Genomic DNA, 105,482 nt, shown 5'->3' on the forward strand with positions numbered 1-105,482 from the left:
TGCGCGCGGCGCGGCGTTCGTCGGGGGTTACCGTGCCATCGCTGTTTGCATCGGCCCGGTCGAAGCGTGCCAGGGCGCTGGTCTGCAGCTCTGCGAGCGTTACTGCGCCGTCCTTGTCGGCGTCGGCACGCTCCAGCATACGCATGCTGCGCTGTCCCCGCTGTCCGTGCCGTTCGGAGTGCATTGCCTTGCTGCGCTCGCGGTGCATGGCATGGCGCTCGCTCAATTCGGTCTGGCTGATTTCGCCGTCATTATCGCGATCAAGCGCCGCAAAGGCGGCGATGCGGCGTTCCGTAAGCTTTTCGGCGCGTTTCCCGGCGCGGGCTTCGACCATGGCTTCCCACTCGCCAGCGCTGAGTGCGCCATTTCCGTCCGTATCGGCTTTCGCCATTCGTGCCGCACGGCGCTCGGCGCGTTTTTCCATGCGAGCTTCGTGCATGGCCTTCATCTCGGCCTGCGTGATGGCACCGTCGGAATCGGTGTCGAGGCGGGCGAAGCGCTGCTCGATCCGGGTTGTGAGATCCGCGCGGGTCATCTCCGCATTGCGTTTGTCCTTGCCGCCATGATGGTCGGCGAGAACGCCGCCTGCTGCGAAGAGTGTGGCCATGCTGGCTGCGACTAGGAATTCGGTTTTCATCTCGTATCTCCCGGATGGTGATATGAGAGCGTTACGATGGGCGACATGCATATCCCTTGAACGCCCGGGTCATCTTTGCGAAAGCCTGCGTCGCAACTCCCCTTGGAAGACCGAGACCATATATGTCCGACATCAAAAAGGTCGTGCTCGCCTATTCCGGCGGCCTCGACACCAGCGTGATCCTGAAGTGGCTGCAGGAAACCTATCATTGCGAGGTGGTGACCTTCACCGCCGACCTGGGCCAGGGCGAGGAGCTGGAGCCGGCACGCGCAAAGGCGCTGGCGGCGGGCGTGAAGGCGGAGAACATCTTCATTGACGATCTGCGGGAGGAATTCTGCAGGGATTATGTTTTCCCCATGATGCGCGCGAATGCGCTGTATGAAGGGCTGTACCTGCTTGGCACGGCGATTGCCCGCCCGCTGATTTCAAAACGGCAGATCGAAATCGCGCATCAGGTGGGCGCGAATGCGGTCAGCCACGGCGCGACGGGCAAGGGCAATGATCAGGTGCGGTTCGAGCTTGGCTATTACGCCCTTGATCCCGACATCAAGGTGATCGCCCCGTGGCGCGAGTGGGATCTGACCAGCCGGTCGCGGCTGATCGCCTTTGCCGAAGAGCATGGTATCGAAGTGACCAAGGACAAGCGCGGCGAAGCGCCATTCTCGACGGATGCGAACATGCTGCACACATCGTCCGAAGGCAAAGTGCTGGAGGATCCGTGGGAGGAAACGCCGGACTATGTCTATTCCCGTACGGTAAATCCCGAGGAGGCCCCGGATACGCCCGAATATATTACCGTCGATTTCGAACGCGGCGACGCCGTTGCGATCAATGGCGAGGGCATGAGCCCGGCGACGATTCTGGAAACGCTGAACGAATATGGCCGCCTGCATGGCATTGGACGCCTCGACCTGGTGGAGAACCGCTTCGTCGGCATGAAATCGCGCGGCATGTATGAGACGCCCGGCGGCACCATATATCTTGAAGCGCATCGCGGTATCGAACAGCTGACACTCGACAGGGGGGCGGGGCACCTGAAGGACGAGTTGATGCCGCGTTATGCCGAGCTGATCTACAATGGCATGTGGTTCAGCCCGGAGCGGGAAATGCTGCAGGCGGCCATCGATCACAGCCAGGAAAGCGTGACGGGAACCGTACGCCTGAAACTGTACAAGGGCAGCGTGCAGACTGTCGGACGTAAGGCGGATGTCAGTTTTAACCTCTATTCGCAGGATGTTGTCACATTCGAGGATGACAAGGGGATCTATAACCAGCGCGATGCGGAGGGCTTCATTCGCCTGAACGCGCTGCGCCTGCGCCTGCTGGGCCAGAGGAAACGTGGTGGCTGAGCTCTTTGCCGCCATGGAAGATTTCTTCACGGACTACGCCGCCGCGCTGAACGCGAATGACGAGGATGTGGTGATGAGCTTTCTGGCGATTCCGCACGGTGTGCGCATCGGGCCGGAGACGACGTTCATCGAGACCCCCGAAGAGCTGCGCGCGCATATGGACGTTCGCATGATGCGTCATGAAGCGGCAGGCACGGACATGGTGCACATCACGGTCGAGGAAGTGTCCGGCCTGCCTGGCGATGCGGCGGCGGTGCGGCTGCATTGGGAACTGATCGACGAGGAAGGCAGTGAGGCCGCCTGCTTCGACACACGAGAAACGCTGGCGGCGATGGACGGCGTCTGGGCAATTGTAGCCAGCGACCTGACCGATGAAATCGCGGTGCTGGCCAGGCATGGACAGGAATTGCCGCCGGGCCTGACGCACTAAAATGGGCGCACGCCGATGAAACTGCACCCGGCGGTGTCGAAGCTGCACAAATGGCTGGCGCTGATCGTGGGCGTGCAGATGATGCTTTGGATGCTGTCGGGCCTATTCATGACGGTCTTTCCGATTGAGAATGTGCGCGGTGAACATCTGATACGCGAAGCGACGCGCATGCAGCTGGAAGCGCCGCTCGTCATGCCGGATTTTGATGGCGAGCCGGTGACAGGACTTTCGCTCAGCATGATTGGCGGCCGGCCGGCACTGGTGGTGGCGCACCCCGCGCGGCGGTCGATATATGATCCGTATACCGGAGACCCTGTCCCCGCACCGACGCGCGACGATATCGTCCATCTTGCCGATGCAGGATATTCCGGCAGCGCGGCGATCCGAGAAGTCCGGCTGATCGAAAGTGACCCTCCGGGCGAATATCGCGGCGCCCTGCCGGTCTGGCAGGTGACATTTGATGGCTTCGACAATTTGCGGCTCTATTTCGATCCCGATACGGGTGAACTCCTGACCCGGCGCACGCGGCTATGGCGGATATTCGACTTTATGTGGATGCTGCACATCATGGACTATGAAAGCCGCGAGAATTTCAACAATCCCCTCGTGCAGGTTGCGGCCGGACTTGGCCTGTCCGTGGCGCTGTCGGGGCTGCTGCTTGTGATCTACCGGACCGTGAAGCCGTGGTGGCGGCGGCGGTTACGACAGGCGCATTAGCGGCAAGATGCGCACCGCCTTGGAAAAGACGGCAAGACATTGGACTTGCGGATAGATCACAGGATTTTCTTAACCACTTTTTTAAACCTCCCCCCCAAGAGTTGCTCCCGGACAGATTTACGGATCAGGGGCACCACCGAAAATGGCATATGAGAGTTCCAGCGTCGACGTGGCGATCATCGGCGCGGGCCCTGCGGGTCTGACCTCGGCCTATCTACTGACGAAGGCGGGCTTTTCCGTTACCGTCATCGAAAAAGACCCGGTCTATGTCGGCGGCATCAGCCGGACCGTGGAACATGAGGGATACCGCTTCGATATTGGCGGACACCGGTTTTTCTCAAAATCGAAGGAAGTCGTCGATCTTTGGAACGAGATCCTGCCCGACGATTTCATCCAGCGCCCGCGCATGAGCCGCATCTATTATGAGGGAAACTTCTATTCCTATCCGCTGCGCGCATTCGAGGCGCTGGGCAATCTGGGACTGTGGCGTTCGGTGCTGTGCATGGCGAGCTATGCGAAATCGCGGGTCTTCCCCAGGAAAAACGTGGATAATTTTCAGGACTGGGTATCGAACCAGTTCGGTGAAAAACTGTTCAACATTTTTTTCAAAACCTACACCGAAAAAGTATGGGGCATGCAGTGCGACGAAATCAGCGCGGACTGGGCGGCGCAGCGCATCAAGGGGCTGTCACTGGGCGGCGCGGTTGTCGATGGGCTGAAGCGGTCATTCGGACTGAACAAAAAGCCGAATGACGGCATGGAAGCCAAGACGCTGCTGGAAACCTTCCGCTACCCGCGCAAGGGTCCGGGCATGATGTGGGAAGCGGCGCGCGATTTCGTGCTGAAGGGCGGCAATAAGGTCCTGATGGGTCATGCGCTGCATCAACTGTCGGAAGACAGGGTGACCGGCCGCTGGACCGTGCAGGCAAAGCGCGGCGATGGCGAAACTGTCGAGATCAACGCCGGACATGTCATATCTTCAGCGCCAATGCGCGAGCTGGCAGGCCGCCTGCACCCGATGCCGAAAACGACGGCGAACGCGCTCGATCTGAAATATCGCGATTTCCTGACGGTGGCGGTCATGGTGAAATCGAAGGACCTGTTTCCGGACAATTGGATCTACATCCATGACCCAAGCGTGCAGGTCGGCCGCATCCAGAATTTCCGGTCCTGGTCGCCCGAACTGATCCCGCACGATGACATGGCCTGTGTCGGCCTGGAATATTTCTGTTTCAAGGGTGACGGTCTGTGGTCATCGGAGGACGAGGACCTCGTCGAACTTGCGAAGGCCGAACTGGCACAGCTCGGCCTGTGCGATCCGAAAGATATCACGGGCGGCGTCGTCGTGCGGCAGGAAAAGGCCTACCCGGTCTATGATGATTCCTACGCCGCCAATGTCGAGGCCATGCGCGCCGATCTCGCCGAAACGCATCCGACGCTGCATCTGGTGGGCCGAAACGGCATGCACAAATATAATAATCAGGATCACGCCATGATGACGGCGATGCTGACCGTGAAAAATATCGAGGCGGGCAAGATCGTCCATGATGTGTGGTGCGTCAACGAGGATGCCGAATATCATGAAGCCGGTGATGAAGGGGCTGTTGAGGCGCTGAAGTCGGAACGGCTTGTCCCGCGCAAAGTCGCGGCCTGACGCGCCGCGCCGCTGGCCAGGCAGATGCTGAAACAGCTGATCACGCATGGTGACCGTCCCTATGTCAGGTACGGCCTTGTCAGCGTCTGCGCCCTTGGCGCGGACGTAGGTATATTCATGGCGCTGCTCGCTGGCGGGATGATCGCCAGCCTGGCCTCTGGCCTTGGCTACTCGGTCGGGATTGCGGCCCATTGGCTGCTGTCGAGTCGGCTGGTGTTTCAGGGCGAAACCCATAGGCGAGGGACAGCCGCGCGGCGTCAGCAGAAGGTGCTCTTCGCGGCGTCGGCGGTGCTCGGCCTTGGTCTGACCATGGGCATTGTCGGGCTCGCGACCACATTTGGCCTGGATCCGCGGATGGCGAAGGTCATCGCGATCGGGGTCAGTTTCCAGGCGGTCTGGCTGGTCCGGCGCATTTACGTTTTCGCGCGATGAGCGCTGTGATCGCGAAGAGCGTGACCGAGACATCGGCGCGGCCGCCATTTGCGCTCTACATCGCCATCATCTGGCTGTTTGCGGCGCTGCTTTCCGTCTGGGGAGCGCGCGAGCCAATCCTCGGCGGACAGCTGGTCGGCCCTGACGATCTGATGCGGATCGTGCAGGTCAGGGATTTTCTGGCCGGACAAAACTGGTTCGACGTTTCCCAGCACCGGATGAACACGCCGTGGGGCGCACCGATGCACTGGTCGCGGATCGTCGATCTGCCGCTGGCGGCGATTATTTATGTTCTCACCCCAGTGCTGGGCACGGAAATGGCGGAGCGGACGGCACTGGTCGCGGTACCGCTGACAACGCTGTTTCTGGTCATGCTGATGGCCGGACTGCTGATCCGCCGCGTGGCCGGGCCCAAATACGCACTTCTGGGCGTCATGTTTGTCCCCGCGCTGGTGGAGATCGCGCAGCAGTTGAAGCCGATGCGGATCGATCATCATGGCTGGCAGATATTGCTGGGCGTGACGGCTGTCCATGCGCTGCTCCTGACGCGCGCGGGGCGTGCGGGCCTGCTTGCCGGGGCCGCCATGTCCATGTGGATGCACATCAGCATCGAGGGGCTGCCCTATGCCGTGGCCATCGGCATTGCCCTTGCCATTCGCGCCGCACTCGATCCGGCGGAAACCAGGCGATTGCTGTCCTACATGTCGGCGCTGACGCTGTGCAGTGCGCTTCTGTTCGTCGGCACGCAGCCGTCCGGGCTGTGGCAGGAAAGCTGGTGCGACGCGATGATGCCCGCCTATTTCGCGGCCTTTGGCGCGAGCCTTCTGGTGATGCTGCCCCTTGCCAATCAGGCGCTGAGCGATGTTCGGATACGGTTCGCTGTTCTTGCCGCGGCGGGCATATCCGGTGTTGGCGCGCTTGCCGCCGTGGACCCCGCATGTACCGCAGGGCCCTTTGCCCAGCTGACGCCGTTCGTGCGGACATTCTGGTATGCGCGCGTGCTGGAGGGGCAACCGCTATGGCATGCCGCTTTCGGCGCATCCCTCATTCCTGTCGTCCAGATATCGCTGGGGGCGGCGGGTTATGCTTATGCGCTGAGACGCAGGGCATCGCCGCTGCCGCAGCGTGACCTTCTGACCGTCGCCGGTCTGTTCCTGATTGCGACCATGATCGGGCTGCTGGTGGCGCGGACCATCGCGCATGCCGAAATACTTGCGCTGCCCGGGACGATGATCCTGCTGGGCGCGGCCCTGCCCCGCGTTCGGCAGCTCCGCCGCCCCGCTCGTACATTTGCGACCATAGGCGTCATCCTGATGGTGTTTCCGATAACGCCGCTGTTCGGATATGCCTTTTATCTGAAGGTCACGAATAGCTATGCGGAGCAGATGCAGACGGCGATTTCAAGCGAGCGGTGCAACAGCCCGGCAAACTGGCGTGCCGTGCAGGCCCTGCCCGTCGGCAGGGTCTACGCTCCGATCGATATCGCGCCGACCATTCTGGCACTTACCGACCATGGTCTCGTCGCCAGCGGCCATCATCGCAATCAGGCGGCCATGGGCGAAGCGATGCGCGGCTTCGTCACGGGGGGCGATGACGCGCGCACGCTTGTCGAGCGGCGCGGCGTTACGCACGTCATCTGGTGCGAGGGGTTGCCCGAGGTGGAGCGCTATGTGGAGAAGGCACCAAACGGCTTCATGGCGAAGCTGCGCGACGGCCGCGCACCGGACTGGCTTCGCCCCGTGCCGCAGGATGACGTGACCCCCGTGCGGATTTACGAGGTCGTGCGCTAAGCCGCGGCGAGTTTTGCCATCACATCCGTGACGCTGCCGATAATACCGTCGATGACGAACTGAGCCGCCAGCGCGGCCAGGATGACACCCAGAAGACGGGTCAGCATCGCCTCTATCTTGTGACCGATAAAGCCGATCATCGGGCCTGCCAGCACCAGCGCCGCCATCGTTATGATGAGCACGAGGCCAAGCGCCCCGAACACGATACTGCGTTCGGCAAGCGTCGTGGTCTCGCTCATCATCAGCATCAGCGCGGCGATGGAACCGGGCCCGGCGAGCATGGGAATGCCCATCGGAAAGACGCTGACATCCTCCACTTCGGCCTGCTCCGCGACCTCCTGCGCACGCGTTTCGCGGCGCGCGGTGCGTTTCTCGAAAACCATTTCAAGCGCGATGATGAACAGCATGATGCCGCCCGCAACACGGAAGGCATCGAGCGAAATCCCAAGCGCATCGAGCAGCGGCCGTCCGAAAAATGCGAATATCAGGAGTACGCCGCTGGCGACCAGGACGGAACGGATCGCCATGCTGCGCCGCGCGGCATCGCTGGCACCGCGTGTCAGGCCGGAAAAAATCGGCGCGCAGCCGGGCGGGTCGATGACGACGAACAATGTGGCGAAGGCGGAGACAAACAGCTCCCAAAGTTCAGGGCTCATGCGGCGTCCGGCAGCGTCAGACCCTCACGCCGATGCGCGGCGGTGATGGTATTGTCGAGAAGGCAGGCGATGGTCATCGGACCAACGCCGCCTGGAACGGGTGTGATGGCCGCGGCGCGGGTTTCAGCCTCGCCATAGGCAACATCGCCGACAAGGCGCGTCTTGCCCGCTCCGCGTTCAGGCGCGTCGATACGATTGATGCCGACATCGATGACGAGGGCGCCCGGCTTGATCCATTCCTGACGGACCATTTCCGCGCGGCCGACGGCGACGACCAGAATGTCCGCGCGGGCGGCTTCGCCGGCCAGGTCGGCGGTGCGGGAATGCGCCTGCGTTACGGTCGCGTTGCGCTGTAGCAGAAGCTGGCCCATCGGTTTGCCGAACAGGTTTGAGCGGCCGATGACAAGCGCGGTCTTGCCGGATAAATCCTCGCCCAGACGATCGACGATCATCATGTCGCAGCCAAGCGGCGTGCACGGGACAATACCGGGCAAGCCGCTCAGCAGGCGCCCCGCATTGATGATCGTCAGCCCATCGACATCCTTGTCGGGGTCGATGGTCTGGATAACCGCATCGCCGTCGATGGGCGCGGGCAGCGGCAATTGGCACAGAATGCCGTCAACGGCCGGGTCGGCGTTCAGTTTCTTGACAAGGGCAATCAGGTCGGCCTGCGGCGTATCCGCGGGCAGGCGGTGCTCAAAGCTTGCCATTCCGGCTTCGCGCGTCGCCTTGTGCTTGGCACCGACATAGACCTGGCTTGCCGCGTCGTCTCCGACCAGAATGACCGCGAGACCGGCCTTTCGTCCCGCGCGCGTCTCGAAACTGCTGGCGAGACAGGCAATCCGGGCGCGGACCTTGGCGGCGAATGCGATGCCGTCAATCCGCTCCGCGCTCACAGGACGAGGTCCATAACCAGCGCCGGTACGAAGCGCTGCAAGAGGATAATGGCGAGCATCAGCACCATCGGCGACAGATCGATGCCGCCAAGATCGGGCATGAAGCGCCGGATGGGCGCGTAAAGCGGTGCTGTCAGGCGTTCGATGCCCACCGCGATCGACCGCACGAAATTATTGGAAAGATTGATGACATTGAACGCGATCAACCAGCTGAGGACCACCTGAGCGATGATGATCCAGATCAGCAGCTGGCAGAGCATCACGAAAATATCGAGGAAAGCGGCAATCGTCGCGGGCATGGCAAACTGTCCGATTAAGCAGGAGGAATGTTACTGTCCTAACGCGGTGGGGCGGTGCGTGCCAGCACTGAAACCCGCTGGGCCACGGCGTCGAGGTCAGGCATGCCGTCAAATACTGCAGCGGAGTGGAAATCATAGTCGAACCGCGTGCCCGGCTTCATCTGGCAGGACATGCCGCCGCAATAGACGGCGATGTCCATCTCGTTGATCAGGGCAAGGTCGCTGTCGACCGTGCGATACCGGATGTCGTCGCGCCAGTACATGGGCGTACAGCCTGCCGGGCGGCAGAGCCAGAGGCCAAGCTCGCCATTGTCGGCGCCGACGTCGTTCACGCTGATATACTGGACCGCCGCAACGACTTCACCGCGCGGCAGCGGCTCGGCGGCGGGCAGATGTTTGCCGTGATGACCGGCATCCACGTTAAGGGCGTAAAGATAAGTGCCCCAGCCCGGCGCGCCATCTTCTCCGGCGCCGGTGAACAGGCCGCGCGCATGCCAGCGCAGACCATTTGCCCTGCGCCCGCCCCAGCCCGCGTCGGGATAGCAGGTATCGCCAAGGCAGGTCTTGTTGCCGGGTTCGGTGTCGCCGGTATTGCCAAGGCCGGGCAGTTTGCCGCCTGTGGATGACCAGGTGCCGTCAATCCGGAAATAGGTGACGACGGCCGCGCGTTTCAGCGCAGCCGGTAATTTGTGCCGGTCACCCAGCAGCGTGAGCCCGCGGCATTGCCCCGGACCAAGGTCGCTGCAGCGGCTTTGCGGCGCGCTCTTGGCGTCAAGCCAGGTCCGCTTCCATTCCCCCTCGATCCGGCTGCGTTCCGGGCGGCGGTCAGCGACGGTGTTTGCGGTGATTTCAAGAACGCGCCGGGCGGCGGCTGGAAGCGTCGCCGGCTGGGCCAGCGGCGGCAGCTGCGGATCGGTTTTGAAGATTTCGAGCGTTCCGGGTTTATTGCCCCGATCCGTCTGTTGCAGCAGAAGCGTTCCTTTGCCCTCATATGGCGGAAACCGCACAAGGAAGCCGCCGCTGGCTCTTGCATGAAGGACCGGCTGGCTGCCGAGCGTGCGCACGGTCGAACCCTCGATATCCGCATCCGCAATGGCGCTGAGACGCCGCCCATTGTCCAGAATAAGGACAGGGCCCTGGCCGGATTCGCGCGCATGTACCGACGCCCTGCCCGAACTGGCATGAACATAGATATCGTTCAGACCGGCGGGCAGGTCGATCCTGATCCGGCCGCCAGTGCCAAAGGAACCGCGCGCGAAGGCATCGCTGCCCTGCGGCCTGCCTTTGGCATCGACAAAATCGACGGGCTTATTCTGCCAGGCAAGTTCCTGCGCGCGGTGCCAGAAGCGGTTCGTGACCTGCGCCTCGTCCCACATGCCGGCGCTGGCGGCGATGTCGCCGGCCACACTGACCGTTTCCGTCTGCGGCAGTTCGGGCGCGTTTGCCGACAATGTCGACGCCGACGCGGGCGACAGAAACGCGGAGGAAGCCGACGCGGCACCCGCCCGGGACGCTGGCGATGCCGCGCCGAGCCCGTATTTCAGCGCCACCGCCCCTGCGGCGAGGACAATGAACAAGATGACGGCGATGCCGATGGCAAGGGTGCGCGGACTCATGATGTAGGGATAAGCGTCTTTAGTGGCATTTCAATGTCGGCGAGCGCCGCGAGCGACGGAGAAGCGCGCGCGCGGATCAGTTTTTGCGCCTGCACGAAATCGGCCGGGCGATTGACCGCGTCGAGCGCAACGATGCGGCCCGCCTTTAGATATGCCATGGAAAAACTTCCCTCGTCAGGACTGCCGCGCAGGACATGATCGTCATACCCCATGCTCAATCCTGCCGTCTGAAGCTTTACATCATATTGATTTGACCAGAACCATGGCAGCGCATCATAATGCGCGGGCGTGCCAGTGATGACCTGCGCAGCCACTTTTGCCATATCATTGGCATTCTGAACCGATTCCAGCCTGATTTCCGCGCTGTCAGCCCATGCGTTGACGTGCAGGGCGCAGTCGCCAATGGCAAAAATGTCGGGGTCGGACGTGCGGCACTGGGCATCGACCCGCACGCCATTCGCGGTATCGATCCCGGCCGCCGTCAGAGGCTCAATGGACGGGACGATGCCAATTCCGATGATGACGAGGTCGGCGGGCAGGCTTTCGCCGCAGGACAGCCGGACGCCGCGGACGTGGTGATCCTCACCCTCCAGACAGTCGGTCATGGTATTCAGGCGGAATTCGACGCCCGCGGCGCGGTGCAGGCGTTCGTAAAAATCGGAAATCGGCGCACCGCAAACACGGGATAGCAGGCGCGTCGCCGCTTCGACGACGGTGACATGCTTACCGAGCCTGGTGAGGACGGCGGCGGCCTCCAGTCCAATATAACCCCCGCCCACCACGACGATGCGATCCGCGGCGGCAAGTTCTTTGCGCAGCAATTGCACGTCGGCATGGGTGCGGATGGCGTGCACGCCGGAAAGGCCGGCGTCGCTGCCGCACGGCATGCGGCGCGGTTCGCCGCCGCCGGCCCAGATCAGCTTGCCATAGCGGATGCTCTCCCCTTCCGCATCGAACAGCTCATGCGTTCTTGCGTCGACGCGCTCGATCCGGGTCGAGGGCAAGAGGCGGATATCGCGTTCTTCCCAGAAGCTTTCCTTGCGGAGCAGCATGCGCTCGAAGGGCTTTTCCCCGGCGAGATATTCTTTCGACAGGGGCGGCCGTTCATAGGGCAGGTCGGGCTCGTCGCCGATCAGGCCGATGCGTCCCTCATAGCCCTGACCGCGCAAGGCGATGGCCGCCTGCGCCCCGGCATGGCCCGCGCCGACGATGGCGATGTCAAATTGGTCGAGTTCTGCGGAGATGGTCGAAGCTTCCCTTTTCGCACGGGTGCGGGCAGTCAGCCTACGCTCTTGCCCTAGACCACTCAAGCTTGGCGCGGCAAAGGGGGTTTCCATGGAAACAGCACACCCGTTCTACACGCTGCGCCAGCAGGGGCTGGTGCGTGTCGGCGCCTGCACCCCCGCCGCGACGTCAGGCGATCCGGCGGAGAATGCCGCGGAGGCGATCCGGAATGCCGAGGACGCGCATGCCAAAGGCATCGACCTGCTGGTCTATCCGGAACTGAACCTGACCAGCTATGCGATTGACGATCTGCATTTGCAGGACGGCTATCTGGGTGCGGTGGAACAGGGTTTGGCAGAGCTGGTCGCGGCGAGCGAGCATTTGCGGCCGGTTCTCTGCGTCGGCGCCGCGCTCGTCAGAAATGGCCGCCTGTATAATTGTGCGCTCGCTGTTCATCGCGGGCGCATATTGGGTGCGGTGCCGAAAAGCTTTCTGCCGAATTACCGGGAATATTACGAAAAGCGCTGGTTCGCGCTGGGCTCCGGTGTCACGGGGCTGGAGATGGAGCTGTGCGGGCAGACCGTGCCGTTCGGAACCGACCTGGTCTTCGCCGCGTCGGACTATGCCGATTTCACATTTCATATGGAAATCTGCGAGGATTACTGGTCGCCGGTGCAGCCCTCAACGGAAGGCGCGCTGGCAGGGGCGCTGATCCTGTGCAACCTCAGCGCGTCCGACATCACCATCGGCAAATCGCGAGAGCGCAAGATGCTGTGCGCGGCGTCCTCGTCGCGGAACATGGCGGCATATATTTATTCCGCATCCGGGCCGGGCGAATCGACGACGGACCTGGCGTGGGACGGGCAGGGTCTGATTTACGAGCTGGGCGAGGAGCTGGCGGAATCGACGCGCTTCCAATGGAATGCCGAGACAGTCTACGCCGATGTCGATGCCGCGCGCCTGCGGCAGGAGCGCATGCGCACGGGGACGTTCAATGATGCGGCGCGGCATCTGGATCATCCCGAAACCCGCTTCCGCCGCATCGCCTTCGCCCACGGCGACCTGGGCGAAGACCGGGGTCTGGTCCGCGCCATTCGCCGCTATCCCTACGTGCCCAATGCACCCGAGCGGCTGGATGAAGACTGTTACGAAGCCTTCAATATCCAGGTCGAGGGGCTGGCGAAGCGGATCCGCGCGGCGCACGCGAAGTGCGTCACTATCGGCATTTCCGGCGGTATCGATTCCACACATGCACTGATCGTGGCGGCAAAGGCAATGGACCGGCTGGACCGTCCGCGCACCGATATTCGTGGCTACACCCTGCCGGGCTTTGCGACGGGCGAGGATACCAGGGGCAATGCCTGGGCGCTGATGAAGGCCATCGGCTGCACGGCAGAGGAAATCGATATTCGTCCCGCGGCGCGGCAGATGCTGGGCGATATGGGACACCCCTTTGCGGACGGTGAGCCCCAATATGACGTGACGTTCGAAAATGTGCAGGCGGGCCTCAGAACGGATTACCTGTTCCGGCTGGCGGGGCAGCATGGCGGCTTTGTCATCGGCACGGGCGACATGTCGGAACTGGCGCTCGGCTGGTGCACCTATGGGGTCGGCGATCATATGAGCCATTACGGCGTGAATGGCGGCGTGCCGAAGACGCTGATCCAGTATCTGATCCGCTGGTCCGAACGGACGAACCAGTTCGACGCGGCAACCGATGAGGTTCTGGAGCGCATCCTGGCTACGGAAATCAGCCCGGAACTGGTCCCCGCGGACGCGGAAACCGGCGCGATGCAGTCGACAGAGGATCGAATCGGCCCCTACGCGCTGCACGATTTTTTCCTGTACTGGACGCTGCGCCACGGACTGGCGCCGTCGAAGATCGCATTTCTGGCATGGCATGCGTGGCATGACCGGAATGCGGGCATGTGGCCGATTGGCCATGCGGATGACAATCGCCCGGAATATGATCTGGCGACGATCGAAAAATGGCTGCGCGTCTTCCTGCAGCGCTATTTCGGGTTCGCGCAGTTCAAGCGCAGCGCGCTCCCCAATGGTCCGAAAGTCTCAGGCGGCGGCGCGCTTAGTCCGCGCGGAGACTGGCGCGCGCCGTCAGATGGCACGCCAGCGGCATGGCTGGCCGAACTGGATGCGAACCTGCCGAGGTGAACGACAACTCCCTCCCCCGCAGGGGCGGCAGGGGATACGGCCTTGCCATTCGCCGCGCACCCCGCGAGGTAGCCAGCGAAGACTATCCGGGGAGGTTGCTTAGCTTATGACCAAGATGTGGTTCGCCATTCCGTTGTGGCAGCGCGTGATTGCGGCGCTGATCCTGGGGGTTATCACGGGTCTGGCCTGGGGACCGGAGGCGGAGTCGATCAAGTGGATCGGCGATCTGTTCATCAAGGCCATCAAGATGCTGGTCGTGCCGCTGATCTTTTTTAGTCTGGTGGCGGGTGTCTGCGCGATTGGGGATCTGCGCAAATTGGGCGCGGTTGGCGGACGCTCCTTGCTGCTGTTCATGGGAACCGGCGCCATCAGTGTCGCGCTGGGCCTGCTGATCGGGACGGTGATGCGGCCCGGCGAGGGCCTGTCGATCCCGCTGCCGGAGACGTTCACGCCGTCGACGGAGAGCTTTGACCCGACAGACATGATCCTGCGTTTCGTGCCGGGAAATGTCATTCAGGTGATGGCCGAGGGTGACGTGCTGCCGCTGATCACCTTCGCGATCCTGTTCGGTATCGGCATATTGCTGGCAAAAGAAGCGGGCGCGCCCATGGTGAAGGCGATGGATTCAGGTGCCATCGTCATGCAGAAAGTGACGCTGATCGTCATGGAACTGACACCCTTCGGTGTCTTCGCGCTGATCGCATGGGTCGCCGGTACGTTCGGGACCGACGCGCTGCTACCGCTCGCGAAGGTCGTGGGACTGAACTATTTTGGCTGCGGGATCATCATCCTGGTCGTTTATCCGCTGATCATCAAGATGATGACGAAGCTGCCGATCCGGGATTTCTTTCGCGGGATTGTCGATGCGCAGGCGGTGTCCTTTTCAACGGCGAGCTCCAATGCGACCCTGCCCGTGACCATGCGCTGCGTGCAGCGGAATCTGGGCGTTTCGCGCTCGGTATCGAGTTTTGTGCTGTCGCTCGGCGCGACGATCAACATGAACGGCACGGCCATGTATATGGGCCTTGCGAGCCTGTTCGGCGCGCAGGTGTTCGGTATTGACCTGGATATGACCGACTATATCCTCATCGCCATCACCGGCACACTGGGCGCGGTCGGTGCGGCGGGCGTTCCCGGGTCCGGCCTGATCATGATGGGGTTGGTCTTTGGTGTGGCGGGCATTCCGCTGGAGACGATTGCCCTGGTCGCGGGCATCGACCGGATCATGGACATGATGCGCACCACGACGAACATCACGGGCGATGCGACCGTTGCTGTCGCGGTCGGCCATATGATGGGCGAGATCGATGTCGAGGAATATGAGAGCGACGACGATATTTGAGCCCGGTTCTGCCAGAAACCAAATCCTGATCATCCGAGGCGCGGTCGAGGGAAGCACGAACGATATTGCAAAACCTATGTGCGTCCCTCGACTGCGCCCGGGATGATGAAGATCTGAAATTGCCGTTAGATACTGTCTGATCTTCGCGGTCAGCATCATACCGAACAGATTCCCCTCGATCAGGCCGCCTTGATCATGTTCGCGATGTCTTCGGGCGGGAGGTTCGTCGCCTCCTTGTCGATCTCTCCGGCAAGCTTCTGCTCGACAGACACGTGGTAGCTCTTGCGAATCTCGCCAAGTGTCTTGGGCGGGGCGATCACGATAAGCTTTTCGAATTTGTTGGCATGCGCGCGCTTGTAAAGAATGTCCGCGGCGTCCGCGGCAAAGCGGTCCTCGGCGAGTTGATGAAAGTCGGTATCGTCATAGGCGTAGGTGCGGGCGCCCGTTGATTCGGACTGCCGTCCCGGCCGGTTCGCCGACAGCTCTCCATCGGAAGGATTGTCCTGCGTTTCCTTTCGTGCGACCTGAAGGTCCGGATATTCATGGTCGCCCTCATTGACAAGCAGCAGCAGTTTTTCGCCGTCGACGACGCAGATTTCGGTTTTATGTTCGAGTTGCATGGGGGCTCCTTGTTTGGGTTCGCGATATCAACGCACCGGTTGACGAGCGGTTGCGAAGCGTGCGCGACGGCGGCAGATGGGCGATCATGCACGACATCAAGATCCTTCGCGACGACCCCACCGCCTTTGACGGGCAGCTTGCGCGGCGCGGACATGCGCCTGCCGCGCCTGCCATTGTGGCGGCGGACGCGCAGCTGCGCGCCGTCCAGACCGAATTGCAGGCTGCGCTTGCCCGGCGCAACGAAGCGTCGAAAGCCATTGGCAGGGCGATGGGCGAGGGCGACAAGAACGAAGCGGAGCGGCTGAAAGCCGAAGTCGCGGCCCTGAAGGAAACCATGCCCGCCCTGGAAGAGCGCGAGCGGACGCTGAAGGCCCAGGTGCATGGCGCCCTGGCGGCATTGCCCAATCATCCAGCGGACGATGTCCCGCCTGGCGACGATGAAGGCGACAATGTCCTGGTGAAACGCTGGGGCGATGTGCCGTCATTCGATTTCGAGCCGAAAGAGCATGACGAGATTGGCGCGGCGCTTGGGCTCGATTTCGCGGCGGCGGCAGAGATTGCCGGTGCGCGCTTTGCCGTCATGCGCGGTCCGGTCGCAAGGCTGCACCGGGCCATCGGGCAGCTCATGCTGGACCTGCAGACGAACCAGAATGGCTATACCGAGGTGAACCCGCCGGTGCTGGTGCGCGACGAAGCGATGTTCGGCACCGGGCAATTGCCGAAATTCGCGGAAGATTCCTTCCGCACCGAAGATGGCCGCTGGCTGATATCGACATCCGAGATCAGCCTGACCAATCTGGTGCGAGAACAGATTGTCGGCGCGGACAGCCTGCCGATGCGGTTCGCCGCGCTGACCTTATGTTTCCGGTCCGAGGCCGGGGCGGCCGGGCGCGATACGAAGGGTATGATCCGCCAGCACCAGTTTGAGAAGGTGGAGCTGGTGTCGATCATCGATCCGGGCGCGGATGGCGGCCATGACGCATCCGCCGCGGAGTTTGAGCGCAAGGTGCGCGCAGCGGAGACGGTGCTGGAAACACTGGGACTGCCGTACCGGCGGATGCAGCTGTGCGTGGGCGACATGAGCGCGGCGGCGCGCAGGACCGTCGATCTGGAGGTCTGGCTGCCCGGGCAGGACTGCTACCGCGAGATCAGCTCCGTTTCCGAATTCGGGGATTTCCAGGCGCGGCGCATGAATGCGCGGACGCGCGGCGCGGACGAGAAAAAGACGCGCTTCGTCCACACGCTGAACGGATCGGGGCTTGCCGTCGGGCGGACGCTGGTCGCCGTGCTGGAAAATTACCAGCGGGCGGACGGGTCCGTCGCGGTTCCGGACGCGCTGCGGCCCTATATGGGCGGGACGGCGGAGCTGCTTCCGGCGAGCTAGAGAGGCTTTTGAATATGCGCATCCTGCTGACGAATGATGATGGCTATCACGCCCCCGGCCTGAAAGTGCTGGAGGATATCGCGGCGGAGCTGTCGGACGATGTCTGGGTGGTCGCGCCTGCGGAGGAGCAGTCGGGCGCGGGCCATTCGCTGACGCTGACCGTTCCGGTGCGCCTTCGCCGGCATGGCGAAAAGCGCTTTTCCGTTCTCGGGACGCCGACGGACAGCGTGATGATGGCGCTGGGCCATGTCATGAAGGACAATCCGCCCGACATCGTGCTGTCGGGCGTCAATCGCGGTGCGAATCTTGCGGAAGACGTCACCTATTCCGGCACGGTGAGTGCGGCGATGGAGGGTACGCTATACGGGATCCGGTCCATCGCGCTGAGTCAGGCGATGACGCAGCTGCGCAGCCAAAGCGTGTTCCGGACGGCGGCGGCATGGGGTGCGAGGGTGCTGCGTCCGCTGATAGAGATGGAGTGGGAGCCGGGTACCCTGCTCAACGTCAACTTCCCGCCCGTGGAGCCGGATGATGTGCAGGGCGTGAAGGTCTGCGAGCAGGGCTTTCGCGATTACGGCGAAACCGCCATCGAGCAGCGCCAGGATACGCGGGGGGTGGATTATTTCTGGTTCGGCCTGGGCCGCGAATCGCCGCAGCCGGGGCATGAGACCGACCTGACGGCGATGCGCAGGGGCGAGATTTCGGTGACGCCGCTGCATCTCGACATGACGCATTACGACACGATGTATCGCCTGCGCGACGCGCTGAGCGACATATCGTAAATCGAACGCGCGGGCGCTTGCGGCGCGGTGGCGGCATCGCCTAGTTTGACTGCGATGCGCCGCGTTCTCTTCCTTGCCCTGCTTGGCCTGAGCGCCTGCGCGATCCCGCGAAGCCAGGCGCCGTTCGAGGCGGGGCCCGCGGCCGCGCCTGCCGAAATCGTACCCGAGCCGCCCCGCGCGCGCGAACGCTGGCAACCGGGACAGGTGATCGCCGATGCCGTCAGGGTTGAGACACAGACCTATATCGTCCAGGCCGGCGATGCGCTGTCGCTGATTGCGGAGCGCACCGGGAGCGCGGTCCGCACCATCGCCCGCGCGAACCGTCTGCAACCGCCCTACAAGATATACCCCGGCCAGCGTCTGGAGATTCCAGGCGGGCGCTATCACCGGGTCAGGCGCGGCGACACGGGCATTGCGATCGCATTGGCCTACAAGACGGACTGGGATGAGATCGTGCAGGCGAACGCGCTTGATGCGCCCTTTCTGCTGCGGATCGGCCAGCGTCTGTTCCTGCCGGATGCGGCGTCCCCCCAGCGGGCCGAAACCATGGATGCGCCCGCTGATACGCCTGAACCGGCCCCGAGCGAGCTGGCCGCGTTCAATGTCGACATTGACGACATCATTACGGGCGGTGAACCGGCCATTGCCGAGGAAGACGCCCCGGCGGAACGCGCAAGTGCCCTGCCGGAACCGGCACCGTTCGACGGCCGCTTCACATGGCCGGTGGAAGGCCGGCTATTGTCGAGTTTCGGCGCCAAGGCGGGCGGGCTTTACAATGACGGCATCAATATCGCCGCCGACAAAGGCGCGCCCGTGCGCGCGGCGGCAACCGGGACGGTCATCTATGCCGGAAACGGCGTGGAGGGCTGGGGCAACCTCGTCCTGTTGAAGCATGACGAGGACTGGGTATCCGCTTATGCGCATAATGACGCCTTTTACGTCCAGCGCGGCGACCGGGTCGGGCGCGGCGAGGTCATTGCGGAGGTCGGGCAAACCGGCAGCGTCACGCGCCCGCAACTGCATTTCGAACTTCGGCAGGGGCGCAAGGCGGTCGATCCGCGCGCGCACCTGCCGACGGGATGATCGGTGCCGAAGGGAATCCGGAAGGCGGACCTGCCGCAGAAAACCTGCCCCGTCTGCCACCGGCCCTTTAGCTGGCGGAAGAAATGGGCGCGCGACTGGGATCAGGTGATATACTGCGGTGAGAAATGCCGCCGCACGGGTAAGGGAGACAGATAATGGCCACGCAGCCAAAACCGCCGCAAGACGTTCGCTCACAGGTATCGGAAGAAGAGTGGGCGATCCGGGTCGACCTGGCCGCCGCGTACCGTCTGGTCGCCCTGCATGGCTGGGATGACCTGATCTTCACGCATTTGAGTGCGCGCATCCCCGGGCCGGAGCATCACTTCCTGATCAACCCGTACAATCTGATGTTTGAGGAGATCACGGCGTCATCCCTCGTCAAGATTGACGTCGACGGCAACCCTGTCATGGAAACGCCGTATCTGACCAATCCGGCGGGCTTCACGATTCATTCCGCGATCCATATGGCGCGCGACGACGCGCACGCCGTGCTGCACCTGCATACGCCGCACGGTCAGGCTGTCAGCGCGATGTCGGAAGGCCTGCTGCCGCATACGCAGACGGCGATGATCGCGAAGCACAATGTGGCCTATCACGAATATGAGGGCATCGCGACGGACCTGGAGGAGCGTGAGCGCCTTGTGAATGATATTGGCGACAAGCACGCGATGATCCTCAGAAATCATGGTACGCTGACCGTTGGCGAGACGGTGGCGGACGCATTTTTGCGCATGTATTTCCTGGAGCGCGCGTGCGAGGCGCAGGTCTACATGCTGTCCGCTGGCCGGGAAAATCTGAACAATCCTCCGCAGGGCACGGAAGACAAGGTTGCCGCGCAGACCGCGCCTGACAATATGAAGATGGTCAGCCAGATGCTGGCATGGCCGGCGCTGCTGAGGAAGCTTGACCGGCGGGACCCGGGCTTCCGCGATTAACATGCTCTGACGGATATCGCCGCCATTCCGGCGCCGGGGCCGGAGGAGCCTGTCGCTGGGGAGCGTGCGGTTTGCGGATGCCGCACCTGCGCACTTGGGGGTGTCAGGCGGCCATGTCGCCGTAGCGGCTCGTGCTGGCGGCGGTCTTCTTGCCATTCGGGCGGAGGTCGGACGTGTCGTCTTCCTCCTCAAGCTGGGTTTCCAGGCAGATGCGGTTGCGCCCGGTCTTTTTGGCAAGGTAAAGCGCTGCATCGGCGCGTTCGATCAGATCCTCAGGGGTTTCTTCCGCGCGGAACTGGGCGACGCCGAGCGATATGGTGATCTGTCCGATATCCTTGCCGGTGCCCTTCGCCCGCAAATCCCGGGTCGCGATGAACTCGCGGATTTTTTCGCAGTGATTGGCGGCGGCGACCAGGTCATGGTCAGGCATGGCAATGACGAATTCCTCCCCGCCATAGCGGGCGGGATAGCCGACACCGTGGCAGAGTTTCATCAGGCTCTTGCCGACAAGGCGCAGGACTTCATCGCCCATGCGGTGCCCCCAATTGTCGTTGAACGCCTTGAAATGGTCGATATCGCAGAACGCCATGGTAAGCGGCTTGCGCTCGTTGACGGCGAGTTTGGACTGCGCCGTCAGATAGGCGTTGAAGGCTTTGCGGTTATTGAGTCCGGTGAGCGCATCCGTGCGGCTTTCGGATTTCGCGACGTGCAGGTCCTTCTTGAGCATGCTGATCTGGCCCGTCGAATCGGCAAGCTGCTTTTCAAGAGCGCCGGTCTTTTCGATCATCGCGCTCGTCGCATTGATCATCTCGGCGAGCAGTTCGGCCTTCTTGTCCGGTCCTCCGGCGCCGTTCATACCGTCGCGGCCCGCACTCAACGCGCGGCCATAATCTTTCGCGCCCTCCTCGGCGCCCTCGACATAACGCCCCATTTGTTTCAGCTGCGCCTGCGTCTTGGCGAGCAGTTCGTGAATGTCGGGGTCGACCACCGCACCATAAATCTCGCGGCGAATATTCTCCATCGCGCGCGCGGAAACGCGGCCCATGGTCCGCATGACAGCGTCGACGGCCTCGGTGAGCGCGGGATCCGCGCGCGTGGCATATGCCCACCAGAACTCATAGGCCGCAGGCGTCGGTTCTATGCCGCCCGCGTCCATATAGGTCTTTATCCGGTCGAGAAGATGTACCTGTCTCACCATGATCCCGCACTGTTTCCGTGCAGGATATCTAGGCGGGATCCGGTTAACGGCGTGTCTAGAAGAGGGTCACTTTTTTGTTAACGGCTCAGGAAGTCCGGTACGGGGCCGTTCCATTCCGCCTTTGCATCTTCGGCCAGCGGCGCCTCGTCATAGGGCGCGTCGTCACGCGTCCTGCGTGCCGCTGTCCGATCGGATCCGGATTCCGATTTCGGACCGGGTCTCGCATGGGATTTCGCCCGCGACTTTGGCTCAGGCTTTGGTTCGGCCCTTGCTTTTGGCGCGGACTGTTTTGCGGATGCTTCCAGCGGTTCCGGCGCATTCGTCTTTTCTGAACGTGGCCTGCGGGTGCGCTTCGGCTTGTCATCAGCAGGCGAAGTATCCTGCGCAGCACTGTCCGCCTGCCCCTGCGGATCATTCCCGGTCTCACCAAGCCGCGGGATGCGCTGCTTGGTCAGCTTTTCGATATCGGCAACCAGTTCAGCATCGGATTTCGTCGCGAAGGTGTAGGATTTGCCCTTGGCACCCGCGCGTCCCGTACGGCCGATGCGGTGAACATAATCCTCGGCGTTGAAGGGCACGTCGAAATTGAAAATATGGCTGACGCCCTTGATGTCGAGTCCCCGCGCGGCGACGTCGGAGGCGACGAGGACATTCACCTCGTCGGATTTAAACGCCTCCATCATGGCCATGCGGTCGCGTTGTTCCATGTCACCGTGAATCTGACCGGCACGAAAGCCATCCTGTTTCAGGGACGTGACGAGGTCCTTAATGTCCTTCTTGCGGTTGCAGAACACGATCGCGCTTTTCAGATCCGGGGTCGCCAGCAGTTTCTTGAGCTGCGTGCGCTTTGAACGCGGCGCGACCTCGACCAGATGCTGCTCGATGTTTTCGTTCGTGCTTGACTGCCGCGCGACTTCGATTCGTTTGGGCGATTCCATGAACTGGTCGGCAAGTTTCTTGATCGGCGGCGCCATGGTGGCGGAGAACAGCAGCGTCTGGCGCTTGCGCCCCAAAAGGCCGCAGATTTTCTCGACATCGGGGATGAAGCCCATGTCGAGCATGCGGTCCGCCTCGTCGATGACCAGGATATCGACACCGGACAGCAGGATCTTGCCGCGCTCGAACTGGTCGAGCAGGCGGCCCGGCGTGGCGATCAGGACATCGACGCCCTTTTCGAGGAGCTTGTTCTGCTCCGCAAAGCCGACGCCGCCGATCAATAGCGCCATGTTCAGCTTGTGGTTCTTGCCGTATTTCTCGAAATTCTCGGCAACCTGCATGGCGAGTTCGCGCGTCGGCGCGATGATCAGGCTGCGCGGCATCATCGCGCGGCTACGGCCCTGAGCCAGGATATCGATCATCGGCAGCACGAAGCTGGCCGTCTTGCCTGTCCCGGTCTGAGCGACCCCAACGACGTCGCGCCCCATCAGGATGAGCGGGATCGCACCGCGCTGGATGTCGGTGGGTTCGGTGTAGCCGCTGTCAGCAACTGCGGAAAGAAGCTCGTCCGAAAGGCCGAGAGGAAGAAAACTCAAGCGTATATGTCCAGGTGAGGGTTAAAGGCCGCGCTTCGCTCCCCTTGTAGGGATAGTCAAGCGATAGCATTGTTTCCGCCTTGATCATGACGCGTCAACTGGCGGCGATTTTCGCCTTTACCGCGCGTTCGATTTCCGGCGTCACGAACTTGTGGATGTCGCCGCCGAAGCGCGCGATTTCCTTTACCAGACGGCTGGCGATCGGCTGCAATGCAACGTCGGCCATCAGGAATACCGTCTCGACATTATCGTCCAGCTGCTGGTTCATGCCCGCCATCTGATACTCATACTCAAAATCGCTGACCGCGCGCAGGCCGCGTATGATCATCGACGCATTCTGCTCCGCCGCGAAGTGAACGAGCAGGCCGTCAAAGGTGACCACCTGAACATCATCATCCAATTTCGCGACCTCGGCCTCGACATGAGCGCGGCGCTGTTCCAGCGAGAACATCGCGGTCTTCGAAGGGTTCGTACTCAGCCCGATAATCAGCCGGTCGACCAGCTTCGCGCCGCGGCGGATGATATCGATATGGCCGAAGGTAAGCGGGTCGAATGTTCCCGGATAGATGCCGATACGCATGGCGTAACTCCCAGTATAATTGTCAGGCCTCGCCGGTTTTACCGGTCCCGCTCTATCGCGAACCGCGCAATGGCGCGCAGCAGGTCGGCTTCCGCGCCAAAGCCGTTCAGATGGTCGATGGCCTGATTGATAAGGAGGTCGGCCTGCGCGCGCGCGCGCTCCACGCCCATCAGCGAGACGAAAGTGGATTTCCCCGCATCCTGATCCTTGCCAAGCGCCTTGCCGGCGAGTGTTTCATCGCCCTCGATATCCAGAAGATCGTCGGCGATCTGGAAGGCGAGGCCAAGGTCGTGGGCATAGCCACGCAGCCGCGTCGATTCGACATCGGACGCCCGGCCCATAATGGCTCCCGCTTCGACCGCGAAGCTGATCAGCGCTCCGGTTTTCAGCTGCTGCAACCGCGCGGTGAGCGGCAGGTCGAAGGTTTCGTGCTCCGCCGCCAGATCGAGCATCTGCCCACCCGCCATGCCGTCAGGACCACTGGCCCTGGCCAGGGCGAGACAAAGGTCCGCGCGAATGGCCGCGTCCTGATGCGTCGCCTCGTCGGCAAGGACTTCATAGGCAAGCGCCTGCAATGCATCGCCCGCCAGGACGGCCGTCGCCTCGTCATAGGCGATATGGACCGTTGGCTTGCCGCGGCGCTGGTCATCATTGTCCATGCACGGCAGATCGTCATGGATCAGCGAGTAGACGTGCACGCACTCAATGGCGATGCCGACGCGCAGCGCCTGTTCCTTGTCAACACCGAACAGGTCGCAGGCCGCCAGCGTCAGCAGCGGCCGCATCCTCTTGCCGCCGTCCATCGCCGCATGGCGCATCGCCTCGACCAGCCGCGCGCGCGGATCGGCGGGGATCGTCAGCAGCTTTTCGAATCGGGAATTGATGGACGTCGCAACGGCGTCAAGTGCCGGCTTTAAGCTGTGCGAGGAGAGGTTCTTGGTCACCACGTCGTCATCACTCGACATCGAGCGGCTGCGTGCCAGCCGCCTTGCCCGCGCCGTCCAGCGTGATCTTTTCGATCTTGGCCCGCGCGCTTTCCAGCTTGTCATCGCAGATCGCTTTCAGCTTCGTGCCCTGTTCGTAAAGTTCAAGGGATTTTTCCAGCGGCACCTCCCCCTGTTCGAGGGTCTGCACGATCCGTTCGAGCTGTTTCAGCGCGCTTTCGAAATCGAGATCGTCTGGTGCGGGTGCGGCGTCTGAATCAGTCATTGCGCCGTTCTGTAGGGGGCGGGCATTCGGGTCAACAGCAAGACGCCGACTTCGCACGTTCTTCGTCAACAAGTTCCTTGCGGCTGAGCTTGCCGATCATGGTCTTTGGCAGCTCCGCGCGGATTTCGAGCGCGGCGGCGCGTTCATGCTTGCCAACATGCTCGTTCAGATATGACAGCAGAACCGCTTCACTGACCTCCGCGCCCTCTTCCAGGACGACGAACGCCTTTGGGCGCTGGCCAAGCCGCTTGTCGTCAATGCCGATGACGATCGCCTCTTTCACGGCCTCATGCCTGTAAAGTTCAGCTTCGAGCGTGCTGGGATAGACATTGAAGCCGCCGACCAGGATCAGGTCCTTCATGCGGTCGACGATGAAGCCGTACCCGTCCGCATCGAGATATCCCACATCGCCGGTCCTGAGGCGGCCATCGACGAATGTGTCCTCGTTCTTTTCAGGGCGGCCCCAATAGCCGCGCATGATTTGCGGGCCGCGCACGGTGATTTCGCCATGTTCCCCCTGCGGCAGGATATGGTGCGGGTCTTCCCTGTCGGCGATGATGATCTGCGTGCCGGGCAGCGGATGGCCGATACTGCCTGGTTTGCCGCCGGTCAGATAGGGATTGACCGAGACGACGCCCGAACTTTCGGTCAGGCCGTAGCCCTCCGCGATGGCGGCGCCGGTCTTTTTGACGAAAGCACTGCGCAGTTCGGCGGGCATGGGCGCGCCGCCGGAAATGCAGATCCGCAGCGAGGTCAGGTCGTAATTCGCGATATCCGGATGGTCGAGCATGGCCCGGTACATGGTGGGCACGCCGGGAAGGGTGGTGATCTGCATGGCGGGGATCAGCTTCAGGACCGTGTCGAGGTCGAATTTGGGGATGAGAATAACCTCGTCCCCCGCCAGGACCGAGCGATTGAGAACGCATGTATTCGCAAAGACATGGAACAGCGGCAGCGCCCCCAGGATGCGGTCCAGATTGCCCGGTTCCGGATCGACGGCGTGCACCTGCGCAGCATTGATGCTGAGATTCGCATGTGTCAGCAGCGCGCCCTTGGGGCGTCCGGTCGTGCCGCCGGTATATTGAATGAGGGCAATGTCCTCCGACACGGCAATGGCGGCCGGCCGTGAGATTTTTCCGTTTCGAAACAGGCTGTCATAGCGAAGCCGGGTCCGGCCATAGCCAATACGGGCGCGGTCGCCGCGCCTGAACAGGCGGTAGGCAAGGGATTTGAGCGGCGGCAGCACCTCGGCGATGTTGCCGACGATCAGGGTTTTCAAAATGCCGCGCGCCTGCACCTCGGCAATGGCGGGGAAAAGCTGTTCAAGGTCCAGGCAGACCATGGTGTCGACATGCGCGTCTTCGGCCTGAAAAGCGAGTTCGTCCGCGGTATAGAGCGGTGAGAAGTTCACCACCGTACCGCCCGCCATCATGATCCCGTAATAGGCGACGACATAGTGCGGGCAATTGGGCAGGAAGAGGCCGACATTGACGCCGCGTTCGACGCCAAGACGGCGGAAACCTTCCGCGGCTTCCGATGCGCGGTCGGCGATCTCCCCATAGGTGAAGTTCCGGCCCTCGAAATGTATGAATGTCCGGCCCGGATAGCGCGTCGCCGTCTGCAGCAGCATGTCGGGAACACTGCGCGCCTCGAACCTGTGACTCCAGTCGACGGGATGGTCGTAGCGGCTGTTCCAGCCGACCTGCCGCGAACCGGGTGCGGAGGGGCCGCCAGCCGGGGAGTCGGCGTCATCTGCAACGGACTCGGAACTCATGCGACTCACTCCCACGCGATTTCACCCCCGCCACCCTAGCTGTTATTGGCACTGATGACAATAAGTGTCACGCCCCTCCCGCCAGATGGGCGACAAGGTCGGGCAGGTGGGAAAAGCCCGCGCCCTTCATACCCTTCGGCACCGCATCCTGCGCCGCGCGCGGGGTCAGGGCGCTTTCAAAACCCAGCTTCTGCGCCTCTTTCAGGCGCAGCGCCAAATGCGCGGCGGGTCGCAATTCGCCAGACAGCGACAGTTCGCCGAGCGCGACGGTTTCCAGTGGCACGGGCCTTTCTGTAAGCGCGCTGACAAGGGCGGCGGCAACGGCGACATCGGCGGCGGGATCGGAAACGCGCAGGCCGCCCGCGATGTTGAGGTAAACCTCGGCGTTGGAAAAACTCATGCCGCAACGCGCCTCCAGCACGGCGAGGATCATCGCGAGCCGCCCGGAATCCCAGCCCACCACGGCACGGCGCGGCGTCGCGCCGGACGCGAGCCGGACGACGAGCGCCTGGATTTCGACCATGACGGGCCGCGTGCCCTCCAGCGCGGGGAAGACGACGCTGCCCGCGACGGGGCGTTCGCGCTGTGTCAGGAACAGGCTGGACGGGTTCTTCACCTCGGCCAGCCCCTCGGCCTGCATGGCGAAGACGCCGATCTCGTCGGTGCCGCCGAAGCGGTTCTTGACCGCGCGCAGGATGCGATACTGGTGCGAGCGCTCGCCCTCGAAATAAAGCACCGTGTCGACCATATGCTCAAGGACGCGCGGCCCGGCGATATTGCCGTCCTTGGTGACGTGCCCGACCAGCACCACCGCCGTCCCGGTCTGCTTGGCGAAGCGGATGAGTTCCTGCGCCGCGGCGCGCACCTGGCTGACGGTGCCGGGCGCGCCCTCCAGCACATCGGAATGCATGGTCTGGATGGAATCGATGACGAGGAGCGCGGGTGGCGGACCGTCCGTCAGCGTCGTCAGGATATCGCGAACCGATGTGGCGCTGGCGAGTTCGACCGGCGCATCGCCAAGACCCAGCCTGCGCGCGCGCAGCCGCACCTGATCCGCCGCCTCCTCACCGGAGATATAGACGACGCGCCGGGCCTTCTCGTCCGTCCCGCCCTTCGCCAGCCGTCCGGCGACCTGCAACAGCAGCGTCGATTTGCCGATGCCGGGATCGCCGCCGATCAGGATGGCCGACCCCGGCACAATGCCGCCGCCAAGCGTCCGGTCCAGCTCCGATATGCCGGTGCCCGTGCGCGGCGGCAGCGGCGTGTCGGCGTCGAGCGTTTCGAGCGCAATCCGCGTACCGCCGCCGCGCAGGGAATGTTTGGCGCTGAACGGCGTCACCACCGCCGAGGCATCCTCGACCAGCGAATTCCACTCCGCACAATCCGGGCACTGTCCCTGCCATTTCGGCTGCACCGAGCCACAGGCCTGACAGGAAAAGCGTTTCTGCGGTTTTGCCATGAGCACGCACCTATCAGAACAAAAGGCGTACAGGAAGGGTGTTTCGGACGTGCAGGGTGACAGGTTCACACGCGCATTGCGTGTTGGCCCCCATAGTGATCTGGGCGGGTGTCACTTTGCGATTCAGCTGAACGTCACAGCGAAATCACACCCGACACGCGCGTGCGGACGTGCGCCCCTCTGTCCTGCGCGGATCGGGATTGGGACGCATCCGGAAACACTGTCCGGCTCATCGTCAAATTCGGAACGTCGGTCACGCGGGATGCCCCTCTGTCTAAATTCGGAAAGGCAAAGATAAGAGACAGAGAAATTCCTATTTCGCAAGCCTGAGGAGCGAACTTGCTGCGTCGCTTATTGGGGTGGGAAGCGGACGCGGTGGGCGCGCATGTTCTTGGAATGATCGTTCGCTATCCGAGAGCCACCTTAGAGCAGCAACGAGGTCAGTTGCTCAGCCGCCTTAAACGGAGGCGTGAGGATAGTCCGACTGGCGGTTTTGAAACGACAAAATCTTGGGCATCTGAACAATGCCGCCATCAATGTTCACTGCCCTGCGAATGGTCTCATTGCCCCGCCAACTTGCGCGGCCTTTAGCCACGATGGGCAGATAGACGATAAGCGCTGCCGAGATAGCCCGCGAAGCGCTTTCCCAAAGATAGCTCGGCGTATGATCCACAGCGTAATAATCGACCGTTCCCACTTTGAACATGGGATCATCGAACGTGGTGGGTTTGGCGAAATAGAAGCCCATGCCTTCGTCGCAGCTGACATCGATGATCAGGCTCTTTGGCTTGAGGCAAGATGCTTCTTCTTCGATAACAAAATCAAACGGATCGTCGGTTGCCTGAAGAGTTCCGTTGATGATGATATCCGTTTCGCTGATCAATTTACCAAGTGGATGCTCGCGCCCGTCATGTTCGATCACCGTCATGCGCGGCTGGCCTTCACCGCCTTTGACCAGCCGAATATAATGACAATCAAGCACCTCTTCGCGCACTTCGTGGTCGGGACGCTGGATGCAGATCGTAATGTCTCGAAATCCGTGCGCCTTGAGAGCGTAAATGGCCCCCCGGCTGACAGCTCCAAAACCAAGGATAAGCACCTTGCGCTGGTTGCCATAGTGGCCATCGATACCCTTGAGCTGTAACGCATGCAGAACCGCGCAATACCCAGCCAGTTCGTTATTCTTGTAAAAAGTGTGGCGTCCAATCACGCCGTTCGGACCCCAAACAAACATGTCTTCAAAGGCAATGAGCGTCTGTTTGCGATCAATCGCGGTTTGAGTGATGGCGCGCTGTTGCACGCAGTGGGGATAACCCCATAAGACCCCGCCTTCTTTAAGCTCCTGCAAATCTTCAAGAATGGGTTTTGCAATGATCGCCACATCGGAGGTGGCCAATATATTCGCTCTTGAAGAGACGCCGCCCGCCATTGCTGCAATCTCTGGGTCCGACATTCCAAAGGGCTCGCCATAACCTTCTTCAAAGACCAGCTGGCGGCGAACAGCCTCGGGCAACCGAGGCAGATGCTCTGGATGCAAGGGAACGCGGCGCTCGTTCGACTTCTTCGAGGTGCCCACGACACCTAAGGATAATGTGCTCATGTGTTTCCGGTCCTTGTGCTCGGCATGACTTCCGTTTTGCGAACAGCGGCGACCGGAGTAACACCGCCTGAGTTCCAGGCAGCCGCGGCACTGGCCCCGCAGCCCCGCTGGAAACGTGCTATGCGCCGGGCGAAGCCATTCGCGTTGGTCTGATGGTAGGTCCGGTCGGGAGTGTCTTCAGCAGAGGACACCAGCATCATCGAAAGCTGGTGTTTGAAGTAAAGGCGATTGAGATCCATGCGTCGGCTCCTTTCGTAAGCGGGAGCACTACGGGTCTCTCAGTCTCGGAATAGCTTACTCGAAACCGGCCGGGATGACCTAGATGTAGGTATTGCGCGGCGAATTGTAAGTTCGAAGCCCGGCAATATATGCTGGCGGCGCTTCACGGTGCGACCGCCAGGCTGCCTAAATCTGTTCGTCGTGCGTGCGGAGCCAAGCGTCTGACGAACCAAAAGCCAAGTCGAATTGCTTTGTGGATTCGGGCCCGCACCTGAATGACGCATTATGAGGTCGGCAGCCGACACCCGCTCTGACAATAGTTGCACCCCATCCCCGCACCGCATAACCCGCACATGGTGAACTCCCCCCTTCGTCTCGACATTGATCTGGCCGCGCTGACGGCGAACTGGCGCTGGTTTCAGGGGCGGTCCGGCGGTGCGCGTACCGGGGCGGCGATCAAGGCGGATGGCTATGGGCTGGGCGCGGATGCGGTGATGACTGCGCTCGCGGGGGCGGGGGCCCGGGATTTCTTTGTCACGACGAATGCGGAGGCGGCGTTGCTGTTGCCGCTGGCGGAGGGCGTGACGCTGTCGGCGCTGCACGGCATTCGGGAGGGCGAAACGCCTCTGCCGGGGGTCGTGCCCGTGCTGAATTCGGCGGCGCAGATCGCGCGCTGGCGCCGGATCGGCAACGGGGCGCGGTGCGATGTGATGGTGGATACCGGCATGAACCGGCTGGGGCTGGACTGGCGCGGGTTCGAAACCGGGATGCTGGACGGGCTGAATGTCGGCATCCTGCATTCACATCTGGCCTGCGCGGACGATCCCGGCGCGGCCATGAACGGCGAACAGCTGGGGCGGTTTCAGGAGATTGTCCGCGCGGTTCGGGATGCGGGGCATGCGGTCGAGGCATCGCTGGCGGGATCGGGCGGCGTGTGCCTGGGGACGGACTATGCCTTCGACCTGACGCGGCCGGGCCTGGGGCTTTATGGCGGCGTGCCGCACCCGGTGGCGGCGGGCGTGCCGGCACAGGTCGTGCGGCCATATGCGGAAATTGTGCTGGTGCGTGAAGTGCCGGCGGGCGACACGGTGGGGTATGGCGGGACATGGACGGCGGCGGCGGACACGCGGGTCGCGATCCTGAACCTTGGCTATGCGGACGGCTATCTGCGCGGCTTTTCGAACGCAGGCCGGGTGAAGGTGAACGGCGCATCGCGGCCTGTCGCCGGGCGCGTGTCGATGGACCTGATCGCAGTCGACCTGGGAAGCGATCCGGAACCCCAAACGGCGCGTGAAGGCGACTGGCTGGAGGTGGAATTCGACCTGCCCGTGGCGGCGCGCCAGTCCGGCCTGTCGCAATATGAGTTGCTGATATCGCTCGGGCACCGCTATCAGCGACGCTACATATGACAGATCGCCTGATTCCTTTCCTTGCCCGACCGGGCGCCGCCGCCATTGGACTGTTCGCGGCGATTGGCCGGTCCGCGATTTTTGCCGGGCGTGCGGTCTGGGGCGCGCTGACGCCGCCTTATTACCCGCTCCGCTTTCTTGAGCAGTTGCTGGTCATCGGCTATTTCAGCCTGCCGGTCGTGGGCCTGACGGCGCTGTTCACCGGCGCCGCGCTGGCACAGCAGATATTTGTCGGCGGCAGCCGCTTCAACGCCGAAAGCACCGTGCCTGCCGTGACCGTCATCGCCGTTGTGCGCGAACTTGCGCCCGTGCTGGGCGGTCTGATGGTGGCGGGGCGCGTGTCGTCGGCGATGGCGGCCGAACTTGGCACGATGCGGGTGACCGAGCAGATCGACGCGCTATCGACGCTGCGGACGGATCCGTTCCAGTTCCTGATCGCGCCGCGTGTCATCGCCGGGACCGTCGTGATGCCGATCCTGGTGCTGGTCGCCAATGCGATCGGCGTGATGGGCGGCTATCTGATTTCGGTCTACCGGCTGGGCTTCAACAGTGCGAGCTACCTGGAAACCACGCGCGCCTTTCTCGAGGTCGATGACATCATCTCTTCGATGGTGAAGGCGGCGGTGTTCGGTTTCCTGCTGTCGCTAATGGGCTGCTATCACGGCTATTATGCCGGCGGCGGCGCGGCGGGGGTCGGGCGCGCGACGACGAATGCCGTGGTCAGCGCGTTCCTGATGATCCTGCTTGCCAATCTGATCATCACCGTGATCGTCTTCGGATGAGCGCCGCGCCCGACAAGCCGCGCAGGGGTGCCGCGCTGGAGATTGCCGGACTGCGCAAGAGCTTTGGCGACAAGATCGTTCTGGACGGCGTGAATATCGGCGCGTTGCCGGGCGAATCGCTGGTCATCATCGGCGGATCGGGCGCCGGCAAGTCCGTTCTCCTCAAGTGCATATTGGGTCTTATCCCGCTTGATACCGGAACCATCCTGATCGACGGCGTCGATATGAGCGAAGCGGGCGGCGATGCAAGAGAAGAGGTGCGGAACCGTATCGGCATGCTGTTCCAGGGCGGCGCGCTGTTCGATTCCATGAACGTCTGGCGCAACGTGACCTTCGCGCTGACACAGGGCCGCGCCCGGCAGTCGAGGGAAATGCGTGCACTGGCGGTCGAGATGCTGGAGAAGGTGGGCCTCGAAGAACGCGTCGCCGATCTGCGCCCGTCGGAGATTTCGGGCGGCATGCAGAAGCGCGTCGCGCTGGCCCGCGCCATCGCCGCAGGGCCGGACCTGATCTTCTTTGACGAGCCGACGACCGGCCTGGACCCCATTCGCGCGAACAAGATCAACCATCTGATCCGCGGCCTGACGACGGATCTTGGCTGCACCGCCGTGACGATCACACACGACATGGCGAGCGCGAAGATCATCGGCGACAAGGTGGCCATGCTTCACGAGGGGCGGATCGTCTGGACGGGACCCGTCGATCAGCTGGACAGGAGCGGCAATGAACTGGTGGACGGGTTCGTACACGGCCGCGCATCGTGAGTGTTGCCGGGCTGGACCATGTACAGCTTGCCATGCCGCAGGGCGGAGAGGAAGAGGCGCGCGCATTTTATGTCGGCGCGCTGGGACTGGCTGAGGAGGAAAAGCCGGATGCGCTGAAGGCAGGCGGAGGCTGCTGGTTTCGCGGCGGGACCGCGCACATCCATCTTGGGGTGGACCCGGACTTTCGTGCCGCCCGAAAGGCGCATCCCGCGATGATCGTGTCTGATCTGGACGCCCTCGCCGCGCGTCTGGTGGCCCGCGGGTTCGAGGCGAAGTTCGATGATCGCCTGCCGGGCCGCCGCCGTGCCTTCACCTTCGATCCGTTCGGCAACCGGATTGAACTGATGGCAGGCTGAGGCCGCGCTTCCTATATTCGCCGCAGCATGTCCGAACAGCTTTACAATACCCGTATCCTGCGCCTGGCGGCCTCCATCCCGCATGAGCGGAGGCTGGACGCCGCACAGGCGTCTGTCCGCAAGGTGTCACCCATTTGCGGCAGCCGGGTGACCATCGACCTCGACATGGACGCGGACGGGCGCGTTGCGCGCATCGGACAGGAAGTACGCGCGTGCGCACTGGGGCAGGCGTCCGCCGCGATCCTGGGCCGGGGCGTTATTGGCTGCGATATCGCTGCGCTGCGCGCTGCGCGTGATGGACTGAGGGCGTTTTTGTCAGGCGCGGCCGGGGCACCGCCCGCGGGTTGGGACGATTTCGACATATTCGCCCCGGCGCGGGCGCACAAGGCGCGGCATGCCTCGATCCTGCTGGCCTGGGATGCCGCTGCGGAGGCGGCGGCCGAGGCGACGGCGGCGGAAACCGGGGCGATATGATGCGCGCGGCGCTCATCGCGCTTGCTGCGCTGCACGGACTGGCGGGTGTCGCGGGTGCGGCGATCGGTGCCCACGGCGACGTCGCGGCATCCGTATCGACGGCGGCCACAATGCAAAGTCTGCATGCGCTGGCGGCTCTGGCGGCGCTTGCATTGCTTGAAGGGCGCGCGGCATATGTGACGGCGGCCCTGTTCATCGTCGGAGCGCTGCTCTTCGCGGGCGCGCTTTACGCAAGCGGCCTCGGCGGTTTTTCACTTGGGCCGACAGCGCCCACCGGCGGCGTCATCATGATGCTCGGCTGGGCATTATTTGCCATAATGGGCTTCACTCGGTCGGCAAATTCGCCTCCACGGTAAATGTGCCGCCAGGCGTCTCGTCATAGCGCGCATCGGTAACGGTCACGCGTGTGCCGGTGACGGTCCGATCGATCTTCGCATAGGGCAGCCGCGCCCAGAACAGGAAATCGGCGACGTCCTTCGATGCCGCCCTGGCCCGCGCGATTTCGGGCGCATCCATATTATCGGCAAAGGGCGGTGCGCCCAGCGTGACCGTCATGGCGGGAGCGAAGGTCGCGGTGCCGTCGCCGATCCGGGCATCGACGCGGTAGATCATGTCGCGGTGAAACGGATTGATTGGCGGCGGGCTGGCGACCACCATGTCGGGCGTGCCATAGCCTGCTGCGATCACGGCCTCGCGCGTTTCGGCCTCTGCCACGTTGCTGGCCATGTTCATGGCGCCGACATAGGCGGCAAGCGCGATGATGGCGGTGATCGCCGGGATGCGCGGCGCGGCATGGCCCCGCTTTCGGCGGCGACGGGCCAGCCAGACGCCGACAGCCAGGACGGTCCACAGCCAGACATCGATGATGAACAGCGTATCGCCGTAGAACCAGCGGTCGCTGAATGGCGCCAGGCAGCGGATGCCATAGACGTTGAGCCAGTCCAGGACCGGGTGCGACAGCGTTCCGATATAAGCGAGTGCGAGCAACCACCCGGCATGCACGGGGATACGCTTCGCGGGCCGCTTGCCGCGCCTGTCCTGCCATTTGTCGAACCAGATCATGATCGCGGTCAGGACGACCGGCAGCAGGATCAGCGCGACCGGACCATGTGTGATCCCGCGCCGGAACGCCAGATTCTCATCAAACAGAAGCGCGATGACGTCGATATCCGGGATATTGGCGGCGATCATCAGGGTCGCCATGCCCAGGCCGGTCTTCTCCTTCAGGCCCGCCTCCCCAAGAACGGCCCCGGCAAGGGTGTGCGCTAGATTGTCCATGAAAGGAGAGGCCCTTTTCGTTTCGGCTATTAACCATAAATTTGTGTTGTCGGCATTACCGCGTAGAACGGCTTTAAATCGAATGCAAAAGGGCGCCGCAATGTGGCAAACAGGTGAAATCCGATGGTGGTGGCGGGGCGATGCGCCCGCCGCACTGGAAGATTGGGTCCTAAAGGGGGTTGCGCCGCTGAAGGATTTCCGCACCGACCTGTATCTGGCGGACGCCAGCCAGACCGATATCGGTATCAAGCGCCGCGCGGGCGGGACCGTCGAAGTCAAGATGCTGTGCGGCCTTCCCGACATCTCCCTGCCCGCGGCCATGGACGGCCAGGCCGAACTGTGGGTGAAAGCGGATGGCGTCGCCCTGCCGCTGACCGACGAAAATACCTTGGCCGTCGGCAAGCAGCGGCGGAGACGCATCCTGGCCTTTGAAGATGGCGGCTGGCGCGAAGAATCATCGGAGGACGATGTCGAAGCGGGAGTCGCGGTTGAGATTGCCGATATCGATATTGACGGCGAACGCTGGACGACAGCCTGTCTTGAGGCCTTTGGGGACGATAATGTTTCCGGCCTGCTGCAGGCGGCGGTGACGTTATTTGGCCCATGGCCGCAGGATATGGTGGGCCCGGACCTGGTCGGTGGCTACCCGTTATGGCTGAGCCAGCGTGCGAAGGCTGGCGAAGCGGATGATGTATAGGACGGCGGGTAAGGGGTAATCGCTCTTTCCTGATGCCGTTGGCGGCGCCCCCCTCCTCCTGCCCTGCCCTGCCCTGCCGCTTTCGTGAGCGGGCGAATGCGGCTATGCCCCCTATGGTCCTGCCATATATTTCCAATCTCGCGCGGAAAGAGGCGGCCATGGATTATCAGAACATCATTTATGCGCAGGACGGCGGCGTCGTTACCCTGACCATCAATCGTCCCGAGAAGCTGAACGGCCTCGACACCAGGACGATCGAGGAATTGCTGCATGCCGTTCACAAGATCCGCGACGATGTCAGCGCGCGCGCGGTCATCCTGACGGGTGCGGGGCGGGGCTTCTCCTCAGGTGCCGATCTTTCAGCCACAGGTGGCGGCGGCGGTGGACCGATCGATGCGGGCAGGATTCTGGAAACGCATTACAATCCGCTGCTGGAAAACATGATGTCGCTGAACGTACCGATCATCACGGCGGTCAATGGTCCGGCTGCGGGCGCGGGCTGTTCGCTCGCGCTATTCGGAGATTTTGTCATCGCCGCGGACGAGGCCTATTTCCTGCAGGCATTTGTCAATATCGGGCTGGTGCCGGACGTCGGTTCGACATGGCTGCTGCCGCGCGTCATCGGCCGTGCCCGTGCGCTGGAAATGATGATGCTGGGTGAAAAGATCCCGTCTGAAAAGGCGCTGGAATGGGGGATGATCCACAAGCGCGTACCTGCGGGTAGCCTGATGGATGAAGCAAATGCGCTGGCCGCGCGCTTCGCCAGCGGCCCGACGCGGTCCTACGCGCTGATCCGGCAGGGCGTTCGCGATTGCATGGAGCAGGGCCTGTCCGACGCGCTGAAGACAGAGCGCCGCAACCAGCTGATCGCCGGCCGTACGTCCGACTTCATGGAGGGTGTTGCGGCCTTTCTGGGCAAGCGCAAGGCAGCATTCAAAGGGCAGTAGTGGGCTGAGTGCGGCCGACGGACGCGCCATGATATTGCAGCAGCCTGGCCGCGTCCTTCGACCGCGCTCAGGATGATCGGGATTGGGGTTGCTGCATCTGGTAGATCCGCATCGCTGCTATGTGAATATCACAAACCACCAGCGCGCTTGAAACGCGCCGCGTCTTTCGCCAGTTGACGCCCTGACACAAGAGGAGATCCGTCCCATGGCTACCACCGACCCCGTCGTCATCATTGCCGCGCAGCGCACCCCCATGGGCGGTTTCCAGGGCGCCCTTTCCGGTGCCAGCGCCAGCCAGCTGGGCAGCGCCGCGATCGCCGCGGCCGTCGAACAGGCAGGCATTTCGGGCGATGATATCGACCAGGGCGTCATGGGCTGTGTGCTACCCGCTGGTCAGGGACAGGCCCCGGCGCGGCAGGCGCTGCTCGGCGCGGGGCTACCGCTTGGTGTCGGCGCGGCCACGGTCAACAAGATGTGCGGTAGCGGGATGAAGGCCGCGATGGACGCGCATGACATGATCCTGGCGGGCAGCGCCGATATCATGATCGCTGGCGGCATGGAGTCGATGACGAATGCGCCCTACATCCTGCCAAAGGCGCGGGGCGGCCTTCGCATGGGGCACGGCGAAGTGAAGGATCACATGTTCCTCGACGGGCTGGAAGACGCTTATGAGCCCGGCCGCCTGATGGGCAGCTTTGCCGAGGACTGCGCCGAGAAATATCAGTTCACGCGCGAAGCGCAGGACGCCTACGCCATCCGTTCACTGGAACGCGCGCTGGCGGCCATCAATGGCGGCAAGTTCACCGACGAAGTCACGCCTGTGACAGTGAAAGAGCGCAAAGGCGAGCGCGTTGTCGATGTTGATGAACAGCCGGGCGCCGCACGCGCCGACCGCATTCCGACCTTAAAGGCGGCATTTCGCAAGGACGGAACGGTGACGGCGGCGAACGCTTCGTCGATCTCCGATGGGGCGGCCGCGCTCGTCATGATGAGGGAAAGCGAAGCGGCGAAACGCGGCCTGACGCCGATTGCGCGCATCGTCGGTCACGCCACGCATGCGCAGGAGCCGGCATGGTTCGCCACGGCACCGGTCCCGGCTTGCGAAAAGCTGCTGGCGAAGATCGGCTGGCAGGTCGGCGATGTCGATCTGTGGGAGGTTAACGAGGCCTTTGCCGTGGTCGCCATGGCCGCGATCCGCGACCTTGGCCTGGATGACAAAAAGGTCAATGTAAACGGCGGTGCCTGCGCGCTTGGCCATCCTATCGGCGCATCGGGCGCACGCATCCTCGTCACGCTGCTCCACGCGCTCAAGGATCGCGGCGGCACGCGCGGCATTGCCAGCCTTTGCATCGGCGGCGGCGAGGCGACGGCCATGGCGGTGGAACTGGTCTAGGTCACCGGCGCGATCTTTTGGCGATGCCAGGATCGCAGGAGCGATCTGGCCTTGGCGATACGGTCATATCAATGCCGGTCTGCCGCCCCTACAGGGTCTGAGGCGCTGGGCGTTCAGAGGGCGTTCCTGGCCCGATGACCAGGGCGCGGCGATGATCCGCCACCGCGCTTCGCGCCATGTTCGTACATCTACATGATTGGGGCGGAACTTCACTGTCTCCCGCGCGGTTGGTTCGGCGAAGATCGTTGAACCCAAATAGGAGGCCGAAACCATGGATATCTGGACGCAAATTGCAAATGATCACACTGAACTGAAGGCGCTGGGCGCGGACGTGCTGGCTGCGGTCGGCGGCAATGGCCCCGCCAGCCGCGACAATCAGTATGACGTGTTCGACACGAAACTGCGCCGCCATCTCGCCGCGATCGAGGATGTCGTGCTGCCGCCGCTGGAAAAGCAGGCGGACACCAGTGCCTCCGTTCACGAGGTCGAACAGCATCACAAGGCGATGCGCCGGGACCTATCCGCGCTCGACCGTGCCGGCAAGCAGGACCCGGAATGGACGAAGGAATTTGAAATCGTGACGCAGCAACTCGAAAAGCTCTGCGGCCGTCACGAGGTGCTGATCGGCAAGGCGCGCCCGCTGGTGAATGACGGGGAAGGCGAAACGCTGGGCGAGAAATATACCCGCGCGAAGCTGAAGCGCATCCCGGGCGGTAGCTGGGACTGGAACAAGATCGGCATCGGCGCAGGCGCGGCGCTCGGCATCGCCGCCGTCGCGGGCGCCGCCGCGGCGGGCGCGAAATACAAGAAGCGCATCGACGAAACCGGCGAGGATCCATTCTGGAAGCGCCGTTCGCGGGATGCCGACGATTTTGAACTGCGCCTGCAAACCGACGAAACCGTCCGCCTGATCGCCAGCGACAAGGTTGGCGGTACCAAGGTCGTCAGCGTCGACGGCGAAACCGTCGGCAAGGTGACGAGCTTCATGGTGGACAAATATACCGGCCGCGTCGCCTATGCCGTGCTGCAGTTCGGCGGCGTCATGGGTGTCGGGTCCAGCTATTTCCCGCTGCCATGGCCGGTACTGGAATATGACGTGGACGTGGACGCCTATCGTCTGTCGGTGACGAAGGAGCAGCTGTCAGGCGCCCCGCGCTTTGAAAAGGACGATTCGCCGGAGTTCGATTCCACCGCCTATCGCCAGAAGCTGCTGGTGTTCTACCGCCCCGAATAGGAACTCATGTTCAGCCGGAAAGGTCGCGCCATGCTTGCGCGATCATTCCGGCCAGAACATCTTCGTCTTTTCCTGCGCCATTTCGCCCTCCCTAGTGGCAAGGTGGGGAGACTCTGCCGCACGCCCGGCGCTATAGGCAAGCGCAGAAAGTGAGTTCAGAATCATGCCCGATCCGAAAATCGTCCACATCCAGTCCGAATTGAAGCCCGCCATGACGGGCGCGCAGCCTGCGCATCCGGCGCTCGCCTCGGTCGATGAGATCATCGAGGAGGCCCGCAACGGACGCATGTTCATCCTGGTCGATGATGAGGACCGTGAGAATGAGGGCGACCTGGTGATCCCCGCGCAAATGGCGACCCCGGATGCGATTGCGTTCATGGCGAAAAACGGCCGGGGCCTCGTCTGCCTGGCGCTGACGCGGCAGCGGGTCGAGGAACTGGGGCTGTCGGCGATGACGCCGCGAAACGAGACTCCGCTGGAAACGGCCTTCACCGTCTCCATCGAGGCAAAGGAGGGCATTACGACGGGCATCAGCGCGCATGACCGCGCGCGCACGATCTCTGTCGCCATCGATCCGCGCAACAAGGCCGATTCGATCGGGTCGCCGGGACATGTCTTCCCGCTGTCCGCACGCGATGGCGGCACCCTCGTCAGGGCCGGGCATACCGAGGCGGCCGTCGATATTGCGCGGCTTGCCGGGCTGATCCCCGCAGGCGTGATCTGCGAGATCATGAAAGACGACGGCACGATGGCGCGCCTCGACGACCTGATCTCTTTCGCGCAACTGCACAATATGAAAGTCGGGACGATCCGCGACCTGATCGCCTATCGCCGCAAGCATGACAGTTTTGTCCGCCAGGTGGCCGAGGAAGCGTTTGAGAGCCAATGGGGCGGCCGCTGGCGCGCAATCCGCTTTCAGGACACGATTTCAGGCATCGACAAGCTGGCGCTGGTAAAGGGCGATCCCGCCGCTGACGGTGCTACGCCGCTGATCCGCATGCATCATTTCAACCTGTTCGACGATGCATTTGCGCATATCTCGGACCGTGCCGGCCAATTGCAGGCGTCGATGAAAATGATCGCCGAGGCCGGGACCGGCGCTGTCGTGCTTATCAACCGGCCCGGCGCGAGCCCCGTGGAAACCAGCATGCGCGCGATCCGGCCCAAGCGGGCCGTCACCGAGGACGGTGAAATGGAAATTCGCGATTACGGTATCGGCGCGCAGATCCTGGCGCTGCTTGGCGTGCATGACATGGTGCTGCTGACGAATTCGCCGCAGAGTCTGGTCGGGCTGAGCGCATATGGCCTGAACATCGTCGAGCAGCGCCCGATCGGTTGATTCGGTGTTTCGGGCCGTTAAGACTGTCCGCGGACCAACCGAAGGAGCGAGGATAAATGGCGCACAAGTTTGAAATTTATACCGACAAAGCCGGTGAGCATCGCGTTCGTTTCAAATATAATAGCGAAATCATCTTCTCCACCGAAGGCTATTCTTCCCGTTCCGGTGCGAAGCGCGCGATCGAATCGATTCAGAAGCACGTTGACGGCGCACCGACCGAAGAACTCGATTAGCGGTTCGCCGGGCCGCCACCGGCCCACACAAATTTGACTAGCTTGTTCATGGCCCGCGCCCTTTCTAATTTCCACCTGAGGAAATGGGAGAGCGCGGGTCATGTCGTCTGAACCATCAACATCGGTAGATGTCCTGATTGTCGGGGCAGGCCTGTCGGGCATTGGCGCCGCGGTGCATCTGGGGGAGCGCTGCCCCGACCTGACATACGCAATTGTCGAAGCGCGTGAAGCCATTGGCGGTACGTGGGACCTGTTCCGCTATCCGGGCATTCGCAGCGACAGCGACATGCACACACTCGGATATATGTTCAAGCCGTGGACCGAGGCAAAAGCCATCGCCGATGGTCCGTCCATCAGGAAATATGTTCGCGATACCGCGGATGATTATGGCATCACGCCCCATATCCGCTTCCGGATGAAGGTCGTGCATGCCGACTGGTCAAGCGCGGACGCGCGCTGGACGGTCACGGTCGAGCGGGATGGTGAGCGTCATACCATTTCCTGCGGTTTCCTGTTCATGAACAGCGGCTATTATGATTACGATCAGGGCTATCGTCCTGAATTTCCGGGCGAAGCGGACTTTAAGGGCCGGTTCGTGCATCCGCAGCACTGGCCAAAGGACCTGGACTATAAGGGAAAACGCGTTGCCATTATCGGCTCTGGCGCGACCGCGGTCACGCTGGTGCCCGCCATGGCGAAGGACGCGGAGCATGTGACCATGGTCCAGCGCTCCCCGACATGGATGGTGTCGCGGCCCGCCGAGGACCGGATCGCGAATTTCATCCGGCGCTATCTGGGTTCGAAAACATCATACAGGTTCACGCGGTTCAAGAATGTATGGATGCAGCACTTTTTCTTTAACAAGGCGCGCAAGGACCCGAAAAAGGTCGGCGACAAGCTTCTTGATATGGCGCGCAAGGCGCTTGGCCCGCATTATGACATCGATACGCATCTGACGCCGTCCTACGGGCCGTGGGAGCAGCGCCTGTGCCTGATCCCGGACAATGACATGTTTGAAGTCCTGAAGGATGGCTCCGCCGACATCGTGACCGGCCATATCGATACGTTCACCGCGGATGGCATCCGCATGAAATCGGGCCAGGAGGTGAAGGCCGATATCGTCGTCACGGCGACCGGGCTGAACCTGAAACTGCTGGGCGGCATGACGATCACAAGGGACGGCCGCAAGGTCGGCGTTCACGAGACCTACCCCTATAAGGGCGTCATGTATGCGGGTATACCGAATCTGGCCGCGACGTTCGGTTACACCAATGCCAGCTGGACGCTGAAGGCGGACATCACGGCGATCTATGTCTGCCGTCTGCTGAACGAAATGAAGGCGAAGGGCATGGACATCGTCACACCCCAGATGCCGCCCGAAGGCCAGTATGAGGAACAGCCATTCGCCAATCTGACGTCCGGATATTTTTCCCGAGCGGAGAACATGATCCCAAAATCGACGAACCTGGCACCGTGGCAGCAACCGCATAATTATGTGCGCGATCGCAAGGACCTGACCGAAGGCCCGATCGACGACGGGACACTGATATTTTCAAAGGCGGGCGCGGTTGCCGCTGATGAGACGGATATGGCGGTGGCGGCGGAATAGCGGTCGTTCTGGCGGGAGCCGGATCGGTTTTCTCCGCGCCAAATCCCGCAGCCCGATCATCCCGAGCGCCGCCGAGGGATGATCACCTTTGCGTGTTGCGCCTTGGCAAAGGATATTCCCGCGCGCGCGGCGCGCCTCTAAAGCTGGTGTCCGGTACGGTCCCGCTTCGTTGCCAGATAGTCGGCGTTCAGCTCGCCATGCCCCGCGATCAGCGGCACGCGGTCATCGACAGCGACACCCTCCGCCTCTAGCCCGGCGACTTTGTGCGGATTGTTGGTGAGCAGGCGAATGCGGGCCGCTCCGACGCCGCGCAGCATCGCCGCGGCGATGCCGAAGTCACGTTCGTCGACTTCGAAGCCAAGGCGCAGATTCGCGTCCACCGTGTCGAATCCCTGATCCTGCAGCCGATAGGCGCGCAGTTTGTTGAGGAGACCGATGCCGCGACCTTCCTGCTGAAGATAAAGAAGAATGCCGCCGCCATCCGCGGCGATGGCATCCAGCGCCGCTCGCAGCTGGTCGCCGCAGTCGCATTTCAGACTGCCCAGCACATCGCCCGTCAGGCAGGCGCTGTGCAGGCGGGTCAGCGGCGCGTCGCCATACGCCCCCTTGCCAATCATCAGCACCAGATGCTCTGGACCGCCGGGGCTGCGAAAAGCGATGACCTGCGTATCTTTCGCCGCCTTGAGCGGCAGGCGCGCGCGGGTGACTTCGGCCAGTGTGGCCGGTGCGCGGTGCGCCTCAATCTCCGCGACACCGACGGTCAGGAAATTATCGTCGTCACGCGCGGGCCGCATGTGCAGCGCCGGAAGCAGTCCGGCCAGTTTGGCCAGTTGCAAGGCGGCCCTGGCGCGCGCGGTATCGTCGACAGTGACTGTGCGGAAGGGGCCTTTCATCGGCTTCGACAGGTCCAATGTGGGATCCGCTATCGCGGCCGCGCCCGCGGCGTCGATCCAGTCAGGGCGCGCGATACCGACCGCCTGCATGCCTGCCGCGCCCAGCTGGTTCGCAAGGGCGAGCTGGGCCGCGCGCTTGTCGGTAATCAGAATGTCCGCGCGCGCATCGCCCTCGAACGCCTCCAGTGCATCCTCGCCGCAAAGTTCGACGGGCAGCACGGCAAGGCCGGCGACATTGGCCGCGCGGCCCCGCCTCAATTCATCAATGGCCCGTTCGGCGGCGATGCTCATAAGGGCGCTAGACCTCCATCTCGGTGATCAGCGGAATGTGATCGCTTGGCTTTTCCCAGCTGCGCGCGGGTTCGAGGACGCGGTGCGCGCGGATCTTGCTCCGCAGTTCCGGCGAGACCCACACGTGATCGAGACGGCGGCCGCGATCACCTTTTGTCCAGTCTTTCGCGCGGTAGCTCCACCATGTGTAGAGCCGTTCGGGCGCGGGGATCATCAGGCGGCCGACATCGACCCAGCCATGCGCGTCCTGCAACCGCTTCATGGTGTCGACTTCGATGGGCGTATGGCTGACGACCTTCAGGAGCTGCTTGTGGCTCCAGACGTCGGATTCCAGCGGCGCGATGTTGAAATCGCCCATCATGATGGTGGGCGTGTCGAGCGTTTCCGACCATTTCGTCATGCGCTCGTAAAAATCCAGCTTCTGGCCGAATTTCGGGTTCTCTTCACGGTCAGGCACATCACCGCCCGCAGGGATATAGACGTTCTCAAGCAACAGGCCCGATGGCAGGCGAACGCCGATATGGCGTGCCTCGCCATTGTCCTGCCAGTCATGGCGGCGGTCCTCGGTCAGCGGTACCCTGGAAACGATGGCAACGCCGTGATGCATCGGCTGCCCGTTCAGGATGCGATATTTATATCCCATCCCTTCGAAGGCCTCGTGCGGGAATTGGGAATCCCGCACCTTGGTTTCCTGCAGGCAGATGATGTCCGGGTCTTCGGCCATCACCAGCTGTTCGATCAGGTGAAGGCGGATGCGGACGCTGTTGATGTTCCAGCTGACGAATTTCAATGTGCTCATGCCAAGTCAGCTAGCGTCCCGCGCCGGTGGCCGCAAAAGAAATGACCTCCGCCCCTTTCCAAAAAAGAAAAGAGACGGAGGCCGTAACTGCGCTCGTCACGCAAGTGAACGTGAACAGGCCGCCACAGATAACAGGGGGCAAATCCTGCGACGTCCCGTTCCGCTCACCACGTTAAAGGTAGTTGGGCGCGCCGCAGGTCACAATGCCGCGCAGGCTCGCCCCACCGCGCGCGCGATGCGCTTTGGCCCCAATCGGTTACGGATGCGAAGCGTTCTGCGCCGATTTGCGAGATCGGCATGCGTCAGCGCCGCTTCCGCGTGCGCGGATCCCTGAATCGGAACGCATTGTCATTGACGGTGACGTTGAACTTCACATCGGTCAGCGCGACGCGCGTTGTATTGCCCTGCGCGTCGATGACGTTCCATCCGGTCAGTGACAGGTTGGCGGGGGCACCGCGCTCCCGGTCGAAATAGAGCGTGATGATGCCATATTCCGGATGCTTGCGATCGCGAGCCTCGATAATCAGCGCCTGGTCGTCCGATGATTTTACCCGCGCGAATTTCGCCAGGTCGGCGCGCGGATCGAGCAGAACCGACAGCGGGGTCGATTTTATGGGAAAACGCTGCACCTGGCGGACCTCGTAGTCGATGACATTCAGGCTTTTGCCATCGGCCACCACGAGCAGCGGGATGCCCTTTTCATATTGAAAGCGAATCTTGCCGGGCCGTGCGAGATACACCCGCCCCGTCGTCGTCGCGCCATTGCCCGCAACCTGCGTGAAGTTCGCGGTCATGGTCTTCGTCGCCTCCAGATGGCGCGTCAGCTCTGGCAGTGTCGCCGCAGCAGGCGCGGCCAAAGCGAGCCCCAGAAGGGCGGTCAATATCATTTTGAAGCGCATCATTCGTGCAGCCTTCCCTAAACATGTGTATTCCGCCTTCTGCCTGAACGGGCTTGAATGGCAATTGAATGTCCCGGCGATGAACGAACGATACGGGACAGGGCTCCGCTTTCGCCCGGTCTGAATGTCAGGTCGGTCGGGACATGACAGGTTCAGGCCGGACCGGGTAAGAGCTTTGTCATGATTCGAACGCTTTGCCTGTCGGCCCTTTTCGCCTTTCCTATTGCAACGGCATCCGCGCAGCCTGCCGCCGCGCCTGTGGAGCTGGAGGCGGAACAGGAAAGGCGGGCGGAAATCCAGTCCGAACCGGACACTGCGGCCCCCGGCGGCGAAGCGCAAGCGGTCGCCGCTGAAACGCCGCCGGTTTTTCGGACGGAGCAGGTGACGCTGAATACCGCGAAAGGGCCGATCGTGATCGCGCTCGAGGTGGAACGCGCGCCGATCACCGCGAAGAACTTCCTGCGCTATGTGCGGGAGGGGCGGTTCAACGGCATGAGCTTTTACCGCGCCTCCAACATCGCCGAGGGATACGGCCTGATCCAGGGCGGGACGCAGGGAAATCCGAAAATGGTCCTGCCCGCCATCCGGCACGAGCCGACAACCCAGACCGGCCTGTCGCACACCGCAGGCACGATCTCAATGGCGATGGGCGCGCCCGGGACCGCCACTGGCGATTTCTTCATCGTCGTCGGCGACCTGGTGTCACTGGACGCGGCAGACGGCGCCCCGGGCTTCGCCGCGTTTGGCAAGGTGGTCGAGGGCATGGATGTCGTCCTCGACATCCTCGACGACGCCACCGATCCCAATGAGGGCACCGGCAGCATGCGCGGCGAAATCCTCGCGAAGCCCGTGCAGATCCGCAGTGCCGAAAAAGGCGGCTAGGCACGCCGATTGCGGGTGACCCCGTCGCGGGTTAGGCTGGTCCGCGCGACGACAGGGGGGAACGGCCGGCGTGATTGAGACTGTCTTCATTACCGCGCTGCTGGTCGTCACGGCCTCGATCATTCATTTTCGCGTGCTGCGCTGGTGCTACGGCATGGTCATGGGCGATGATCGCCGGACAACGCATCCGATGTTGCTGGTGATTGGCGTGATCTTCGTGGCGCATCTGGCCGAAGTGTTTCTTTACGCGCTGGGCTATCTGGTCATGGAGCTTTGGCTGGGCGTCGGGACGCTGAACGGCGCGCGTGAGGGCGGCGGCACCGACACGCTGTTCGATCTCTTCTACTTTTCCATCGCAAGCTACACCACGCTGGGGATTGGCGACATTGTGCCGACCGGCCCGATGCGCCTGCTGACGGGAATAGAATCGCTGCACGGGCTGGTCCTGATCGCGTGGAGCAGCAGTTTTACCTATTTGATGATGGAGCAGCTATGGGGCGCGGAGGTCGAGGGGGAATAGGGATGGGAGGCTCTGGGTCTGATCTTGACGGATCACATGCCGTTTCGCTTTTTTTGACGCTGCGCTGAGCCCCGTTCCGCCCCGCGCCCCCGCCCAGCCATCCATGAGTGTATCCTTGCGGGTGGCTGGGCGGGGGCGCGGGGCGGAACGGGATGTGATCCGTTAGGGATCACCCACAAGCTACGCCGGGATCGCCAGTTCGCGCTCCTGATAGGCCATGGTCCACTCGCCGAGGTCGGCCAGCATAATCCCGGCGGCGCTTTCCAGTTCTTCGGCGAGCGCGTCCAGATCGCGGGCTTTGCGCAGGCGCGCGGCGCTGATCTCCAGATCGTGCGCAGTGGCGTGCGAGCGGCTGGCGGCCAGGACGAATTCACCGTGACCGCGAATGCCGTAAACCGCCGCGCCGATCGCAGGAAGGCCAGCGGTCACGATCACGAACCAGTAAACATTGGCCATGATCCACGGCTTGAAGAACAGATAGCCGACAACGAACAGCAGGCAGGCCGCGATCACCGTCCCCATCATCACATTGCCGACCTGATGCAGGCGGTGGTCGAGGTCATGCATGCGGTGCGCGTTGACGCGGTGATAGCTGGCCTGCGGTTCCAGCTGTTCCTCGATCATCAGCTGGGACAGCTGCGTGACGGTCTCATCGGTCACGACGCCCGCCGGGTCCGGCATCTGCCGCCAGATCGCCCCGGCATACCATTTGGTCCACTTCGTGCCCCGGTCCGCGCGGCGCGAACGGCTGGCGATGCGATGATCCAGAAAAGGCGGGATCGCGACGCCTGTGCGGCGCAAATAGGGGAGCGGACGCAGCGTTTCAGCGAGGTAGCGATATTGCAGCCAGCGGCGGTGCCAGTCACCCTTGTGCCCCGCTCTGGTAGAGTAAAACAGCAGCCCGATGACGACCAGTTCGCCAATGACCAGATAGAATTTCGCGTCTGGCAGGACGAGGCCGGTCAGCGCCAGCATGACCGCGAACGCGGCCAGGCAGTAATTCATGACATGGCCGCTGCGGAATAATTGTGCGTAGTGGATCGCCAGGCCATTCGCCCAGCCATAAGCGCGCTCGAGCACGTCAAGGCCCTGGGCGAAGTCGGGCCCGGCGTCGACTGTGCGCGCGCGCAGCGTTTTCCATTCGGCGGCCGCGCTCTCCTCGAACGGGTCCTGCCGCCATGCGCCGCCGGTGAGTTTCTTCACGCCCGTCAATGCCAGCAGAAGCGGATATTCGATGCGCGCATTGGTCCGGCGTTCGCGTTCAGAGAAGTAGCTTTCAAGCTCGGCCTTTTCGATATCCGTCGGCGGGCCGAGGCGATCGGCGATGATGGCGCAGATGGTATCGATATTGGCGGGGACGGGCGGCGCGGGCTCGGCGCCCCCGGAATGAAGGTCCTCCCGCGCACCAAGAATGACGGGCAGGGCGCCGGACGCGCCCGGTGCCTCCGACACGGGAATGTGAATGACGGGCGTACCGCGCGCCGCGGCAAGCTGTACGATGTGCCCGGTGCCGCCCTCGCCCCGGCTCGGCTTGCCATCCCAGATGGCGATCAGAATATCGGATTTCGCCACGACGGTATGGCCGGTCGATACATAGGCCGCCGCCTCGTTCTCGCGCTTTCCGGGCAGGGTGAAGATGCTGTCCGCATCGGCCATCATGGTCCGGAACGTCTCGCGTTCCGGGCCGGCGGCGAAGTCATTGGCATATTCGCCGCGCTCGAACGGCAGCAGCGCCCGCACGCGAAACCCGTGCGCCTTCGCCGCCTCCGCCGCCATCTGGTCGGCGCCCGTCGCCATGGGCGAATGCAGGACCAGCCGCGGCGGCGTCTCCGCGAATGCGGACGGCAATGCGCCGCCATGCGTGTCGTGCAGCCGCTCCACCCCTTCGGCCAGCGCGCCGAAAATCGCGTGCAGATGCGGCACCGCCCGGCGCAGCGCCGCCTCGGGCATGACCGCTGTACGGTGCCCGGTAACGCCAACATTCAGCGCAAGCGCCGGTCGCGGCGGGTGGGGGGCACTCATCCCCTGGCTGAGCTTAAACCGCCGCGCGTCGGCGCATCAGGCCAAGGCCCAGCGCCGCGATGCCGAACAGCGCGAGCGCACCCGGTGCGGGGACGTCCTGCATGCCGGGAGGGTTTTGCAGAATTTCCGGAGCATTGGGATCACCGGCGGCCCGGAAGAAGACCTGAGGATCTGGCAGCGAGCGCGGTGACAGCCCCTGGCTCAACGCACTGAAACCGCCGCCGCCGGCGATCCCTCCTCCGCCAAGAGGGTCGCTGAAAGTGGCGATGGCCGCCATGCAGCTATCCTGGCCGTCGTTCAGACATATATCCGATGACTTTGAGGTAACATTGGATTCAACCTCAATGTCAAAAGTGTCACCAACACCCAGCGTACCCGCAAAAATATCCAGCAGCGTGTCCTGCCAGCTGAATAACACCGTGTTGGCATCGTAGTTCAGAAAAGCTTCGCCGCCATTGAATTTGTTCAGGTCATCAGACCTGGTGAATAGCGATATGCCGTTATTATCGTTTTCTGCGAAAGCCGCGAAAAGATCAAATGTGAATATCTCGGCTCCATTCACTCTTATCGTAAAGTCGACTGTCGCTTCTGCCCTTAGTCCCGCAGCAAAGATCGAAAGGGAACCGCCACCATCGAAATCCCGCGTGCTTGCAGCGCAGGTGACAATACGCCCGTCCCGACATGTGTCTCCTAGCATGTCAGGGATGTATAGAGCGGCACCACCACCGAAAACGAGCGGCTTAATACGAACATCCTGAGCGGCGCCGGAATTGTTCGTGATCGTCTGCCGGATCAGGGTGGAGGACCGACTTGTTGTGCCGTCGCCAGCGGCTGCGGAGTGGTTGATATAGCTGATCGTTCCGTTTTCATCTTGGGATACGCTGGCCTGCGCATTGCCGAACGACGTCCCGAAGCCCTGCGTGTCGGCGATGGTGATGTCATCCACATTCGTCGCGCCAGGTGCGGATACAGAAGGCGCGTCACCGGATCGTGGAACGATATTGGTATCCAGCTGGGTCGTGGTGACGACGCTTGCGAGCGCGCTGCCGGATTGAAAAGCCAAAGCAGCTGCGGCCATCACGATTGACGTCTTATATCCATTTGTCACGTTACATACCTCTCTTATATCAACATGCTGACAAGTCATCATGTTGAAAATGAATGAGAACACGAAAGACAAACGGGAAATATGCTGCGGCGTGCCCCCCGGATCACGCGTTCGTTCCGCTTACGAAAATGCCCTATAAAGCTTCGCAGGTCAACCAGTGATGGGCAGACCTCTCTGCGCGCATTTTTCCAGAAGGCCCTGTGCGCTCACACTGTCGAGCCCAATCGTTTCCGCTAGGATATTTGCGCCCTTAATGCATGCATTTCCCGCCTCCTTAACTCGTCCGGCGGCATGCAGTACAATCGCCCGGTGTATTTCTAAGTCTCCGTGATTGGCATGTTTTTGCCCATAGCCAATGTCGTAGTTTTTTTTCGCGAACTGCAAATGCTTAAGGGCTTTTTCAGTTTGCCCTTGGCCGCTCAAAGACATCGCAAGGTACACGTGAGCAAAACCGGTTTCGAAATGGCCTTCTGGATAGGCGGACGACAATCCATTTAACGCGCTACGGTACATTTCCTCTGCCTCAGGTAGGCGCTCCAAGGCGTACAACGAGTTACCAAGATTCATTCGGGACTGCGCAAGCGTAGGATGCTCTTCATCCAATATACTAACCAATATTTCTAACGCCAATTTCGCTCCCTCGATAGCAGCTTCAGCGTTGCCGTCCTGTAGCTGCGTGAAGGCTAGGTTATTAAGCGTGGTCGCGTAATCGATGTGCTTTGTACCCGCTTCGCGTTCGTAGATTTTCAGCGCCTCTTTGTAGGCGGCTTTCGCCTCGGTAAAGCGGCCATCTTGCGCGAGTACCAAGCCTTTAACGCCTATCGCACGCGCCCGGGCCGTATCATATTCTGGGCCCATTTCGATATATAAGCTTATAGCTGTGGTATAAAATTCTAAGGACTGAGGTATTTGAAGCTTGTCTCGGTGGATCAGTCCAAGAAGTTCATTCCCCCATGCGCGTAATTCTGCGGCTTTGTCCCAATCATCCTGGATGCCATGTAACGTATCACTGACCGTTTTCTCCGCCTCATCCAGACGCCCTCGATGATACATTGTGAGCCCCGAATAGAGACTTAGCCACGCCGCTGCTTCCGACCCCGGTTCGGCAATCTTCTTGCCGCGGAACAGCATCGTGTCCGACTCGTCGTACAGCCCCAGATTTTTATATATGCTTCCGAGAGCCTGATAGAGCCGGACCTGTACTGCCGGTTCATTGGCCAGCTCCGTCTCCACTCGGTCCGCGCTGCGTTCCAGAATCGAAAAGGCGGTGATCGTCCGCGCATTTTCGGTCGCCGGATTTGCCACGGCGAAGGTGTCGACCAGGAAATCCACGGTCGCCTCGGCGCGGCGTTCGTTCGCTTCCGCCATCTGGCGCTGTTCGACGGCTTCGGCGCGCTGGTCGTTGGCGTAGAGCGCCAGTGCGCCGGTGGCGACGGACGCCGTCATGGACGCGCCGGTGATGATCGCCATGCGGCGCTGCCGCCGGGCCTGGTCGCGACGGACCAGCTCGTCAAGGCCGATGCCGAGCATCCCCGCCGCCAGTTTGAGGAAGGCGAGGCGCTTGCCATCGGCATGTTTGCGGGCATCGGCGCAGATCGGCTCTATGGGCGGCCCGCCGGGGGTTTCCGGTTCCAGCAAAGCGGGCGGCAGGCAATCATCATCGCCGCCCGAACCGGGTTCCCCATCGACGATGAACGGCAGCACCCGCGCCGCGCCGTGCCGCTTGCGATAGGCGCGGACTTCCTCATTCACCCATTTCGACCTGGCTGACGCCGGCGAGCAGAGCAGGATGAGATGGCCCGAACCCTCAATCGCGTCCATCAGCGCGGGCCCCAGGGCGGAAGACGCCGTCAGTTCATCGCGGTCACGAAATACCGGGCGCAGCGTGCGGCGACCGGCATGCTCGTGCGCGGCGGCCTTCGGCACGCGGTAGTTTTCCAGCTTCCGGTGCAGCCACGATGCCCAGTGCTTGTCCTTATGCGCATAGCTGATGAACGCGGCATAGCGCAGGCGCGCATGCACGCGCCGCTCTTCACCGTCATACATCTCCACCACCATGACCGGCTACCCCCCACTTCCCGTTAACTATATTCGCGAGAATCGTTCCGGGGGCAAGGCGCGCTTTGGAGAAGGGGGCGATGGCCGTGGTTCTGCATGGAGCACCCTACGCCCAGGATGACGGGATTGGGGATGATTGGCCTTAATTCATAATGGCCGGGTTCTGGAGAAAGCTTCAGCTCGCAATGCGCGGGCCGTATCGCGTGTAGCTTGAGAATGCCGCCGCCCATTGGCGCTAAAGCCGGTTGCCCTTGCCATCGATCAGAACTTCGCGGCGGCCGACATGATCCGCCGCGCTGATGATGCCCATTTCCTCCAGCTGGTCGATCAGCCGCGCGGCCTTGTTATAGCCGATCCTGAGGTGGCGCTGGACATGGCTGGTGGAGGCCTTTTGCGTGTCCTGCACGACCTTGATGGCGCGGCGGAGAAGTTCGGCTTCCGGATCTTCCTCTTCACCCGGCATCAGCGCATCGCCGCCGCCGCCGGGCAGGGGAATGCCATATTGGTCTAGCTCTGGCTCAGGCTCCTCGGTGACGGCGTCGACATAATCGGGGCTGCCCTGTTCGCGCCAGTGATCGGCGACGCGTTCGACCTCCTCATCCGACACGAACGGTCCGTGCACACGGGTCAGGAACTTGCCGCCATTCATGAACAGCATGTCGCCCTTGCCCAGAAGCTGTTCCGCGCCCTGCTCGCCAAGGATGGTGCGGCTGTCGATTTTCGACGTGACGGAGAAGCTGATCCGCGTCGGCAGGTTCGCCTTGATGACGCCGGTGATGACATCCACCGACGGGCGCTGTGTCGCCATGATCAGATGGATACCCGCCGCGCGCGCCTTCTGCGCCAGCCGCTGGATCAGGAATTCGACCTCCTTGCCGGCGGTCATCATCAGGTCGGCCAGTTCATCGACGACGATCACGATCAGCGGCAGCGGCTCATATTCCAGCGTTTCGGTCTCGTAGATCGGCTGGCCGGAATCGGGGTCGTAGCCTGTGTGCACGCGCCGCTCGAACGGCTTGCCGGAGGCCTTGGCCTCGGTAACCTTGTCGTTGAAGGCGGCAAGCGAGCGGACGTTGACGCTCGCCATCATGCGATAGCGTTCCTCCATCTGCTCGACCGCCCATTTCAGCGCGCGGATGGCCTTGGCGGGTTCCGTGACCACGGGCGACAGCAGATGCGGGATGCCGTCATAGACACTCAGCTCCAGCATCTTCGGGTCGATCATGATGAGACGGCATTTACCGGGTTCCAGCCGATAGAGCAGCGACAGGATCATCGCGTTGAGGCCAACGGACTTGCCCGATCCGGTGGTACCCGCGATCAGCAGATGCGGCATCGGCGCCAGGTCGGTGACGACCGGCAGGCCGGCAATGTCCTTGCCCAGAACCAGCGGCAGCGCCCCTTTCGCGCGTTCGAAACTGGCGTCTGAAAGGAGTTCGGACAGAACCACGATTTCGCGGTTTTTATTGGGCAGCTCAATGCCGATGACGTTGCGGCCGGGCACAACCGCAACCCGCGCGGATACGGCCGACATGGAGCGGGCGATGTCGTCGGCCAGGCCGATGACGCGGCTCGACTTAATGCCGGGCGCCGGTTCCAGCTCGTACATGGTGACGACGGGGCCGGGGCGAACCTCGACGATTTCTCCCTTCACGCCGAAATCGTCGAGCACGGTTTCAAGCACGCGGGCATTCTGTTCCAGTGCGGCCTCGTCGATCCTGTCGCCGGTGCTTTTCGGCGGGTCGGCAAGCAGGGACAGGGGCGGCAGCTGCGCCTTGTCGCCTAGGCCAAGCGCTGACTGCCGTTCGCGTGCCGCGCGTTTCGAGGGCTTGGCCGCCTTCGCGACCTTGCGCACGGGACGCTTGGGACTGGCGGGTGCCGCACTGTCCTGCACGGGCTCGGCATCGTCGTCCGCCGCTCTGCTGCGCCGCGCGCGCGGACGGATTTCGGCGTCCTCGGCATGGTCACGCGCGAACAGGGCGGCGATCATGCCCCTGGGAAGGGCAAGGCCGGTCAGGAACAATGCCGCCGTACCGATGCCGAGCAGCGCGCTGAGGGCGTAGGCTGCGGCGCGGGGCGGGCTGTTCGGCGGCAGCAACGCGCCCACGGTTTCCGCCAGCCAGCCGCCAAGCTGCCCGAACAGGCCGCCAGCGCCGGCGGGCGGACCGGTGATGGGCAGCATGCCCAGGCCGACGGCACCCAGAAGGACGGCAAGCAGCGTCATCGCGATGCGGCTGCCCAGGCGCGGACGCGGGGTCCTGCGCGCCAGCCGAAAGCCGGTGATGACGGTAAGGGGGACGATCAGCGCGCCCGCATAGCCGAACAATTGCAGCGCCATGTCGGAAAAGAGCGCGCCAGGCGCGGCCATCCAGTTTGCCGGTGCCGACGTTGTCGCGCGGTTCAGGGATGGGTCCATCGGGTCATGGCTGAGCAGCGCTAGCGCCATGGCGATGCCGGTCAGGACGATGCAGACACCAAGCACGCTGCGCAGCGCGGCACCGCCTGCACTGCCGCTTCCAACCGCCGCCGCGGACCGTGGTTTCGCTGTCGCCATTTGCGCATGTTCGCAAATTGTGGCGGGGCAGCACAAGAACGAATAGTGAATCCGATCACAAAAAATGGCCGAGGGCGCAAAACGCACCCCCGGCCAGGTTATGTTCGGCCCCCGGATAGGGTCTGTGCGAGCGAGCAAGACGCGGAATCCCGCTATCTCGCAATCTGTATTTCAAGTGGCGTGCCAATTCTGTAAAATAAAATAATATCATGATGTTGTGCAAATTTTGTGAAAATCGGTTCGTGCTGCGATGCACAATGGCTGTGCAGATGCACGACCCTGCTGCCCGGTTTTGCACCGTCCGCTTTTCCCCAAGGCATATCACGCTGCGGCAAGCTGCTGCCTTGCAGGCCTTCGCGCGCTGCGTAAGGGGAGGGGCATGGACACGAAAACAGATGCGATCCTGATCGGCGGCGGTCTTGTGGGTATGGTGACGGCCCTTGCGCTGGCGGCCTTTGGCGTGCGGACCGTCGTGATTGACGCCGCGGACCTCGAAGCGACCGTCGCACCGGATTTTGACGGACGCGCAACGGCAATCGCCAGCGCATCCTGGCGTATGTTCCGCGCACTTGGCCTGTCGGACAGGCTGACGGAAAGCGCAAATCCGATCAACGAAATCCGGGTGACCGAAGGACTGAGGCGCGCGCATCTGCACTTTGACGGGCGCGAGGCGGACGGCGATCCGCTGGGCCATATGGTGGAAAACCGGCATTTGCGCCGCGCGCTCATCGATGCCGGACAGGCGGAGTCGCTGATCGATATTCGCGCGCCTGCCAGAACGAGTGAGATCGACCGGGCCGAACACGGCGTCACGGTCACGCTGGATAATGGCGACACGGTGCGTGCGCCGCTGCTGATCGGCGCGGACGGGCGCCGTTCCCGCATTCGCGATGCGGCAGGGATCCGGATCGCCCGGTGGCAATATGACCAGACCGCCATTGTCGGTATGATCGAACATGAAAAGTCGCACGGCGATGTCGCGTTCGAGCTGTTTTACCCGGCCGGACCTTTTGCGATCCTTCCCATGCGGCCCGGCACCCGCTCAGCGATCGTATGGACGGTCGAGGGTGACGACGCGAAGGCCTATCTGGGCCTGCCGCCACGTGCGCTTGCGGCGGAAATCGACAAGAAGATCGGCGGGTTCCTCGGCCAGATCACCATCGCGGCGACACCATCATCTTATCCGCTCGGTTTTCATCACGCGACGGCCTATACGGCCAGCCGCCTTGCGCTGGTCGGCGATGCCGCCCACGGCATTCATCCGATCGCGGGACAGGGGCTCAATATGGGCCTGCGGGATGCGGCGGCCCTTGCAGAGGTGGTGGGGGATGCGGTTGGCCTTGGCCTCGATATTGGCGAGGCGGAGGTGCTGGAACGCTATTCGCGCTGGCGCGGGTTCGACAATGTCGCCGTTGCGGCGAGCACGGACATCCTGAACCGATTCTTCGGCCTGCCGGGCAAGACGATGAGCCGCGTGCGCGCCTTTGGCCTGGGCGCGGTCGAACGCGCCGGCCCGCTAAAGCAGTTCTTCATGTCGGAAGCGCGTGGCGCTTCGGGTGACCTGCCGCAATTGCTGCGCGGGGAGCGGCCCTGACCAGTCAACGCCAAGGCGCAGGTCTTCACGACGACAGAAGGCTGTTCACCGCGGCTTTCAGCGCATCCTCGGCCAGCGGTTTCTGAACCACGCTTACGCCCGGAAATTCACGCGCAATTTCTGTTTCTTCATCATAGCCCGTCGCAAATACGAACGGAATATTCATCAGGGCGAGTTTTCTGGCAATAGCGGCGCTCGTTTCCGCGCCCAGGTTGAAGTCCAGAACAGCGAAAGCGGGGCGCCTTCTGGCAAGAAAGGCGAAACCTTCCTTCACATCGGCAGCGATATGAACGGAATCCGCCCCCATTTTGATCAGGGTATCCTCAATATCCATCGCAATGATGATGCTGTCCTCGACCACCAGGACATCGCCGCAAAGCGCGATATTGCCCTCACATGCGCGGGCCGTGCGCGAGGTTGCGACGGCATCATCACTGACAGTCCCGCCGCGCGCTGCCCCTTCAGCCAGATCGGCTTGGGCCGCGCGACCGGCATCACTGCCGTTTACGGCCTGAACATGACTTTGCTGGCGACGCTGTTCGTCCCCGCACGCCGTCACGTCGGCCGCCAGTTTTCGTTCATTGGTCTGTATCACAACGCTTCTCAACTTCCGGCGCAGCGGTCCCGGCAATCGCGGCGAAAGGAACAGGCAATGGGCCTGACCTCCGCCGTCGCGGCCGCACACGCCACTACATCGGTCCCCTGGCACACCCTTTTGAAGGCTCACGCGCCCACGTCAAGCGATTCAGGTTTAACATATGTTGTGTTTACAAGGGCCTGGGCGCGATTTGCAGAGTGTCAGCCGGTGCCAATCTGCTCATTTTCCATGTGCGAACCGGCGATTATCTAAACGATACGGAGCCGTTCCTGGCTTCGCCAGCAACAGGTCCGATTTTCGTCCATTACGCCGGATGACGACCCGAATTGACAATGTCGCGCCGATCAGTCGAGCCGATTAGTCAAGCTTTCGGGCTTCCTCGATTAGCATGACGGGAATGCCATCACGTATGGGATAGGCGAGTCCCGCCGACGTGCTGATCAGTTCCTGCGCGTCGCGATCATAGCGCAGCGGCTGTTTGGTGAGCGGGCATACGAGCACTTCCAGCACACGCGGGTCGACGTCCGGGGGTGCCCCGCCCCATTCAGTGGACATTGGAACTGCCGATGCCGGAGGACTGCGCATCACCCGCGAAACGCATCAGCGCTTCCAGTGTGGCGGCGCGGCGCGGCAGATCGGCCGCTTCCAGCAAAGCCTGTTTTTCCGCCGGGCCGAACGGGCAAACGGAGGACAGCGTGTTCACCAGCGATTCGTCATCCGCCTGTTTCACCGATTCCCAGTCGGCGCTGAGGTCATGCGCATCGAGATATTCCTTCAGAATTTCCTCAAGGCTCTGACGTGTCGTCGCATCCAGCACGACGGGCTGGCCGAAATCGCTATGAAAGACGTCATAATCGGCTTCAACCTGCCGATAGGGAGTCGTCGCGTCGAATTCCTGCAGCACACGAAACCGCGTGATACCGGACAATATGATCGTGAACCGGCCATCGTCGGATTCAGTGAACTGCGTGATGCGGCCAAGACCGCCAACATCGTAAAGACGGTTGTCGTCCAGCGTCTGGATCATGCCGATCATGCGGTCGCCCGCCATCGCATCGCGGACCATTTCCAGATAACGCGGTTCGAAGATATTGAGCGGCAGATTACCACGCGGCAGCACCATCGCGCCGTTCAACGGAAAGATCGCGATACGTCGGGGGAGTCCTTCGGCGCTGATCCGTGTCATGCGTGGCCCTTTATCATGAAAACAGCATCGACGATAATTTCCGCCGCGCGGTCATCACCCATTTCGTACCGACGCCCGACGCCTCGAACAGCTCCAGCAACTTCCGGCGCGCAGCACCCTCGCCATGTTCAGGGTCGCGTCCGATAGATTCAAGATATTGTGCTGCGGCATCTTCGCCCCGTCCAGCGGCGGCGAGGGCTTCGGCATAATCGATGCGGGCATCATGATCGTCCGGGCGTTCCGCGACCACGTCCGCCAGCGCCTGCAGCTCGGCATCGTCGACGGCATGCTCACCCAGCGCCAGCGCCTTGCGCGCCTGCACAACCTCTGCGGTCGCTGAATCCTCCGCTACGCGCGCCAGCAGTCCTTTTGCCTGGTCATTATCGCCCAGCGCGATCAGGGAAACGGCGGCACCGCCCAGGATCTCCTCATCATCCGGTGCCTGTCCGATCAGCTGCGACAGGATTTCCAGCGCTTCGCGGTGTTTTTCCTCAGCGGCAAAAGTCTTCGCCTTCGCCTTCATCTCCGCCAGCATCTGCGCGGCCTCGGCTTCGGGACCATCCCTGTTCAGCTGCGGCAGGATCTGGTCGAGGAATTCGCGAAACTGCGGTTCACTGCGCGCCTGCGACAGATCGGCAACCGGCCGGCCCCGGTGAATGGCATAAATCGTGGGAACCGATTTCACCTGAAACTGCGCCGCGACCGTCTGATTCTTGTCAACGTCCACTTTGACAAGCTTCACGCCCTTTGCGGCATAGGCGGCGGCGACCCTGTCCAGGACCGGAGCAACCTGCTTGCACGGGCCGCACCACTCTGCGTGGAAGCCCAGGATAACAAGGCCGTCCATCGACGCCTCGATGACATCGCGCTGAAAGGCTTCCAGAGAGGCGCGCTCGCCTTCCGGTGTACTGAGTGTGGCCATGAATTTCGCTCTCCTGTGGTTCGCCCGCCATATGGGAATGCACGACAGGATTCGCAAAGGGCTTGCGGAGACGCACAAGCGTCGTTATCTGGCGCGCTTCCCACGGAGGACATTATGTCTTCCGCCTACGACTTGAATGAGCGGGCGTAGCTCAGGGGTAGAGCACAACCTTGCCAAGGTTGGGGTCGGGCGTTCGAATCGCCTCGCCCGCTCCATCGACAGCATACATAGCTGCCGGTAGTTCCTCGCCAGAGGCGAGAGCGAGGATAGAGGCAGGTCTGCCGGAAACCTCGATGTCCACACCGCGCTCCGCTCCAGGAGGCATAACTTTTATTTCACCGATCAGACTGCGGATGATCCGTTGGGCATGTAGCGTCGTCTCCTCGTCGCTTGTCAAGGCTTTGGCGAGTTTACTCACCTCATCGCGGTACGTTTCGGCGATGTGAGGATGTAAGGTGATCGCAGATACAGCGTCGGATTCAGCCAGCTCGCGCTCGATTCTTTTCCGCTTTTCGTTTGCTTTGCCGAGGGCCTGCTGGATCTCCGGGAATTCTGCGCCGCCCTGGGCGACTGCATCCACTAACCGGCCAATCTCGCGCTTGGTTGTATTTAGCTCTTTTTCGAGTGTTTGCAGTTTCTGGCGCTGAGCATTGTGCTTCCGCGCACGTTCCTGGTGAAATTCTCGGACGAAGATCTCAACGAGTTCGGGATCTAGGCTTCGTGGACAAAGGGTATCCAGAGTTTGATTGAGGCGAGCGCGACGAAGCCAAGGTAGGACTTTTTGGTTTTATCGTAGGGGGTGGCGACCCTGCGCCCGTTCTTCAGCTTGTTGAACAGCCGCTCGATCAGGTTGCGCCAGCGGTATTTCGCGCGGTCGTGCGGGGCAGGCATGCGGCGGTTGGCTTTGGCGGGGATCACCGCCTCGACGCCGGCAGCGGCGATCTCTTCACGGATGGTATCCGTATCATAGCCGCGGTCGGCGAGGAACGCTTCGATCCGATCGCCGATCATCCGGAACAGCGGTGCAAAGCCCTGCACATCGTGCACCTGTCCGGGCGTCAGCATGAAGCCGAGCGGCAAGCCCCTTGCGTCGCACCGGGCGTGGAGCTTTGTGGTGAAGCCTCCCCGAGATCGGCCGAGCGCCTCTGTTTGCTGAGTCCCCCCCCTTCGACAGGCTCAGGACAGGCTTTTTAAGCCGACTGCACAATGATGTGCCCGGATCACCGTGCTATCGATCATGTCGGCGGCGATGTCACGGCCCGCCAGCTCGGCCAGCGTCTCGAGCATGGCATCGAATACGCCGGTCGTGACCCATCTTCGGTAGCGCCGGAAGACGCTGTTCCACTTGCCATACTCATCGGGAAGATGCCGCCACTGCGCACCCGTGCGCGCGATCCACATCATGCCTTCGAAGTAGCGCCGATTATCCTGCGCCGGGCGGCAACCGCGACTGCGCTCCGGCGGCAACAGCGGCCCGATCAGCTCCAACTCGTCATCCGATACCCCAATTCACTCGCCCAAGGCCGCCTCCAAAAGGCAGCCTTGGATCGAAGGACGAGTCTCAGGTCAAGCTTTGTCCACGAGGCCTAGCTTGCCAGTTCGGGAACTTCGCCCGCAGACGGTCTATCGTGTGACGCCATTTCGCCCGTTTTGGCGCGCACACCGTATTCTGGTTGCCGAACATCCCGACTTCGTGAATAGCCTCGTTGAGCGGCACGGTGTCGAGCCATTCGACCGGCACGAAGTACTCCGATTTGTCCGGGTTATCGGCATCCTCACGATGATAGGTCCGGCTTGTCAGCAATTGCAGCGCTGGTACCTGGCGGCCGCTTTCTTCGGTCAGTACGAAATCATTCGCATGCACCGGCTCGCCCCTGACGATGCCGACGCCGACATAGCCTTGCTGCGGAACACGGACCCAGATCCTGTCCCCTTCCTCCAGCATGTTTAGCGTGCCGCTGTACCATGTGCCGCCCCCAGCTGAGATGAAACCGTACTTGCGGGCGTCCTCCCAAGAGCGGCTCTCACCCTCGCCAAAATTGACATAATACTCGCCGTTCCAAGGCTCTTTGTCGGTCGTCCGGCCAGAGGAGGCGCTGACGCTGGCGGCAACCTGCGTCTCCACCGGATCGTGCAGCCAGGAGCGGCTCAGCAACTGGCCCGCACCAGTATCGAACACCTGAAAGCACAGGACGTTGATCGGAATGTCGCGCTTGTTGAGGTAGTTGACGATCCGCTCCGAACTGGCGTCGAGGTGCGAGGCGACGATTACAATCTGGTGGGAATCGTTGAGCGCCTCTTCGTCCAGCGGCGGCCCGAAACGCTCGCGGAAGGCATCGGAGAGATTGCCGCCTCCCGAAAAGCTGGAGAAGATGCGGCTGATCTCGTCGGTATCCAGATCCTCGGCCCAGCTGGCATAATCGATGGCCTGCGCCACGACTTCGCGCGGGGTCTTGCCGCGTTTCAGTTCGATCAGCACAAGCGAGGCATCAGGCGCGATTGCGAGCAGATCAATGCGTCCGCCAAAGCCGGTGTTCGCCTGCCGCCCGATAATCATCCACTGATCGGAAAGGATCGCCGGTTCGGCAACGATCATGTCCTCCAGCAACGCTTCACTCGGCAGCGTCGCCTCTCGCAGAGCAGTGGGCCGGCTATCGACATTCCAGATGCTGTGGCGGATCGGCATGATCTACGAATTTCCCTCAAAATTGGTCCAGCGCTCTTCAAATTGTTCCGGCTGCGGTCCGCGATCTGGAAGTTCAACCTTGGTGCTGTCGATATCGCTGTAATGAGCCCGGCAACTGGACGCGAACCGGACCTCCATCGACGCCGGATCGATCGCCATGAGGTTCCGGTCGAATAACCGGTGCAGATCAGCACGAAGAATAATGCCATTGGCCACGTTATCATCGCCATCATCGCCAACACAGATGATATGTGCGGCATCAATTGCGTCGAGCGCCGAACACCCTGTAATCGCGCAGGATCCGCCATACAGGTCCAACAATTCCTTGCGGAACTTCACCTGATTGGGCCGAGCCATCCGTTCGATGGTTTCACGCTGGCGCTCAAGTCGCACCTGCTCAGCACTTTCGGTAATGTGCTCAATCTCGAAGTCATTTCGAAACTGTCGGGCGAGTGCAGCGGATTGTGGCTTATCCCAAACGAGCCCGCCGCGCAGGTATGCGAGACGCGCGATCGCTTTAAGAGGGTACAAGTACGTTCCATTTCGAACAAAATAGCTTCGCGATTTGCCGGCGCCCGACGCTTTTCGCAGTTCCGCCAAGGTCATAGTCTCTGCTTCCGACAGTGCCGCTTGGAAGAGGGCGATACTGAGCACGGTAGCCATGTTGAGTTCCGGGGCCGAAACAATGGTGGGGCCGCGCGGTACGAAAGTTCGCGAGAGATTTCGGCCCGACTCGAGCTTTGAGAATTGGCTTATGGCTATCGATTGATCGAGCCTGCGCAATTGGCTGACGGCGTAAAAGCCGCCCCAACGCCCGTCCGCTGCGGTGCTATCCGGTCGGTACTGGTTCCACTCCTTATCCGCCCTCCCAGCTCTCGCACCTCGAAAACCTGAAAATTTCCCACGAAACGTGACGGCAGGGCGACCCGCAGCAGACCCTTCCGAGGCATAGAAGAAGATGTCAGCCGGTGAGCTATCGTCGACGCTGGCGGCGAATTCGGCCAACACCATCGTCGCGTCTGTTCCGAAAACCACCAAACCTGTCTCACGACTCTTGGCCAGTCCGGACTCCAAATGTTGACTTGGCACCGGCGTAAGCAGCACGATTGCGGAGGACTTGTTGCTCATGCGTCAGCCTTTTTCCGCCGTCCGCGTTTGGGTTTTGGCGCGGCGGCGCGTTCGGCTCGGATGCGGTCGAGGAGGATGCCGGCGGGTTCGTCGGCGGGGTCTTGCGGGACCAGTTCGCCGCGAAAGGCGCGGGCGAGGATGGCGGCTTCCATCCGGTCGAGCAGCGCGCGGGCCTTGGCAGCCTCGACTTCGAGGCGGTCGGCTCTCGCGAAGGCGTTATCAACTATCCGAAGGATTTCTTCTTGCTCCTCAGCGGGCGCAAGCGGAATTCCCAAAGCCTTGAGTTTCGTGCCGTTCACATTGGCCTGTCCGACCTGCTGACTGGCCACCTTGTCGATCCACGCACGACCATATGGAGAATTAATGTAGCGCGCCAACAGATCGGGCAAGATTGCACTGCACTTCAAGCGGATGAGGTATGAAGCGTATGACGCAGGCCTCTCGCGGCCCCGGAAAACCGCGCTTTTCCCTACCAATTCGAAGCTATTGGTTCGGTTGAAGAGCACGTCGTCTTCATCCAAGAAAAGGCCCGGAAACTCGGAATGATCGGAGGGAAGGAACTTCAGATTGGTCCAGTCCAGCTCTCCACGCTGGATGTTCCCCATGCGGAGGACCGGAACACCGCTGTCATCATGAGATGTCTTGGAGGATGAGCCGTATTGTGCCGCAGCGATCAGTTCATCGACTGACGCCCAGCGCCAGCCTTCCGGTAATTCGATCTCGGGTTTCCAGTCGATTCCTGCCGTAGGCTTTCTGCGCTTCACTCCGGCCACACTGATATATGCTTCGGCGGTATCGTCCAAGGAAGCAGCGGAATGTCCCGGATTATGTTCGCGCCACTTGGTTGTGAGAGCTCCGGCAAATGCGTCTTTCACGGCTGCTTGCCGCATCCGCTCCGCCAAGAGCGGCACGCGGTCGAGTTCCTTGCGGGCGCGGGTTAGGCGGGCGGTCAGCGCGTCCAGCTTGGCGACGATGCGGCGCTGCTCGGCCAGTGGGGGGATGGCGATGCCGCCACCGAATACGTCCTTGTCAGCGATTGCTGGATACATCGTGCCATCAGAGGCCTGGGTCATTTGGTCGATGAAATCCGGAGAGATCACTCTGCGAAGAAGGTATCCTGACTCGACCGCCTCGTTGGCCCGAAGGATGCAGATCCCGGTTGATGTAAACTCTCCGTCGAGGTGGTCGGGAACCTGCGCGATGTTCTTCAGATAAGGGCGGACAGTAGAAAAAAGCACATCATTGGTTTTGATTTTCCGTCGTGCTCTTGAAGGCGCGTCCCTTCCAATGATCTCTTTCGGGTCGGTAATCTGAAAGCAGGTGTTGTCGATTGAACCGATGTTGACGTAATGGAACGTATCTTGTGGTCGTTTGGTTGGATCATCCGTTTCTATAGGGTGAGTGACCTCCCTAAGTGTTGCTTCAGTCCACCCCTCCGGCAAGCTCACGCCTCGACCTCTGCCGGTTCCGGCTCGCCCAGGTCCTCCATCAGCGCGCGGATCTCCTCCAGTGCTGATGACAGATGCCCTTCAATCGCATCGGCAAACTCCCACGGCGTATCCAGACCGTCCTCGGGATCGTCGCTGGTGTCTTTCAGCCAGGTGATATCGAGATTGTCGCCGCGCGCCGCGATCTCCTCGCGGGTGAAGCAGCGCCAGCGGCCCTCTTCGCCCTCGTCTTTCCGCTTCGCCGCGCCCAGCGGATCGTCGCCAAATGCTGTCACGAAATCGGCAAAGTCGCGCTCGCGGATCGGGTTGGTCTTGCCATAGGCAGGCGCGCCGGTGCGCATGTCGTAAATCCACACCGCCTTGGTTGCATCCTCTGTAGGCGCTTCGTCGGTGCTGCGGGTGAAGAACAGGACGTTGGTCTTTACCCCTTGCGCGTAGAAGATACCGGTCGGCAGGCGCAATATGGTGTGGAGGTTGCACCAGTTCATCAGCCGCTGGCGAAGCCGCTTGCCCGTATTGTCATCGAACAGCACGTTATCGGGCACGATCACCGCCGCCCGCCCGCCAAGCCGCAGGGCGCGGATGATGTGCTCCACAAAGGGCAGCTGATAATTGGAAACCCGGTCCGCAATCGACAGGTCATCGCGCGTCGGCGGACCGCCTGCGGGGCCGAAGGGCGGATTGGAAAGGATGAGGTCCGCCTGTTTGAAAACATCGCGCTGGCCGCCTGGGCTGAGCGTGTCGGTCAGGTCGAGAAAGTTCGGATCGACCGAATGCAGGTGCAGGTTCATCTGCAGCAGGCGGAAGGTATCGGGCACATTCTCGACCCCGCGCAGCGCCTGTTGCAGCTGGAACGCCTGTTGCTTGGGACTCAGCTCGAAATAATCGTCGCTGCGTTTCTTCATGTACTGGTTGGCGGAGATGAGGAAGCCGCCAGTGCCAGCGGCAGGATCCTGAATTACCTCGCCGGGCGCAGGCTGCATCAGCTGCGTCATCACAGCGATCAGTACGCGAGGGGTGAAATACTGCCCAGCGCCGCGCTTGGTTTCTTCGGCCATCTTCTGCAGCAGGCCTTCATAGGCATCGCCGAACGCATCGCGCTCCTCGCTGAACCAGTGGAGCCCGTCTATCGTGTCGATGAGCTTGCGCAGGTTTGCTGGCGTCCGGATCACGGTGGCCGCGTTCTGGAAGATGGCGACGATGGAGCGGTCCGCTATCTTGCTGCCATCGCCAAGGTCGATCAGGAGCTGTTTGTAGCGTTGCAGCACCTCGGTCTCGGGCGCGGCTTTGAGCGCGCCCCAGCGATATTGTTCGGGGATGCGGCTTTCATCGTTCTGCTCCGAACACATCTTGAGGAACAGCAGATAGGTCAGCTCGGTGACGTACTGCATATAAGTGACGCCGTCCTTGCGCAGCACCGCGCATTCGCGCCACAGCTTGTTTACCAGATCCTGGCTCGGGTTCATTTCATATCTTTCATTGTAAGGCGCACCTTAAGCGGCCTGAGGACCATCCCAGATGGCCGCATTGAGGTCTTTGAGCAACTCGCCTAGCCGATTGTCGAACTCGCGGTCGACTGCATCGAAACCGCCCGCCTGTGCAAAAGCGCCATCTGTGAGGAGCTCGGGATCGCTGACCGGCTGCGCCTTGAGCGCGCGGCCAATGCGGGTGAGCCATTGGCGCTGTTTCGTGGTCCACTGGCGGGAGTTGAGGATCGCCTGCACGCCGTTTTCGACGCGGGTCTCATAAGGGACCAGCGGGTCGCCGAGCGCCGCCTGACGGACGAAGCCGATGATATGCGCGGCGATATCGGCATTGCGGGTGCTGCCATAGGCGCGGCGCAGGTTCGCTTCGGAGAACCCCTGCTGATCAAGCAGGATGGCGAGCTCCTTCAGCTCCTTGCGGGTCAGTTCGCGCGGGCGCTGGGTGGCTGCGATCATGGCAGGCACCGCGTTCATGTTGGCGCGGACGTAGGCTTCGAAGCTCTCGATGTAGTCGACCGGGCTGGCTTTCTCGCCAAAGTTGTCGGTTACTTCGGTCAGCTCGTCATCGTGTTCGGAAATGAAGATGCCGCTGTCACGCTTGCTTTTCTGCAGCGGCATGTCGAGCACTCGGGCAAGATCGGGGTGTTGGCGGAACAGCGCCGCAGTCTCTCCAGGTGGCGCATCCTTCAGCCTGTCGGGCAGGTCGGCGAGTGGACCCAACACGCTTTCCAGCACCTCGCGCCGTTCGCCCTGGATCAGCTTTTGTCGCTGGCGCAGCTTGACCACGATCTGGTCACGGACAAAGGCGCGGTCCTCGTCAGTCGGCGCGTTCTCGAGATCAGCCACCAGCTTGCCGAAGGTCAGCCCGGGATCGACCACCACCGGCCGCATATCGGTGACTTCCTGCAAATTGGCGTAGATGTCGACCGCGTCGAAAATGCGGAAGTATTCCTTGCCGATATCGTCACATCGCCGCGTGGCGCGCCCGATCATCTGATCATAGAGAATGCGGCTGTTGACCCGGCGAACGAAGACCAGATTTGTGATCGCTGGCACGTCGATGCCGGTCGTGAGCAGGTCCACCGTGACGACGTATTTGGGACGCGGATCGTTCTTGAACGCTTTGATCCGGTCGAGCGGCTTGTCGACCGAGCCAGTAATCTTGTCGACAATGTCATGCGGCTGTGGACCGTACTCCTCCGTCAGAGCGGCAGTGAGCTGCTCGACAAGAGTATCGGCATGGTCATCGCGCGCGGCGAAGATCAGGGTCTTGCCCGGCTGATCTGGCGGACATTCCAGTGCAATGGCATCGGCTACAGCACGGTTGAAGGCAGGCGTGTAGACCTTCTTGTTGAACTCACCGACCTCGAAATCGACCTGGTCCTCCAGATCGAACAGATCGACTTGACCGGTGCGGGGATCAACGATGTTGACCTCTTCGCCTTGATCGAAGTGGATGCCCGCCTGGCTGAGCGCGGTCGTGATGCGGCGCGGCGGCCGGTGGTCGATCAAATATCCGTCGATGACCGCCTGCCGGTAGCCATAACGGAATACCGCCGGGCCAAATATCTCACGTGTATGCAACGCAGGTGTGGCCGTGAGGGCAATCTTTGTCGCGTCGAAATAGTCGAGCACGCGGCGATAGGCCGACAGGTAATCATCGAGGTTGCGGAAGCCGAGATCGTCCTCGCGCAACTCGGCATCGAGCGTGTAACCGCGATGCGCCTCATCGACGATGATGAGGTCATAGGTGCCAGGCGTCGGGCGTTCGGCATCCGGATCATCGAACACGCGCCGGATCATCGCCTGCACAGTTGCCACCTGAACCCGATCAGTCGCTTCCGGGAATTTGCGCGCCAGATCAGCGACCGGAAAAACCTGGTCGAACTTGAGGAAGCCGTTGGTGTCGGTCGCGCTCATCGCATCGAGCGTCTGCCGCCCAAGCGCATTTCGATCGACCAGGAACAGGATGCGGCGGAATCGCTTCGACCGCAGCAACTCATACATCAGAGCAATAGCAAGCCGCGTCTTGCCAGTGCCGGTTGCCATAGCAATTAGGATGTGATCCTGCCCGCGCCCCACTGCATCACGCACTGCCTCCAAAGCGTCCTGCTGATATGGGCGCAGGCCAGTCACACCAATCTCTCGTTCTGCGACCTTCTCAAGGTCTTCGCCGAGTTCCTGCTCCAGCTTTTCCGAAAGATCTCGGGGGGAAAACCAGTCGGCCAGCGCCCGGGGAGGTGACCCCGAACGGGCATCCCAAAACCAGGTGCCGGATTTTGTCGCAAGCTGTTTGACGTAAGGACGTCCATTCGTGACGAATAGGAAAGGTACGCGAAAACGATCGTCGGCATCTCGCCACGGTCCGCCAGTCGGCAGCTCGTCCGGCGTGAGCTCGATACCCTTGGCGTAACGCTTGGCCTGACCGATGCGGCCAGGAACATCCTTGAACTGGCGCTTCGCTTCGATGACACCGACACAAAGGCCATCAATGAACAAGGCATAATCTACTGGGCCGCTCGCGGTCGGCCATTCGGCAATGGCCATCGCCTTGCCATAAGCGGGACAAACACCCGCGGCGTGGCGCATAACGGCGCTATCGACTTCCCATCCTGCCGCGCGCAGCTGATCGTCAATCAGAACCCGCGTAGTCGCTTCGTCGATCTCGATTTCTTGCGCCTGCTCAGAGCCCAGACGGGCAAGTAATTCCAGCTGCTGTGGTGGTGTCGATAGTGCCTTCGCCTGCGTCTCTGCCAGTTCTCTAGTTGCTGCCTGTAGTGCCTCTTCAGTTTCAGCAGCATATTGCTCCCAAAACGCGCGCTGCTCCGCTTCTTCCTCAACCGAAGCCGCAAGGTTCGCCTTTTCCTCGTCAGCCTGCTGTGCGGCGAGGCGTGCTTTTGCTTCTGCATCCGAGCTTTGTCGGACTGCCTTCTTAAGCTCGGCAATCTCCTCGCGCAGTCGGTCGGTGGCATCCGATGGCGGCACGGGCGGCACAAATGGACCAGCCTTGAATCCGGGATTGCCCGCGTAGGAATTATGAAACCAGACGCCCAGCGCACGGGCGATCTTCAGGCCATGCAAAGCTTCACCGGCCGTACCTGTATTCTCGTGTAGAGCCTCATTCCCCGTACGCTTCAAATGGTAGAAGTAGTCGGCAACATCTCGTGGGATCACGCCGCGCGATTTCAAAGCGCGCAGGATGTCATCGAAACTTGGCTGTCCGGCGGGCAGAAGTGCGTGCTGCGCAGCAATCTCTTTCGCCAGAAACTCACCGAAGAGCCTCAGTTTCCCAAGCGCCCCCGGTGGATCATCATGGAAGTAGCGCTCAGCAAGAACCCCCAGTTTCGCCAGCTGGGGGCTGTGCGATTGCAGAAATCCAAAGTTGCCTTGCCCCGGTGACATAACTTGTTCTTACCATTCAGAATCGTTTGCTCAACATGATGTGTACATGTTCACAACTACACATGTTTGTTTTTGAGATTGCGATAGAGTGTCGCGTGGTGGCAGTTGAGCACTCTGGCAACCTCGCGTACAGACTGTCCCGTGTCGATCAGTCGCTTGCCCAAGTTGATCTGCTCGGCGCTTAGCTTGGATGGTCGACCAAATTTCACGCCCCGTTTCTTCGCCGCCTCCCCGCCCGAAGATGTGCGCTCGCGGATCAGCTCGCGCTCAAATTCAGCGATGCCGGCGAACACGGTCAATACCATTCGTCCAGCTGGCGATGTCGTGTCGGCCCAAGGCTCAGCCAGCGATCTTAGGCCAGCTTCCACGTCAGTAAGCTGCTAAGCGATATCGAGCAGGTCGCGTGTCGAACGGGCAAGCCGGTCAAGGCGGGTGACCACCAGCACGTCTTCTGCGCGCAGATGCTCCATTAATCGCGAGAGCTCCGGTCGGTCGCGCTTTGCGCCGGACTGCTTTTCCTCAAACACACGTCCGCATCCAGCTTCACGCAGCTCGGTTCGCTGCTGCCGTAGGTCCTGATCGTCCGTAGACACGCGGGCATATCCAATCAGCATGTCGCAGATATGGTGCGAAACCCTTTCGTTTTGCAACCGACTTTTGCGACAAGAGCTTCCGAGCAGCCACAAAGCATTCGGTCTCTGTCGCAGAACTTAGGATTTTCGCGACAGCACGTAATCCGTGGCAGGGGCTTCCCCAAATCCAATCAATTCCTTATCTGGGTCATTGCCCGTCGGTCAGTCCCGCGGGTGAGGCTTAGTAACCTCAAACCGTCACGGCCGGTCGAACCAGTTTCGGCCGGGTGGCCGTCGCGTATGTCCAGGGTCCGCCTAAAGGTGGCGGCGCCTTGTGATGACGCAGGGTTACTAACACCCGGCTCGGGTCCGCCTCTTGATCAGATGGGAGGGGACCGGATGAGGGCCGCAAAGAATTTCGCAATCTTGATTTCAGCAGCGTTGATCCTGCCAATCCCGGTATCCGCTCAGGTCAACCACCAATGGAATGACTTCTGGGAGCCGTTGGTGGCAGCGAGAACGTCGACCGTGTGAGTGATGACTCACTAATTGCCCGACCGCTACGGGAGAAAGCCGATGAAATCGCTGGCGCGCGCTTCTTCAGGGAGCGCGGAAGCTCCGATCCGATGGCTGTCACCCAGCGCAGCTTGCGATCATTCGAACAAAGCTGTCGAACGCGGGGTGGCAGTGTTCCCGCTGCCGATGATGCGCGCACGGTCTCCTCTGGCGAACGGGTGATCGCTCACCTTGTTCAGCCAACTGGCATGCGCCACCAATGGCGAGGTGAGGTTGCGATCTGTGATGGCAGTGATGGGGAACCGATCGCTGGCTTCGTGTCACTCGTGAAAGACAACTCCGAAATCCACCGCAGCGGCGACGCCGGAAGCCAGCTGATCGGGGGATTGCTCGGCGGGCTTCGGAACACCACTGCAATCTACCTGTTTCGTGCGGATCGCTGGCCTACAGCCACTGATGCAACGGTTCTCTCATCAGTTGAAGAGCGGTGGGATGCCGATTCCGAGGCGCGCATGCTCGCAGCGCGGCAGGAGGCGGAGGAATTCCAAGCCAATTTGGCGATTGGTTACGAGACCAATTGCGGCACTGTAATCGACGTTCGAGGGCCAATGGCGGAAGTGGCAGTCCCAACAAACCGACGCGCGCCAAATGGAGAAGCGATATTCTGGTCACGCAAGGAGCGTCTTTTTCCGCCCGGACATGGCGTCTGCACGTACGGCTTGTGACGACCCTTCACGTAATGACCGCTCTTGGGTGGCACGCGCCTATTTGGTTGCGTCTAGGATTGGGTGAGAGCGGACAAAGTAACGCGAGCAGTCTTTCTTGGAGGATCGTTTGGTGGCCAGGCCTATGCATGGGAAGCCAATATCTCCAGCACACGTGCGAGCGCCTGATCAGCAGGATCTTCCTCTTGCATCAACGCGTAGCTGCCGGTGAGCCATAAAGAGCAATGACCATGCACCGTTGCGATCAAAGATCGGACAAGGCGGCGTCCTTCGCCGCTATCTCCGAAGCCCAGTGTTAAGCTGACTTCGCGGTCGACAATTCCGGTAAGCGCCTCGCGAGCAAGTGTGTCCTCGGGTGGGATTTCTATCGACCGGTCAATACGGTGATCGTAGATCGCCATCCAGGTATTGCGGTTGGTTTCTGCGAACTCAAAATAGGCTCGCACTAATGCTTCAATGCGCGAAGCAGGATCGTTGGTTGCCTTCGCTAACGCGGCCTCCAACCAAGCGGACCACAAGCGGAATGTCTGACTGTTGATCGCAATCAGATAGCCATCAAGCCCGCCAAACACATTGTAGATCGTGCCTACGGAGTAGCCTGCGCGCCGTGCAGCTTCGCGACCAGAAAACTTCGCAAAACCCTTCTCCGCCATCAGTTCGTGCCCGCGATTGATTAGCAAAGCGCGCAGCTCAGAAGCGGTGTGGTCAGATCGTCTTCCCATGTCATGCTTAATAACGCAGAAATTGAACATTGTCTATTTTTTAATTGAACAGCGTCTAATTATGTGAGACTGTGTTAGCGAATCAACTGGAGGAACACTCGTGTTAAGCCGATTCAGGATTGCAGGCGCTGGCGCGTACAAACCGCGTAATGCGCTGACTTCGCGTGAAATGGACGATGTCCATGGCTGCGCGGCAGGATGGACGGAAGGCGAGTTTGGCATCGCTTCGCGCCATGTAGCAGGTGATGCTGAGACTACATCAACTATGGCTGCAAAAGCGGCGAAGGTGGCGCTGGCTAATGCGGGCTGGGAAGGCAAATCGTTGGACGTCATTATCGGCGGTTGCGGCGTAATGGAACAGCCGATCCCATCGACATCAGCGCTGGTGCAAGACAAGCTCGGCCTTGGCGCATCAGGCATCCCCTGTTTCGACGTCAATCAGACCTGCCTTTCCTTTGTGGCTGCCTTCGACGTGGCGGCCATGGGGTTGGCTATAGGCCGTTGGAAGCGGGCTCTGGTGTATGCCAGCGACATCGCAACTGTTGGCCTCAATCCGGACGATCCTAAGACGCGTTCCATCTTCGGCGATGGAGCTGCTGCAATCGTGATTGAAGCAGATGAGCAAGGCACAAGCGGGCTGCTAAGCCAATCAAGTGTGACGATGGGTGCGCATAATAATCTGGCTCAATTGCGCTCAGGCGGAACCAAGCTGCGCGTTAGCGAGGGGTACGAAGCTTTGGTGGAAGGCTCGTATTTTGAGATGGACGCGTTCGGCATTTTTAAAGCGGCTGCCAAAGCTCTACCGGGCGTGATCGAGCAGGCGCTCAGCGGCGCGAATATTACAAAGGACGATCTCGACTGCATCATCTGCCATCAAGCGAGCGCGCCGGGCGTAGAGCACGTCAAGCGTTTGTTTGGCCCTCGTGATGAGAGGGTGGTCAATATTTTTGCCGATCACGGCAACCAGATTGCGGCGTCTATCCCGACGGTGCTGGCTCACGCGCTTGAAACGGGTGCAGCGAAGCCGGGTGATACTATCATGCTGCTCGGCACGGCCGCAGGGATCAGCGCGACCGCGATGGTGGTGCGCATATGAGCGCGCAGTTCAAAGGGCGGCGTATCCTACTAACCGGCGCAACGGGCGGGCTTGGTTTCGCTTGCGCGCGTGAACTGATTGCTCGCGGGCATGAAGTGCGTGCCGTTGGTCGGCAGTTGGAGCCTGGCCAAGCGCTTGAAGCCTTAGGCGCGGAGTTTCTCGCCTTCGACCTTGAAGAGGAACACGACCTGACCGCGCTGCTTCGAGGCTACGACAGCGTCATCCACGCGGCTGCTTTGTCCGCAAGCTGGGGTGGGCGTGAGGCGTTTGAGAGTGCGAATGTCGATGTGACGCGGCGTCTTTTGAATGCGGCCGCGAAGCGTAGCATAAAGCGTTTTGTCTTCATCTCCTCGCCGTCAATCTTTGCGAGCTTCGAGGACCGTGTCGGCATTGGTGAGAGTGATTTGCCCGTCGATCCTCCGCTCAACTATTATGCGCAATCCAAGCGTGCCGCGGAGCGCCTGGTGCTTGCGTCTCGCGATGACGCGCTTGCTTGCTCCGTTATCCGTCCACGTGCGCTCGTGGGGGAGGGCGACAGGGTGATCCTTCCCAAGCTTGTTGAGTTGGCCGCGCGTGAAAAGATCCCCATGCCGCGCGACGGAAAGGCTCTGATTGAGCTAACAGATCTGCGCGATGCAGCTTGGGCGATTTGCGAGGCGGAGGAACGTGCAGACGATTTGAAGGGCCGCGCGATCAATATTTCTGGCGGCAATCCGCGCGCTGTGAAAGAGGTCGCTCAGCAGCTGGCTCAGGCACTTGGTAAATCCCCGCGTTTTGTGACGCCCCGGATGCCGCTTTTGCGGGTTTTGGCCGCGTCGTTGGAGGGGCTCGCAAAGCTTACAGGGCGTGAAGCGGAGCCGCTTCTCACTCGCTATACGCTAGCGACTTTGGCCTATTCGCAAAGCTTCGACCTAGCCCCTGCCAAGCGCCTGCTCGATTACGCCCCGCGCTATGATGGGCTGGCGACCTTGCTCGAACAGGCGCATCAAATGGCAGGCATGGGAGAACCAGCATGACCCGAGTAGGATTCCGCTGGTTGGAACGTGGCTCCACTCGCCATCCTGAGGTCATAACGCTTTCAGGCGGCAGCGTTTGTGCAGTCGATTTCCCGGCTCTCGTTGGGGTGATTAAGCACCCAACGCGCGGGTTTTTCCTGTTCGACACCGGCTATGATTCTGCTTTCGAGGAAGCGACTGACCCGTTCCCCGAGCGCTTTTATCGCTGGACGACTCCGGTTGAGCTCGGCGCCGACCTTGAGTGGCAGACCTGGCTCAAGATGCACGATATCGACGAAACGCAGATTGCGGGCACCATAGTCTCGCATTTCCACGGCGACCACGTTGCTGGCATGCGGCACCTGGCGGAAAAGCCGATCTATTGCGCAAAGGCGGGGCTGATCGCTTTGCGTAAGCCGGGCCGCTTTGGCCGTGTGCGGCAGGGGCTTCTTGGCGGGTTGGTGCCGGAGAATGTGGATGCGAGCGCACATTTCTTTGAGGATGCGCCTGAGCGTCCTCTGCCCGGTGCATTTGCCCCGTTTGACAGTGGCCGCGATATTCTGGGCGATGGCAGCCTGCTTGCGGTTGAATTGCCGGGGCATTGCGCGGGCCATTGGGGTCTTGCTCTTACGACCGAGGCCGGTCAGGCCGTGCTACTCGCTGCCGACGCCGTGTGGTCGGGCAAAGCGATCAAAGAGCGCCGCCCTCCGCCGCGTATCACGACCGCTTTGCTGGGCGATACGCGCTCCTACCGCGAGACGCTTGATCTGCTTCACGCCGCATCGGTCAATAATGGTGAGCTGGCGATCCTACCCTCACATTGCGCCCAAAATGCGCGCGCTTTCCGAGGTGATGATGAGACCTGAACTAATCTTGGCCTCATGGTGGCGAACGCGCCAGGCATTGCGCATGTCTGCTGAGAGACTGGCACAGCACCGCGCACGTTTTTGGTCGCAATTGCAGCCCTGGATTGCGCTCACACCTGCGCTCGCCTCGCATTATGGCGAGCCGCTTGCGCGCTTTCCGATCGTTGAGCCAAGCGATCTACGCGCTGACTACGGGGCGTGGAACTCCCATGGAAAAAGCGATGCGGAGCTTCGTCGTCTGGCTAATGCTGCAGAAGCTGGTGAACTGGCCGAAAAAGAACTCAGCGCGGGCTGGTCAACGGGAACAAGCGGCGACAATCGCGGCTTGTTTCTCGCTGATAGTGCAGAGCGTGCGGATTATGTCGGGCAGAGCTTGGCGCGGTTGCTTCCGGCACCTGCGCTCCTGAAAAAACAACGTCTGGCGCTCCATTTGAGGGCGAGTAATTCGCTCTACAGCGATGTGAAAGGTGGGCGCTTTGCGTTTAAACATATCCCGCTTGTGCACGATATTGAGGATGTGGCCGAGCAACTCCAAACCTTCTCACCCACTATCCTGATTGCCCCGCCTCATAGGCTTCTGGACCTTGCCAAAGTCGGACTGCACCTACCCGATTTGCGCTATCTCTTTTGTGGCAGTGAGCCGATTAGCCAGTGCGAGAGGGATGTCATTAAGCAAGCCTTCTGCATGAGGCCGCGCTCCATTTATCAGGCGACCGAGGGCTTTCTGGCTGCAGACTGCGAGCATGGGCGCTTGCATCTCAACGAATACGCCATTGAATTTGAGCTGGAGCCAGTGCCGGGCACGAAAGGCTTCCGCCCGATCATCACGGATCTTCGCCGCAAGAGCCAGCCGATTGTGCGGCTGCGCTCAGACGACTTTATCGAGCTTGATGAACGTCCTTGTTTCTGTGGCTTTGGTGGGCGCGCCATTCTGCCGCCTCAAGGTAGGGTGAGCGATCTGTGGCATATCAGTGGCCGCGTTCTCACGCCTAGGCAAATTGTAGAGGCGGTTGAGGCTGAGCTTGGTGGGGCGGTGCCGTGGCAGGCAATTGCGGACTCCCGCAAAGTGACATTGCAGGTTGCTCCTGATGACGAAACGAATTTAGCTGAACGAGCAGGCGAGGCGCTATCAAAACTCGTTGGTCTCGACCCAACCGTCGTGCAGAATCTCGAAAAATGGACCGGGCCGAAGCGGCGCAAAGTGATGTGGGCGGATGGGTAAAGCTGTGCTCATCACCGGAGCGCGCGCGGCTGCGGCGCTCGATATGGCGCGCGATTTTACGACTGCGGGATGGGATGTGCATCTGGCCGATAGCGTGCCTGTGCGCATGGCGCGTTGGTCGTCCGTGCCTGCTACACATCACCTGTATCCTGCTCCGCGCCAAGAAGGAACCGCGTTCCAAGCGTGCATAGAGCGGCTGGTCGACGCCCATCATATCGACCTAATTGTGCCCACTTGCGAAGAGGTGTTCCACTTGGCCGCGCCCGCACTGACAGAGGCTATTGGCGATCGCCTGTTCGCGCCTGACGTTGGGATGCTGGCCAAGCTTCATGACAAGCTGCAATTTGCGCAAGCTGCAGCGGAATGGGGCCTAACTTCACCCGAGAGCCACGTAATTGATAGCGCCGAAGACTTGGAGCGCTTTGCTACCAATAGTCGCGACTGGGTATTTAAACCGCGCATGAGTCGCTTTGGTGAGCAGACTTTGGTGGCGCCTGAGGCGAGGGCGCTTGAGTTAGTCAATCCGCAGGGCTGGATGGCTCAGAAATATGTGCGCGGTGAGGAGGCTTGTGTGCACGCGGTTGCTCATAACGGCGAGTTGGTCGCGTGTTCTAGCTACTCTTCCCGCTGGCGGCTGAATGGCGGTGCTAGTTTCGTCTTTGAGCCACTCGATGAAGCGCGCCATGAGCAGCTTCTCGAAGTTGCGAAGACGCTCATAGAGCGCGGCGCGTTGCATGGTCAATTTGGCTTCGACGTAATCTTCGATGAGAGCGGCAGGCCGAACCTGCTTGAGTGCAATCCCAGAGCTACAAGCGGCGTGCATTTGCTGGTGGGCGACGGACAATTGGCACGCTCTATTGGTTTGGGCGAGCCAACCCCGGAAACGCCTCCTGAGACCTGTTATCTCGGCCTAGCTATGGTCCTGTTCGGTCTGCCGCAAGCCTTTGCCAATGGGCGCCTCTGCGAATGGCGCGAGACTTGGCAGAAAGGCCGCGATGTCCTCTCGCGCTCTAGTGACCGCAAGCCAATATTGGGTGCATTGATAGATGCGGGGCTTTTTGCGCTCACAGGCTTCAAGCACGGCATGTCGACCAACGCAGCGACGACCTATGATATTGAATGGAACGGTGAGGAGTTCGCCTGATGGCATTTCCCAAAGCCGTAACTGACGCTTGGCACATGGTGGCCCTATCGCGCGATGTGAAGCGTGGCGGCGTGCGCAAAGTCTCGCTCTGCAACACGCCCATCGCTCTGTTCCGTAGTGAGGCCGGACTTGGCGCGCTGGTCGACCGCTGTCCGCATCGCAACTATCCGCTCTCCGAAGGCCGCGTACATGAAGGCGCGCTCGAATGCCCGTATCACGGCTGGCGCTTCGGCGTGGACGGCGCGTGCGAGGCGGTGCCGGGGTGTATGACTGAGACCCGGTCTGACGCGAAGCTTCGCGCGGAAACGGTTCGCGTCTACGAGGCGCATGGGGCGATCTTTTTGGCGCTGTCCGAAGAGGCTCCCGAACGGCCCGACCTCCCGCCGGACTTCGGCAACCCTGATCTCGATCACTTTTGGTGGCAGCAGGGCACCTGGGAGGGGCGCGCCTTTGATGCGATTGAAAATGTGATGGACCCGTTCCACACCAATCACTTACATCACGGCTTTATCCGGAGGCGCGATAAACGTCTGCCGGTGAACCTGATTGTGACCCATTTCGATGATGGAATTGCGATGACGATTGAGCAGACGCAGCCTGATCTGGGTCTGATGTCGCGCTTTCTTGAGAAAGATCGCAGCCGAAGTATTTCACGCTATCACGCGCCGACGATCGTGCAGGCGCGCTGGGAGGGTGAGACCAAGCTCACCCTGTGCGTGACTGCGATTTTCACGCCCGCAACCGACGGCACCTTCACGCCCTTTGCGCGCTTCTCAACGCCCAAGGGACTTGCGCCTGGCTGGCTCAAGCAAGCGGCGATACGGCTGTTTCTGGCCCCTGTTGTAAAGCAAGACCGCGACGCGCTCGCCCGCCAGCATGAAGTGATGACCCATTTCGGCCATCCGCGGTTTACCTCCGGGCCCGGCGATATCTTGGACCTGCGTTTGCATCAATTGTGGCAGGGGCATAGGCTGGAACCTAGCGAAGAGGAGATTGTCAAAGCCGAACTGTGATTGGTGCTGAGCAGACATTATTTCCGTGGGGTATAGGAGCCCAGGTTACGACTGGCTCTCAGCTTTGCCAGTTTCCGAATTGGGTCGGAAGCCGAATGTCAGAAATTGGCCTTCCGTGGCGGCGAAGCGGGCGTTAATTTTCCTCGTAGATGCGCACGTTTGGCGACCTCATGCCGCGGGTCGCTCTTCGAATGACGCCGACAGCCGTTTTCCGCAGGCGCCGCACGGTTTCAGCTTTCGCTTCAGTACGGAGAGGCGGCGGTACGGAAAATCGCCTCCGGTATAGTGGCGAATATCGACGTTGGTCGAGAAACAACCACTCGGGCAATGGAGGCTCATCGAGATTTTGGCAGCATATGCTTCGGCCAATGTCATCCGCCATAGCCGGTCGCGCTGTTTGCGGCGGTACTGATGCTCGTTCACCGCCTTCGCCTGTCCCGGCATCCGGTTGAACAGTCGATAGCCATGATGCAGCAGCTTCTGCGCCCAACGTAGCTCTACCTCCAGGCTTTCGGCGCGGGCGTTGCTGATTCCGAGGACTGTGACACCGGGCAAAGCTCCATCCTGCGCCATGCGGTAGATTTCGGCATGCACCGAGCCATTGGTGCCATTGAGGCCGAGCACGCGCCGCATGTGGCTCTTGAAGCGCTTTGCCAGCTCCGATGTCTCTCCCACATACAGAGGCAGGCCTCGGTATTGACGATGCGGATCGCGGCGCGACGGATCGTAGATCAGGTACACGACATAAGCCGCGGGCCCGGCGAGCAATCCCGCTTCCTCTGCGATCGCGTCGATCAGCTTCTTCAGTTCCCAGCGGTTGGCGAAATTGGCTTTGGACATCGAACTTCTCCTTTGTTCGATGCCGCTCCTTCCCCCCTCCTCTTTCTTTGCCTGTGCCAATTCCAAATTTCATGTGCGCGCGAACCTGGACGTTGCTCCGAAGGGCCCTTCTTCATACTCTGCGGATGAAAGGGGCCAGCGATGCCTGCATCATTCCATCCTGGGTCATTCGACATCGGCGCGTTCGATCTCGACATCACGCTCACAGACGCGGCGCTGGACGAAGCGAACCGGCCCACCCGTCGTATGCTGGCAAACGCTTGCATCGGGATTGATCCATTCGATGCCTATTATGCCTCGCTCGAACTCTTTGAGACGCTGGAAGCGGATCATGAAGAATGCGCTGGTGCCAAAGCGAAGCTGGCACGCATCCTTTTGACGCGCTGCGACGATTTCCAATGGTGCCTGTATTACTCGCTCGCTGCCCGCGGAGTGGTGCAAATGCTCGCGGATCTCGAGTGGCTGCTCCATATCCTTAGCGGAAGGGTAAAAATGTCAGCCGAACTGCTTCGGCATGGCGGAAAAGTAGAAACCGCTCGCCCGCCATACATTGGCGATGAGCCTGATGGCCCAATTGCAGCAGCCAGCCCAGACTTTGAGCTCGGTGCGTCGTGGTTTCTCGATCCTGACTTAGGCGGAAGGTTAAGCGAGTGATTTCGCAAACAGCCGATCCTTCCGCAGGCCGCGGTGCGCTATCACAGGGCATGATAGTGGCGGCCTTGCGCCCCAATGTCGGTCGCTCGAGCCAACTAAACTTCTCCCCAAACCTGCCATTCGTTTGGGTCAACATCCAGAGCCGTCTTGCTGGCGGTCGGAAGGAAACGGCAGACCGTATCCGCCTGAACTGAATTTCAGGCTTTCTGGCAATCACTTCGATTCTGTTGATTCGCCAATTGAAGACTACGAGGGGCGACAACCGGAAACCATTATCTGGTTCCGCCCTTGTTTGGCCAAGGGGATAAGCGACCCCCCTCATATTCTTAGTGAAAATCTGGGTCGGTCAAACAATATCCGCTTCGGCGTTTCTTGCCGCGATAAAGGCCGCGGCCGCGCGGCGAATATCGTCCTCGGTTGTCGCCCAAGAGCATACGCTGAAACGGATGACCGATCGGCCCTTCCACCGCGAACCGCCGCACCAACATTCTCCCGAAGCTTGAATCCTGCCGAGGATGCGATTGGTCATGCCGTCATCGCCGAACTGCACCAACACCTGGTTGAACACCACATCGTTGATGACCGGGATACCGGCTTGGACGAGCAAGTCGGCCATCTGGTTCGCACGCTTGGCAAGTCTTTCGACAAGTGCAGCCACACCGTCGCGCCCAAGCGAGCGTAGGATGGCCCAGATCTCGATGGCGCGGGCGCGACGCGACATTTCCGGCACAAGCGCCATTCCGTCGCGCTGCTGTGTGAGCGGAGCGTAGGAAGCGCCCGTGTGCATTGCTTCGCGATACGCGGCTTCGTGGCGGCACAGGACCAACCCACATTCGTATGGAGCATTGAGGGTTTTGTGCGCATCGCAGGCCCAACTGTCCGCAAACTCCACGCCCCCAGTCAGATTTCTGTATGCCGGAGAGCACGCTGCCCAAAGGCCGAATGCGCCATCGACATGGACCCACGCCCCGGTTTGGAATGTTATCTTACTCATCGCCGCGAAGTTGTCGAAACTTCCGGTGTTGACGTCGCCCGCTTGCAGGATGACCAGACAGCGATTGTCGATCACGGGCAATTGATCGGTGAGTATGCGACCTTGGAAATCGGTTCGGACCTTTTCGAACTGATTCTCCCCGAAACCGAGCAGGCGCAAGGCTCTCCAGATGCAGGAATGGGCGTTCTCGTTGACAATCACGCGCAGCGGCGGGGCTCCTGCGAGCCCTTTATCGTGGGTGTTCCAGCCCAATTGCTTGAGCAGATGATGTCGCGCCGCGGCAAAAGCGCATAAAGTTGCCATCGAGGTGCCGGTCACGAAACCAGCCAGAGTTTCCTCTGGCAGGCCCAGAAGCTTCACAATCCACCTCTCACACAGTTCCTCAAGAGTAGCAGCAAGAGGGGACATGACGTGGAGTGCGGAAGCCTGATCCCAGCCATCGGCAAGAATTCGCGCGGCCAGCCCGATCGGTAGTACACCGCCCGTGACAAAGCCAAAGTACCGCCCTCCGGTCGTCGGCACCGCCGTCCTGTTGCCGAGGGTGGCAAGCTGGTGGAGGACTTCCGCCGGTTCCTCGCCAGTTCGCGGAAGGTTAGTATCAAGGTCGGCCAGTTGGGCGAGATCGAGGGGCGAGGGATAGGCCGGGCGCGCGGCCAAGGAACGACGGTATTGCGCAAGACTGTCAAAGGCGCTCTTCAATAGCTGGTCAGCTTGTGCTTCCTGAACTGTACCGAAATCGGTCATAGACACTCGTCTTTCTTTCAATCCCATTTGCTGAACCAATCAGCTGAGCGCCACGCATAGCCATCGTCGGTTTCAGCATTTTCCGGTCGCCGCGCATCTAGGGCATGAGGGCGTGCGGAGGCTTCCAGCCATCAATCCCGCGCATTCTTTCTAACCAGCGATGAATGGAGGGATAGGAACGCTCGAGCTCCAGCCCATGCTGTTCTGGCGTGTAGAGAAGATACGCAGACATTGAGAGGTCAGCGATCGTCGGTGCTCTTGTCCCGGCAATATAGTCGTTTACTGAAAGCGTCTTCTCAACGACAGCAAGCGCTGCTTCCAAACGCGTCCTGATGAAATGCACCGCATCGGGTGCCAGCGCGCCGGGCTTCACATAGGTCGCAAAACGATAGGTCGCAATGTTCGCAGTGAATCTGTGGTTATCGAAAAGGATCCACCGCAGAATCTCATACCGTTCGCCATCGTCCTGCCATCCAAAAACCCCTTCTCTTTCTGCCAGAAAGGTCAGGATTGCACCCGATTGCGTCAGCACACACCCGTCCGTCGTCAACACCGGGCACTCTCCGTGAGAGTTGAGTGTTTCCCGGAAATTGAGGCTATGCGTTTCACCGCCGAAATAGTCGATGTGATGTGCCGTCCAGTCGAGGCCCGCGCATTCCAGAAACAGGGCAACCTTGTAGGAGTTGCCTGAGTCAGCAAAGCAATACAGTTGGTATGTGGACATCCGCCCAGCTCCTTTGCAGGATTTCTCGTTCTCTGACTTCATCGGCAATACTCGAGTGCAACATGGTAAATGATCTCAGCCAGTTCATCGACCGATGCGAGATCGACGGATTCCTCAGCACTGTGGCCACCCGTCCCGCCCGGCCCGATAAGCACGCTATGGATGCCGGCAGCGCCAAGCAAACCGCAATCAGTCCATCCATTCATGACCGAACGACCCAACACTCGGCCTGTAACCCGCTCGGCTTGATGCTCCACAACAGCCTGGATCGGCGCGTTTTCGGGGCAGGCATAGGGGTTTCGCTCGAGTGAGGATATCAGGGTGGCATCGAACTGCTGATCGCTTTCGGACAATCTCTGGATGATCGCCTCAAGCTCCGCCCTCACAGTTTCCCCGGTCTCCCCGGGGACCGTCCTGCGTTCGAGCGAGAGCTTGCAATGGGCTGGGTAGGTGGACAGTTCATTTCCACCCTCGATCAGCGAGGCGTGAACAGAACCATTTCCCAGTCTTGGATGGGAGGGGCGGTCGGCGAGATCCTGAGCATAATCTTCGAGCGCCGAGAGAAACTTGCCCGCTTTCACGATCGCGTCCACCCCTTTGTCCGGCCGGGAACCATGCGCGGCCCGGCCTCGGAATTCCACGTCGAACCAGATGAATCCTTTGTGAGCGGTGACGAGTTCATATCCGACTGGCTCGCAGACGATTGCGGCGTCCGCGCGCACGCCTGCATCAAGTATCGCCTGGGTTCCGATGCTCGCGTGTTCCTCGTCCGCGACGCAGGCAAGGATGACATCGCCTCGCAAATCAGCGCCCCGCAGACGCTCGAATGCCATCATCATCGCAGCGACACCGCTTTTCATGTCGGAACTGCCACGCCCGTAGAGCCGACCGCCGCGTGTTTCAGGGATAAAGGGGTCGCCTTGGTAGCCTTCCACTCCGACAACATCGATGTGCCCGTTCAACATAAGGGTCGGTCCTCCTGCGGAGCCCTTCAGATGGGAGACGATGCTGGGCCTGCCCGGAACAGGTTCGATCCATTGGTGGGCCAGACCTCGTTCATCCAACCATCGCTCGATGAACCGAGCAACCTGTGTTTCGCCGGCAGCGCCAGGGACAAGGGCCGGATTTACGGAATCGATGGCGACAAGTTCGCGCAGCAAGCTTTCGGATTTCATCACCAACCTCCAGTTTCGTTTGCAAAAAGGGTTTTCCATGTCTCATCCGCGTGTGCGCTATAGGTTTTGAAGGGCACATCGCGGTCATCGGGGATGGGTTTGACCGCCGCGGAAGGTCTGCTTGCGATCCCCTCGCTCCACCGCGTCACATGCGGGAACTTGGACAGATCAATGCCATGCCCGCGTGCGACCCGAACCCACGGAAAAACCGCTAGATCAGCAATGGACAACGCATTGGTGAGGAATTCCCGATCGCTGAGGTGGCGGTCCAGATCCGCGTAAAGATTGCGGGAAATCTTCGCGAAGCGGTCCGCTGCATAGCTGTCGGAATGGCCTGCCGCAGGGGCATAGCTGTGGAAATGCGTAGCCTGGCCCACAGCGGGTCCGAAGGTCGACGTTTGCCAGAAAAGCCAGCTGAGCGTGCGCGCGCGGGCTGCCGCGTCTGCGGGCAGGAGCCTTCCCGAAAGCTCAGCCAGATAAACGAGTATCGCGCCGCTTTCGAAAAGCGTTGTCGTCTCGCCGTCCATATGATGCACCAGCGCGGGCATCTTCGCACTTGGTGACAGCGCACGATACGTTTCCGAGAATTGTTCACCGCGGTCGAGGCGGACCCACCTTGTCGTGTAAACGAGGCCCATTTCTTCGAGGGCCAGCAAGATTTTGCGCCCATTTGGGGTCGCATCATAATAGAGCTCGATCATTGTTCGCCTTCCCCAAAGGCGCCAAGCCGATCAGCCTTGTTGATGATATCCGCTGTGAGACCGCGCAATTTGAGCACCGCATCCCGATCGGCTATCACCGCAGCGCGCCGCCGGATTTCACCGACTGCATCAAAACTTGCGAACCTTGCAGCCGGGGCGGCCTGTCGTACTGCTCCTGCAATCGGGTGGTCGAATTCGAAGACGCTGCTGCGCGCGGCGATGTGAGGGTGCGATCTCATCTGATTGCGTGTCAGGACCGGAGCGCACGGCACGTCGGCGCGCGAAAGCCGTTCCAGTAGTTCGGAGCCCTGCCAGTCGCGTACCAGCTCCTGAGTCAGCGCGAGGCGATCGGACACGTTGCGCTCTCGCGCAGAAGCGTCGACGAATCTTGGATCCTCGATGAGATCGTCTCGGCCAAGGACCCCGCACAGGGACGCCCATTGCGCGTCGGTCATGACCGAAATCGTGACATGGCCACCGCGCACCTCGTAGATAAGGTCGATGAAGCTGGCAGCCGCATCTTCTTCGACAGGTTGATCCACGAAAGTGTGCGCGTTCATATCGGATGCCCAGAGAAACTGGAGCACCGCATCCAGCATGGAGATGCTGACGTGATTACCGCGACCGGTGCGCTCTCTTTCAACAAGCGCGGCGGTAATCGCTTGCGCAGTCGTGAGGGCCGATAGTTTATCCGCCAGGATCGTTCGGATCAGACGGGGGCGCGCATCATCCGCGCCGCCTTGAATGCTGGCGAGGCCGGAAAACGCCTGAATCAGGGGGTCGTAGGTTGGCGTTGCTGCAAGTGGCCCATCGTCACCGAAACCATTGATCGAAATCGAGACGAGATCTGGCCGCTCTGATCGCAGCTTAGGAAAGTCGATGCCGAGCCTTGCGGCAACTCCCGGCCGGAAGTTTTCTACCACCACGTCTGCGGCTGCCAGCAGCTCTTTAAGAAGCATCTGGCCGCCTTCTGATTTCAGGTCGACGCGGACGCTCTGCTTGTTCCGATTATTGTTGAGGTACGTCGACGATATGTGGTTCTGCCGATGACCAAGCGAACGCGTGTAATCGCCGTTTAGAGGTTCGATCTTGAGAACATCTGCCCCTTGATCGGCAAGGATCATCGTAGCGAACGGTCCGGACAACATCGTCGTGAAGTCAAGGATTCGAACGCCGGCGAGGGGGCCATCCGAAGCAAAAGCGGTCATGATTCATTTCCCTTAGATACGGCCTGTGCGCTCTCCTCATCCCGTTCGGTGAGGATAATCAGCGAGATTCGTTCTGCTGCGTCATCAAGAGGCTGCTTGAGGTGGGCCGCCATTCCGGCAGCGCCCGAGGGAGATGTTCGTAGCCCTAGAGTTTTGAGCCTGCTGCGGGCGCCTAGCGCCTCCTCGTCCGACACCTGCACGTAGCTCACGTCGAGCTCTCTCAGCCGCTCGACCGCAACCGCCGAAGGCACCTTGCAGTCGAGCCGCTGCATGATCGACGCCTCCGCTTGATCGGGTTTTCGAACGCGGTCGCCAGCGGCGTGTGCCAGGCAGGCCGCTTTGTCCGGTTCGACGATGTAAATGCGCGGCTGGTGCGACCACCTTACCCGGATTTGCTGAGTAAGAGCGGCAGCAAAGGTGCCGACGCCGGCTTGCAGAAAGATCTCGTTTGGCCAGCGTGAGGACGCCTGAAACTCGCGCTCCATTTCATCCGCCATGCGCGAATAGCCTTCCATCACCAAATGGACCGTATGATCGTCAGTCTTCTCGCTTGTATCGGGCAGATAGGTGTGCCCCTCGGTCCGTGCGAACGAACGTGCCTGTTCCACAGCATCGTCATAATCACCATCCAAGACCCGTACCTCGGCCCCTAGCTGCCGCAGCCTATGAACAAAGTTTTGCGGTGTGGTTCGCGGGAGAAAGACAAGCGCGGTCGCATCGAGTAGCGACGCTGCGGCCGCCACCCCGATCCCATGGTTTCCGGCGCTGGCCGTCACCAAGCTAAGAGACGTACAGTTTGGGATTCCCTCTGAAATTTCAGCGCTGCCAGCGGCATTCCCGGCTGGGCCGTTCCGCCGCGCTTCAAGCAGATGTGCAGCAGCGTAATATCCGCCAAGTGCCTTGAACGAGCCCAAGCCAAAGCGTTCGGCCTCATTCTTTACGATGAGGTGGCCGTGCCGGAAGTTAAAGTAATGCGTCAGGGCCGCAGGGGGAGACAGGTCGATCCCCAAGCGTTCCAAAACATTATCATCTCTGACGAAGGTTCGCACGTCATGCCTCCAGCTTTCTTCGGAGGTCTTTCTAAAGATCGGGCGTGACTAAGAAATATCACTGTTGATGAAATTTCGATTATTTTCTATCGTATGGAGACTGATAGTGATAAATTGAGGTTGTAAAAGTGGATATAGACGAATCAGACCGTCATCTCTTGGAGGTTTTGCAAGAGGATGCGAACGCGACCATAAATGATCTGGCGTTCGCTTCTCACCTTTCACCGGCTTCCGTGCAGCGCAGGCTGAAGAGGTTGCGCGACAAGGGCGTCATTCAAAGGCAGGTCGCGATCGTCGACCAAAACGTACTCGACCAGAAAATGTCGTTCGTAATCCTAGTCGAACTCGAAAGAGAGCGCACCGACCAGCTCGACACATTCAAACGTGCGGCACAAAGGGAACCGCAAGTCCAGCAATGCTACTATGTGACGGGTGAAGCGGATTTCGTCCTTCTATGCGTAGCGCGCGACATGGATGATTTCGAGCAGCTAACGCGCCGCCTGTTCTTCGATAATGAAAATGTACGGCGGTTTCGGACCTCGGTCGTGATGGACCGAACGAAAGTGGGGCTGGCCGTGCCGGTCTGGCCGGATGATACTGAGAGATAAGGTCAGGCCAGTTGCTCGAAGAAGCCAGCGAAGGACGCGCATGGGGAGGCAATATGGATTTCTATGATCCAGTTCGCAGGCGCCCCCTGGAATTCGACATCGGCTAGAACGCGCTCGTTCTCAGGACTGATGTAGAATTCTGCTTTTGAGCCTCCATCACGAAGGTGGGAAAAGGGACCGACAATATGGCCCGCAATCTTACCGATGAAATCCCACCCCCTATTATGCGCCTGTGCGGCGGCAAAACGATAGAGTTCGGCGCCGCTGATGTTTGGCGAGGACGCCATCCTAGCTCCCACAGCGCCGTGCAATTCTTCCAGGTCTGATACGAGCCGGTGTTTCGCCGGATCACTTCCGACGACAAAGGACCGCCCGACATCCGCCTCGAGATCGCCGAATACCGGCCCAAGATCGAGAAACACGATTTCGTCCTCGGTCAGACGCCTGTCTGCTCTTCGCTCATGGAAAGTGGCGAGGGTGTTGGGCCCAGACCGCACAATGTCTTTGTGCCAACGCCGTGTTACGCCGAACTGCTCTTGTGCCAGAGACACGACGTCGGCGGCTATTTCACGCTCCCATCGGCCCGGAGCAATGAGCTTGCTCTCCTCAACCATCTTCAGGAGGTCCAGCGCGCGGACTTGGGCCGTACGAAGGGTGCGCGAGTTATGCGGAGGCTTTGCGTTCATAGAGTGATGCTAGACAGCAGAACAAGTAGATAATACGGGCCGGCGGAGCCATTTCTGACATAATCTGATCATCTTTAGAAAAAAATTGATGGTATTTCATCAGAAGACCAACCATCTCGCTATCGCGCTTTTCCGGGCTTCGTAACTTGTTTTCGTTCTTGGACATCATCCCTTGTATAAGGATCTGATGGACGAACGACTGGCGGTAAAATGCGTTTGCGGCGTGTTGCGGCACCTTGGACCGTCGTATCGATTTCGCGTCAGCGGCGTATATGTTGGTCGACAGTGATCAAACGTGTACGACCATGCCCCAAGGTGCCAAGCAGTTCGATGAGCAACCATACATTTTGAAAAAACTAGGTTACTTCGGCTTCTCCTGGTTCAGTGTTACAAACTTGGCGTCGACATTGGAGTCGCGTCCAAATTGGCCAAAGCGGTCGAGGATTGAATAACTGGGTGGTACGTCTGCTTTCGCCGCTGGTCCGCCCGAATCCGGACAGTCGGCAATCGGCCCAAAGGCCGCCAGATTTGCCGCCGGTCTCGTTCTTTGGGAACTTGGCTTGAGCAAGGTGGCGCACGAAAACCAGCAGCCATTTCCCAAGATAGAACCTGGGAAATGGCCACTCATGGAATGAGATCAACTCAGCTGTTCAGCACCCAAGTTCGTCTTGTCGCTGCTGAATGTAGTCAGCTGCGTTTTTGTGTTCGCCTGCTTCGATTTCCTCGATGATAGAGTCGCCTAGCGCTCGATTTGATAAATCGCCTCTCGTGACTACAAACAGGGCGGAATTTGCCGCAGAACTTTCATCATGCTCGCGCTTGCTCTCGAGTTCATAGTCTAGCGCGACGGCAAGTTGCGGGCACGACAGACTGTTGATCCGCGACACTTTGGAATCAGACATAGTGGTGCAACCGGCTATGACGACGGTCGCTAAGGTGATGATCAGTTTACGCATTGTTATTCTCCGTCATTAAAAGGGGAGAGGCATCCCAACTCAATCAGCCGGACCTCTCCCAGTGGGGGTCAGAAAGCCGCTGACAGGCTGATCGTGACGCGGTCATCGTCCTTGAAAGGGCCGCGCAATTGGCGCTGATATCCGGCTTCCAAGCGCAGATTGGTCCCTGCAGTGTTCACCCCTAACGCGATCCCTCCGCCCACGCTCGTGGAGTTGAAGTTGGGATTGGCAACGGTGAGCGATGCACGATTGGCGACATTGTCGATCAGCTGCGATGTCACAGTGACCGTGTCTCCCGACAGAAGTCTGCGATCCTGTGCCTGAAGAAACGGCTGCACGTTCAGATCGCTGTCAGGTTTGGCGAGCTCCCAACCGATCTTGATATCCGCAAAAGTGGAGAGCGAACTCTCTCGCTGCCTATCGTAAGCAAGCTCAAGACCCTCAGCCGCTGTCTCATCGAAGGCATCAATGCGCACACGCCGATATTCAGCACGCGCAGAAAGATCGATGTTCAAGCGATCAAAGCTTGTTCGAGCGCTGAGGCCCAGCGCACCGGTTAGAAGCTGGGCCTTCGTTTCTCCAGTCGCGGAAAGATTGAGCGCGCCGGTTTGCCGAGCGAAGCCGCCTACTGTGGGTCGAGAATAGCTTCCTTGCGCAAAGAGCTCCAAAGGCCCGATCGCATATCCCGCTGTTACGCCGACGCCCCACTCTCTCGTATCAAATGTGCCAGCATTCACTGTGTGAACCTCTTGGCGAAGATAGGAGCCAGTGATCCCGCCGAACAGGCCTCTGCGACCGTCATAGCGAACACCGCCCACACCGCCGCGCTGGCGCAGCTCAATGCCCGAGCGCGCTGTGAGGTTATCATAAATCGGCGCACCAAAGATCGAAATGGTTTTGTCACCGCGTCCCGCGAGGCGGAATGCGGTATCGCCTTCGCGTGATATGGCTTCAGAACCCGCGAATAGCGCAATCGGTATCTGAGCCGCATCGGCGTTTGCCCCGCCAGCGGCCGCGTTGAGCGTTGCCGCATACCAGCCGGCTAAAAGCCTGTGCGCGCCAGCCGAGTAGTGATTTGAATCGAAAAAGACATGCGTGTCTTGGCCATTTGGGCCGGGCGCGCAAGCCTCATCCGTCACCGGATCGAGGCAAGCATCGGAACCGTTGGAAAATCCATAATCAGCAAACCTCGCCACCAGATGCCGCGAAAAGGCATTGTGATCGACCAGGATCACATTGGTTTCATCGGGCAGGCTTTCTTTCAATGTCGACAGCTGGTTCAGCATCTGACTATTGATGGCTGATACGGTCGCCGGAAAGATCTCGCGGAATGGATCGAAGGCATTGTCCTGGAACGCTGGTAGCAGCTCAGTAGCCTGAACGTTTGAGATAACGATCGTGCGAGCGCCCAGATCCGCTAGAGCTCCGACGTTGCCTACGGCAGCGGACACCACAGCCTGCGTCACCTGTTCTGGTGTTTCGCCATTAAAAAGTCGCTCCAGATCGTTCGGACCTGCATGGATGAAGAAGCGATCTTCGGCGGAAACCGAGATCGCCCCCGTGTCCACGAGCTGCCCAAACGATCCTATCTGTGCCGCCACGCCCGTTGGGATAGGTAAGCTGTCATCTCCGATGGCAGTCATATGCGCGCCTGACACAGCGAAATTGAGCGGCCCCGACGCGGTATCGGCGCCCAATGCGGCAACAACGCCCGGCGTTAGGATTTCAGACCAAACCGGGCCATTGGAATCTCGGCACAAACGGCCTTCGCAAAAGTAAGGAAAGCTGTCATCGATATCGTCGTCCTCGACACCGAACAGGATGTAAAAGTTGCCCTGCTCAAGATCAGAGTCGCCGAAAAAATAATCTTCCGCTTGTGCAGGGCTGGCCAAACTGGAAGTGAACAAAAGCCCGGCGGCAATGCCAGCAAGGCGATGAGAGAACGTGAACACGCTGTGGTTTCCTTTGCTTAATTGAGGAAACCGATTCGTCGCGACTTTCGCGTGTTTCGTCGTCCGAGCCGTGCGGGGCGTACCTTTCAGGCGGCTACTAGCGCACCTTTCTCCTTACGATAAGCACTTGGCGTTAAACCCTTTTCCTTGCGAAAAGTGGAGTTAAAGGTCGACTTTGAGTTGAACCCACTCAGCTCACTGATTGCGAGGACATTGTCGTTGGTTTCGAGCAAAAGCCGTGCCGCCTCTTCGACACGCCAGCTGTTCACGTAGCGATAGAAATTTCTCTCGCACACGGTGTTGAGGGCTTGTGTGACATAATAGGGTTTGCTGCCAACCATCCGGGACAGTGTTTTGAGATCGAGAAATGGATCGAGCCACCGTTTTTCGCTGCTCATCAGCGCGTCGAGCTGGAAAGCGAGCATTCTGCAGTCCTGTTCGGAGAAAGACGAGCGATCATAGCTGGCTTGTCCGCTTTCTGTCTCGGCGTCATCGCTCGCCAGATCTACGCTGCTTTCGAAGACAGGCCTTGGCGTGCTTTGCTTCAATCCGAACACGACTAACCCAGTTACGACACCTAGCGAGAAGAAGTCTTCGGCGATGGGGCCGAGAAGCGGTTCTGGAAGAATGAAAGCAGAACCAAGGTCAATCAAGAACAGCAGGATCGATCCTGCAATGAAGATCATCAATCCGTCGATCCAACGCAGTTCGAGCCCTTCTGTGTCGGAGACGGCATCTTGCAGACGCTTTCGGTACGAGCGGACCTGTCTCACGGTCAGGAAGCCGACCCGGGCGAGATGCGCAAACCAAAGCAAGAGGAAAAGAGCGAAGCACAGCAGCGCAACGAGGACTCTGACTCTTATCATGACCTCCTCTGCCGGCTCGGCCCCTAGGGCTAGCTCGGGCGCTGCCAATAAGGGCAAAATCAGAACGCCATACGCTATCGTCATGATCCAATGCTTGCGTTTTATGCGAGGACTATCGGCGGTCTGCGATGTCAGTCTCACCACATAGAGCCATGTGAGAGCGGGGATCGGGACTATCGTCATGAGCGATGCGACCAAAACAGCGCTCGTCTCCGGCACTACATCTGCCGCTTGCGCAACGAGGAAAACGCAGCCCGCACTCAGTAGGAAGATTAACCATGTCAGTGGTCCACGATGCGTGGCGTTTGCATCGTCCCGTTTGTGGAGCCAGATGCCTATCAATCCGATTAGCCCAACGCCGATTGCGAGGGAATTGACGATAAGGTCTAATTGGCTCTCGTTCGACATCTTCCCCGGCCCCCTTTTTCCCATCGCCCTTGTGTATGAGGCAGGGATTAGTCGCAGAAAACTTTCGTTTTCCGGAACAGGTTGGAAAGAAGTCCAAAAAAGCCGGGCTGGCTTAAGGTGTTTCGCCTTTGAAAACCAAGCGTTCTGATTGGTTTAGAGATACTACCCAGGCGTTCGCTTTCAGCTTCGCTGCGCTTAAAGGAAGCAATTGATCATTCGGCCCAAATTGAGCACGTACTCCGGTTCGCCGAAAACCAAGAACCCTTAGTCCAAGTGCTCCACGCCATCCCCGAGTATGTCGACCCAAGGATGGACGTGTCGCGGTTTGATGCCGCTCCTTTGATAGCATTTATTGCAGCGAAGGAGACGAACTATGGGAACGAAACGGACGGACGAATTTCGGGCTGATGCGGTGCGGATTGCGCTGACCAGCGGACTGACACGCAGGCAAGTTGCCTCAGATTTGGGTATTGGCTTATCGACACTGAACAAGTGGGTGACGGCACATCGCGACACCGATGTTGTATCTGACAGGGACCTTGAGCTTGCCCGCGAGAATGAACGGCTTCGACGCGAGAACCGTATTCTCAGGGAGGAGAGGGAGATCCTAAAGAAGCAACGCAGTTCTTCGCGGGGCAAAAGCCATGAGGTTCAGGTTCATCGAAGAGCACCGTGACGTGTTTTGCGCCAAGCGGATGTGTGACGTTCTGGATGTCAGCGCCCGGGGCCTGCGCGCCTATCGCAACCGCCCTGCCAGCCAACGGCAGCGAACCGACATGGTCGTCCTGGCCCACATCAAAGAGCAGTCCCGGCTCAGCCTGGGCAGCTATGGGCGACTGAGGATGACGGAAGAATTGAAAGAGCTTTGTCTTAACGTCGGGCACCGTCGTGTTGGCCGGCTGATGCGTGAAAACGGCATACGGGTTGAGAGGTCGAAGAAATACAAGGTAACGACCGACAGCAACCACGCCTTCAACATCGCACCGAACCTGTTGAACCGGGACTTCACGGCGGACGAGCCCAACCGGAAATGGCCGGGCGACATCAGCTACGTGTGGACCCGCGAAGGATGGTTGTATCTCGCGGTGATCTTGGATTTGCATTCCCGCCGTGTGATTGGTTGGGCGGTCAGCAACCGGATGAAACGCGACCTTGCGATCAGGGCCTTGAAGATGGCCGTTGCACTGCGACAGCCGCCCAAGGGCTGCATCCATCATACGGATCGCGGAAGCCAATACTGTTCACACGATTACCAGAAGCTCCTGCGCCAGCACGGGTTCCGGGTATCGATGAGTGGAAAAGGCAACTGCTATGACAACTCTGCCGTCGAGACCTTCTTCAAAACCATCAAGGCAGAGCTGATCTGGAGGCGGTCGTGGCAGACACGCCGCGATGCTCAGATGGCAATCTTCGAATACATCAATGGCTTCTACAATCCACGACGGCGGCACTCAGCCCTCGGCTGGAAAAGCCCTGTCGCATTCGAGCGTAAAGTGGCCTAAACGAGCACTTGGAGCGGCACAAAAACGGGACAGGTCCATTCGTACGTAGGTCCGCTTTTGCGCCCTATTCTGCTGAAGAAGTCGCTGCCCGATTTTGGCCTGGCTGACACGGTCTGGCCATCGAGCCAGGCTAGCGGTCCAGCGCCCGGCGGCTAGCGATGCAATTGGTATGACAATGACTGCGGGCGGGTTGGTGATTCTGAGATATTGCCGCCGAAACGGCAGTGCGCTAGCGGAACTGCAAGGAGAAAATGTGGCGCAGCGGATCGAGACAGCGGAACTGCTTACCGACTGGCGGGCGGGGGATACGTCCTCCCGCGATGCGCTGATCGCGCGCCTGCTGCCCGAACTTGAACAGATCGCGGCGTCCCGGCTGCGCAGTGAACGGCACTCATCGCTATCGACAAACGACCTCGTGAACGAAGCGGTCCTCCGCATCGTCAAGATCGAACCGCTCATGCAGAACCGCGCACATCTTCTTGCCCTGATATCCAAGCTGATGCGTAACGTCCTTATCGATAACGCGCGCGCAAGAAACGCCAATAAGAGGGATCATGACAAGGTGGAGCTCCAAACAAGGCTGGAGGGCGTGGGAAGCGTCGACCTGCACGAGCTCGACAGTGCGCTGATCAGACTTGGCGTCATCGACGCAGGCCTCGCTGATATCGTTGAGATGCGGTTTTTTGGCGGCATGACCGTTTCGGAGGTCGCCGAAGTCACCGGCCTGTCCGAGCCGACAGTGAAAAGGCGCTGGCAGTCGGCGCGAGCATGGATCGCGGATGCCATGGCCAATCCGCTGCCGCAGTCATAAAGGCATGACCGACGTCGCGGGCGAACGGCGGGTGCTTTCGCTTTTCGAGCAGATGTTGGTCATCACGGACGACGAGCGCGAAACCTGGCTGCGTCAAAGGACCGGAGACGACGCGAAGCTGCGAGACCGCCTTCTCCAGCTGCTTGCCGCCGAACGGACAATCGCCATTCGGACCGGCGCCGCCTTCGATAGGGTTGCGCCCGCCGCGGTTCCGAAGCGGATCGGGGCCTATCGCATTGGCGATGCCATCGGCTCGGGCGGTATGGGCACGGTGTATCTTGCGGAACGGTCCATCGACGACTTCGAACATCGAGTTGCCATCAAACTCATCAAGCCCGGCCTGTTCTCGGACGCGCTGACCGAGCGTTTCCAAAGGGAACGGCAACTGCTTGCCCGCCTCAACCATCCCCATATCGCACGCCTGTACGATGGCGGTATGCTGGACGACGGGACGCCCTATTTCGTCATGGAGTTTGTCGAAGGCAGCAAGCTGGTCGACTGGGTCGATGATCATCGGCCGCATCTCGAGCGCCGACTGGATCTCTTTCAGCAGATCGCCGAAGCTGTGCGATATGCTCATCAGCACCTGATCATCCACCGCGACCTGACGCCCGCGAACGTCCTGGTCACGAACGACGGACAAGCAAAGCTCATCGACTTCGGAATTGCGCGGAGTCCGGCTGGCGATACGGACGGACCGGGCCCGTCGGCAAAACCGGACCGAATTGCCACGCCGGGTTACGGTGCCCCTGAACAGCTTGAGCAGGCGCCCGCCAGCACGCTCGCGGACATTTATTCATTGGGAAAGATCCTGGAATTCCTGGTGGGCCGGGACGGCAATCCCGAACTGGACGCGATCGTGCAGAAGGCTGCAAATATCGACCCTGGCGCGCGGTACGACGGGGTCGCGTCGCTGCTCGCCGACATAAAGCGCTATTTCCGGGCGCAGCCGGTCGAGGCGTTCTCTGGACGTCGTCGCTATGCGTTGAAGAAGTTTGCCAACCGGCAGAAATTCGCTGTGACGGCCGCAATTGTCGGCGCGCTTGCGCTTGTAGCCGGGTTTGCCGCCATGCTGACCGGGTTTCAGGAGGCGCGATTGGCGCAATCCGTCGCTGAAAAGCAGCTCGCCGAAACCCAGAGCATGGCAGATTTTCTGATGTTCGACGTTTATGACGAACTGAGCCGCGTGCCGGGAACGACCGCATCGCGCCTACTGATCGCCGAAAATGCGCAAACATATCTGAATGATATTGCCGCCAGGGATTCCCGGCCCTCCGTGCAGTTGCGCGCGGGCAGGGGGCTTTACAGGCTGGCCCAGGTGACGGGCGGTTTCGCACCGGGAAATGCGGGCGAGCTTCGTCAGGGTCTCGACTATCTTGGTCAGTCGGCTGCCCTTTTCCAGCCCCTGCTGGAAAGTCGTCCCTCCGATGACATGCGGCTGGCCGCGGCCAGGACCGAAATCGCGCTTATGCGGAGCAAGGGCGCCAGCTATGTCGATATTGCCGCCGCCATTCATCACGGCGAGCGCGCACTTGAAATTCTGGGCTCCGTCCAAAAGCCATCGGCCGCGGTCATCGCCGCGGAAGCCGAGGCATATCGCCATCTCGGCGATTTTCTGGCCTGCTGTTCAACGGAACCGGAACGCGGCATTCGCCTTCTGAAGGGCGGATATGCGAAAGTGAAGGCCGCCCCCGCCGCATTCGTCGGCGATCCGCGCGTGCGGCGCGCCAAGAACGACCTTCTGAACCTGAATGCCGGCGTCGCAATCCTGACCGGGGGCTATGAGGACGGAATCCCGCTCTTCCGGCAAGCGCTCGCCGCACAGAGTGCGCTTGTCGACGAAACCGGGCAGCCCGAGGATTTCGATCTGCAAGCCGTAATTGCGAGTAACCTCGCGCGTACCTTGTTGCACATTGGGCGGCCAAAGGAGGCGGAAAAGGTGATCGCGCCCGTTCATCGCCAAGCGCTGCAGGCGGTCCGCGCCGACCCGCTCGACAATCGATTGCAGCGCCATCTGGCGACGATCAGCCTAGCTCACGCCTGGATTGCGGCGGAGCGCGGAGATGTCCCGGCCGCACAAGCCCATTTGGGCGAGGGGCTTGACTATGCGCGCCGTGCCGACGGGCCCGGCGGCATCGAGTCCCTGCCGTCCCTTTCCTATGCTCACCACCTTCAGGAGGCATCGGAAGCGCAGTGGGCGCTCCGTCAGACACAAGCGGCATGCGCAACGATGCGCGAAGCCCTTCAAATGTACCGCGACTATGCTGAAACTCTCTCGCTCCCCATGACCTCGCAACGCTACCGCGTTGCCCGCATGGAACAGCGTCTCGTGAGCTGTCCGGCCTGACTGGCATGTGCATCCTCCTCCTGCCGGATCAAGCCGGCAGGAGGAGGTATGCATCTGTCAGGCTTTGCGGCGAAGCCTCGCACCGCCAACGGCGGCCAGACCCAAGGCCATCAGAACCGCCGCTGCCGGGGCAGGCACCGGATTGGGGTCACCCGGATTGACGATGGATGTGATGCTGAGATTGATGTCGTCAATCGCAAAATCATTGCCTCCGAACGCGGTCTGCGCGTTGCGCAGGCGCAGAACCGCATCGGTTGCCGTTCCGCTGTTGAAGCTGGTCGACAGGCCGTTCCAGATTCCGGTTTGGATAGGCACCGAGAGCGTGTCGAGAACCTGCTCCACGCCGCCATCGAGCGATATGGTGAACGTCAGGACCGGTGGCGCCGCCGCGAATACGTTCATGACAAACGCTTCGAAGAAGTAATCGGTCATGCCGTCGACCGCGATATTGGACGACTGCCAGACGACGTCGTTCAGGTTTGTCGAGCCGTTGACGATCATCATCAGACCATCGCCGGTCGTGTGGTCGCCAGCCTGCACGAAGTTGCTGTTGAACGCCCTGGGGTTGTTACCGACCGTATACTCGGCAGCAGAGAAATTCCCGCCGGCCCGATAGGTATAGTCGGAAACAAATCCCGTATTTCCCGCCTCGAAATCGCCATTTGTGACCAGATTTACGGCGCTGGCAGGTGCCGCCAGCGCCAGTGCGGCCGTCGCCGCAGCCAATCCAAAACCAATTTTCATCTCAAAACCCTTTATCGTACGCGCCTCCGCGCAACTGCAGAGGCTTCACACAATAATAGGCGGATTTTAGCGGCAAAACGGATCATTTCGGTATCGCACTGTTTGAAGCCGATCCCTCCGCCATTCCATTAGCGGCCACCTGATACAGCGGCTTGGCTTCTCCGATGGCGATCTCACCTGCGTTCTTGCGGATGGCAACCGATCCGCTCTTCAGTATCGCGGCGGTTGTGCCCTTCGCCCGGGACTGGTTGAAGTGGCGCAGGAGGTCCAGCGCATTCAGCTCAAGGTCGCTCAACAGAGCGCCGCGAAACTTATGGATCAACAACAGGGATGTGGAATGCGCCTCCGAGCCGTATTGCTGCCGATACGCAGCGATGTATCCGCGATCAGCGGCGAAGAGCGCCTCGAAGGCAGTGCCGGCGTCCGCCAACAAGGTATTCGGCCGTTCAGCCGCCTCGACCTTCGCCTTGGCGCTTCTCGGATAGTTTTCAGGCCCTCAGGCCGCGTGAACCATCAAAACGCTGGCGCGCATATTCCGAATCGTAGGAAATTAGGCCATCTCTAACATCGTCATATGATGGTCAGGGCCATCTGAAGGTGTGTAGAAGCCTATCTCCCACATGTCCTCTTCCGAAAACGCCTGTTCCGTCAACGGGGCACCAATAGCCTCTATGCTGCTCGCCTGTTCCACCTGCCCGCTATTACTCTGCAGGTCAGCATATGCAGCTTTGAGTTCATCATATGTGAGCGTCTCTTGCGTAATGGTTCCGTCGGCCTCTTCCGTTTGGAATATGAAGCGCTCGACACGATTATATGTGCGACCGCGGTACGAAGTGTCCTGTCCCTGGATTGTGATTGAATCCCCCTGTACACCGACTTCTATCAGATAATCTGCGCCAAGGTCGGTCAGAGTGAGCATTTCCAAATCGATACCCACGCCGAAGATCAGCTTCTCGCTGCCGCCATTCCCTAATCTGTTTTCGCCCTCGTAAATCCGGTCCACGCCGTCACCCAGGTTGAAATAATAGGTGTCGTGACCTGCGGCGCCGTTCAAATAGTCGTCTCCGGTCCCGCCATGCAGATGGTCATTGCCGTCCCATCCGCGCAAGCTGTCGTTACCACCTGCTGCATTGATCCGATCATCGCCGCGTGAGCCGATAATGGTTTCGGAGGCCTCGGTCGTTTCCTGCTCGATCCGCAATGCCTGCAGCGCGCTTTCACTTATGCTGGTTTGAGTAATCGAGCCATCAGCATTCTCGGTTTGAAAGACAAATGTTTCGATCCGATTATATCTGCGGCCATGCTCAGATGCATCCACTTCATCCAGAAAAATACTGTCATTCGTGCCCGCGATGGCAATGGTCAGGTCATGCCACTGGCCGGTCTTCGAGACAAGCAGGTCATCCAACGTGATCCCAAGGCCAAAAACCAGCCTATCGTTGCCACCGCTGCCATATTTGCTTTCATTTTCGAAGATACGGTCCTGTCCGTCTCCTAATTCGAAAAAATAGCTGTCATTGCCAGCATTTCCGAACAGGTCGTCATTGCCCGGCCCGCCACGAATTTCGACATCATCTCTGCTGGTGCCATATACCAGGTCGTCACCGTCAGTTGCCTGTTGGGCGATGTATGCGCGGTCAAGCTGGCCCCTGCTCCATATCGTGCCATCATCAAAGCGAAGCTCGTTGATTCCCCACTCGCGCGAAGCATAGCCACCTGTTAATTGGTGATAAATCTTGATTGAACCATCATTGCCCTCAAAGTCGATGACAAGGTGTTCGCCATCTCGCGTGAAGAGCAGGTCATCGGCGTCTATGCCTGCGCCAAAGTCGATGCGGTCGTAGCTTCCCCAATAATCGTGAAATTCCGATATGATATCGTGCCCGCCGCCCAGTTCATACTCGTAAACGTCGTTGTGCTTGCCGCCCTCAAGCAGATCATTGCCGAGGCCCCCGTTCAGCCTGTCGCCGCCATTGTTGCCGCGCAGCGTGTCATTCCCGGCACCGCCGAAGATGTTATCGACGCCGGACGTCCCATTGATCACGTCATCGCCGCTGGTTGCTTGGCCGGACACCAGCCGACCGGCTATCTCGTCTTTGTCCCAAATGGTACCATCATCAAACCTGATCTGATCAATCGTCCATTCGCGGCCACCATTGACCTGATTATCGAGGGTGATGGAACCGGTGAGATTGTCGAAAGTCAGAACAACGTCGTTTGCATCCGTGCTGGATTTGCGAACGACCGTTTCATTGGGCGTGATCCCCGCGCCAAGCTGCACATAGTCGCCATCATTGCCCCAATAATTTCGAAAATCCGAAATCACATCATCGCCATCACCGACATTGTAAATGTAGCCATCGTCGCCGCGTCCCCCACGTAGCAGATCATTGCCAAGGCCGCCCTCGATAACGTCGCTGGTCCAGAAACCGTCGATCGTGTCGTCACCGTCCGTGCTTAACAGGAGAAGATTCTGGACGTCTTTCTTGGTCAGTGTCTCACCGTCCGCGAAATCGAAATATTCGATATCCGTCCATGTGAAGCTCTGCGTATCACCCGAAACGGCGAATGCACCCTCGATGGTTAGCGTATCGCTTGTATCATTGATCGCGATCATCAGATTGGTACCATCACGCGCAAAGGTGACGTCGGCGGACGCTAGCCCTTCGGTAAACTCAATGCGGTCCGCGTCAGAGATCGTCGTATATTCGACACTTTCCTGAATGATGTCATTGCCGGAGCCGCGACCGAATACATATGTGTCGGCACCATCGGCGCCGCGCAGGATATCATTGCCCGCGCCGCCATCGATGCGATCGCTGGTATGAAAACCGGTGATGGTCTCATTCGCCGCAGTGCCAATCGTCAAGAGAGCCTGCACATCGGATTTCGTAATGACGGTGCCGTCCGCAAACTCGAAGGCTTCTACATCACGGTCGGTGAAGCCCACATAATTGTAGAACTGGCCATCAATCGTCAGTTTGTCAGCCGAACCGGAGAGACTGATGATCAGTTGATCGCCATTTCTGGCATAATGAACGCCGTCAGGAACAATCCCGGCATTGAAAATGACCTTGTCGTTCTCTGACAGATTATGATCGGTCACCGTTTCGAAAATTATGTCGGAACCATATCCAACGCCAAAATAGTAGAAGTCCGAGCCATCGCCGCCAGATAAAACGTCGTCACCTTCACGGCCGTCTAGCTCGTCATTCTGAAACGTGCCGACCAGATTGTCGTCACCGGATGTCCCGCCAAGGACCATGTTGGCAACATCGCGCTTGCTCCAGACCGTGCCGTCGGCGAACTCGAAATGCTCAATATCATTCCAGCTAAACCAGCTTGAATGTGCGAACTGACCGGAGACCGTCACACTATCGGATGTACCCGCAATACTCAGAGTCAATGCGTTTCCGGAGCGCGAGACGCTTACGTCCGTCGGCGCAATATTCGCTCCAAAGATCAGACGATCATTGTCGCTGATATTTGCGAATTCGACACTTTCATGAATGGTGTCCTGACCATCGCCGATATTGAACAGATATGTATCCGATCCGTCAGCGCCGTAAAGTGTATCATTGCCAAGGCCGCCCGCAAGGGTGTCCGCAGTGTGGAAAGCGGTGATCGTGTCGTCGCCGTCAGTAGATGCCAGCAGCATCGACTGGATATCCGATTTGTTCCAGACAAGCCCGTCCGCGAACCGGAATTCTTCGACATCGTGATCGGTAAAGCCGATATAATTATCGAATTGTCCGCCTATGGTCAGTGTTTCGCCAGATGCCTGAACGGTGAACACCAAAGCGTCGCCGTTCCTGGAGACATCCATGTCAGCAGCGGTCAGACCTGGGCCGAACTCGACAATGTCAAAATCCGAAAAATTATGATTGTCGAGTTGCTCGACGATCAGATCATTTCCGTACCCAGCGTCATAAACATAGATGTCGTTTCCATCGCCGCCCGAAAGCGTGTCATTTCCAGCTCCGCCATTCAGGCGCTCGCTGAAAACGTAGCCATGAATGACGTCATCACCATCAGTCGACATCTGATTCAGCAGACGCTGGCGGACGTCAGATTCGGTCCAGACCGTCCCATCTTCAAAAACAAATCGCTCGATCTCATTCCAATTTTGCACGCCAAAAACGCCGGTGTGAAAATGATCGAACTGTCCGTCGATGGTCAACTGATCGGCGTGCCCCTCAATAGAAATCGCGAGCGATTTGCTTGCGCCGTTGCGAGAGAGGCGGATCATATCCGGGGTAATCCCGGCCCCGAATTCAATTCGGTCGGTGTCACTGGCCAAAATATTATCTGCGGCGTCGCGGATCGTGTCATGGCCATAGCCGATACTGAAGATGTAGGTGTCGGACTCATTGCCACCTGAAAGCAGGTCATCACCCGCACCACCATCAAGCCTGTCAGTCACATCAAAGCCGTAAATCTCGTCATCGCCTTCGGTTTTGGCATCAGCGACCATTTTGGTCATGAGGGACTGCCAGTCGAGCGTCCGTCCCGTTTCGAACGACAGAAACTCGATCCGGTCCAGCCACTGCTTGCCCAGAGGACCTGTGTAGGCCGCTTCGAACTGATCAATGATCGTGAGTTCGTCGTCGGTGCCTGTCAGACGGATGGTCAAATCATCTGACGGGCCGTTACGGACAAACTCGAGATCGTCGAGGCGAACGCCCGCACCGAACTCAACGAAGTCCGGTAGGTCGATGAGGATGTTATTGACGTTTTCGTGAATGGAATCCTGACCATAGCCGAACGCAAAGACATACCCATCACCATTGTCCCCGCCGGAAAGAAAATCATTGCCGGCCCCGCCGTCGAGCCAGTCGATCGAAGCGGTGCCGATAACAGTTTCATCCCCCTCGCCAGGATGAGAAACGGCCTGCGCCATTGTGATCCGGTTCCAGTTCACGCCGTCGGCGAATGATATTTCGGCAACGCCATTGTCTGGCGAGAAGTCGCCGCCAAAGAGGCCCGGCGTCGAACCGGTGAACTGGTTCTTGACCCTCACCACATTGTCGGTTCCGGTCACTGCCAGGATCAGGTCCAGGCCTTCGCGCGTGGCGGTGAAATCACCGCTTGCATAGTCTGCGAACCGAATGACGTCGTCAACCTGTTCGGTGAGCATGGCTTCAACGTCATCGACGACGACATCGCCAAACTCGCGGCCAAAGACATAGCTGTCGAACCCCTGACCGCCCGCAACAAGCGTATTACCATTGGTCACATAGAAAATGTCGTCACCGCTGGTCCCGTTGAGTACGCCTTCGCCCGCGACAATCCGATTTTTGGGAACGCCGAGTTCGTTGGCGGCGTCGCGTATGTCGATGTTCGGGTCCACGGTTTCGTAAGCGGCAACGATATTGCCAAATAAGTAATTGTAGCTGTTTACCAGTCCATCGCCGCGATCAAGCCCGCCAATGACGATATCCAGGATCGGCTTCCAGCCCTGCAGCTCGGTCAGTGCCGCGTCACCATCAGCCGGAAGGCTACCGAGGATCGCTTCATAAGATGGAATGAGCTGGCGGGCATCGGACAGCGTAAAGCGGTCTTCAGTGGCATCATAATCGACGCCCGGGAAAAGCTGATCGCCGAGCGGACCCTGCAGCGCCAGCCGCACGGCGAAGACTTCCTGCCGGTCGCGCAGCAGATTTGTGAAATCGCCAACGGCATCGAGGCCCGCCTCCGGATTGGCGGGCGCATAGTCCGCGAAGGGTAGGCGCTCGCCGGTGTAGCGCTCGAAAAACGTGACTTCCTCGCCAGAAATCTCGGTGACGCTCTCGTCAACGGCAAGACCGCCACCCAGGGCAGAAAGCCCGTCCGCATAGCTGGCATATGCCGATTCGACGACCTCCACCGAACCGTCAATGTCTTGAAGCCGGAATATGCGCCAGTCCGAGCCCGCTGTCGTGGGCGGAACCAGAATCCCGCTGACCGTGCCAATGCCGCCTTCAGCCGATAAGGTATGCGCCAACGCAATGCCCGCGCTTGGGACGACGGGCGTCAGAATGTTCAGGTCCGGCGCAAAATCAGGTACATGCGACGCCCATGCGTTCAACAGCGGAAGCGCCGCGACGCGAAGAACCTCAATGTCCGCGGTATCCAAAGTCGGCAAAACCACATCCAAGGCTGTCATCACGGCGCTGTCCTAAGTCATGGCGACGTGCAGATCCGTCAATGTGCCATAGCCTTTGAGATTCGCGCGCTGTGCCGCGTCCGCTGAAACGCTCTTATCGCCCATATATTCGCTACGATGATTGTCGTTGCGGAAGCGCACGTCGTACAGGTCGCCCGTACTGCCATCGATACGCGTGAACTGCGCCTGTGCGGCAATGCGGTTTCCCGCCACCTCGTCATCGGCAGGCGCGGCCGTCGTCAGCGAAATTGAAACTATGCCATGATGCGACAGCTCGCGCAGTTCGCCGCTGTCGGTTTCGCCATTGCCGTTCAAATCTTCCCACATGCGGAGTGAAGAAAACATGCTGTCATTGGCATCAATAACACCGTCGGCGTTACCATCGTGCGAGGCCAGCTCGGCAAACCCGTCCTCAAGCGGTGAACCAAATAGTTCTGCCACATTGTCGACAACGCCATTGTCGTTGATATCCGCGACGAGCAGCCCGTCTCCGGCTTTTACCCAACCAGTCCGCTCTCGAAAGCCATCGCCATCGATGTCGAACTTCGCACCGCTGAAGTCGCTTTGGTAGAGCTCCAGTCCGTCGCCATCTAGGTCGAATACCAGTGGATCGATACCCTGGTAGAGAGTTAGGCCGGTCAGCGCCTTTACGATCGAGAAATTGACTTCGTAAAACGCATTGAACCAGCCCTTGGGAAGGCTTGGATCGAACAGGCGAACGAATTCGAAAGATTTCTCAAAGGCGAACAGTCCCGCAGTACGATCGGCCGCACCGGTTTCGGGGCCAACTTTGGCGTCGACAAGAAATGTCTCATTGCCATTGGCCAGATTTTCGATCACCAATTCGCCATCGACATTCAGGCCCATGCGCAGAAAGCCATTATACGCATATGGGTCTTCGGTGGTCATGCTTCCCACAGCGCCGTGCAACTGCCGCCCGCCATGATAGATGCGGTCATCACTATCTAGGTCGGTGTACTGGATCGTCTTGCCGATCTGGACCTGATCCGCGCCGCTGCCCGTTGTGATCACCGCGCCTTCGCCAGCCACAAAGATCTTGTCGTTCCCGTCTCCGGTATCGATCTGCATGAACTTGCCGCTATCAGCGTCCCAGGAGCCAGTGGTGACCTCGTCATTGCCTGAGCCGGTTCGAACGGCTTCGGCACCTTTGAAGTTTATCCGGGTAAAAGGGTCACTTTTTAGCCAAACGCCCTGAGTTCCACCGGAAAAATCACCCGCGACGGACTCATCAATAGCGCTCGCATCGACCTCGTCACCGCCCAATCGGTCGCCAATCTCCGATCCTTCAGCTGCATCATTTCCGCCAAGGTCGATATAATCAAGGTCACCGATGGCTTCCTTATCGATGGCCTTGATAACAAGGCGGTCATCGGTATCGCCAAGAATAACCCGTTCCACGAGCAACAGCTCGTCCTGTCCGCCATTGCCGTCGTTCAGGACATGGGCTGTGACAGGCGCATCTGCGACATTTTCATTCGCGCGCATTTCGACCAGGATCGAATCCGTGCCACGCTGCGGATCACCGTCTGCAAAGAATCTGACGGTGTCGAGACCGTCGCCGCCGACAATGCGGTCGTCGCCCTTCCCACCGATCAAAAGGTCGTCACCCCGATTCCCGTCCAGGATATCGTCACCGCCGCGGCCAAACAGCATGTCGTTCCCGGCACCTCCGAGCAACATGTCCTCGCCCTCGATAAGGCCCAGAATATGGTCGGTGCCCGCGCCGCCCGCAAGGAATGACCTGGCCTCCGCGGCGACTTCATCGTCAGCAGCAACGAGTTCGCCATACCCCCCGCTGGCGGTGGCGATAACCAGTGTCCCAAAAATTTCGGTCGGGTTCCCTTCCATGTCGGACACGCCCCACAGAGATTCTGCAGCCGAATATACGAGCGTCTCGCCCGGATAAGGTGTGTTCGCATAGGTTGTGGCGGCACTAGTGACCAAATCACCAAAAAACTCACTGATATTATGGATGTCCTGAGCGTCTATTCCAGAAAAATCGCCTCCCGCTGTCGCACCCCATTTTTCGGCCGACACATCGAGGCTGAGGAGTTGAGTTGCTCCGTCAAAACTCAGAATTCCGTTTCTTAAATCGTCTGGATCGTCTTCCGCTGTTTCAATTTTCCCGTTCGCGAGCGCTCCGGAGAACTGCACAAGAATTTCAGCCGCCGCTCTGCTGACAAGATCATATCTCGGATCGGCTTCAGTTGCAGCAAGACGAAATTTTCCAAGATCGCTCGCATCGTCGAATTGTGACCATATTGCCGTATCGCCAAAGGGCTTTGTCCCGTCTTGAATTGCTGAGTACGCGACAGCGTTCATCAGCTTGTCGCCCGCATCATACTGTGCGCCATCACTTGCGATGGCATAGTTGGCCGCAAGTCCGATCTCGTCGTTAAACGCCGCATCCCATAACGGCTCACCAGCTTCTTCCCAGCTTGCGAACTGCGCACCGTTTTCTTCGGCGAACAGAAGCTGCACATGTAAAGCCATGCTGTGGAGGTCAAACGGAGAACGCAGCCCTCCATGTGATACCAAAGGATCGTCTGGGGTCAGCTGCAGAGATCGATTGGGGGTCAGAAACTCGCCAACGACCGCATATCCGTGCAGATTAGTCCCAATTTCAGGCAGCCAGGGATCATCGCCACCGTAAACGGTGTCCAAGAGAAGACTATCGAAACTATCCTGCGGATCAGTCGCCTGGAAAAATGCATTTGAAGCCGCAAATTCGAAGGCCATATTTGCGAATAGCGTTGCGTCGCGTTCAAAGATTGCGGCGACATAACCTGCCAGTCCGGCGCCCAATGAATGGCCGGTAAAACTAACATCGGCAGTTCTCAGATCATTCCCGGATAGGCCCGTGACGGCTTCAAGGAAATCGATAGCGAGAACGCCCTGCG

91 protein-coding genes, 1 tRNA gene and 2 pseudogenes (1 of these 94 only partly in view) are annotated in these 105,482 nt (G+C 60.4%); 42 read left to right on the forward strand and 52 right to left on the reverse strand.

What is annotated here, in order from left to right:
- On the reverse strand, window positions 1–637 hold the 5' portion of the coding sequence (locus KCG44_RS04590; protein WP_218444493.1) for an EF-hand domain-containing protein. Its footprint begins 59 nt before the window's first position; the window shows 637 of its 696 coding nt (coding positions 1–637); it begins with the start codon at window positions 635–637; the stop codon falls past the left edge of the window.
- Between the two features lie 122 nt (window positions 638–759).
- Here KCG44_RS04590 and KCG44_RS04595 point away from each other — a divergent pair, with 122 nt between their 5' ends.
- The 6 genes from KCG44_RS04595 (at window position 760) to KCG44_RS04620 (ending at window position 7,009) form a co-directional block, all read left to right on the forward strand.
- Window positions 760–1,986, forward strand: a complete 1,227-nt coding sequence (locus KCG44_RS04595; RefSeq protein ID WP_218444494.1) for an argininosuccinate synthase — start codon at window positions 760–762, stop codon at window positions 1,984–1,986.
- Window positions 1,979–2,416: a DUF6841 family protein gene (locus KCG44_RS04600; RefSeq protein ID WP_218444495.1), complete on the forward strand. Its 438-nt coding sequence runs from the start codon at window positions 1,979–1,981 to the stop codon at window positions 2,414–2,416. The genes KCG44_RS04595 and KCG44_RS04600 overlap by 8 nt, the downstream gene beginning before the upstream one ends.
- Window positions 2,417–2,431: 15 nt before the next feature.
- Window positions 2,432–3,133: a PepSY domain-containing protein gene (locus KCG44_RS04605; RefSeq protein WP_218444496.1), complete on the forward strand. Its 702-nt coding sequence runs from the start codon at window positions 2,432–2,434 to the stop codon at window positions 3,131–3,133.
- 142 nt (window positions 3,134–3,275) lie between these two features.
- Window positions 3,276–4,787 (forward strand): NAD(P)/FAD-dependent oxidoreductase, encoded by a 1,512-nt coding sequence (locus KCG44_RS04610; RefSeq protein ID WP_218444497.1) that lies wholly within the window; start codon window positions 3,276–3,278, stop codon window positions 4,785–4,787.
- A gap of 24 nt (window positions 4,788–4,811) precedes the next feature.
- Window positions 4,812–5,219 (forward strand): GtrA family protein, encoded by a 408-nt coding sequence (locus KCG44_RS04615; protein WP_218444499.1) that lies wholly within the window; start codon window positions 4,812–4,814, stop codon window positions 5,217–5,219.
- Entirely contained in the window at window positions 5,216–7,009 is a 1,794-nt protein-coding gene (locus KCG44_RS04620; protein ID WP_218444500.1) for a hypothetical protein, read from the forward strand. The genes KCG44_RS04615 and KCG44_RS04620 overlap by 4 nt, the downstream gene beginning before the upstream one ends.
- On the opposite strand, the gene KCG44_RS04625 is transcribed toward KCG44_RS04620, so the two are convergent.
- From KCG44_RS04625 to KCG44_RS04645, 5 genes are read right to left on the reverse strand one after another with little or no spacing between them, the layout of a single operon-like run.
- Window positions 7,006–7,665, reverse strand: coding sequence for a MarC family protein (locus tag KCG44_RS04625; RefSeq protein WP_218444501.1), 660 nt, complete (start codon window positions 7,663–7,665; stop codon window positions 7,006–7,008). The genes KCG44_RS04620 and KCG44_RS04625 overlap by 4 nt on opposite strands.
- Window positions 7,662–8,561: a bifunctional methylenetetrahydrofolate dehydrogenase/methenyltetrahydrofolate cyclohydrolase FolD gene (gene folD, locus KCG44_RS04630; RefSeq protein WP_218444502.1), complete on the reverse strand. Its 900-nt coding sequence runs from the start codon at window positions 8,559–8,561 to the stop codon at window positions 7,662–7,664. Before folD ends, KCG44_RS04625 begins: the two co-directional genes overlap by 4 nt.
- Window positions 8,558–8,860, reverse strand: a complete 303-nt coding sequence (locus tag KCG44_RS04635; RefSeq protein WP_218444503.1) for a YggT family protein — start codon at window positions 8,858–8,860, stop codon at window positions 8,558–8,560. Before KCG44_RS04635 ends, folD begins: the two co-directional genes overlap by 4 nt.
- Window positions 8,861–8,898: 38 nt before the next feature.
- Window positions 8,899–10,476 carry a hypothetical protein gene (locus KCG44_RS04640; RefSeq protein ID WP_218444504.1) on the reverse strand — a complete coding sequence of 526 codons (1,578 nt, stop codon included), beginning with the start codon at window positions 10,474–10,476 and terminating at the stop codon, window positions 8,899–8,901.
- The gene (locus KCG44_RS04645) at window positions 10,473–11,813 is read right to left on the reverse strand and encodes an NAD(P)/FAD-dependent oxidoreductase (RefSeq protein ID WP_218444505.1); all 1,341 of its coding nucleotides are present in this window, start codon (window positions 11,811–11,813) and stop codon (window positions 10,473–10,475) included. Before KCG44_RS04645 ends, KCG44_RS04640 begins: the two co-directional genes overlap by 4 nt.
- Here KCG44_RS04645 and KCG44_RS04650 point away from each other — a divergent pair.
- Together KCG44_RS04650 and KCG44_RS04655 are read left to right on the forward strand one after the other, a co-directional pair.
- Window positions 11,812–13,869 carry an NAD(+) synthase gene (locus KCG44_RS04650; RefSeq protein WP_218444506.1) on the forward strand — a complete coding sequence of 686 codons (2,058 nt, stop codon included), beginning with the start codon at window positions 11,812–11,814 and terminating at the stop codon, window positions 13,867–13,869. The two genes, KCG44_RS04645 and KCG44_RS04650, sit on opposite strands and share 2 nt — an antisense overlap.
- A gap of 106 nt (window positions 13,870–13,975) precedes the next feature.
- Window positions 13,976–15,211, forward strand: coding sequence for a dicarboxylate/amino acid:cation symporter (locus tag KCG44_RS04655; protein ID WP_218444507.1), 1,236 nt, complete (start codon window positions 13,976–13,978; stop codon window positions 15,209–15,211).
- A 179-nt stretch (window positions 15,212–15,390) separates the two neighbouring features.
- On the opposite strand, the gene KCG44_RS04660 is transcribed toward KCG44_RS04655, so the two are convergent.
- Complete coding sequence (locus tag KCG44_RS04660; protein ID WP_218444508.1) at window positions 15,391–15,831, reverse strand: host attachment family protein; 441 nt, start codon at window positions 15,829–15,831, stop codon at window positions 15,391–15,393.
- An 86-nt stretch (window positions 15,832–15,917) separates the two neighbouring features.
- Between KCG44_RS04660 and serS the strand changes: the two genes are divergently transcribed.
- The 5 genes from serS to KCG44_RS04685 are packed head-to-tail and all read left to right on the forward strand — an operon-like array spanning window position 15,918 to window position 20,016.
- Window positions 15,918–17,216, forward strand: coding sequence for a serine--tRNA ligase (gene serS, locus KCG44_RS04665; RefSeq protein ID WP_218444509.1), 1,299 nt, complete (start codon window positions 15,918–15,920; stop codon window positions 17,214–17,216).
- Between the two features lie 14 nt (window positions 17,217–17,230).
- On the forward strand, window positions 17,231–17,998 hold the full coding sequence (gene surE / locus KCG44_RS04670) for a 5'/3'-nucleotidase SurE (RefSeq protein WP_218444510.1): 768 nt from the start codon (window positions 17,231–17,233) through the stop codon (window positions 17,996–17,998).
- A gap of 54 nt (window positions 17,999–18,052) precedes the next feature.
- Complete coding sequence (locus KCG44_RS04675) at window positions 18,053–19,081, forward strand: M23 family metallopeptidase (RefSeq protein WP_218444511.1); 1,029 nt, start codon at window positions 18,053–18,055, stop codon at window positions 19,079–19,081.
- Between the two features lie 3 nt (window positions 19,082–19,084).
- The gene (locus KCG44_RS04680) at window positions 19,085–19,237 is read left to right on the forward strand and encodes a DUF2256 domain-containing protein (protein ID WP_218444512.1); all 153 of its coding nucleotides are present in this window, start codon (window positions 19,085–19,087) and stop codon (window positions 19,235–19,237) included.
- Window positions 19,237–20,016, forward strand: coding sequence for a class II aldolase/adducin family protein (locus tag KCG44_RS04685; RefSeq protein WP_218444514.1), 780 nt, complete (start codon window positions 19,237–19,239; stop codon window positions 20,014–20,016). The genes KCG44_RS04680 and KCG44_RS04685 overlap by 1 nt, the downstream gene beginning before the upstream one ends.
- Before the next feature lie 103 nt (window positions 20,017–20,119).
- Here KCG44_RS04685 and KCG44_RS04690 read toward each other — a convergent pair whose 3' ends face one another.
- From KCG44_RS04690 to KCG44_RS04730, 9 genes are all read right to left on the reverse strand, one after another.
- Entirely contained in the window at window positions 20,120–21,214 is a 1,095-nt protein-coding gene (locus KCG44_RS04690; RefSeq protein WP_218444516.1) for a GGDEF domain-containing protein, read from the reverse strand.
- A 77-nt stretch (window positions 21,215–21,291) separates the two neighbouring features.
- Complete coding sequence (locus KCG44_RS04695) at window positions 21,292–22,746, reverse strand: DEAD/DEAH box helicase (RefSeq protein WP_218444518.1); 1,455 nt, start codon at window positions 22,744–22,746, stop codon at window positions 21,292–21,294.
- Window positions 22,747–22,840: 94 nt separating this feature from the next.
- A complete protein-coding gene (coaD, locus tag KCG44_RS04700; protein WP_218444520.1) occupies window positions 22,841–23,326 on the reverse strand; it encodes a pantetheine-phosphate adenylyltransferase in 486 nt (161 codons plus the stop codon).
- A 38-nt stretch (window positions 23,327–23,364) separates the two neighbouring features.
- Window positions 23,365–24,291, reverse strand: coding sequence for a polyprenyl synthetase family protein (locus KCG44_RS04705; RefSeq protein ID WP_218444522.1), 927 nt, complete (start codon window positions 24,289–24,291; stop codon window positions 23,365–23,367).
- Window positions 24,281–24,535: an exodeoxyribonuclease VII small subunit gene (locus tag KCG44_RS04710; protein WP_218444524.1), complete on the reverse strand. Its 255-nt coding sequence runs from the start codon at window positions 24,533–24,535 to the stop codon at window positions 24,281–24,283. Before KCG44_RS04710 ends, KCG44_RS04705 begins: the two co-directional genes overlap by 11 nt.
- A 31-nt stretch (window positions 24,536–24,566) precedes the next feature.
- A complete protein-coding gene (locus tag KCG44_RS04715; RefSeq protein WP_218444526.1) occupies window positions 24,567–26,309 on the reverse strand; it encodes a long-chain-fatty-acid--CoA ligase in 1,743 nt (580 codons plus the stop codon).
- A gap of 67 nt (window positions 26,310–26,376) precedes the next feature.
- Window positions 26,377–27,768 carry a DNA repair protein RadA gene (radA, locus tag KCG44_RS04720; RefSeq protein WP_218444528.1) on the reverse strand — a complete coding sequence of 464 codons (1,392 nt, stop codon included), beginning with the start codon at window positions 27,766–27,768 and terminating at the stop codon, window positions 26,377–26,379.
- A 457-nt stretch (window positions 27,769–28,225) separates the two neighbouring features.
- The gene (locus KCG44_RS04725) at window positions 28,226–29,368 is read right to left on the reverse strand and encodes a N(5)-(carboxyethyl)ornithine synthase (RefSeq protein WP_218444530.1); all 1,143 of its coding nucleotides are present in this window, start codon (window positions 29,366–29,368) and stop codon (window positions 28,226–28,228) included.
- Window positions 29,365–29,607 carry a hypothetical protein gene (locus tag KCG44_RS04730; RefSeq protein ID WP_218444531.1) on the reverse strand — a complete coding sequence of 81 codons (243 nt, stop codon included), beginning with the start codon at window positions 29,605–29,607 and terminating at the stop codon, window positions 29,365–29,367. Before KCG44_RS04730 ends, KCG44_RS04725 begins: the two co-directional genes overlap by 4 nt.
- Window positions 29,608–29,940: 333 nt before the next feature.
- Between KCG44_RS04730 and alr the strand changes: the two genes are divergently transcribed.
- Genes alr through KCG44_RS04760 form a run of 6 tightly spaced genes read left to right on the forward strand, consistent with a single transcriptional unit; the run spans window position 29,941 to window position 33,728 of the window.
- Window positions 29,941–30,996: an alanine racemase gene (gene alr, locus KCG44_RS04735; protein WP_218444533.1), complete on the forward strand. Its 1,056-nt coding sequence runs from the start codon at window positions 29,941–29,943 to the stop codon at window positions 30,994–30,996.
- Window positions 30,993–31,778, forward strand: a complete 786-nt coding sequence (locus KCG44_RS04740; RefSeq protein ID WP_218444535.1) for an MlaE family ABC transporter permease — start codon at window positions 30,993–30,995, stop codon at window positions 31,776–31,778. The genes alr and KCG44_RS04740 overlap by 4 nt, the downstream gene beginning before the upstream one ends.
- Complete coding sequence (locus KCG44_RS04745; RefSeq protein ID WP_218444537.1) at window positions 31,775–32,542, forward strand: ABC transporter ATP-binding protein; 768 nt, start codon at window positions 31,775–31,777, stop codon at window positions 32,540–32,542. The genes KCG44_RS04740 and KCG44_RS04745 overlap by 4 nt, the downstream gene beginning before the upstream one ends.
- A complete protein-coding gene (locus KCG44_RS04750) occupies window positions 32,539–32,898 on the forward strand; it encodes a VOC family protein (protein ID WP_218444538.1) in 360 nt (119 codons plus the stop codon). Before KCG44_RS04745 ends, KCG44_RS04750 begins: the two co-directional genes overlap by 4 nt.
- 27 nt (window positions 32,899–32,925) lie before the next feature.
- On the forward strand, window positions 32,926–33,372 hold the full coding sequence (locus KCG44_RS04755) for an iron-sulfur cluster assembly scaffold protein (RefSeq protein WP_218444539.1): 447 nt from the start codon (window positions 32,926–32,928) through the stop codon (window positions 33,370–33,372).
- Window positions 33,369–33,728, forward strand: a complete 360-nt coding sequence (locus tag KCG44_RS04760; protein WP_255536300.1) for a DUF423 domain-containing protein — start codon at window positions 33,369–33,371, stop codon at window positions 33,726–33,728. Before KCG44_RS04755 ends, KCG44_RS04760 begins: the two co-directional genes overlap by 4 nt.
- On the opposite strand, the gene KCG44_RS04765 is transcribed toward KCG44_RS04760, so the two are convergent.
- Window positions 33,697–34,650: a metal-dependent hydrolase gene (locus KCG44_RS04765; RefSeq protein WP_218444540.1), complete on the reverse strand. Its 954-nt coding sequence runs from the start codon at window positions 34,648–34,650 to the stop codon at window positions 33,697–33,699. The genes KCG44_RS04760 and KCG44_RS04765 overlap by 32 nt on opposite strands.
- Window positions 34,651–34,750: 100 nt before the next feature.
- Between KCG44_RS04765 and KCG44_RS04770 the strand changes: the two genes are divergently transcribed.
- The 7 genes from KCG44_RS04770 (at window position 34,751) to KCG44_RS04800 (ending at window position 42,102) form a co-directional block, all read left to right on the forward strand.
- Window positions 34,751–35,347, forward strand: coding sequence for a hypothetical protein (locus KCG44_RS04770; RefSeq protein WP_218444541.1), 597 nt, complete (start codon window positions 34,751–34,753; stop codon window positions 35,345–35,347).
- A 158-nt stretch (window positions 35,348–35,505) separates the two neighbouring features.
- Complete coding sequence (locus KCG44_RS04775) at window positions 35,506–36,294, forward strand: enoyl-CoA hydratase-related protein (RefSeq protein ID WP_218444673.1); 789 nt, start codon at window positions 35,506–35,508, stop codon at window positions 36,292–36,294.
- A gap of 205 nt (window positions 36,295–36,499) precedes the next feature.
- Window positions 36,500–37,687: an acetyl-CoA C-acyltransferase gene (locus tag KCG44_RS04780; protein ID WP_218444543.1), complete on the forward strand. Its 1,188-nt coding sequence runs from the start codon at window positions 36,500–36,502 to the stop codon at window positions 37,685–37,687.
- Window positions 37,688–37,958: 271 nt separating this feature from the next.
- Complete coding sequence (locus KCG44_RS04785; RefSeq protein ID WP_255536301.1) at window positions 37,959–38,921, forward strand: PRC-barrel domain-containing protein; 963 nt, start codon at window positions 37,959–37,961, stop codon at window positions 38,919–38,921.
- 211 nt (window positions 38,922–39,132) lie between these two features.
- Complete coding sequence (gene ribB / locus KCG44_RS04790) at window positions 39,133–40,260, forward strand: 3,4-dihydroxy-2-butanone-4-phosphate synthase (RefSeq protein WP_218444677.1); 1,128 nt, start codon at window positions 39,133–39,135, stop codon at window positions 40,258–40,260.
- Window positions 40,261–40,316: 56 nt separating this feature from the next.
- A complete protein-coding gene (locus KCG44_RS04795; protein ID WP_218444544.1) occupies window positions 40,317–40,493 on the forward strand; it encodes a YegP family protein in 177 nt (58 codons plus the stop codon).
- Window positions 40,494–40,593: 100 nt separating this feature from the next.
- Window positions 40,594–42,102, forward strand: coding sequence for a flavin-containing monooxygenase (locus tag KCG44_RS04800; RefSeq protein ID WP_218444545.1), 1,509 nt, complete (start codon window positions 40,594–40,596; stop codon window positions 42,100–42,102).
- A gap of 137 nt (window positions 42,103–42,239) precedes the next feature.
- Here the strand turns inward: KCG44_RS04800 and ribA are convergent, their stop codons facing one another.
- From ribA to KCG44_RS04815, 3 genes are all read right to left on the reverse strand, one after another.
- Window positions 42,240–43,286: a GTP cyclohydrolase II gene (gene ribA / locus KCG44_RS04805; protein ID WP_218444546.1), complete on the reverse strand. Its 1,047-nt coding sequence runs from the start codon at window positions 43,284–43,286 to the stop codon at window positions 42,240–42,242.
- A 7-nt stretch (window positions 43,287–43,293) separates the two neighbouring features.
- On the reverse strand, window positions 43,294–44,085 hold the full coding sequence (gene xth, locus KCG44_RS04810; RefSeq protein WP_218444547.1) for an exodeoxyribonuclease III: 792 nt from the start codon (window positions 44,083–44,085) through the stop codon (window positions 43,294–43,296).
- A gap of 302 nt (window positions 44,086–44,387) precedes the next feature.
- Entirely contained in the window at window positions 44,388–44,987 is a 600-nt protein-coding gene (locus KCG44_RS04815) for a LolA family protein (protein ID WP_218444548.1), read from the reverse strand.
- A gap of 177 nt (window positions 44,988–45,164) precedes the next feature.
- Here KCG44_RS04815 and KCG44_RS04820 point away from each other — a divergent pair, with 177 nt between their 5' ends.
- Window positions 45,165–45,866, forward strand: coding sequence for a peptidylprolyl isomerase (locus KCG44_RS04820; RefSeq protein ID WP_218444550.1), 702 nt, complete (start codon window positions 45,165–45,167; stop codon window positions 45,864–45,866).
- Window positions 45,867–45,936: 70 nt separating this feature from the next.
- Window positions 45,937–46,386: an ion channel gene (locus KCG44_RS04825; RefSeq protein WP_218444551.1), complete on the forward strand. Its 450-nt coding sequence runs from the start codon at window positions 45,937–45,939 to the stop codon at window positions 46,384–46,386.
- A gap of 180 nt (window positions 46,387–46,566) precedes the next feature.
- Here the strand turns inward: KCG44_RS04825 and KCG44_RS04830 are convergent, their stop codons facing one another.
- From KCG44_RS04830 to KCG44_RS04845, 4 genes are all read right to left on the reverse strand, one after another.
- Window positions 46,567–48,408, reverse strand: coding sequence for a hypothetical protein (locus KCG44_RS04830; RefSeq protein WP_218444552.1), 1,842 nt, complete (start codon window positions 48,406–48,408; stop codon window positions 46,567–46,569).
- Between the two features lie 13 nt (window positions 48,409–48,421).
- Entirely contained in the window at window positions 48,422–49,516 is a 1,095-nt protein-coding gene (locus KCG44_RS04835) for a PEP-CTERM sorting domain-containing protein (protein ID WP_218444553.1), read from the reverse strand.
- Between the two features lie 150 nt (window positions 49,517–49,666).
- A complete protein-coding gene (locus KCG44_RS04840; RefSeq protein ID WP_218444554.1) occupies window positions 49,667–51,574 on the reverse strand; it encodes a toll/interleukin-1 receptor domain-containing protein in 1,908 nt (635 codons plus the stop codon).
- A 235-nt stretch (window positions 51,575–51,809) separates the two neighbouring features.
- A complete protein-coding gene (locus tag KCG44_RS04845) occupies window positions 51,810–54,128 on the reverse strand; it encodes a DNA translocase FtsK (RefSeq protein WP_218444555.1) in 2,319 nt (772 codons plus the stop codon).
- A 379-nt stretch (window positions 54,129–54,507) separates the two neighbouring features.
- On the opposite strand from KCG44_RS04845, the gene KCG44_RS04850 reads away from it, so the two are divergent.
- Window positions 54,508–55,722: a UbiH/UbiF/VisC/COQ6 family ubiquinone biosynthesis hydroxylase gene (locus tag KCG44_RS04850; protein WP_218444556.1), complete on the forward strand. Its 1,215-nt coding sequence runs from the start codon at window positions 54,508–54,510 to the stop codon at window positions 55,720–55,722.
- 25 nt (window positions 55,723–55,747) lie between these two features.
- Here the strand turns inward: KCG44_RS04850 and KCG44_RS04855 are convergent, their stop codons facing one another.
- The 4 genes from KCG44_RS04855 to KCG44_RS04870 form a co-directional block, all read right to left on the reverse strand.
- Complete coding sequence (locus KCG44_RS04855) at window positions 55,748–56,317, reverse strand: response regulator (protein ID WP_218444557.1); 570 nt, start codon at window positions 56,315–56,317, stop codon at window positions 55,748–55,750.
- A gap of 360 nt (window positions 56,318–56,677) precedes the next feature.
- Entirely contained in the window at window positions 56,678–56,875 is a 198-nt protein-coding gene (locus tag KCG44_RS04860; RefSeq protein WP_218444558.1) for a Trm112 family protein, read from the reverse strand.
- A complete protein-coding gene (locus tag KCG44_RS04865) occupies window positions 56,865–57,506 on the reverse strand; it encodes an LON peptidase substrate-binding domain-containing protein (protein ID WP_218444559.1) in 642 nt (213 codons plus the stop codon). Before KCG44_RS04865 ends, KCG44_RS04860 begins: the two co-directional genes overlap by 11 nt.
- Before the next feature lie 13 nt (window positions 57,507–57,519).
- The gene (locus KCG44_RS04870; RefSeq protein ID WP_218444560.1) at window positions 57,520–58,428 is read right to left on the reverse strand and encodes a tetratricopeptide repeat protein; all 909 of its coding nucleotides are present in this window, start codon (window positions 58,426–58,428) and stop codon (window positions 57,520–57,522) included.
- Between the two features lie 140 nt (window positions 58,429–58,568).
- Here KCG44_RS04870 and KCG44_RS04875 point away from each other — a divergent pair.
- Window positions 58,569–58,643: transfer RNA gene (locus KCG44_RS04875), tRNA-Gly, on the forward strand.
- A gap of 496 nt (window positions 58,644–59,139) precedes the next feature.
- On the opposite strand, the pseudogene KCG44_RS04880 reads toward KCG44_RS04875, so the two are convergent.
- The 8 genes and pseudogenes from KCG44_RS04880 to KCG44_RS04910 form a co-directional block, all read right to left on the reverse strand.
- Window positions 59,140–59,937: pseudogene (locus KCG44_RS04880) on the reverse strand (IS5 family transposase).
- 52 nt (window positions 59,938–59,989) lie between these two features.
- Window positions 59,990–61,114 (reverse strand): DUF8606 domain-containing protein, encoded by a 1,125-nt coding sequence (locus KCG44_RS04885; RefSeq protein ID WP_218444561.1) that lies wholly within the window; start codon window positions 61,112–61,114, stop codon window positions 59,990–59,992.
- A gap of 3 nt (window positions 61,115–61,117) precedes the next feature.
- Window positions 61,118–62,242 carry an HNH endonuclease gene (locus KCG44_RS04890; protein ID WP_218444562.1) on the reverse strand — a complete coding sequence of 375 codons (1,125 nt, stop codon included), beginning with the start codon at window positions 62,240–62,242 and terminating at the stop codon, window positions 61,118–61,120.
- The gene (locus KCG44_RS04895; protein ID WP_218444563.1) at window positions 62,239–63,690 is read right to left on the reverse strand and encodes a restriction endonuclease subunit S; all 1,452 of its coding nucleotides are present in this window, start codon (window positions 63,688–63,690) and stop codon (window positions 62,239–62,241) included. Before KCG44_RS04895 ends, KCG44_RS04890 begins: the two co-directional genes overlap by 4 nt.
- Window positions 63,687–65,156: a class I SAM-dependent DNA methyltransferase gene (locus KCG44_RS04900; protein ID WP_218444564.1), complete on the reverse strand. Its 1,470-nt coding sequence runs from the start codon at window positions 65,154–65,156 to the stop codon at window positions 63,687–63,689. Before KCG44_RS04900 ends, KCG44_RS04895 begins: the two co-directional genes overlap by 4 nt.
- A gap of 27 nt (window positions 65,157–65,183) precedes the next feature.
- Complete coding sequence (gene hsdR / locus KCG44_RS04905) at window positions 65,184–68,576, reverse strand: type I restriction-modification system endonuclease (protein WP_218444566.1); 3,393 nt, start codon at window positions 68,574–68,576, stop codon at window positions 65,184–65,186.
- A gap of 56 nt (window positions 68,577–68,632) precedes the next feature.
- Entirely contained in the window at window positions 68,633–68,785 is a 153-nt protein-coding gene (locus tag KCG44_RS14615) for a helix-turn-helix domain-containing protein (protein ID WP_439651413.1), read from the reverse strand.
- Window positions 68,786–68,794: 9 nt separating this feature from the next.
- Window positions 68,795–69,190: pseudogene (locus KCG44_RS04910) on the reverse strand (recombinase family protein); the annotation flags it as partial.
- A 488-nt stretch (window positions 69,191–69,678) separates the two neighbouring features.
- On the opposite strand from KCG44_RS04910, the gene KCG44_RS04915 reads away from it, so the two are divergent.
- Window positions 69,679–70,389, forward strand: a complete 711-nt coding sequence (locus KCG44_RS04915; RefSeq protein ID WP_218444567.1) for a hypothetical protein — start codon at window positions 69,679–69,681, stop codon at window positions 70,387–70,389.
- A 122-nt stretch (window positions 70,390–70,511) separates the two neighbouring features.
- On the opposite strand, the gene KCG44_RS04920 is transcribed toward KCG44_RS04915, so the two are convergent.
- The gene (locus KCG44_RS04920; protein ID WP_255536303.1) at window positions 70,512–71,141 is read right to left on the reverse strand and encodes a TetR/AcrR family transcriptional regulator; all 630 of its coding nucleotides are present in this window, start codon (window positions 71,139–71,141) and stop codon (window positions 70,512–70,514) included.
- A gap of 70 nt (window positions 71,142–71,211) precedes the next feature.
- On the opposite strand from KCG44_RS04920, the gene KCG44_RS04925 reads away from it, so the two are divergent.
- Genes KCG44_RS04925 through KCG44_RS04950 form a run of 6 tightly spaced genes read left to right on the forward strand, consistent with a single transcriptional unit; the run spans window position 71,212 to window position 77,447 of the window.
- Complete coding sequence (locus KCG44_RS04925) at window positions 71,212–72,207, forward strand: 3-oxoacyl-[acyl-carrier-protein] synthase III C-terminal domain-containing protein (RefSeq protein ID WP_218444568.1); 996 nt, start codon at window positions 71,212–71,214, stop codon at window positions 72,205–72,207.
- Window positions 72,204–73,223 (forward strand): NAD-dependent epimerase/dehydratase family protein, encoded by a 1,020-nt coding sequence (locus KCG44_RS04930; protein ID WP_218444569.1) that lies wholly within the window; start codon window positions 72,204–72,206, stop codon window positions 73,221–73,223. The genes KCG44_RS04925 and KCG44_RS04930 overlap by 4 nt, the downstream gene beginning before the upstream one ends.
- Window positions 73,220–74,068 carry an MBL fold metallo-hydrolase gene (locus tag KCG44_RS04935; RefSeq protein ID WP_218444570.1) on the forward strand — a complete coding sequence of 283 codons (849 nt, stop codon included), beginning with the start codon at window positions 73,220–73,222 and terminating at the stop codon, window positions 74,066–74,068. Before KCG44_RS04930 ends, KCG44_RS04935 begins: the two co-directional genes overlap by 4 nt.
- 43 nt (window positions 74,069–74,111) lie before the next feature.
- Window positions 74,112–75,290: a hypothetical protein gene (locus KCG44_RS04940; RefSeq protein ID WP_218444571.1), complete on the forward strand. Its 1,179-nt coding sequence runs from the start codon at window positions 74,112–74,114 to the stop codon at window positions 75,288–75,290.
- Window positions 75,283–76,434, forward strand: a complete 1,152-nt coding sequence (locus tag KCG44_RS04945) for an ATP-grasp domain-containing protein (RefSeq protein ID WP_218444573.1) — start codon at window positions 75,283–75,285, stop codon at window positions 76,432–76,434. Before KCG44_RS04940 ends, KCG44_RS04945 begins: the two co-directional genes overlap by 8 nt.
- A complete protein-coding gene (locus KCG44_RS04950; RefSeq protein ID WP_218444574.1) occupies window positions 76,434–77,447 on the forward strand; it encodes a Rieske 2Fe-2S domain-containing protein in 1,014 nt (337 codons plus the stop codon). Before KCG44_RS04945 ends, KCG44_RS04950 begins: the two co-directional genes overlap by 1 nt.
- Before the next feature lie 168 nt (window positions 77,448–77,615).
- Here KCG44_RS04950 and KCG44_RS04955 read toward each other — a convergent pair whose 3' ends face one another.
- Window positions 77,616–78,287: a GIY-YIG nuclease family protein gene (locus KCG44_RS04955; RefSeq protein WP_218444575.1), complete on the reverse strand. Its 672-nt coding sequence runs from the start codon at window positions 78,285–78,287 to the stop codon at window positions 77,616–77,618.
- A 141-nt stretch (window positions 78,288–78,428) separates the two neighbouring features.
- Between KCG44_RS04955 and KCG44_RS04960 the strand changes: the two genes are divergently transcribed.
- Window positions 78,429–78,941 (forward strand): hypothetical protein, encoded by a 513-nt coding sequence (locus KCG44_RS04960; protein WP_218444576.1) that lies wholly within the window; start codon window positions 78,429–78,431, stop codon window positions 78,939–78,941.
- Between the two features lie 346 nt (window positions 78,942–79,287).
- On the opposite strand, the gene KCG44_RS04965 is transcribed toward KCG44_RS04960, so the two are convergent.
- From KCG44_RS04965 to KCG44_RS04990, 6 genes are all read right to left on the reverse strand, one after another.
- Entirely contained in the window at window positions 79,288–80,679 is a 1,392-nt protein-coding gene (locus tag KCG44_RS04965) for a pyridoxal phosphate-dependent decarboxylase family protein (RefSeq protein WP_218444577.1), read from the reverse strand.
- A gap of 97 nt (window positions 80,680–80,776) precedes the next feature.
- A complete protein-coding gene (locus KCG44_RS04970) occupies window positions 80,777–81,403 on the reverse strand; it encodes a glutathione S-transferase family protein (protein WP_218444579.1) in 627 nt (208 codons plus the stop codon).
- A 38-nt stretch (window positions 81,404–81,441) separates the two neighbouring features.
- A complete protein-coding gene (locus tag KCG44_RS04975; RefSeq protein WP_218444580.1) occupies window positions 81,442–82,578 on the reverse strand; it encodes an ArgE/DapE family deacylase in 1,137 nt (378 codons plus the stop codon).
- Window positions 82,578–83,279, reverse strand: coding sequence for a glutathione S-transferase family protein (locus tag KCG44_RS04980; RefSeq protein ID WP_218444581.1), 702 nt, complete (start codon window positions 83,277–83,279; stop codon window positions 82,578–82,580). Before KCG44_RS04980 ends, KCG44_RS04975 begins: the two co-directional genes overlap by 1 nt.
- Window positions 83,276–84,487: a CaiB/BaiF CoA transferase family protein gene (locus KCG44_RS04985; protein ID WP_218444582.1), complete on the reverse strand. Its 1,212-nt coding sequence runs from the start codon at window positions 84,485–84,487 to the stop codon at window positions 83,276–83,278. The genes KCG44_RS04980 and KCG44_RS04985 overlap by 4 nt, the downstream gene beginning before the upstream one ends.
- Window positions 84,484–85,536, reverse strand: a complete 1,053-nt coding sequence (locus KCG44_RS04990; RefSeq protein ID WP_218444583.1) for a pyridoxal-phosphate dependent enzyme — start codon at window positions 85,534–85,536, stop codon at window positions 84,484–84,486. The genes KCG44_RS04985 and KCG44_RS04990 overlap by 4 nt, the downstream gene beginning before the upstream one ends.
- Before the next feature lie 128 nt (window positions 85,537–85,664).
- Between KCG44_RS04990 and KCG44_RS14515 the strand changes: the two genes are divergently transcribed.
- A complete protein-coding gene (locus KCG44_RS14515) occupies window positions 85,665–86,144 on the forward strand; it encodes an Lrp/AsnC family transcriptional regulator (protein WP_218444584.1) in 480 nt (159 codons plus the stop codon).
- Window positions 86,145–86,146: 2 nt separating this feature from the next.
- Here KCG44_RS14515 and KCG44_RS05000 read toward each other — a convergent pair whose 3' ends face one another.
- From KCG44_RS05000 to KCG44_RS05015, 4 genes are all read right to left on the reverse strand, one after another.
- Window positions 86,147–86,830 (reverse strand): M24 family metallopeptidase, encoded by a 684-nt coding sequence (locus KCG44_RS05000; RefSeq protein ID WP_218444585.1) that lies wholly within the window; start codon window positions 86,828–86,830, stop codon window positions 86,147–86,149.
- A 650-nt stretch (window positions 86,831–87,480) separates the two neighbouring features.
- Window positions 87,481–87,786 (reverse strand): hypothetical protein, encoded by a 306-nt coding sequence (locus KCG44_RS05005; protein ID WP_218444586.1) that lies wholly within the window; start codon window positions 87,784–87,786, stop codon window positions 87,481–87,483.
- A gap of 68 nt (window positions 87,787–87,854) precedes the next feature.
- Window positions 87,855–89,738, reverse strand: coding sequence for an SGNH/GDSL hydrolase family protein (locus tag KCG44_RS05010; protein ID WP_218444587.1), 1,884 nt, complete (start codon window positions 89,736–89,738; stop codon window positions 87,855–87,857).
- 86 nt (window positions 89,739–89,824) lie between these two features.
- Window positions 89,825–91,012 (reverse strand): helix-turn-helix domain-containing protein, encoded by a 1,188-nt coding sequence (locus KCG44_RS05015; protein ID WP_218444588.1) that lies wholly within the window; start codon window positions 91,010–91,012, stop codon window positions 89,825–89,827.
- A gap of 373 nt (window positions 91,013–91,385) precedes the next feature.
- Between KCG44_RS05015 and KCG44_RS05020 the strand changes: the two genes are divergently transcribed.
- The 3 genes from KCG44_RS05020 to KCG44_RS05030 all read left to right on the forward strand — a co-directional run bounded on the left by KCG44_RS05020 (window position 91,386) and on the right by KCG44_RS05030 (window position 95,672).
- Window positions 91,386–92,514 (forward strand): IS3 family transposase gene (locus tag KCG44_RS05020; protein WP_218444589.1). Its coding sequence is split into 2 segments (ribosomal slippage): window positions 91,386–91,630 and window positions 91,629–92,514, totalling 1,131 coding nucleotides; the frame shifts between segments, so codons are not numbered across the junction.
- A 253-nt stretch (window positions 92,515–92,767) separates the two neighbouring features.
- On the forward strand, window positions 92,768–93,325 hold the full coding sequence (locus KCG44_RS05025) for an ECF-type sigma factor (protein ID WP_369411922.1): 558 nt from the start codon (window positions 92,768–92,770) through the stop codon (window positions 93,323–93,325).
- Between the two features lie 4 nt (window positions 93,326–93,329).
- Window positions 93,330–95,672, forward strand: coding sequence for a serine/threonine-protein kinase (locus tag KCG44_RS05030; RefSeq protein WP_218444590.1), 2,343 nt, complete (start codon window positions 93,330–93,332; stop codon window positions 95,670–95,672).
- Window positions 95,673–95,729: 57 nt separating this feature from the next.
- Here KCG44_RS05030 and KCG44_RS05035 read toward each other — a convergent pair whose 3' ends face one another.
- The 4 genes from KCG44_RS05035 to KCG44_RS05050 form a co-directional block, all read right to left on the reverse strand.
- Window positions 95,730–96,416 carry a hypothetical protein gene (locus KCG44_RS05035; protein ID WP_218444591.1) on the reverse strand — a complete coding sequence of 229 codons (687 nt, stop codon included), beginning with the start codon at window positions 96,414–96,416 and terminating at the stop codon, window positions 95,730–95,732.
- 82 nt (window positions 96,417–96,498) lie between these two features.
- Window positions 96,499–96,849: a hypothetical protein gene (locus KCG44_RS05040; RefSeq protein ID WP_218444592.1), complete on the reverse strand. Its 351-nt coding sequence runs from the start codon at window positions 96,847–96,849 to the stop codon at window positions 96,499–96,501.
- A gap of 117 nt (window positions 96,850–96,966) precedes the next feature.
- A complete protein-coding gene (locus tag KCG44_RS05045) occupies window positions 96,967–102,561 on the reverse strand; it encodes a calcium-binding protein (RefSeq protein WP_255536362.1) in 5,595 nt (1,864 codons plus the stop codon).
- A 12-nt stretch (window positions 102,562–102,573) separates the two neighbouring features.
- Window positions 102,574–105,482 (reverse strand): calcium-binding protein (locus tag KCG44_RS05050; protein WP_369411923.1); only part of this gene is annotated, 2,909 nt, incomplete at its 5' end.

It is taken from the genome of Pacificimonas pallii (assembly GCF_019204005.1).
Taxonomy (GTDB): domain Bacteria; phylum Pseudomonadota; class Alphaproteobacteria; order Sphingomonadales; family Sphingomonadaceae; genus Pacificimonas; species Pacificimonas pallii.

Excerpts from the sequence above, each read along its gene's own strand:
- KCG44_RS04595 (WP_218444494.1), top strand. The coding sequence starts at position 760 with ATGTCCGACATCAAAAAGGTCGTGCTCGCCTATTCCGGCGGCCTCGAC.
- KCG44_RS04605 (WP_218444496.1), top strand. The coding sequence starts at position 2,432 with ATGAAACTGCACCCGGCGGTGTCGAAGCTGCACAAATGGCTGGCGCTG.
- KCG44_RS04610 (WP_218444497.1), top strand. The coding sequence starts at position 3,276 with ATGGCATATGAGAGTTCCAGCGTCGACGTGGCGATCATCGGCGCGGGC.
- KCG44_RS04615 (WP_218444499.1), top strand. The coding sequence starts at position 4,812 with ATGCTGAAACAGCTGATCACGCATGGTGACCGTCCCTATGTCAGGTAC.
- KCG44_RS04620 (WP_218444500.1), top strand. The coding sequence starts at position 5,216 with ATGAGCGCTGTGATCGCGAAGAGCGTGACCGAGACATCGGCGCGGCCG.
- KCG44_RS04625 (WP_218444501.1), bottom strand. The coding sequence starts at position 7,665 with ATGAGCCCTGAACTTTGGGAGCTGTTTGTCTCCGCCTTCGCCACATTG.
- KCG44_RS04635 (WP_218444503.1), bottom strand. The coding sequence starts at position 8,860 with ATGCCCGCGACGATTGCCGCTTTCCTCGATATTTTCGTGATGCTCTGC.
- KCG44_RS04640 (WP_218444504.1), bottom strand. The coding sequence starts at position 10,476 with ATGAGTCCGCGCACCCTTGCCATCGGCATCGCCGTCATCTTGTTCATT.
- KCG44_RS04650 (WP_218444506.1), top strand. The coding sequence starts at position 11,812 with ATGGAAACAGCACACCCGTTCTACACGCTGCGCCAGCAGGGGCTGGTG.
- KCG44_RS04645 (WP_218444505.1), bottom strand. The coding sequence starts at position 11,813 with ATGGAAACCCCCTTTGCCGCGCCAAGCTTGAGTGGTCTAGGGCAAGAG.
- KCG44_RS04655 (WP_218444507.1), top strand. The coding sequence starts at position 13,976 with ATGACCAAGATGTGGTTCGCCATTCCGTTGTGGCAGCGCGTGATTGCG.
- KCG44_RS04660 (WP_218444508.1), bottom strand. The coding sequence starts at position 15,831 with ATGCAACTCGAACATAAAACCGAAATCTGCGTCGTCGACGGCGAAAAA.
- serS (WP_218444509.1), top strand. The coding sequence starts at position 15,918 with ATGCACGACATCAAGATCCTTCGCGACGACCCCACCGCCTTTGACGGG.
- surE (WP_218444510.1), top strand. The coding sequence starts at position 17,231 with ATGCGCATCCTGCTGACGAATGATGATGGCTATCACGCCCCCGGCCTG.
- KCG44_RS04675 (WP_218444511.1), top strand. The coding sequence starts at position 18,053 with ATGCGCCGCGTTCTCTTCCTTGCCCTGCTTGGCCTGAGCGCCTGCGCG.
- KCG44_RS04685 (WP_218444514.1), top strand. The coding sequence starts at position 19,237 with ATGGCCACGCAGCCAAAACCGCCGCAAGACGTTCGCTCACAGGTATCG.
- KCG44_RS04690 (WP_218444516.1), bottom strand. The coding sequence starts at position 21,214 with ATGGTGAGACAGGTACATCTTCTCGACCGGATAAAGACCTATATGGAC.
- coaD (WP_218444520.1), bottom strand. The coding sequence starts at position 23,326 with ATGCGTATCGGCATCTATCCGGGAACATTCGACCCGCTTACCTTCGGC.
- KCG44_RS04705 (WP_218444522.1), bottom strand. The coding sequence starts at position 24,291 with ATGTCGAGTGATGACGACGTGGTGACCAAGAACCTCTCCTCGCACAGC.
- KCG44_RS04710 (WP_218444524.1), bottom strand. The coding sequence starts at position 24,535 with ATGACTGATTCAGACGCCGCACCCGCACCAGACGATCTCGATTTCGAA.
- KCG44_RS04715 (WP_218444526.1), bottom strand. The coding sequence starts at position 26,309 with ATGAGTTCCGAGTCCGTTGCAGATGACGCCGACTCCCCGGCTGGCGGC.
- radA (WP_218444528.1), bottom strand. The coding sequence starts at position 27,768 with ATGGCAAAACCGCAGAAACGCTTTTCCTGTCAGGCCTGTGGCTCGGTG.
- KCG44_RS04725 (WP_218444530.1), bottom strand. The coding sequence starts at position 29,368 with ATGAGCACATTATCCTTAGGTGTCGTGGGCACCTCGAAGAAGTCGAAC.
- KCG44_RS04730 (WP_218444531.1), bottom strand. The coding sequence starts at position 29,607 with ATGGATCTCAATCGCCTTTACTTCAAACACCAGCTTTCGATGATGCTG.
- alr (WP_218444533.1), top strand. The coding sequence starts at position 29,941 with ATGGTGAACTCCCCCCTTCGTCTCGACATTGATCTGGCCGCGCTGACG.
- KCG44_RS04740 (WP_218444535.1), top strand. The coding sequence starts at position 30,993 with ATGACAGATCGCCTGATTCCTTTCCTTGCCCGACCGGGCGCCGCCGCC.
- KCG44_RS04745 (WP_218444537.1), top strand. The coding sequence starts at position 31,775 with ATGAGCGCCGCGCCCGACAAGCCGCGCAGGGGTGCCGCGCTGGAGATT.
- KCG44_RS04755 (WP_218444539.1), top strand. The coding sequence starts at position 32,926 with ATGTCCGAACAGCTTTACAATACCCGTATCCTGCGCCTGGCGGCCTCC.
- KCG44_RS04760 (WP_255536300.1), top strand. The coding sequence starts at position 33,369 with ATGATGCGCGCGGCGCTCATCGCGCTTGCTGCGCTGCACGGACTGGCG.
- KCG44_RS04765 (WP_218444540.1), bottom strand. The coding sequence starts at position 34,650 with ATGGACAATCTAGCGCACACCCTTGCCGGGGCCGTTCTTGGGGAGGCG.
- KCG44_RS04770 (WP_218444541.1), top strand. The coding sequence starts at position 34,751 with ATGTGGCAAACAGGTGAAATCCGATGGTGGTGGCGGGGCGATGCGCCC.
- KCG44_RS04775 (WP_218444673.1), top strand. The coding sequence starts at position 35,506 with ATGGATTATCAGAACATCATTTATGCGCAGGACGGCGGCGTCGTTACC.
- KCG44_RS04780 (WP_218444543.1), top strand. The coding sequence starts at position 36,500 with ATGGCTACCACCGACCCCGTCGTCATCATTGCCGCGCAGCGCACCCCC.
- KCG44_RS04785 (WP_255536301.1), top strand. The coding sequence starts at position 37,959 with ATGGATATCTGGACGCAAATTGCAAATGATCACACTGAACTGAAGGCG.
- ribB (WP_218444677.1), top strand. The coding sequence starts at position 39,133 with ATGACGGGCGCGCAGCCTGCGCATCCGGCGCTCGCCTCGGTCGATGAG.
- KCG44_RS04795 (WP_218444544.1), top strand. The coding sequence starts at position 40,317 with ATGGCGCACAAGTTTGAAATTTATACCGACAAAGCCGGTGAGCATCGC.
- KCG44_RS04800 (WP_218444545.1), top strand. The coding sequence starts at position 40,594 with ATGTCGTCTGAACCATCAACATCGGTAGATGTCCTGATTGTCGGGGCA.
- ribA (WP_218444546.1), bottom strand. The coding sequence starts at position 43,286 with ATGAGCATCGCCGCCGAACGGGCCATTGATGAATTGAGGCGGGGCCGC.
- xth (WP_218444547.1), bottom strand. The coding sequence starts at position 44,085 with ATGAGCACATTGAAATTCGTCAGCTGGAACATCAACAGCGTCCGCATC.
- KCG44_RS04815 (WP_218444548.1), bottom strand. The coding sequence starts at position 44,987 with ATGATGCGCTTCAAAATGATATTGACCGCCCTTCTGGGGCTCGCTTTG.
- KCG44_RS04820 (WP_218444550.1), top strand. The coding sequence starts at position 45,165 with ATGATTCGAACGCTTTGCCTGTCGGCCCTTTTCGCCTTTCCTATTGCA.
- KCG44_RS04830 (WP_218444552.1), bottom strand. The coding sequence starts at position 48,408 with ATGAGTGCCCCCCACCCGCCGCGACCGGCGCTTGCGCTGAATGTTGGC.
- KCG44_RS04840 (WP_218444554.1), bottom strand. The coding sequence starts at position 51,574 with ATGGTGGTGGAGATGTATGACGGTGAAGAGCGGCGCGTGCATGCGCGC.
- KCG44_RS04845 (WP_218444555.1), bottom strand. The coding sequence starts at position 54,128 with ATGGCGACAGCGAAACCACGGTCCGCGGCGGCGGTTGGAAGCGGCAGT.
- KCG44_RS04850 (WP_218444556.1), top strand. The coding sequence starts at position 54,508 with ATGGACACGAAAACAGATGCGATCCTGATCGGCGGCGGTCTTGTGGGT.
- KCG44_RS04860 (WP_218444558.1), bottom strand. The coding sequence starts at position 56,875 with ATGTCCACTGAATGGGGCGGGGCACCCCCGGACGTCGACCCGCGTGTG.
- KCG44_RS04865 (WP_218444559.1), bottom strand. The coding sequence starts at position 57,506 with ATGACACGGATCAGCGCCGAAGGACTCCCCCGACGTATCGCGATCTTT.
- KCG44_RS04870 (WP_218444560.1), bottom strand. The coding sequence starts at position 58,428 with ATGGCCACACTCAGTACACCGGAAGGCGAGCGCGCCTCTCTGGAAGCC.
- KCG44_RS04885 (WP_218444561.1), bottom strand. The coding sequence starts at position 61,114 with ATGCCGATCCGCCACAGCATCTGGAATGTCGATAGCCGGCCCACTGCT.
- KCG44_RS04890 (WP_218444562.1), bottom strand. The coding sequence starts at position 62,242 with ATGAGCAACAAGTCCTCCGCAATCGTGCTGCTTACGCCGGTGCCAAGT.
- KCG44_RS04900 (WP_218444564.1), bottom strand. The coding sequence starts at position 65,156 with ATGAACCCGAGCCAGGATCTGGTAAACAAGCTGTGGCGCGAATGCGCG.
- hsdR (WP_218444566.1), bottom strand. The coding sequence starts at position 68,576 with ATGTCACCGGGGCAAGGCAACTTTGGATTTCTGCAATCGCACAGCCCC.
- KCG44_RS04920 (WP_255536303.1), bottom strand. The coding sequence starts at position 71,141 with ATGTTCAATTTCTGCGTTATTAAGCATGACATGGGAAGACGATCTGAC.
- KCG44_RS04930 (WP_218444569.1), top strand. The coding sequence starts at position 72,204 with ATGAGCGCGCAGTTCAAAGGGCGGCGTATCCTACTAACCGGCGCAACG.
- KCG44_RS04935 (WP_218444570.1), top strand. The coding sequence starts at position 73,220 with ATGACCCGAGTAGGATTCCGCTGGTTGGAACGTGGCTCCACTCGCCAT.
- KCG44_RS04940 (WP_218444571.1), top strand. The coding sequence starts at position 74,112 with ATGTCTGCTGAGAGACTGGCACAGCACCGCGCACGTTTTTGGTCGCAA.
- KCG44_RS04945 (WP_218444573.1), top strand. The coding sequence starts at position 75,283 with ATGGGTAAAGCTGTGCTCATCACCGGAGCGCGCGCGGCTGCGGCGCTC.
- KCG44_RS04950 (WP_218444574.1), top strand. The coding sequence starts at position 76,434 with ATGGCATTTCCCAAAGCCGTAACTGACGCTTGGCACATGGTGGCCCTA.
- KCG44_RS04955 (WP_218444575.1), bottom strand. The coding sequence starts at position 78,287 with ATGTCCAAAGCCAATTTCGCCAACCGCTGGGAACTGAAGAAGCTGATC.
- KCG44_RS04960 (WP_218444576.1), top strand. The coding sequence starts at position 78,429 with ATGCCTGCATCATTCCATCCTGGGTCATTCGACATCGGCGCGTTCGAT.
- KCG44_RS04965 (WP_218444577.1), bottom strand. The coding sequence starts at position 80,679 with ATGACCGATTTCGGTACAGTTCAGGAAGCACAAGCTGACCAGCTATTG.
- KCG44_RS04970 (WP_218444579.1), bottom strand. The coding sequence starts at position 81,403 with ATGTCCACATACCAACTGTATTGCTTTGCTGACTCAGGCAACTCCTAC.
- KCG44_RS04975 (WP_218444580.1), bottom strand. The coding sequence starts at position 82,578 with ATGAAATCCGAAAGCTTGCTGCGCGAACTTGTCGCCATCGATTCCGTA.
- KCG44_RS04980 (WP_218444581.1), bottom strand. The coding sequence starts at position 83,279 with ATGATCGAGCTCTATTATGATGCGACCCCAAATGGGCGCAAAATCTTG.
- KCG44_RS04985 (WP_218444582.1), bottom strand. The coding sequence starts at position 84,487 with ATGACCGCTTTTGCTTCGGATGGCCCCCTCGCCGGCGTTCGAATCCTT.
- KCG44_RS05000 (WP_218444585.1), bottom strand. The coding sequence starts at position 86,830 with ATGAACGCAAAGCCTCCGCATAACTCGCGCACCCTTCGTACGGCCCAA.
- KCG44_RS05005 (WP_218444586.1), bottom strand. The coding sequence starts at position 87,786 with ATGCGTAAACTGATCATCACCTTAGCGACCGTCGTCATAGCCGGTTGC.
- KCG44_RS05015 (WP_218444588.1), bottom strand. The coding sequence starts at position 91,012 with ATGTCGAACGAGAGCCAATTAGACCTTATCGTCAATTCCCTCGCAATC.
- KCG44_RS05030 (WP_218444590.1), top strand. The coding sequence starts at position 93,330 with ATGACCGACGTCGCGGGCGAACGGCGGGTGCTTTCGCTTTTCGAGCAG.
- KCG44_RS05035 (WP_218444591.1), bottom strand. The coding sequence starts at position 96,416 with ATGAAAATTGGTTTTGGATTGGCTGCGGCGACGGCCGCACTGGCGCTG.
- KCG44_RS05045 (WP_255536362.1), bottom strand. The coding sequence starts at position 102,561 with ATGACAGCCTTGGATGTGGTTTTGCCGACTTTGGATACCGCGGACATT.